The following is a 115,343-nucleotide window of genomic DNA, read 5'->3' as shown; positions in this document are numbered from 1 at the left end:
CCTACGCACGATCTGAATCCGACCTTTCGCGGCACGCAAAGTCGAGACTCCATCGGTGCAGTGCTCCTATCGTTTCGGGCAGAACAAAGGAAGGTCACCGGCACATGCTCGAACGATGGAACGCAGCACTCGACTACATCGAGAACAATCTCGGCCGCGAGATCGATCCGAGCGAGCTCGCCCGGATCACCCTCACATCGGAGTACCACTTCCGACGCGTGTTCTCGGCACTGGCTGGACTACCGCTGTCGCACTACATCCGACAACGCCGAATGACACTGGCAGCAGCCGACATTCTCGACGGACAGGGCGTACTCGACGTTGCGAGCAAATACGGGTACACCGCAGACGCATTCACCCGCGCCTTCCGAGACCTCCACGGCATCACACCATCTCGAGCACGCCGACCCGGAGCCATCCTCAGTTCCAGACAAGCAGTGACATTTCACCTGACCATAGAAGGACGAAGCACCATGCGATACCGCATCACCGACCTGCCCGCATTCCACATCGTCGGCAGAACCACCCGAATCCCACTCCGGTTTCACGGCGAGAACACCGCCATGACCGAATTCCACCGAAGCCTCGCCCCCGGAACCGGCGAAAAGTTGCGCGAACTCGCCGACCTGCCCGAACTCCCCGACATCCTCTTCGTCAGCGACGGCTTCGAGCCCGAACGCGAAGACGGCAGCCTCTTCGACTACTACTTCGCAGTTGCAAGCACTTTGGCTGGAACATCCGACTGGGACACCCTCGCCGTGGCCGCATCGACATGGGCGGTGTTCGAGACGAGCAGCGACACCGCACTCGCCCCCGCACTCCAACAACTCTGGGCCGACGCCTTCAGCGAATGGTTCCCCTCCAACCCCTACGAAGTGATCCCGGGGCCGGAAATCCTGACCGTCACCGAAGCCTCCCCCGACTGGACCTCGGGAGCGGGAGAACTCTGGATTCCAGTCCAACGAACTCGATAGCCGTCCCTCACTCCTTCCCCTCCCCGCCCCGCCTTCCATGGCCACTCAATGTGACATTCAGTGGCCTTTTTGGGGGTCAATGTCACATCGAGTGGACTGCCGGAGGGAGACCAGCGCACGGCCGATCGGTCTCGGCCGCCGTGCTCGGTAGTCTGACGGCATGTTGGCCGGTCGACGCGAGGCGCTGCGTCGGCGATATCTGTCGCTGGGGCTCGGCGAGCTTGCCGCAGCAGCTGTCTTCCTGGCGGTCGCCCTCACCATGGCGATACCGAGGCTCGACGACCAGCAGGACCGTCTCGCGTTGTGGTCCGCCCTTGTCCCATTGCTGATCGTGCTCGTACAAGCGGGTATCTACTGGCTGCTGGCGCGTTCCTGGGTAGAACACCACCCGATGCCCGTCTTCCTCCGCGGGGTGTACCGGGTATGTCGAATCGTCGACGTCGCGTTGCTGGCTGGCGGGTTGGTGGGCATCGTCGTATGGTTTCCCGCCGGGATCGGTGCGGCTCTCGCTGTCGTTGCGGTGTGGCTCCTCGGAGTCATCGAGTTCGTCAACTACTTCGTCGTCAGACTTTCTTATCCCGCACGCAGTTGGTTTTCGACTGTTCGTCAGCTGCGCACACCTCGATTGGTGCGCGACATGACCACTGTTGCCTGACTCCAACTACGGAGTCCCTCGCGGGTACTCGATGTGACATTCAGTGGACTTTTCGGCAGTCAATGTCACATCGAGTGGACTTTCGGTTGACCGAGCCGAGAGCTCAGGACGATCGGCGAGAGAGGATTTCCGTGATGTCGGTCAAAGCAGGGATTGCCGCAGAGAGTGCTCGACGGCTGTCCTCGGTCAGCTCGTCGAGTGCGTCCGATAGCACCTGCGAGCTGACTGCGTCGTATTCGTTGAGGAGACGGAGGGCCTTCGGCGACGCCGTCAGGTTGGCTCCCCGGAGGTCGTTCGACGAGATCGATCGTTCGACGAGACCCGCGTCGACCATTGCCTTGATCAGGTTACTGACGGTGGAACGGGCGAGGTTGAGATGTGCGGCGAGGACTCCGGGGCTCATCGACGGCTTATCGGCTAGGGCCCTCATCACTTCGACGTGCGAGTCCGGGAGGTCCGGCAAGTCCGCGGCCTCGCGGGTCGCACGGAGCAACGAGCGTCGCAGCGGCCCCAGTTGTCGCCCGAGTTCGATCGCGGAGGAGTGCATCGTTCGATGATCTCACATGTAGTTTTGCCGCAAACATAGTTTTGTGACAAAATGGCCTTATGAATACAGACACCTCGGTACAGAATCCGGTCCCGAATCAGGACCTCAGCGGCATCGTCGGCCACCGATTCATCTACACGTACGCGAACAAGTGGCAGTACGAGATGTACGTCAAAAACGCCACGACGATCGACTACCGCATCCACACCGGCATGGTCGGTGGCCGATGGGTCAAGGACCAGCAAGTCGATCTGGTCCAACTCGACGACGACGTCTACAAGATCTCATGGAACGAGCCCACTGGGACATCCGTCGTCGTCAACGTCATTCCCGGCAAGCGGCGCCTGCACGGCACGATCTTCTTCCCGCAGTGGATCGAACTCGACGGAACCAAAACTGTTCTCTTTCAGAACGATCACCTAGACCGAATGCGCGCCTACCGCGACGCGGGCCCGACTTACCCCATCTATGTGGTTCCAGAATTCGCCACCATCACCCTGTTCGAGTACGTCGGCGTAGACGACGAGAGCATCGTGGCCGTGGCTCCCGCGGATCTTCCCGACGGATTCGCCGACAGGACCAACTGACATGCAGCCGGACCTGACCTTCATCGCACATCTGTCCGTGACAGTAGGCGAGCCGATCGACCTGGGCCAGGTATCCGATGGGCATCGCCGTCTCGTCCCGATTCTCGGCGGGACCGTTGAGGGCCCCTTGATGAAAGGCATCATTCTCCCCGGCGGTGCCGATAACCAGATACTTCGGACCGCCACTCTTACCGAACTCGATGCCCGATACGCACTCGAGACCGATGCGGGCGAACGAATATCTGTTCACAACACCGGTATCCGAAGCGGAACCCGCGCAGACATCGACGCACTGATCCGCGGAGAAGACGTGCCCGCCGATCGCATCTACTTCCGTAGTCAACCCAGACTGTCCTCCGCCGCGAACAGACTCCGGTGGATGAGCGAGCGGATATTCATCGGGTCCGGCCAGCGATTACCGAACTCCGTGGAGCTGGACATCTATCAGGTCACGTGACCGATGCGATTCCGCGCAGTCAATGTGACGTTCAGTGGACTTTTCGGCAGTCAATGTCACATCGAGTGGACTGGCAGGGGGATCAGGCAATCGATTGGCCGTAGACGTGTGTCACCGAGATGGTCATCAGTACTCGTCGATCAGCGACCATGACTGCTCGGTATTCGTTCCAATCGGGGTGTTCACCCGCTGCGGCGCGGAAGTAGTCCACCAGAGCATCGACTTCGGGGCTGTCGGGTGACGATCCCGGGCCGGTGAGGGTGACGGTTCCTTCGGCCGTTGCCCATGCTGTGCCGTCGGCGCTGGTCACTTCGAGCGCGGCACGAGGGTCTCGGCGCAGATTCGCCGTTTTCGCTCGCCCGTCGGTGACCGAGATGGTGATGGTGCCGGCTGCCAGGTCGTAGAACGGTGTCACCGGCGAGAGCTGCGGCATTCCGCTGGCTTTGATGGTGGCGAGCACGCCGATTCGGCTCTGCTCGAGAAGCGCATGTGGATCGTAAGAGCTCGCGGTCATGGCTTCTCCTCGGTCGTCGAAACAAGCGTGCACGAACTTCTACCGAGAACGCCGTCGACGACTCGATTGTTCCGTTCCGACCTCACGGTTGTCTGTCGTTGAACAACTCCGCCGCGTAGGCCCCGATTGCTCGACGGTATCTCCCCAGCGCCGGATCTGCCGCGTGCAGTGCGTTCCGCAATGCCTGCGCACCGTCCCCCTTGTCCCACAATGCGAGTGCCACGAATGCATCTCGCGCAGACAAGTAATCGGTCGAGAACTCGAACTCCTCGAGCACTCGCAACGCGTCGTCCTGTCGGCCTACGTTGCGGAGCGAGCTCGCCAGTTGAATCCGAGCCTGGTTCTCCCTGTCGACATCGAGCCCGTGGGACAACGATGCCTCGTACAGCGGGACGGCCGCGGATTCTTCGCCCAGGAAGTCTTCCAGGGAAGCTCGCTCGAACAATCCACGGGCATCGGAACACTGTGCAGAGGAGAGCAATTGGTCGATCTGAATCCGCATACGAACGGGATCTGTATCGTCCGCGTCGCGCCAGAATTCCGCCATTCGATCATCCCAACTCTGCATGAAGTCGATCGTCCACGATGCCCCGGCCTGCCGCCACCGCTGCGTCTTTCAACACATGCATCGTCTTCGATACTTGAACCACCTGACCCGGATATTCAGAAGGTCGACTCTTGGCGCAACGATGACACTCGACAGCTATCGAGCTGCCACGAATTCGATGCGATTGCCCACTCCATCACGGGTATGGAACCGTCTGCGACCCGGGATCTCCTCGGGGTCGGCCCAGTTCACCGGGTAGCCGGCAGACGTCAACGCCACAGCGGTCGCATCGACGTCGGTGACAAAAGCCGGGTGCGCCTTCACTGCCGGACGAAAGTCGTCCTCGATGCCAATATGGACCTCACCATCGGGACCACCCAGGCCCGGCACCCGAAACCAACAGCCGCCGCGGACGGCCAACAGCGGCGGCTTCGGAATCTCCTCCCAGCCGAGAGCACCCGAGTAGAACTCCCTCTCGCGGTCTTCGCCACCCGCCGGACACGCGACCTGCACATGATGAATCATCGACCGAACGTACCGCCGACTCGATTGACACGCCGGTGAACGGTAGGCAAACGTATGGGCATGCAACTGAGATTTCTGGCCGGCATCTCGACGGCCTTCGCATTCAAGCTCCTGCTGATGCGAGCGCTGACACTCAAGCTGCAGCGAGACATCGAAGCACTGAACAACGGCAACTACCGACCGCTGCTGTCGTCCTTCCACCGAGACGCTGTGCTCAAGTTCGCCGAGGGAGACAGCCGCTGGTCGGGCACCCACCGCGGTCGCGCAGCCATCGAAAGATTCTTCCAGGACCTCGTCGCAGCCGGTATCCAAGGCCAGATCACCGAAATCTACAGCGGCGGCGCACCCTGGCGAATGACCCTGCTCGCCCGCTTCGACGACCGAGCCCACGCAGCCGACGGCACCCAGATCTACAACAATCGCACCGTGCTCCTGGTCCGCACGAGCTGGGGGAAAATCATCTCGCAGGAAGACTTCTTCGAGGACACCACTCGCATCGACGCATTCGAGAAGAAACTGCGGCAACTCTAGATCCCGCCGGCCCCGGCGTGACACTGTGCGTTCCGCCGGTACTCAATGTGACGTTCAGTGGCCTTTTCGGGGGTCAATGTCACATCGAGTGGACTCCAGGGTCGGAAGGGGTGGGGCGGCGATAGGTCACCTGTGGGTAGTTGTCGGCATTCGTCACGCTGGCGTGCACGTTGTATACCGTGCGCACCAGGTGTTCGGTGATCACTTCGTTCGGGGTTCCCGATGCCACGATGGCGCCGTTGTTCAGGACGATGATGCGGTTGCAGAACATGGCGGCGAGGTTGAGGTCGTGCAGGGCGATGTAGCTGCTCAGGGGTAGGCCTGCGACGAGGGTGAGGATGTCGAGTTGGTGTTGGATGTCGAGGTGATTGGTCGGCTCGTCGAGAAGTAGTTCGGTGGGTTGTTGGGCGAGGGCGCGGGCGATCTGGACTCGTTGGCGTTCGCCGCCGGAGAGGGTGTGCCATCGTCGGCCGGCTTTCGATGCCATGGCGGTGTCGGTGAGTGCCTGCGCTATCGCGGCGTCGTCGTCGGATGCGTCGCCGCCGAGGATGCCGTGATGGGGGATGCGGCCGAGGCGGACGACATCGCGGACGCTGATGTCGACGTCGGTGTCGGAGTGTTGGTCGACCATTGCCACGCGTCTGGCGATGCGGCGTCGACGCAATGTTCGCAGGTTGTCTCCGTCGAGCAGCACGTCGCCGCTGTCGGGGGCGACGATGCCGGCGAGAATGCGCAGTAGCGAGGATTTGCCCGAGCCGTTGGGTCCGATCAGGCCGATGGTCTCGCCGGGTTCCGGCTCGAAGCTGATGCCGTCGAGGATCGGGTGTCCACCGCGGGTCCATCGAATGTCCGTCGCGTGCAGTGTCATCGAGATCTCCGTAGCCGAAAGAGAATCAGTGCGAAGGCCGGCACACCGATCAGTGCCGTGACCACTCCGACTGGAATTTCCTGCGGTGCGAACACCGTTCGGGCGATGGTGTCGACCCAGACCATGAAGATCGCGCCCATCACCACCGTCGTCGGGAGCAGTCTTCGGTGGCGCGCTCCCACGAGGAATCGGGCGGCATGCGGAAGAACCAGGCCTACGAATCCTATGGCTCCGGCGGCACTGACGAGGGCGGCGGTGATCACTGCGGTGATGACCAGCAACAGGATTCGCACATATTTCACCGGAACGCCGAGGGATGCGGCCGCGTCGTGCCCGAAGGTGAAGGCATCGAGGGCCGAGGTGTTGAACAGGCACACCACCATTCCAAGCAGTGCCACAGCACCGCACAGTGCCACGTCTGTCCAGTCGGCGCCGCTCAAAGAGCCGAGCAGCCAGAACAGCACTCCCCGGGTTTGTTCGGCATCGGCCGAAGAGATGACGATGAACGACGTCAGAGCCGAGAACAGCTGTGTACCAGCCACTCCCGCGAGTACGACGCGGTCGTTGCCGCCGCCCGCACCTGCGGCGAGCAGCATCACCAGCACGAACGACAGCAGCGCTCCGGCGAACGCTCCGGTGGACAGCGACAGTGCGCCGCCACCGACGCCGAGCACTGCGACGACGACGGCACCGGTGGATGCGCCCGACGAGATACCCAGCACGAACGGGTCGGCCAGGGGATTGCGCAGCAGCGATTGCATGATGGCTCCGCACAGCGCGAGGCCAGCACCGCAGATGGCGGCGAGCAGCGTTCGCGGCAACCGCAACTGCCAGACGATACCGTCCTCGATGCGGCTCACTCCGGCCGTGCCGATCCCGATGTGTCCCAGTATCACTCGATACACATCGGACACCGACACGCTGGCCGGGCCGATCATCACGGCCACGCCGATCGAGAGCACCAAGACCACGAAGCCGCCGAGCAGAAGCGGGATCAGCAACCCGCGATCGGTCCGGCTCATGGGGTGGTCAGTCCCCAATTCTGCAGAGCTGCAGCAACTTTCTCGACCCCGTCGATCGTGCGGATCGACGGGTTGAGGTCGGCGCCGTTGACGACGATGTACCGCTTGTCCTCGACGGCGGTGAGGCGGCTCGTGACGGGATTCGATTCCAGGAAGCCGATCTTGCTGTCGAGCGCATCACCGGCGATGCTCCGACGGCTCAGATCGGCGAGCACGAGCGCGGTGGGATCGCGATCGAGAACACTCTCCCAATTGACCTGCGGCCATTCGTCGGTGGTGTCGGCGTAGATGTTCTCGGCACCGACCGATCCGGTGATGATGCCCGACGATCCACAGCATCCGGCCATGTACGGGGTGTCGGTGTCGGCGAACCAGTACGCCAGCGTCACACCCGAGGCGTCGACGGCTCCCGAAGCCTTCGCGAAGCGATCCTGCAGCTCGCGGACGAAGCGTTCGCCGCGATCACGCACGTCGAAGATGGCTGCGAGTTCGCGAATCTCCTGGTAGACGGTCTCGATCTCGAGCGGTGATGTGCGCGCGCCGTCGGAGTTGACGCTGTCGTCGGTCTTGCCGTTGCAGTCGGTGGGAGAGAGGTAGCTCGGCACACCGAGCTGCTCCAGCTGATCCCTGTCGGCGACGCCTCCCGGCCCGAGGGTGCCGCCGAACGACGCGGAAACGAAGTCGGGCTCGGCGTCCAACACCACTTCCAAAGAGGGCTTGTTGTCCGCCAACCTGGGGACCTTCGCGTTCTCCGATTCGAGGTTTGCGCGGACGGGATCGGTCCAGGTGGCGGTGCCGACCATGCGGTCTGCCAACCCGAGTGAGAGAAGGATTTCCGTCGAACTCTGATTCAACGAGACCGCACGTTGCGGTGGGGCGTCGACGACGACGTCGCGGCCGCAATTGTCGATGGCCAGCGGGTAGTTTCCGGTGGTCGGGGTGGCCGCGTCAGTCGTCGCCGTGGACGAACAGCCGGCAAGAACAAGGATCGAAACAGCGCCTAGTACGGCGAGGGTGGTACGCATCGTGAAGAGCTTCCTGCTGAGGGCTCGTGTCGCGGAGCCGCGGATGGAGGTGAATCACGACGTCCGAGCATTCGGACTTCGAGCTCTCGCTCGTCACCGTTGCGCGCCAGCTCCGGAATTGCACCGGATTCCCTCGTTCGTCGCGTGCTGACTCTATCGTGCGGGGTACTCGACGGTCAGTGTGCCGCTGCTGTCACCGGCTCCTGTACATGGCTACGCGGAAAGGTTCTGCGCGCCAACACGACTACGGCCAGCGCTGCGGCGACCAGGGCCGTTGCAGCAGCGGTGACGGCCACGATGCCGCTGAGGTCGATCACCACACCGCCCACCAGAGCGCCCGTCGCGATCGCCAACTGGAAGGCAACGACATAGATCGCCGACGCCTTGTCCGCATCGGCCGGGGCCGCCCTGACCACTGCCGATTGAATACATACTGGGAGGGTGGTGAATGCCAGCCCCCACAAGGCGATCGCACCGACGGCGAACACGGCCCAGCTTCCCGGCGCTCCGCTCAGGGTGCACCAGAGAACTGCCACCGCAGCGGTCACTGCGCCCAGAGCGGCGATGGTCGAGTGCCGGGGCCACCGGTCGTAGGTTCTGCCGATCAACCAGATGCCGATCACGCCGAACAGCCCGTACAACATCAACATCAGGGTCAGGGTGGTGCCCGCGGATCCGATGGCACGGTCGACGATCACCGAGAAGTAGGTGTACGCGGCGAAGTGACCGAGGACGGCCAGAAATGTCACTCCGCACAGAACGGCCAGGGAGCCGTCGAGCACCCGCGGTGTCTTTTTCGTTTCCGAAGCCGCCCGGGTGACCGGTAGTGCCGGGAGGACGAAGTACAGCGCCACCGCGATTGCTGCGGCCACGATGCCGAGAATCGTTGCTGCCGTGCGCCATCCGAACCACTGGCCCAGGGCGGCAGTGAGTGGGTTGCCGGCGACCAGTGCCAGCGAGGTACCGGCGTACACCGTGGCGATGGCCTTGCCCTGTTTACCGGGCAGCGCGAGCGACGCCGCGACGGGCGCGACGACGGCCCAGAAGACTCCATGCGTTGCCGCGCAGAGCATTCGGGAGATCACCAACATCGGATAGCCGACGGATACCGCCGAGAGGAGTTGCGAAAGTGCCAGTGCGGCAACGGTGATGACGACGACGCGCCGTCGGGGCCACTCGCGCACGAACCGGATCAACGGCATCGTCATCACGGCGACGCCGTACGCGTAGAAGGTCAGCAGGAGACCCACGGCGGACTCGCCGACACCGAGGTCCCCGGATATCTCGGGGAGCAACCCCACAGGCAGCGTTTCGGCCGTGACGTAGATGAATGCGGCTGCGGCGAGCACCAGCAGCTTCGGGAGCGGCGACGACATGCTGTGTATCGTTACACACTGTCCGTGGAGCGCGCTACAGTGGGCCGGTGAACACTCGGGTGACCATGGCTGACGTCGCAGCGTCCGCAGGCGTGTCCACCATGAGCGTCTCCTACACCTACAACCGACCGAGCCGGGTATCGGCCGCCACCCGCGATCGCGTGCACGAGGCGGCAGCCACCCTCGGATACGCCGGCCCCAACCGCACGGCGCGGTCGCTGCGCAGTGGCAGGCACGACAGCATCGGCGTCGTCCTCGGCGAGAAGCTCACCTACGCCTTCGAGGATCCGCAGGCTCGACGCTTTCTGTCCGGGATCGCCGAAGCGTGTCTCGACGCCGACACCGCGCTGGTGATGCTGCCGAACCTGCACCGCGACACCGACAACGCACGCATCCGAGACGCACAGGTCGACGGGTACGTCGTGTGGACCACCGAGATCGACGACCCCCTGCTCGACGTGCTCGTCGACACCGGCCGCCCGGCGTGCATCCAGGGTGGGCCCGACCACCCCGGCCTGAACTGGATCGCCATCGACGACAGAGCGGCAGCCGACGCGGTGGCCACCGCAGCGTTGAACAGCCGATCTCGACCTGCCGTCGTCGCTCTCAGACCCGATACCCGACGCGAATCGACGATCGTGCGTGGCGCGGACGCGTCGGACATCTCGATGCCGGTGACCCGAGCGCGACTCGAGGGCTACCGAGACGCATGCCTGCGAGTCGGGATCGACTGGTCGACTGTACCGACACTGTTCACCACCAACAACGCCCGCGCAGAGGGCGACCGAGCAGCTCGAGTGTTGTTGCAGGACAATGCCATCGACACACTGCTCGTGATGAGCGACGAACTCGCACTAGGGGTGCTCGACGCTGCGGCCGCATCCGGAATCGACGTTCCGGGGCGACTGGCCGTCACCGGGTGGGACGACTCCCCCGCCGCAGCCGAAGCCGGATTGACCACCGTTGCGCAGTCGCTGTTCGATCAGGGCCGGTCGGCGGCCCGGTGGGTGCTCGGACTGAGCGACACTGTGGACGACGCGATCTGGCGCGTCGAAGAACGAACATCGACTGGACGCACAAACGGCCCACAAACCAAGGACACCGTGATCTAATAGTCCTAAAAAAGGGGATGTTCCCTGTTTATAGCGCTGAAGCAGACTCTTCGGTTACTATCACCCTTGGCTGTCCGGCCATGAGGGGGAACAGTGAGCCGAGAGCACGACGCGCCGCCCCGTCATGTCGCCGCAGTTTCCGGAACCGCTGCCGTAAATGGAACCGCTGCCCAACGCGATGCGCTGACCGGACTTCCGAACCGCAACGAGATTCTTGCCCTCATCACCGCCGAACTCGACGCCCGCATTCCGGACCGCCAGTTCAGTGTCCTGCTGGTCGACATCGACGGATTCCGAGAATTCAACGACGCCCTCGGCCCAGCCCAGGGCGATGACCTGCTCTGCATGGTCGCCGACCGCCTCCTGGCCTCCACCCGCCCCGGCGATACCATCGGCCGCCTCACCGGCGACGAGTTCGTCGTCATCGCACGGGGCTGCCACTCCATAGCCGCACGCGCCTTGGCTGCCGGATTCGCGAGCATCTTCGAGCCCGCCTTCGAGCTCGGCGGCCGCCAACTCACCCTCACCGCCAGTGTCGGAGTCGCCTCCAGCACCGACACCGGCATCAGCGCGACCCAACTGGTCCACAACGCCACCGCAGCCATGCACGCCGCCAAGGCCGTCGGACGCAACGAACACCACGTCTTCACCGACGAGCTGCACCACACCAACCGCACCCGACTCGAACTCATCGAACGATTGCGCGGCATCGCGATGGTCGAGCGCGAACTGACCATGGCCTACCAACCCATCGTCGAACTCGCGACAGGAACGGTCGTCGGGGCCGAAGCACTCATCCGATGGAACCACCCCGAACTCGGCCTGCTGATGCCCGACACCTTCATACCCCTCGCCGAGGACGCCGACCTCATCGTCCCACTGAGCATGTGGATACTCGCCGAGGCCGCGCACACGATCGCCGACTGGCAGACCCGCAACATCCACCTGCAAGTGGGCGTCAACATCAGCCCCGCCCACTTCGCCACAGGAACCCTCGCCACCGACGTGATCGACACTGTCGACACCTACGGCATCGAACCCGGACGGCTCGCCCTCGAACTCTCCGAATCACAAACACTGCACGACCTCGACGCCGTCCACTACCAACTCCGCGACGTCCAACGCCACGGCGTCCTCATCGCCATCGACGACTTCGGCTCCGGCTTCTCCTCCCTCGAACGACTCGCCACTCTCCCCGTCGACACCCTCAAGATCGACAAATCCCTCACCCAACACCTCGACAGCGACAACCTGCACCGACGACGCGCCATGACCACACTCTGCAGCGCCCTCGTCGACGTCACCACCACCCTCGGCAAAGACACCGTCATCGAGGGAATCGAGACACCCGAACAACTCCAGATCTGCACCGACATGGGCGTAACCTTCGGCCAAGGACACCTACTCGGACGCCCCATGCCCGTTGCGGCACTCGAACAATTCATCACTCGACACAGCACCCACAGCGAATCCGCATAACCCGAGGAACCGAACGTGAAGATCGACAACGAAGTCCAACGCTTCGCCGACGCACCCCGAGCCCAACTCTCCACCATCAACCCCGACGGCACACCGCACCTGGTACCCATCGTGTTCGCCGTCGCCCCCACCGGCGACCGCATCTACACCGCCATCGACTGGAAACCCAAAACAACCCGAAAACTCCAGCGACTCGACAACATCCGCGCCGACCCCGCCGTCAGCCTCATCGTCGACCACTACACCGACGACTGGTCCCAACTCTGGTGGATCCGCGCCGACGGAAACGCCCACATCGTCGAAACCTCCAGCACCGAAGGCACATCGGCTACCGACGCCCTGGTCGCGAAATACGTTCAATACAAAAACAACAGACCCGAGGGTCCGGTGATCATCATCGACAAACTGTCCTGGCGATCCTGGTCGGCTTCCTGACCCACCCCCCGCCCCCGTTGTCCACTCAATGTGACCTTCGGTGACCTTTTGCCCGTCAATGGCACATCGAGTGGACTGCGGGCGGGTGAAAGTGCAGTGAAATTTGTTGGCACATCGAGTGCACTGTTGACACACTGCTGACCATGCTCGACGTGCCTCCCGATCGGATTGTCACCGACCGCCTTGTCATTCGTCGCGAATCGGCCGACGATGCCGTTGCCATTGCCGACGTGATCGACCGCAATCTCGTTCGCCTTGTGCCGTGGATGGGGTGGGCGACCGAAGAAGCAACACAGCCGTCGGCTCAACTCGCTCGTATTGCCGAGGCCGTCGAGCACTGGGACGCCGGGGAGATGTTCGATTACGGAATTTTCGACCTCGAAGGCGGTGCGTTTCTGGGCAAGATCGGGATGCATCGCCGAATCGGCCCGCACGGAATCGAATTGGGTTACTGGCTCGACGCCGAGGCCGAGGGACGTGGTGTGATCAGCGAGGCCGTCGCTGCCCTCATACAGGAGGCCTTGAAGCTGGACGGGATCATCCGAGTCGAAATTCATTGTGATGCAGCGAATCTCAGGAGTCAGGCCGTACCCGGGAGGCTTGGCTTCATTCTTGACAGGATCGAGCATCAACCGATTGCAGCTGCGTCCGAGACCGGCGAGCACATGGTCTGGGTATATCAGCCCGACCGGTGATAAGCCTGATCCGATCGCGGTCGGACAGTGACGTTCGGTCGCGGTCGCGCCTTGGCCTGCTCGTAACGCGCGCGAAGGTCGGACAGTACTCGTTCCGGATCGTCCCGGATATCGCTCGGCAGATGCGTCACCACGATGAGGCCGGCGTTGTGCGCTCGTTCACGACGCGCCACCGTCGCCCTGTGCGCCGCGGGCGAGAGGTGGTATTCCAGCGAATCGATCTCCCAATCCAATGCGACGTCATCAAGCCAATTGTCGGCGATCAGCAGGAACTTGCCCTGTTCGTCGTGGACGACCACGTTGTGTTGCATCGGCGGAAGTCCGCTGCGCGCGTACAGCTTCTGGGCCTGGGCCTCTGCGACGGAATGCGCGCCGGCCGCCAACTCCCGCAGCACCCGTCGCGGCATCGCCGTCCCTCGTGTACTGCCGGCGTCGAGCTCTTTCATGATCGCATCCACGGTGGCCGCGCCTCGCTGCACGACACTGGCAATCAGCGCCATGCACTGCTCGGCATTCTTCATCCGCCGAACTGCATCGCACAAGCACCGAACGATCGGGGCGACGCGAAGTCCCGACTTGATCTCCGCCGTGGGCATTCGCCACGTCCGCTCCACCACTGCGAAGCTCACGGACTTGCGATGTTGCGGCTCGGGAATCAGTGCGAACGTCTCCTCCAACGAGCCCGACGTGCCCAATCCATGCAACGCCAACCCCGCCCGACCGCTGATGAGAGCATCTTTGCCGCAGTAGATCGCCACAGCGGTGGCGCGTTCCATCGGCGTCAGCGAGCGGTTCTTCAAGAACACCAACCCAGGTAACGCCCGTGACCAGGTGCCGTCCGGCTGGGTGCGTCGAACAATTGTCTTCGACGCCACCCCGAGCTCGAGTAGATGCGCTGTCCTCATGAAGCCGCGATCCGACGCAGCCGCGATCACCTTCGCATCGACTCGTGCTCCACCCCGCTTCACACCCATGATGATGCACAGTCCGCACACCTCGAATCCTCCAGGACGACGGGAAACGAATTGCCCTGTGGATAACTAACGCCCTGTGGACAAACTTTCCCCACGAGCACCGAGGCGACGGCATACCCGCACCCAGTGCACCCGAAGATCCGCTGCCCGCACCCGACCTGAGGTCCACTCGATGTGACATTGACTGCCGAAAGGGCCACTGAACGTCACATTGAGGGGCGGGGGTGCGGGCAATGAGCAACTCACTGGGGTCGGCGGGGATACCGTCTACGTTGCAAGTGCATTCTGACTTCGGGAGTGAGATATGACGGCGACAGCAGATCCCTCGGAGCGGTCCGGGTCCATGGCTCCGCGGTCGTTCGTGCCACCCGTGCGCGGTCGGTTGAGTGAGGTGCCGCATATCGCGGGGTTGGTGCTCGGTGTGTTCGCGGTGCTGTTGTTTCTGTGGAGTCTGTCGCCGACTCTTCGTTTCCTGATTCACGTTCCTCGCGAGTACGTGGACAACTATTACTTCGATGCTCCCGACACGAGTCTGTCGTGGGCGCTGGTGGTCGGTTTGTTAGCGGCAGCGTTGGCGAGTCGCAAGCGCATTGCGTGGTGGTTACTGACGATTTATCTGGTGTTGTTGGCGATCACCAACGTGGTCGAGGGCATCACGGAGAAGAACGTCAATTCGTGGATTGCACTGGCTGTGCATGTCGTGGCGACGGGGTTGTTGATCGCTGCGCGCAAGGAGTTCTACACGCGGGTGCGTCGTGGTGCGGTGTGGAAGGCGCTCGGGGTGCTCGTGCTGGGCGCTGCCGTCGGGACGGTGATCGGGTGGGCGCTGGTTGCGTTGTTCCCCGGGTCGTTGCCGGAGAGTCAGACGTTCCTGTGGGCGTTCAATCGCGTGACGGCGTTGGCAACGGTGGACAACGAGCAGTTCGACGGCAGGCCGAACGGCATCGTGAACACGGCGTTGGGTCTGTTCGGAGCGTTGGCGTTGCTGGGGGCGGTCATCACGTTGTTTCGGTCTCAACGGTCGAGCAATGCGCTCACCGGTCGCGACGAGTCCGCGCTGCGTGGTCTGCTCGACAAATGGGGTGCCGACGATTCCCTCGGCTACTTCGCCACTCGCCGCGACAAGGGCGTCATCTTCGCCACGAGCGGCAAGGCGGCGGTGACGTATCGCGTCGAGGTCGGTGTGTGTCTGGCCAGTGGTGACCCGATCGGCAACCCCGAGGCCTGGCCGCATGCGATCTCGGAATGGTTGGACCTGGCCGAGAAGTACGGCTGGACCCCAGCTGTCATGGGAGCCAGCGAGATCGGGGCCACCGCGTACAAGCGGGCCGGGCTGAGCGTCCTCGAACTCGGCGACGAAGCAATCCTCAAAACCAAAGATTTCAACCTCAATGGACGCGAGATGCGCCCCGTGCGTCAGGCGGTCAACCGGGCTCGTAAAGCGGGTGTCGTGGTCACCGTGCGTCGTCATCGGGAGATTTCGTCGGAGGAGATGTCGGAGATCATTGCCTGCGCGGATGCGTGGCGCGATACCGAGACCGAACGCGGTTTCTCGATGGCGTTGGGCCGGTTGGGTGATCCGCTCGACGGCGATTGTCTTCTGGTACAGGCGGTTCAGGGTGAGAAGATCATCGGTGTTCTGTCCTTGGTGCCGTGGGGTCGTACCGGTGCGTCGCTGGATCTGATGCGCCGTGATCCGACGTCGCCCAACGGGGTGATCGAGCTGATGGTGACCGAACTCGCAACCGGCGCGGATCATTTCGGTGTCAGCAAGATTTCGCTGAACTTCGCGGTGTTCCGCGCGGCGTTCGAGGAGGGCAGCCGGATCGGGGCCGGACCGGTACTACGAATCTGGCGCAGCGTGCTGGTGTTCTTCTCTCGGTGGTGGCAGCTCGAGGCGCTGTATCGCTCGAACGTGAAATACCTTCCGGATTGGGAGCCGCGTTACCTGTGCTTCGCCGAGAATCGGGTGTTGCCCAAGGTCGGCGTCGCGTCGGCCATCGCCGAGGGCTTCTTGACTCTGCCGACCTTCCGGCGCGCTTCGAAGCACACCGGCTCCCATGTGGCGGTGCCCGCAGCTCTCGCCGACGCCGACGACATTCATTCCGACGGCAGCGGACCCGAGACTTCCGTGGACGAAACCGTGCCCGGCCGCAAACGTCCCGACCAGGTTCGCGTACGCATGGCCAAACTCGATCGTCTCGAAAGCGACGGGATCGAGGGCTACCCCGTCGCCTATCCACCGACGCATACCGTCGGTGAGGCGGTGGCATCGCCTCAGGGTACGACGGTCCGAATCGCCGGCCGAATTCTGCGGATTCGTGATTACGGCGGCGTGTCGTTCGCCGTCATCCGGGACTGGTCGGCCGACATTCAGGTGCTGTTCGACCGGGAACGCGTCGGCGACAGAATCGAGGAATTCGATGCCGACTTCGACCTGGGTGACCTCATCGAAGTCAGCGGCACTATCGGATACAGCAGGCGTGGTGAACTGTCGCTGTTGGCCACCGAGTGGCGAATGAACGCAAAGTGCCTGCATCCGTTGCCGGACAAGTATCGCGGCCTCACCGACCCGGAAGCTCGGGTGCGGCAACGCTATGTCGATCTGGCGATCAATCGCGACGCACGTGCCCTGATGATCGCCCGCTCGAATGTGGTGAAATCACTGCGTGATTCACTCAGCGAGCGCGGATACATGGAAGTCGAGACTCCGATTCTGCAGCAGGTGCACGGGGGTGCGAACGCCGCGCCGTTCGTCACCCACATCAATGCCTACAATCTCGATCTCTATCTGCGGATAGCTCCTGAGCTCTACCTCAAGCGCCTGTGTGTGGGCGGTATGGAGAAGGTGTTCGAGATCGGGCGTGTGTTCCGCAACGAGGGCGCGGACTTCAAGCACAATCCCGAGTTCACGATCCTCGAGGCATACGAGGCGCACAGCGACTACGAACGCGCAATGGTGTTGTGCCGCGAACTGATTCAGCGGGCCGCCGTCGCAGCTCACGGCCGGGAGATCATCCTGCGGCCGGACGGTCCGGACGGGGAGATGATCGAGATCGACATCTCCGGTGAGTGGCCCGTCAAGACGCTGCACGGTGCCGTCGCCGAAAAGTTGGGTGTTCCCGTCGAACCGTCGACGTCACTGGACCAACTGCAACGTCTGTGCGACGAGAACGACATTCCGTACGAAAAGACCTGGGATGCAGGAGCCGTCGCACAGGGAATGTACGAACACCTGGTCGAGGACTACACCGAGTTCCCCACCTTCTACAAGGACTTCCCGACGTCGATGTCGCCGTTGACGAGGCCACATCGGAGCATTCCGGGCGTCGCGGAGAAGTGGGACCTGGTCGCGTGGGGCGTGGAGCTGGGCACCGCCTACAGCGAGTTGACCGACCCCGTCGATCAGCGGCAGCGCCTGGCCGAACAGTCGCTGTTGGCGGCGGGCGGCGACGAGGAGGCAATGAGCTTGGACGAGGACTTCCTGCAGGCGCTCGAGCACGGAATGCCGCCGACCGGTGGTCTCGGCATGGGCGTCGACAGGGTCGTCATGCTCATCACCGGAGGTAGCATCCGCGAAACGTTGGCGTTCCCGCTGGCCAAACCCCGTCAATGACGTCCGCGCCTGCCTCCGTCGAGTGGACGGTCGGCCAGAAAACAGGGAAGATGACTGTAAACAGTGGCGAAAACCGGAATCACGTCACGCAGATCGCCCTGGAGAGAACATGGATCGCGCAGCAAGCACCGAGCCCACTGCGTTGTTTCCCGTGAAACATCCGCCCGGGCAGTACGTCGAAATCGATGGCCAGCGTCTGCACATTCTCGTCCGCGGATCGGGTCCCACGGTCGTCCTGTGCGGCGGACTGGGAAGCAATTGGTTCGATTGGCAGGACACTGTCGACATCCTCGCGGCCGAACACCACGTCGTGGTCATCGACCGACCCGGCTTCGGACTCAGCGATCCACTTCCGGCCGGAGCCACGCCCACCGTCCGAGGCGAAGCCGACCGCATCATCGGAGTTCTCGACGCACTCGGCGTCACCGAACCTGCCGTCGTCGCAGGTCATTCGATTGCCGGCTTTTATGCAGAGGCCGTCGCCCGCCTGTACCCGTCGCGCATCCGCGGAGTCCTGCTCCTCGATTCCAGCGCCGAATCCGATCCCCGACGTTTCATCCCGGCTGCCGTACGCGTCGAGACCGCACACCTGATCGCGGCGGTGCTCACCAAGACCGGTCTGCAACAGCTGGTCGGACCCCATGTGCGCCGTGTCCTCAACCAGGCGACACCGCCCGACGGCACACCGCAGGAGACGTTCGACTGGGTCGACGACATCTATCGCCGACCCACCTACCTCGCAGCCGCACTGGTCGAAGACGTCGTCTACCCCGATCTCACCGTCGAACTCCACCGCATCCGTAAGCAGTTCCGACTCGATGTGCCCGCCATAGTCGCCGCAGCCCACACCGGCCGACCCTCCCCGTGGGGCAAGAGATGGATCAAGACTCAACGCAAGCTCGCCGCGTATCTGCGCGCCGAGTTCACCGTCGTCATGCCCGCCCATCACCACGCCATGATCGACAAACCCGCCGAGGTCGCAGCCCTCATCGCCGAACTGGTGTGAACTCCTCGCGGCGACGCACGTAACGTGTGTCACCGAGCCCGCAGCCCAAGACCCGAGCCGAAGCTCGGCGATGGCGCGGTAGCACGAGAGGAAATTGAAGATGGGTGCGATCAGCACGACGCAGGGACGACAGTCGAAACTACTCGGACTCGGCGTTCACCGCCCCGAGAGAGTCGTGACCAACGACGAGATCTGTGAATTCATCGACTCGAGCGACGAGTGGATCCAGACCCGCTCGGGAATCAAGAACCGGCGCTTCGCCGATCCCAAGGAAAACGTCGTCGAGATGTCCATCGCGGCAGGTCGTAAGGCCCTCGAGGCCAGCGGAATCACGGCCGACCAAGTCGACACCGTCATCGTCGCCACCTCGACGCATCTCGAACTGACACCCCAAGCAGCTGCGAAAGTAGCGCACGGACTCGGCACCAAGGGGCCCGCCGCATTCGACATCTGCGCCGGCTGCGCAGGCTTCTGCTACTCCCTCGCCGTTGCATCGGACCTGGTCAAGGCCGGAACGTCCAAGTACGTCCTCGTCATCGGTGCAGAACAGCTCAGCGTCACCACTGACCCCTACGACCGCACCACACGCTTCATCTTCGCCGACGGCGCCGGTGCCGTGGTCGTCGGACAGAGCGACGAAACCGAGATCGGACCCGCCGTCTGGGGCTCCGACGGCTCGCAATCCGACGCCATCGTCCAGACAACCGACTGGTACGACTACATCACCGAAGAAGGCCTCGAGCGACCCTGGATCCGGATGAACGGAATCTCCGTCTTCCGCTGGGCCGCATTCGAAATGGGCAAAGCCGCGCAGCGAGTCCTCGACGTCGCCGGCATCAAAACCGACGAACTGCACGCCTTCATCCCCCACCAGGCCAACAGCCGCATCACCGAACTCCTGGCCAAAAGCCTGAACCTCGCCGACGGCACCCCGGTCGCCAACGACATCGCCGAAACCGGCAACACCTCGGCAGCATCGATCCCCCTGGCCATGGAAGAACTACTGCGTACCGGCAAAGCAAAAGCAGGAGACACCGCACTCCTCCTCGCCTTCGGTGCCGGACTCTCCTACGCCGGACAGGTAGTCAAACTGCCCAACCTGTAGTCGCCGATCCATACCCGGCTGCACCCGATTCCCGAGTGCACCCGAACCCCGCAGTCCACTCGATGTGACATTCAGTGACCTTTTCGGCAGTCAATGGCACATCGAGTGGACTCGGGGGACCGGTGTGGGTGACCGAGAGAGAACGGTTGCGACGGCTGTCTCGAGGTGTCACACTCCCGCCATGGGCTATCCGCAGGGTGAAGGCAGCGATTCGTTCGACGCAGCGAACAAGGATCAGCCGTACGGCGGGCAGCAGTACCCGCCCTATCAGAATCCGAACGCGCAGTACCAGAACCCCCAATACCCCAATCCCCAGTACGGGAATGCGCCCTATGTCGGCGGGTATCAGGCCCCTGCGGCGACCAACACGTTGGCGATTGTCTCGCTCGTGTTGGCCATTCTCGGTCTGACGTTCATCCCGTTGGTTGCGTCGGTCTGCGCTGTGGTGTGTGGCCACATTTCACGTGGTCAGATCAGGCGCACCGGAGAAGGCGGATCCGGGTTCGCGACGGCGGGCCTGATCGTCGGGTATGTCTCGATCGCACTGTTCGTCATCATCATCGTGGGTGCGATCGTTATTTTTGCCATCGCTGCCGCAAACACTTCAACCTATTGACACAGGCTTCGCCAATCGGCCGTTCAGGCATGCAGCCCAGATGCCTGCGATCAGTGCCAGCGCAATGACGAACAGCGCCAACGCGTTCCATCCCAGGGACTGGAACACGACTCCGCCGATCCATCCGACTATCGACGATCCGCCGTAGTAGAAGAGGTTGTACAGCGACGTTGCCTGTGCGCGGCCGTGGACTGCACGCTGTCCGGTCCATCCCGACGCGATGGCGTGGGCCGCAAAGAATCCCATGGTCAGGATCACCAAGCCGGTCAGGATGACGACGAGGTTCGACGCCGTCGTCAGGGCCACTCCAGCGATCATCGTCGCGGTGGATCCGGCGAGGACCACCGACCTGCCGTGCTTCGTCGCGAGATTGCCCGCTACCCGTGAGGACACCGTACCGCTGAGGTACGCCACGAAGATCAGGCTGATCAGAGACTGCGGGAGCCGGAAAGGCACGGCCTCCAAACGGAATCCGAGGTAGTTGTAGACCGCGACGAAGCCGCCCATCAGCAGGAAACCCTGGCCGTAGAGTGCCGCCATCCCCGGTTCACGTAGGTTCATCCAGAGTCGGCCCGGTAGGTCACGAATCTGGCTGTGCACCAGAGTTGTTCGCGGCTTCGGTGCTAGCCAGACGAACAGTGCGGCAGCCAATGCAGCGATCACCGACACGGTCAACGTGCCGATACGCCAGTTGGTGTATTCCGCAACGGGTCCCGCGACGATGCGGCCGAGCAGTCCGCCGAGCGTCGTGCCGGACACGTACGTCGCTGCAGCAAGGGCCGTGTGATTCCGATGGACTTCTTCACTGAGGTACGCGATCGCGATGGCCGGAAGACCGCCCAGCGCCGCACCTTCGAAGAATCGAACGACCAGGAGCACTTCGAGCGACGGCGCGAGCGGTACCAGCAGTCCCAATGTCGTGGCAGTGAGGATCGACGCCGTCATGGCCCGGACTCGACCGATACGGTCGGCCGCCACCGACCAGGGAATGACCGACACCGCAACGCCGACCGTAGCGAGTCCGACCGCAAGCGAGGACAGCGACGGTGTGATATCGAGGTTGGCGGCGATGAGCGGAAGGATGCCCTGCACCGAATACAGCTGAGCGAACGTCGCGATTCCGGCGAACAGCAGCGCCAACACGAGCCGGCGGTATTCGCGCGATCCCCTGGGGTGTCCCTCCCATCCGAGGACCTCGGGCCGCGTCGTAGTCATGCAGATCACGTTAGAAGCGCTCTCGGTATTCGTCCAATGCATGAAATGCACCCAACCGATACATGAGCAATATGATTCGAGATATGCGCCGGGAAGCCATCGAACTGTTGCCGCTGCTGCCGACCCTCGTCGCGGTGGCCGACACCGAACACATCACCGACGCGGCCCACGTCCTGGGCGTTCCACAGCCCACCGTCAGTCGGCAGGTCGCCCGAGCCTCAGCGATTCTGGGCGTCGACATCGTCGAACGACGCGGCCGCGGCATCGTGCTCACCAGCACCGGCCGAGTGCTGATTCCCTATCTCCAGCGGGCGTTGAGCGATATCGACGCCGGCATCGACGCCATGACCGAGCACGACGCCCGGGCCCGCGGCCGAATAGCGGTGGCGTTTCAGAACACCCTGGGCGAGGACGTCGTACCGGCGCTGATCCGGCAGTTTCGCGTCGACCACCCGGCCGTCACGTTCGATCTGGACCAGGGTGCCCGTGCACGCTGCCTCGACCGTCTCGCCGACGGTGTCTCGGACCTGGCGTTCGTCTCCCTCAGCGCAGAGCACACCGACAACAACTCGTTCCAGCTCTACGACGAGAGGCTGATGCTCGTGGTTCCGGCCGATCATCGCCTCGCCTCACGCAGATCGGTCGATCTCGCCGACACCGCCGACGAGAACTACATCGCGATGGGCCACGGTTTCGGGATGCGGTCGATCTGCGATGAGCTGTGGGCGGACGCCGGTTTCAGCCCGCGCATCGCCTTCGAGGGGCAGGACACCCACACGGTGCGCGGACTCGTCGGGGCCGGTCTCGGCATAGCCATCCTGCCTCGAATCCGTGCGCATGGCGGCGAGGGCGGAACCGTGGACATCGGACTCACCCAACCGGCCGCACGCAGGCGAATCGGCATGGTGTGGAATCCACAGGCCGATTCGCCGCGTCAGGTGGCAGCATTTCGATCGATGGTGCTGCGCAGCGGTCGCACACTCGTGATTAGGTGAGTCGATGCAACTGGTTCTGGTGCGGCATGCCCTCCCGCAACGGTCGGAGACCTCGGCCGATCCCGCTCTCGCCGAACTCGGCGTCGAACAGTCCCTACGGGTGCCCGGTGCCGTCGCCCGGTTCCCGATCTCCCGAGTCGTCTCGAGTTCGCAGCTGCGGGCCGTCCAGACTGCGCAACCCCTTGCCGATCGGCTCGGTCTGACAGTCGAACCCGACGATCGCCTGACCGAATACGATCGCGACTTCGGCGGCTACGTTCCGATCGAGTCGGCCAAGACCGAGTTCCGTGAGGCCTTCGATCGCATCAAGGCCGGTCATCTGCCCGAGCAGGTCGACGAGCAGGCGTTTCGGCAGCGAGTTCTGGCCGGTGTCGGCGATATCGTCTCGGCGAGCGCACATACCGACACCGTGGCGCTCTTCGCCCACGGCGGCGTGATCAACATCCTGCTGCAGGACATTCTGCAGACCCCGAAGGTGCTCGGCTTTCCGATCGACTACTGCTCGGTGACACGTGTGCTGTTCTCGCGCAGCGGCGCGAGGTCCGTCTCCTCGGTCAACGAGACCGAGCATGTGTGGGACCTGCTGCCCCGCAACCGGTAATCCACAGAGAGCTCTTAAACTCCCAGGTAGAGGGCATGAAACGGGGCATCGACGGTCACCGAGTGGTCGGCGAGGCCGCACCTGGCAGTTAGCCTCGAACTCATCATGGGTGAATTGCGTATCTTCCGACGTCCTGCCGTTGCTCTCACTGCGCTGGCGTTTCCTCTGGTGGCGGTAGGTGCCTTTGCACTCGGCACCGGCTACGACCTCGGCGGCGAATCCACGTCCACCACCACCGTCGTCGCCGACACGGAGCAGGCACCGGCACCGGACCAGCAGACGGCGGATCCTCTGGCCGCGGCCAGGAGCAGCCTGAACAGCGCATCTCTGCCCATCACGTTTCTCTCCAGCGGCATCGGCCAGCTGACGGACGGCGGAACGCAGCTCAACGACGGCGTCGGGCAGCTCGCCGACGGCATCACACAGGCGCACGACGGAACCATTCAGCTCGCCGACGGATTCGGGCAGTACCGCGACGGCATCGGTCAGCTCGGGGACGGCGCGTCGCAGATCAGCGGTGGCGTCGACCAGGTTGTCGACCAGCTCACCGGCTTCGGCGCTCTGCAGGCCGATTTCACCGCGAAACTCGCCGCCACCGCAGACCAGGTCGATCGCTTCCCGCACCCAGGATCCGACGCCATCTCCGGCGAGATCCGCGGGGTCATCGACACGCTGAACACGCAGGCGTTCGGGCCCGACACCCTCGCCCAGCTGCAGACCCTCAAGGGCGGTGCGCAGCAGCTGTCCTCCGAACTCAACGATCCGAACAGTCAGTTCCTCGGTGCCACGGCGCAGCTAGGCGACGCCACCGTCCAGCTGCGTGACGGACTCGGCCAGCTCGACGACGGCGGACAGCAGCTCAAAGCCGGTACCGATCAACTCGTAACGGCCGTCGGACCGGTCGAGGGAATCGTCAGCGGCATCGCCACCAACGTGCGCGACGCCTCCGCGGCACTCCCGCCGGGTGCGTCCGCGACCGACGACGCCACGACGGACCAGAATCTCGCGGCCACCACGACGTCCACCGGCACCGGTGCCACCCCGTATCTGATCGCGGCGCTGGTGGCTCTCGGAGCCCTCGGATGCGTCAGCCTCGTGCGAGTACTCGGCAAGGACAGCAGCCCACGACTGCTCTCGGTGGTTGCAGCCGTCGCCGCGGTGGGCATCAGCGCCGCCGTCGCGTTCGCCTTCGCCACCGATGCGGCCCTCGGGCCCGTGCTCGGTGCAGGTGTCTTCCTGATCGTCTCCGCCGCGGCATACCTCGCCGCAGCGGGAGCGATTCAACGGGTGCTCGGCGCCGTGGTCGGCCAGATCGTCAACGTCGTCGCCCTCGTGGTGCAGGTCGTCGTCTGCGGCTTCGCATACGCGTCGACTGCACCCATCTGGGGCGATCTGGCGGCGTTCATGCCGATGAGTTACACCGCCGCCGGTGCCCGCATCATCGCGTCGGGCGAGATGAGCGGGACCGGCTGGCTCGCGATCGGTGCAACAGCGGCTCTGCTGGCCGTCTCGGCGCTCGTGTACGTCAGCGCGCGGGGTGACTCAGCCGACGGGTCTGAGCGGATGGATGGCGGGCGGAGCCGCGAGATGGGCACCGAACTCGCTTAGCGCCTGCTGCAGATGCGGGGTCTGCATGTGACCGTCGAGGTCCTCCTGCGACTTCCACACCTCGATGGTGATGAAGGTGCCCGCCTCCACGGCAGACTCGAACAATTCGTAGGAGATGTTCCCGTCTTCCTTGCGTGATTCGGCGACGAGCGCGGCGAGGCCGTCTCGCACGGCGTCGACGGCATCCGGCTTGGCGACGATTTTCGCGACGACCTTCAGATCGTTGGTCATGAGGTGATGTTTCCTTCGTTCGGCGAGACACACATTTCTTCACCGAACGTACTCCCGACCCACCTAAGCTGAGGTGTCCATTCGGGAAGGGAAGTCACAGTGAGCCAGACGGCAACCGACCAACGCGCCACCAGGAAGGATTGGCTCGGCCTCGCAGTGCTGGTGGTGCCGATTCTCGTCGTGTCGATGGACATGTCGGTGCTGTATCTGGCCCTGCCGTTCATGACGGCCGATCTCGAACCCACCGGCAACCAGACGCTGTGGATTCTCGACATTTACGGGTTTCTGCTCGCCGGCCTCCTCATCACGATGGGCTCGCTCGGCGATCGGATCGGAAGACGCACCCTGCTCATGATCGGTGCCGTCGTCTTCGGTGCCGCGTCACTCGCCGCGACGTTCTCCACTTCCCCCGAGATGCTGCTCGTGGCGCGGGCACTACTGGGGATCGGTGGCGCCACCATCGCTCCGAGCACATTGTCCCTGATACGCAACATGTTTCACGATCCAACCCAACGCAAGGAAGCCATCGGCCTGTGGACCGCCGGTTTCGCGGGCGGTGCCGCGGTGGGGCCGGTCATCGGAGGTGTTCTGCTCGAGCACTTCTGGTGGGGTTCGGTGTTCCTGATCAACATCCCGATCATGATCGTGCTGTTCGTCGCGGCCCCACTCCTGGTCCCCGAGTTCAAGGACGCCGACCCCGGCAGATTCGATCCGATCAGCGTGGTGCTCGCGATCGCCTCGATGCTCTCGATCGTCTTCGCCATCAAACACGGCGCGCAGGAAGGAATCGACACCGCAGCAGCCGTCAGCACGCTGGCCGGGCTGGCGTTGGGCACACTGTTCGTTCTCCGGCAGCGCAAGGCGGCGAACCCGCTGATCGACGTCACGCTGTTCGCCGAACGAGCCTTCAGTGCAGCGGTCGTGGTGCAGTTCCTGGTCATCTTCGCCATGACCGGATTCAGTCTCTTCGCCTCCCAGTACCTCCAGCTCGTCGTCGGGCTGGGGCCGCTCGAAGCCGGTCTGTGGCTGCTCGTTCCCGCCGTCGCCGCCGCGGCCGGTGCCGTGCTCGCACCGACGCTGAGCAAGGTGATCCGGACAGGCACGATCATTGCGGGCGGACTGTTGGCCATCGCCATCGGTTGCACGGCAATGGCATTCGTCAGCGCCGACTCGGGACTGCCGCTACTGCTCACCGGCATGGCCGTGCTGACCTTCGGAATAGGTGCCGCCTCGACACTCAACTCCGACATCGTGCTCACCGCCGCGGCCCCCGAAAAGGCCGGTGCGGCATCGGCATTGTCCGAAACCGGAGCCGAATTGGGCGGCGCCGTCGGCATCGCCATCCTCGGCACGATCGGCAGCACCGCCTACCGCCACCGCATGGACGACGCCATCCCCGCGCAGACGCCTGCAGAGATCGCCGATCCGGCACGAGAGACCATCGGCGGTGCCGTCGCCGTCGCCGACTACCTGCCGGAGCCTTTCGCATCGCAGTTGACTGCCGTCGCGAACTCGTCTTTCATCGACGGCTTCAATCTTGCGTCGGGCGCGAGCGCAGGCCTGATGGCCGTCAGTGCAGTTGCCGTCTTCGTGCTGCTACGCCGTCAGACCGCGTCGGCGAGATAGCGCGCCAACCACCGCGTCGCGGACTGGCCGTTCCCGACGTCGTAGCTCTGGTACTCCTGGTGGATACCGGAGCGGTAGAACGCCTCGATCTCACGCTGACGCTGTGCGTTCGCCTGATCGGACAGCTGGCCCTGCAGCACCGGCAGACCACCCGCTGCTGCGAGGTCCGCAATCAGGGACTGCGCTTCCTGCGAGTACTGATCGGCGACGTTCGGCGCAGGGTTGGACGACACGGCCAGGAAGCCGGCCAGCCGCGCGACGTAGTCGTCCTTGGGCGTCGAGCAGTACAGATCGCCGACGGCACAGAACGTCCGCACCACGGGGCTGACGTAGCCGAATCCGCCGACGCGGGGTCCGCCGACACCGGTTCCGACCACGGCCGGCCCCACCAGAGCATCGGTATCGGAGCGCTTCGGGTCGGAGATCAAGCCGACCGCTACCACCTTGTCCGCAGGCACGACGCCCACTCCGGTGCCGATGGCAGCGGCGAGATCGCCCGCCGCGTCCGCTCCCTGGCTGTACCCGATGATGCCGAGTTTCGTTGCACCGCAACGATCCGCCATGGCCTTCAGCATCCCGCCCGCGTTGGCGACGGCCTCGGCACGGGACTGCCCGTACACCTCGCCTTCCCAGGGGAACGCGGTGGCGGGATACGAGACGTAGTCGGTGCGAATGTCGCTACCGAGACGATCGGTGACGTCGGTGAGCATGCCCGGCTTCGGGGCCGCGCCCGAGCTGGTCTCCCACGTGCCCGGAATGGCCACGACGTACATCGTCGGACAATCGGCTGGGTCGGCGGCGGCGGGTGATGCCGTTCCGACGACAAGTCCGGACGCAACAGCTGCAGCGACGCCGATACCGGCGCAGATCTTCTTGACACTCATGGGGAGGGGGCCTCACTGGGTGATCGAACGCTTCGTTGTTCGATCACCACAATGACAGCGGCCTGTGACCATCAGATGCCTACATGGTTAACGGACGTAACCGCGTGGGCGAGGTCATGAAACGCAGCCGAGCTCGAAGTTATGGACGGAATCGGACCGTAATCCATCCATAACTTCGAGCTCGGCAGAAAAACGCGACCTACCGCTGCGGCGCCTGGGTGGGCACGATCGGCGACGGCAGTGCGGTTGCTCCCTGCAGGAAGGTGTCGACGGCGGCCGCGCAAGAGCGGCCCTCGGCGATGGCCCACACGATGAGCGACTGGCCGCGACCCATGTCTCCGGCGACGAACACGCCGGGGACGTTGGTGACCCACTCGTTGGTGCGCTCGACGTTGCCGCGATGGTTGAAGTCGACACCCAGGTCGGTCAGCAGACCGCCCTTGTCCGGTCCGACGAATCCCATGGCGAGCAGAACCAGATCGGCTTCGAGGGTGAATTCACTGCCCTCGACCTTCTCGAACTTGCCTGCCTTGAACTCGACCTCGCAGGCTTCGAGTGCGGTGACCTTGCCGTCTTCGCCGACGAAACGCTCGGTGTTGACCGAGAAGACGCGTTCGCCACCCTCTTCGTGAGCGGAGGCCACCCGGTACATCAGCGGGTACGTCGGCCACGGGGTGGACGTCGCACGCTCTTCGGGCGGGCGGGCCATGATCTCGAACTGGTGAACGCTCTCGGCACCCTGACGGTGCGAGGTGCCGAGGCAGTCGGCACCGGTGTCGCCGCCGCCGATGATGACGACCTTCTTGCCCTCGGCGCTGACTGGCGGCGCAGCGAAGTCGCCCTGCTGGACGCGGTTGGCGTGCGGCAGGAACTCCATGGCCTGGTAGATGCCGTCGAGTTCGCGGCCCTCGATCGGCAGGTCGCGCCATGCGGTGGCACCGCCGGAGAGGACCACGGCGTCGAACTGCTCGCGCAGTTCGTCGGCCGAGATGTCCACGCCCACATCGACACCGGTGCGGAAGACGGTGCCCTCGGCCTCCATCTGCGCCAGCCGACGATCGATGTGGCGCTTCTCCATCTTGAACTCGGGGATGCCGTAACGCAGCAGTCCGCCGATGCGGTCGGCCCGCTCGAACACCGTGACGGTGTGGCCGGCGCGGGTGAGCTGCTGCGCTGCAGCGAGTCCCGCGGGTCCGGAGCCGACGACGGCGACGGTCCTACCGGTCAGGTGGGTCGGGTAAACGGGCGTGACCCAGCCCTCTTCGAAGGCCTTGTCGATGATCTCGACCTCGACCTGCTTGATGGTGACCGGATCCTGGTTGATGCCCAGGACGCACGACGCCTCGCACGGGGCGGGGCACAACCGTCCGGTGAACTCCGGGAAGTTGTTGGTGGCGTGCAACCGATCGATGCTGTCGCGCCAACGGTCCTTGAACACCAGGTCGTTCCACTCGGGAATGAGGTTCCCCAGCGGGCAACCGTTGTGGCAGAACGGAATACCGCAATCCATGCATCGACTCGCCTGGGTGCGCAGGGTGTCCTTCGAGAAGTCTTCGTAGACCTCTTTCCAGTCCATCAGGCGCAGGTCGACGGGCCGCCGCTTCGGTACTTCGCGAACCGTGTTCTTCAGAAATCCCTGTGGGTCACCCACGAGCTGCCTCCATGATCGCTTCGTCCACGTCCGCGCCGTTCTTCTCGGCTTCGGAGATGGCCAGCAGTACCTTCTTGTAGTCGCGAGGCATGACCTTCACGAAATGGTTCACCTGCTGTGACCAATCCGCGAGGATCCGCTCGGCCACCTCGGAGCCGGTCTGCTCCTGATGGCGAGTGACGATGTCGCGGAGCCAGGTGAACTCGTCACCTTCGAGCTCCTCGATGTCGACCAGCTCGGTGTTGAGATTGGCCTCGAACGTCTTGTTCGGATCGAAGACGAACGCGACGCCGCCGGACATACCGGCACCGAAGTTACGGCCCGTCGTGCCCAGAATGACGACCTTGCCGCCGGTCATGTACTCGCAGCCGTGATCGCCGACGCCTTCGACGACGGCAACGGCACCGGAGTTACGAACGGCGAAACGCTCGCCGACGACACCGCGGATGAGAGCCTCACCGCTGGTGGCACCGAACAGGAACACGTTTCCGCCGATGATGTTGTCCTCGGCCACGAATCCCTTCGGGGCATTCAACGACGGCCGCAGCACGAGATGTCCACCGGAGAGTCCCTTGCCGACGAAGTCGTTGGCGTCGCCGTTCAGTCGTAGCGTCATACCGGAGGGCACGAACGCACCGAAACTGTTGCCGGCCGAGCCGGTGAACGTGATCTCGATGGTGTCGTCCGGCAGACCGACGCCGCCGTACGCCTTGGTGACCTCGTGCCCGAGCATCGTTCCGACGGTGCGGTTGACGTTGGTGATCTTGGACTCGAACGCGACCTTCTCACCCTTGTCCAACGCATTGCGGCTGGCCGAGATGAGCTGCTGATCGAGAGCCTTGTCGAGGCCGTGATCCTGGACGCCGGTGTTGTAGAGGTTCTGGTTCATGAACGCCGACTCGACCTCTTCGAGGATGGGCGACAGATCCAGCTTCGACGCCTTCCAGTGTTCCTTGGCCGCAGTGGTGTCCAGCAGACCCACCTGCCCGACGGCTTCGTCGAGCGTGCGGAAGCCGAGCTCGGCCATGAGCTCGCGCACCTCTTCGGCGATGAACATGAAGAAGTTCTCGACGAACTCCGGCTTGCCCGCGAAACGCTTGCGCAGCAACGGATTCTGCGTCGCAACACCCACCGGGCAGGTGTCGAGGTGGCAGACGCGCATCATGATGCAGCCCGAGACGACGAGCGGAGCGGTGGCGAAACCGAACTCCTCACCGCCCAGCAGAGCGGCAACCATGACGTCGCGGCCGGTCTTGAGCTGACCGTCCACCTGGACGACGATGCGATCGCGAAGTCCGTTGAGCAGCAACGTCTGCTGGGTCTCGGCCAAGCCGAGCTCCCACGGTCCACCCGCGTGCTTGACCGACGTCAGCGGCGTCGCGCCGGTGCCGCCGTCGTGGCCCGAGATGAGCACCACGTCGGCGTGCGCCTTGGACACACCGGCGGCGACCGTTCCGACGCCGACCTCGGAGACCAGCTTCACGTGGATGCGGGCCTGCGGGTTCGCGTTCTTCAGGTCGTGGATCAGCTGCGCGAGATCCTCGATCGAGTAGATGTCGTGGTGCGGCGGCGGCGAGATCAGGCCGACGCCGGGTGTCGAATGCCGAACCTCGGCGACCCACGGGTACACCTTGTGCGCCGGAAGCTGGCCGCCCTCACCGGGCTTGGCTCCCTGCGCCATCTTGATCTGGATGTCGGTGCAGTTGGTCAGGTAGTGCGAGGTGACGCCGAAACGTCCCGACGCGACCTGCTTGATGGCACTGCGTCGCCAGTCGCCGTTCTCGTCCGGCTCGAACCGCGAGACGTCCTCGCCGCCCTCACCGGAGTTCGAGCGGCCGCCGAGACGGTTCATGGCGATGGCGAGGGTCTCGTGCGCCTCGGCCGAGATGGAGCCGTAGCTCATCGCGCCCGTGGAGAAACGCTTGACGATCTCGCTGGCCGGCTCTACCTCGTCGATCGAAATGGCTTGGCGCTCTTCGGTCTTGAAACGGAACAGACCACGCAGCGACGCGAGCCGCTCGGACTGGTCGTCGACCATCTTCGTGTATTCCTTGAAGATGTCGTACTGACCGGTGCGGGTGGAGTGCTGCAGCTTGAACACCGTGTCCGGGTTGAAGAGGTGGTACTCCCCTTCGCGACGCCACTGGTATTCGCCACCGGTCTCGAGCTCGCGGTGCGCGCGCTCCTGGCGGTTGTCGAGGTACGCCACCGCATGTCGCGCTGCGACGTCGTCGGCGACCTGATCGAGATCGATTCCGCCGAGGTGGCTGTTGAGGCCGGTGAAGTACTCGTCGACCAGTTCCTGCGCGAGGCCGATGACCTGGAACAGCTGGGCTCCGGTGTACGACGCGAGGGTGGAGATGCCCATCTTGGACATCACCTTCAGCACACCCTTGCCCGCGGCCTTGATGTAGTTGGATACTGCCTTGTCGAACTCGATGTCGGTGAGGGCACCGCGCTCGATCATGTCCTCGATCGACTCGAAGGCCATGTACGGGTTGACCGCTGCCGCACCGAAACCGATGAGCAGAGCCATGTGATGGACCTCGCGGGCGTCACCGGCCTCGATGATCAGACCCACCTTGGTGCGGGTCTTCTCGCGCACCAGGTGATGGTGCACCGCGGAGGTCAGCAGCAACGACGGGATCGGAGCGAGCTTCTCGCTGGACTCGCGGTCCGAGAGCACGATGATCCGCGCCCCGCCCGAGATGGCCGCCGAAACCTGAGCGCGGATGGCCTCCAACGACTTTCGGAGGCCCTCACCGCCCTCGGACACCGGGTAGAGACCGCGCACGACCACCGAGCGCAGCTCTTCCTGAGTGCCCTCGTCGTTGATGTGAACGAGCTTGGCGAGATCGTCGTTGTGCAGGATCGGCTGCGGCAGCACGATCTGCTTGCAGCTGTCGGCATTCGGGTTGAGCAGATCGCCCTCGGGCCCGATGGTGCCGCCGAGGCTGGTGACGATCTCCTCGCGAATGGCGTCGAGCGGTGGGTTGGTGACCTGCGCGAACAGCTGCGAGAAGTAGTCGAAGAGCATCCGCGGGCGAGCCGACAGCACGGCGATCGGGGTATCGGTACCCATGGAACCGATGGCCTCGGCACCGGCCTTCGCCATGGGCGAGACCAGCACGTTCAGTTCCTCGGTGGTGTACCCGAAGATCTGCTGACGGATGAGCACGCGGTCGTGCGGCATGTGCACGTGCGGACGCTCGGGCAGATCGTCGATCGAGGTCAGGCCCTCGTCGAGCCACTGCTGGTACGGATGCTCGGCGGCGAGCTCGTCCTTGATCTCGTCGTCGGAAACGATGCGGCCCTGCGCGGTGTCGACCAGGAACATACGGCCCGGCTGCAAGCGAACCTTGCGGACGACCTTCGACGGATCGATGTCGAGAACGCCGACCTCGGAGGCCATGACGACCAGGCCGTCGTCGGTGACCCACAGCCGGCTCGGGCGCAGGCCGTTGCGGTCCAGGACCGCGCCGATGACGGTGCCGTCGGTGAAGCACACCGACGCCGGTCCGTCCCAGGGCTCCATCAGCGAGGAGTGGTACTTGTAGAACGCCCGACGTGCGGGGTCCATGGACTCGTGCCGCTCCCACGCCTCGGGAATCATCATGAGCACAGCGTGCGGCAGACTGCGGCCACCGAGGTGCAGCAGCTCGAGCACCTCGTCGAAACGTGCTGTGTCACTTGCTCCGTGGGTAACCACGGGGAAGATCTTCTCGAGCGCATCGGAACCGCCGAACACATCCGAGGTGATGAGTGCCTCGCGGGCACGCATCCAGTTCTCGTTGCCGGTGGCGGTGTTGATCTCGCCGTTGTGGGCGACGCGTCGGAACGGATGCGCCAGCGGCCACGACGGGAACGTGTTGGTCGAGAAACGCGAATGCACCAGTCCCAGTGCACTTTCGACGCGATCGTCCTGCAGGTCGACGTAGAAACCCTTGAGCTGAGGGGTGGTCAACATGCCCTTGTAGACGAAGGTCTGCGAGGACAGAGACGGGAAGTACACGGTTTCGCGGCCGGGGCCGTCCTTGCCCGCGCCTTCTTCGCCCAGCTCGTGCTCGACCCGCTTGCGGATGACGAACGCACGACGCTCGAGTTCGAGGTCGGTGATCGACGCGCCGGGGGCAGCGAGGAACAACTGGCGGAAGGTCGGCATCGCGTCGCGCGCCAGAGCTCCGAGGGAGGAGTCGTCGGTGGGAACCTCACGCCAACCGAGAACTTCCAAGCCCTCGCTCTCGACGATGCGCTCGACGCCCTCGCAGGCGCGTGCTGCGTCGCTGCGACCCTGCGGAAGAAACGCGACACCGGTTGCGTACGCGCCGGGCGCGGGGAGCTCGAAATCTACGACGGCGCGGAAGAACGCGTCCGGAACCTGGATCAGAATGCCCGCACCGTCACCGGTGTTCGGTTCGGAGCCGGCAGCACCGCGGTGCTCGAGGTTGACCAGTGCCGTGATCGCCTTCTCGACGATGTCGCGACTGCGTCGACCGTGCATGTCCACCACGAACGCGACACCACAGGAGTCGTGTTCGTTGGCGGGGTCGTAGAGGCCTTGCGGGCCCGGAGTGTGCTTCATACCTAGCCTTCGGATAAGTCCAGCCTTGAAACTCGTCGGCGACGGTGTGGTGTAACCGGCTGCGCGAACGGCCTGCGGTGCGTCCTCGCCGTTGAAGCTGCACCTGTCGATCGTCGACGCTTTCCTCTGCACGAGCAGGTGGGCGCGTGATAGAAAAGTGAGGTCGGGGCGGATCCGGCCGTGGTGAGGCCGATCCAACTACGAACGATAAGTCAGTACCTGGGTACCCCCGCAAATAAGGTAACCCTATTACGGGCCTTCACCTGCGAATTTTCGGGTGGGAGACGTCCTCGGAACCGGGTATTCGACTCCCCCTCGGACACTTGCCGAGAATCACACGCCTGTAAGACGATTCGAGGGACGTACCCGGAAAAAACTACTGGCCGCAGCGATCGAATCAGCTGCGGCCAGTGTGGTGGGCGGAGGGGGACTTGAACCCCCACGTCCCGAAGGACACTGGCACCTGAAGCCAGCGCGTCTGCCATTCCGCCACCCGCCCGGGCAACGGCGAGAACATTAACACGCACCATGCCGCGCTCGAAAATCGCCGCGTCGAGCTGCGGGGCAACGATGCGGCGGGCAGTCCCCGTCGGCGGCACCGTATATCATGCTTGGAGCGCGACTTCGTGATGACACGCGGCCGTCGCGTCCTGCACACCAGCAGGCACCACACGGTGGAAGAACACAGTGAGAGGAGGGGTCACGATGGGCATCGTTGCGCGTTTCGAACGCAAGCTCCAAGGCGCTGTCGGCGACGTCTTCGCCCGCGTGTTCGGCGGAGGCGTCGTACCGGCGGAGGTGGAGGCAGCGCTCCAGCAGGAGGCCTCGGATCTGGTTCGGCCCCTGGACGGCGGGCACCTTCTGGCACCCAACAGCTACGTGATCACCATCAACAGCTCGGACCACGACGAACTCGCCGGTGATCGGGCACTCACGGTCAAGGCGTTCTCGCGTCACCTCGACGATTACATCCGCGATCAAGGCTGGCAGACCTACGGCGACGTGGTGGTTCGCTTCGAGCCGTCGCCCACCCTTCACACCGGGCAGTTCCGTGCCAGTGGCTCGGTCGATCCCGATGTGGGACGATCGGCGACTGCTGCACGGAACGAGTCCGCGCAGCAGGGCGCGTCGGCACCAGCAGCACCGAGTCCCGTCCCTTCAGCCACGCAGCGACCGTCTGCCCCACCGATGTCGATACCAGGAGCCGGCCACATGACGCAGAACCCAGGCTACGACCCGCAGCGCGACCCCGCGGACGGTCATCGTCCCGATCCGCGCGCGCGCAACGGTTACGCCGGTGGCCAGGATCCTCGCTACCCCGCACGTGAGCAGCCCGCACGTGAGCAGAACGGGTACGACGCCCAGGCCTACGCGCCCGCCGATCACGATCCGCGCTACGACCAGCAGCCGTACAACGGCGGCTACGACGAGCAGTCGTACCCCGAGCAGGGTCAGGCCTACAGCGCTGCCGGCCAGCAACAGGGCTACGACCCCCACGCCTACGGCGCGCCCGACGGTTCGGGGCAGGGTTACGACGCCCAGGGCTACAACGCGCAGGGGTACGACGCCCAGGGCTACAACGCGCAGGGGTACGACGCTCAGGGCTACAACGGCCAGAACTACGACTACAACGCCGCCGAGCAGGGCGCTGCATACTCCGAGGCCCCCTACCAGGAGCAGGCGTACAACGACCCGGCCGGACGGTACGCCGAGCCCCAGGCCGCCGGATATCAGCAGCCCGGCTACCAGCAGCCCGGTTACGACTACCCGCCTGCCCAGGCCGCCTACGGCCGCGGCTACCCGCAGGGTGCGGGCGATCGTGGCGACGGGTACGGCTACGACCAGCCCGCCTCGTACGCAGGTCAGAGTCAGGCGCTCGCCGCGACGCTGCAGCTCGAGGACGGCAGCGGCCGTTACTTCCAGCTCCGTGACGGCCAGAACATCATCGGCCGTGGCCAGGACGCACAGTTCCGACTCCCCGACACCGGCGTCTCGCGTCGACACATCGAGATCCGGTGGGACGGCCGCGTGGCCATGCTCTCCGATCTCGGTTCCACCAACGGCACCACCGTCAACGGCGCTCCGGTGCAGGATTGGCAATTGGCCGACGGGGACGTCATTCGGGCCGGTCACTCCGAGATTCTGGTCCGGATCGTCTGACGATCTTTCGTGGGCAGGGGTGGGGGTTCGACTCGCACTCTCGTGCACCCGTATGTCGTCCACACGAGCTGCTTCACCCTATGATGCTGCGAGGCAACCATGTTTGCCGCGCCGCGGCTTTTCGCGTGGGCGGGATGCAGGTCGATTGCGAAGAAGGAGGTGAATCGTCGTGCAGGGATTGATTCTGCAACTGACCAGGGCGGGCTTCCTGTTGTTGTTGTGGTTCTTCGTCTGGGCCGTCCTTCGCACCTTGCGCAGTGACATCTACGCGGCCGCAGGCATGCGAGTGCCTGCTCGCTACTCCGGCGGCTCGAAAGTCCTTCCGTCGTTCAACAAGCAGAAGGTGGCCAAGTACCTCGTGGTGACCCAGGGCGGTCTCGCCGGAACGCGCATTTCGCTCGGCACACAGCCCGTCCTCATCGGGCGCGCGGACGACTCCACTCTCGTTCTGACAGACGACTACTCGTCGACGCGGCATGCGCGCATCTCGCCCCGCGGCGGAGATTGGTACGTCGAAGACCTCGGTTCGACCAACGGCACCTACCTCGACCGCGCGAAGGTGACCACCGCCGTTCGCGTCCCCCTGGGAACCCCTGTCCGCGTCGGCAAAACCGTGATCGAGTTGCGCCCGTGACCCTCGTCCTTCGCTATGCCGCCCGCAGTGATCGCGGTCTGGTTCGATCCAACAACGAGGACTCCGTGTACGCCGGGGCTCGCCTACTGGCGCTGGCCGACGGCATGGGCGGTCATGCCGCCGGTGAAGTGGCCTCGCAGTTGATGATCGCCGCATTGGCTCACCTCGACGACGACGAGCCCGGTGAGGATTTGCTGGGCAAGCTCGAAGCAGCCACCCGCGAAGGCAACGCATCCATCGCAGATCAGGTCGAGGACGAACCCGAGCTCGACGGCATGGGGACCACGCTGACCGCAATCCTGTTCGCGGGCAAGCGAATCGGACTGGTACACATCGGCGACTCGCGCGCGTACATGCTGCGCGACGGCTCGCTCACCCAGATCACCCGAGACGACACCTTCGTTCAGTCTCTCGTCGACGAGGGCCGCATCACCGCCGAGCAGGCACACACCCACCCGCAACGCTCCTTGATCATGCGTGCCCTCACCGGCAACGAGATCGAGCCGACGCTCACCGTTCGGGAAGTGCGTGCAGGCGACCGATACCTGCTGTGCTCCGACGGCCTCTCGGACGTCGTCAGCGACGAAACCATCGAGAACACCCTGAACGAGGGCGAGACGGGCCCTGCGCCGACCGCCTCATCGAACTCGCGCTTCGCAGTGGCGGTCCGGACAACGTGACGGTCGTCGTCGCCGATGTCATCGACCTCGACTACGGACAGAGCCACCCCATCCTCGGCGGTGCCGCCAGCACCGAGGACGAGGAGGACGCCCCTCCGCCCAATACCGCAGCAGGGCGCGCCGCAGCGATGCGTCCGCCGCGCACGACGCCCAAGCGCGTGACCGCCCCGGTGGTGACACCCGAGAAGAAGTCGCACAAGCTGCGCTGGACACTGATCGCCCTGACCCTGGTCGTACTCGCGGGAATCGGTGTGCTCGTTGCCAATTCGATCATCAAGGGCAATTACTACGTCGGTGCCGACAACAGCAAGGTGACCGTCCTGCGCGGTCTGCCCGGTTCGGTTCTCGGGTACTCGCTGCAGAGCGTGGAACTGGTGGGTTGCCTCGACGACGACGGAGCCGTCACCTTGACCGCACCGGATGCCGCCCCGGCGGACTGCGTTCCGTTCGAGATCGACGATCTGCTGCCTGCCGCACGTGAACAGGTCACGGCCGGTTTGCCGTCGGGATCTCTCGACGATGCGCGTGGCCAGGTGGAGCGGCTGGCCTCCGGTGACCTGCTTCAGGTGTGCGAGACCGAGCCCGTCGTCACCACCACCGTGGAACCGACTCCGACTGCGATCATCCCGCCACCCGGGGTGCCGTTGCCCCCCACTGCGGAGACCCCTCCCGAGGCTGCACCGACCACCACTGCTCCACCGACAGTTCCGCAAATTCCCGGTCAGAACTGCAGGACCGGTACTCGATGAGTTCCACTGCGTCCACGGGAGGGTCCTTTCCGAGTCCGCCCGAAGGATTCGCGCCCGCACCGGTGCCATCCAACCGACGCGGCGTCGAGCTGCTGCTGCTCGGCGCAGCCGTTCTGATCACCACGATCTCCTTGATCCTGGTCGAAGCCAGCCAGGAACAGACGATCACCTGGGATCTGGCGAAGTACGCGATCGCATATCTCGCGCTGATGACGGTGGCGCACCTGGCGGTACGACGCTTCGCGCCCTACGCCGACCCGCTGTTGCTCCCGATCGTGGCGCTGCTCAACGGCCTCGGTCTGGTGCTCATCCACCGACTCGACCTGGCCGACGAACAGCAGGCGCAGTATCTCGGCAACCCCATTCCGTCGCCCGATGCCAACCAGCAGGTGCTGTGGACGACGCTGGCCATCGCCGGGTTCGTCGCGCTGCTGGTGCTGCTGCGCGATTACCGCACGCTGGCCCGCTACGGCTACACCGTCGGACTCGCCGGTCTGGTGCTGCTCGCCATTCCCGCGATGCTCCCGTCGGCGTTCTCGGAGGTCAACGGATCGAAGATCTGGATCCGACTGCCCGGCTTCAGCATTCAGCCCGGTGAGTTCGCGAAGATTCTGCTGCTCATCTTCTTCGCATCGTTGCTGGTGGCCAAGCGCGAACTGTTCACCGTCGCAGGCATGCACTTCCTCGGAATGGACTTCCCACGGGCCCGCGACCTGGGTCCGATCCTGGTCGTCTGGATCGTCTCCGTCGGCGTGCTGGTGTTCGAGAAGGACCTCGGCACCTCGCTGCTGATCTTCGGGACCGTCCTGGTGATGATCTACATCGCCACCGAACGGGTCGGTTGGTTGATCATCGGGTTCGGGCTGTTGCTCGTCGGGTTCCTGTTCGCATATCAGGTGTTCGGCCACGTCAAGATCCGCACCGACACCTGGCTGCGCCCGTTCGACGACTACAACGACACCGGCTACCAGATCGTCCAGTCGATGTTCAGCTTCGCCACGGGCGGGTTGGCGGGCACCGGGCTCGGCAGTGGTCGCCCGTCCCAGGTTCCGTTCGCCAAGACGGACTTCATCATCGCGACGGTCGGAGAAGAGCTCGGCCTCATCGGCCTGACCGCGGTCCTGATCCTGTACTTGCTGTTCATCATTCGCGGCATGCGTACCGCGCTGGCCGTGCGCGACAGCTTCGGCAAACTGCTCGCCGCGGGGTTGTCGTTCACCATTGCCATCCAGCTGTTCGTCGTCGTCGGCGGCGTCACCAAACTCATCCCACTCACCGGCCTCACCACGCCGTATCTGTCCTACGGAGGATCGTCGCTTCTCGCCAACTACCTGCTCCTCGCGCTGCTGATCAAGATCTCCGACGCGGCCCGTGAGCCGGCAAAGCCCAAGAAGAAGCCTGCCCCCGCAGCGCCCATCGCGGAGGCACCCACCGAGATGGTGAAGCGCGCATGAACACTCCCCTGCGCCGCGTGTCCATCGCCGTGATGGTCATGGTCGTGGCGTTGCTCGCCAACGCCACCTACCTCCAGGTCATCAAGGCCGACGATCTACGCACCGACCCGAGAAACTCACGAGTGCTGCTCGACGAGTACTCACGTCAGCGCGGTCAGATCTCGGCCGGTGGCCAGGTGCTCGCATCCTCGATCCCCACCGACGACCGCTACAAGTACCTGCGCACCTACCCCCAGAATTCGATCTCCCCGGCCAGCCCGCAGGCCAACGCGCCGATCACCGGCTACTACTCGATGCTGTACTCGAGCAGCGGCCTCGAACGCGCCGAGGACCCCGTACTGAACGGATCCGACGACCGGCTCTTCGGCGGACGACTGTTCGACCTCATCTCCGGTCGAGATCCCCGCGGCGGCAACGTCGTCACCACCATCGACCCCGTCGTTCAGCAGGTCGCATACGACCAGCTGACCGCCAAGGGATACACCGGCTCGGTGGTGGCCCTCGACCCCGCCACCGGCAACATTCTGGCCATGGCCAGCACCCCCAGCTACGACCCGAACCTGTTGGCCAGCCACGACGGCAGCACCACCACCGCGGCGTGGGAGAACCTGAGCAACGATCCCGAGAAGCCGATGGTCAACCGGGCGATCTCGCAGACCTACCCACCCGGATCGACGTTCAAGGTGATCACCACCGCAGCCGCACTCGAAGCGGGCGCGACACCGGACGATCAACTCACGGCCGCGTCGAACATCACGTTGCCGGGAACCTCGACGACGCTGGAGAATTACAACGGTTCGACGTGCGGCGGCGGCCAGACGGCAACGCTGCGTGAAGCTTTCGCGCGCTCGTGCAACACCGCCTTCGTCGAGCTCGGCATCGACACCGGGGTGGACAGGATGCGCGAGACCTCTGCGGCGTTCGGCATCGGTGAGGACTCGACCATTCCGCTCACCGTCGCCGACAGCACCATCGGACCCATCGACGACGACGCCGCGCTCGGCCAATCCAGCATCGGCCAGCGCGACGTGGCGCTGACCCCGTTGCAGGACGCCGTCATCGCCGCCACTGTGGCCAACGGCGGCGTGCGGATGGCCCCGAACCTGGTGCAGCAGCTGCAGTCTCCCGACCTGTCGGACCTGTCGAGCTACCAGCCCAAGGCCATGGGCGAAGCGATCAGCTCGGCCACCGCGGCGACGCTGACCGATCTGATGATCGGCTCCGAGAACAACACCAGCGGCGAGGGCAAGATCCCCGGCGTCCAGATCGCGTCGAAAACCGGTACCGCAGAACACGGTTCCGACCCACGCAACACCCCGCCGCACGCGTGGTACATCGGCTTCGCACCCGCCGACGACCCCAAGGTCGCCATCGCCGTCATCGTCGAGGACGGCGGCGACCGAGCACTCGCCGCGACGGGTGGATCCGTGGCCGCACCCATCGGGCGCGCCGTCATCGCAGCCGCATTGCAGGGGAGGTGACATAAGGTGCCATTGAGCAACGGGGCTGTCATCGCGCAGCGCTATCGACTTCTGCGCCTCATCGCCACCGGCGGCATGGGGCAGGTGTGGGAAGCAATGGACAACCGCCTCGATCGCCGTGTCGCGGTCAAGGTACTCAAGGCCGAGTTCTCCGAGGACCCGGAATTCCTGCAGCGCTTCAGGTTCGAGGCACGCACCACCGCGCAACTGAACTACCCAGGAATCGCCGGGGTCTACGACTACGGCGAGACCCGCGACGGCGCGGGCGAATCACTGGCCTACCTGGTGATGGAACTGGTCAACGGTGAACCGCTCAACGCCGTGTTGGGTCGGATGTCCCGGTTGCCGCTCGGCCACGCCCTCGACATGCTCGAGCAGACCGGCCGTTCCCTGCAGATCGCGCACACCGCAGGCGTCGTCCACCGCGACGTCAAGCCGGGCAACATCCTGATCACCCCCACCGGGCAGGTCAAGATCACCGACTTCGGCATCGCCAAAGCTGTCGACGCGTCCCCGGTGACCAAGACCGGAATGGTCATGGGCACAGCGCAGTACATCGCCCCCGAGCAGGCACTCGGCGAGGAGGCCACCTCGGCTTCCGACGTCTACTCGCTCGGAGTCGTCGGCTACGAGGTACTCGCGGGCACGCGGCCCTTCGTGGGCGACGGCGCGTTGACCGTGGCCATGAAGCACGTCCGCGAAATGCCGGCCCCCATGCCGCTCGACCTGCCCCCAGCGGTACGCGAACTCATCGAGATCACGATGGTCAAGGACCCGGCCGCGCGCTACGCCAACGGTGGCGAATTCGCCGACGCCGTCGCCGCAGTCCGTGCCGGCCGTCGCCCGCCCGCACCCGGAAACTCCCGCGGTACCGGCACCGGCAGGGTCATGATGCCGGGCGTCGTACCCAGCCCTGCGCCGTCGCCGTCGAGCACCCAGATGATGCCGACGTCGCAGCGCGAGTACCGCGGACCGGCCACCGGAACGGCTGCGGCCGCAGTGCCCGAGGCCACCGGAATGTCGTCGGCACAGAAGGCCCTCGCCTGGGGCGGTGCGGGCCTGCTGTTGTTGGCCATCCTCATCGGCGGGTACGTGCTGCTGACCGGAGGCAGGGACGACACGCCGACGCCGTTCGTGCCACCGACCACAACCACCACGCAGCCGACCACCACCACGACCACGACGACCGAACCCACGACGACCACCGAAGAAACCACCACCACCGAAGAAACCACCACGACCACGACGACCACCACGCAGGAACCGACGACCACCGAGGAAACCACGACGACCTCGGCGGAGCCCACGGAGACGACGACGAGACGGCCGCTGATCGAGATTCCATTCCAGCAAGATCCACAAGGACAACCATGACGACTCCCCGTACGCTGTCCTCTCGCTACGAGCTGGGCGAGATACTCGGTTTCGGCGGCATGTCCGAGGTTCATCTGGCACGTGACACTCGGCTGGACCGCGACGTCGCCATCAAGGTTCTGCGCGCCGATCTCGCCCGCGACCCCACGTTCTACCTGCGCTTCCGTCGTGAAGCCCAGAACGCGGCCGCACTGAACCACCCCGCCATCGTTGCCGTGTACGACACCGGTGAAGCCGAGACCGAAGCCGGTCCGCTCCCGTTCATCGTCATGGAGTACGTCGACGGCGACACCCTCCGCGACATCGTCCGCGCCGAAGGACCCATGGCGCCGCGTCGAGCCATGGAGGTCATCGCCGACGTCTGTGCTGCACTCGATTTCAGCCACCGCAACGGAATCGTGCACCGCGACGTCAAACCCGCGAACATCATGATCAACAACGCCGGCGCGGTGAAGGTGATGGACTTCGGCATCGCGCGCGCCATCGCAGATTCCTCGTCGCCGATGACCCAGACCGCGGCCGTCATCGGAACCGCTCAGTATCTTTCACCCGAACAGGCCCGCGGCGAACAGGTCGACGCTCGATCGGACGTCTACTCACTCGGCTGTGTGCTGTTCGAGATCCTCACCGGCGAGCCCCCGTTCAAGGGTGATTCACCGGTCGCCGTCGCCTACCAGCACGTGCGCGAGGATCCTCAGCTGCCGTCACTGGTCAACGACACGGTGCCGCGTGAGCTCGACTCGATCATCCTCAAGGCGATGGCCAAGAACCCCGCCAACCGCTACCAGAGCGCCGCCGAGATGCGCACCGACCTGGTCCGCGTCCTCGGAGGTCAACGACCGAGCGCCCCGATGGTCATGAACGACGAGGACCGCACCACGATCCTCGGATCGGTCGATTCCCGGCAGGCGGACTTCTCCGGCGCGGACAAACCGGCCGCAGGCGCCGCCGCCACGCCCCGTGCGTCGAGGCACGCCGAACCCGAGGACGAACCCAGGAACCGTCGAGGCCTCAAGATCGCGCTGATCTCCGCGGCGTCGATCATCGTCGTCGCGATCGTCGGAGCATTCCTGTGGTCGCTCGGTCCCGGCGCGGACCCCAAGACCGTCACTGTGCCGTCCGTCGCCGGGCTGTCCGCCGACGAGGCCCAGAGCCAGCTCGAGAACGTCGGCCTACGCGTCACCGTGCAGGAGAGGCCGGATGCGTCGGTTCCCGAGGGCTCCGCGATCGGCACCAACCCGGCCACGGGGTCGCAGACCGAATCGCCCGGAGACATTCAGCTCGACATCTCCTCGGGCCCCCAGCAGGTGCAGGTACCGCGACTGACCGGACGAACGCAACAGGAGGCGTCGGACGCCTTGAACGAGGTGGGCCTCGAACTCGATCCCACCGTCGCCCGTGCACCGTCGACGCCGGAGAACCTCGACCGGGTCGTCGAGCAGAACCCGTCCTCGGGTGTGAGCATGAACGCCGACTCGCAGGTTCGCATCACGCTCGGTTCGGGGCCGGCGCAGGTACGGATGCCCAACGTCGTCGGCCAGCTCGTCGACGTCGCGCAGCCGAACGTCGAGGGTGCCGGCCTCCGCGTTCAGATACAGAACATCGACTCCAGTCAGCCTGTGGGACAGGTCGTCTCGACGGACCCCGCCGGTGGTGCCAACGTCGCCGAGAACACCGTCGTGACGTTGCGGGTCTCGAACGGCGACAAGATCCCGATGCCGGACCTCTCCGGCCTCACCGAGACCCAGGCGTTGACGGCACTGGAATCGGCCGGCTGGACCGGAACGGTGTCGAACCTGTCGACGTCGAGCCAGTCGACACTCGACCCACTGATGGTCGGCCGAATCGTCAACCAGACTCAGCCGGCGGGCTCCGAGATCAGCAAGACCGACACCATCACCGTGAGCATCGGGGTGCTGGGTATCCCCAACGGCTAGCCACCTCGCGTCGAGCTCAGGCGAAGGCTTCGGAGACCTGAGCTTCGAGCTTGGCGACGAGGCCGGGATCGGTGGGCATCCCGCAGACGGTGAGCCAGTTCGCCAGCATGCGGTGTCCGCCCTCGGTGAGGATGGACTCCGGGTGGAACTGGACGCCGTGAATCGGTAGCTCGGTGTGCCGCATCGCCATCACCAGGCCGGATTCGGTGCGCCCGATGATTTCGAGTTCGGCCGGGATCGTGTCTTCCCGGACGGTCAGCGAGTGGTAGCGAGTGGCGGTGAACGGCTCGTTCATCCCCTCGAGAACTCCGACGCCCGAATGGTGCACCAGGCTGGTCTTGCCGTGCAGCAGTTCCGGGGCCTTCTCCACCGTGGCACCGAAGGCTGCGCCGATCGCCTGATGGCCCAGACAGACCCCGAGCAGGGGCGTCTTCGTGCGAGCGCTGGCCGAGACCAGATCCATTGTGGCACCTGCGCGCTGCGGCGTGCCCGGTCCCGGGCTGAGCAGAATGCCGTCGAACCGGTCCGCGACGGCATCGCGGTCGGCGAGGCGCTCGTCGTCGTTGCGCCAGACCTCGACATCGGCATTCAGCTGGCCCAGGTACTGGACGAGGTTGAAGACGAAGCTGTCGTAGTTGTCGACGACGAGAATACGCATGCGGACAGCGTACTCAGCGAGGCTGTGCATACCGCATGCGCACCGATTGCTCGTACGCGGGCACCGAGAGATCCTCGGACGCTGCGACGTCGTAGCGGAGGCCGTATCGCAGTGCGTACTGCTCGTACAACCGGACACCCGGCTCGTTCTTCAACGCCGCGCGCAGCCGATCCGAGTCCCCGATCGCCGTCATCACGTACGGCGGACTGTACGTCCGCCCGCCGAGAAGAAGGGTGTTCCCGATGCACCGGGGAGCCGACGAGGCCACCAGCCGTTGATCCTGCATCGCGATCGCCGACGCGCCGCCGGCCCACAACGCGTTGAGCACGCTCTGAACATCGACCTGATGAACCACCAAATCGTCGACCGATGCGTCGGACGCATACGAACCGTCCGGACCACGGGGGGCGTCGGCCATCGTGACGGTCACGCCCCCGCCGGAAGCGGGGTCACGTCCTGCCGCGTCGGCCAGGGAATCGATACGCACCAACGCGTCGGCAACCTCGGTGTCCCCTGTCGCAGTGCGTTGCTGAATGGACTCGACCTGTTTCTCGAGCGTGTCCCGGCTCCGCTGGGCATCATCACTGCTGCGTTGGGCCGCGTCGACCAGATCTGCGAGCCGGGTGGTATCCCCGCCGCGCAACTCGTTGCCGTCCGAGACATGCCTGGTGGTGCCGAGCAGCAGACCGACGACAGCGCACACCGCGACGGCGAGCACCCACCAGCGGGTGTCGGCGGGGGCAGTCGATCGTCGTGTCACGGGTGCTCACAATTTGTCCGGTGGGTCGGTGCTGGGCTCACCTGCGTTAGCGTGTACAGCAACCGGGTCGGTGACCGTCACGGTCCTCGAGGTCACAATAGCCTGGGGATAAGCGGCACCCGCCGATCCACAGGTTCCGATCGTCAGTTGTCCACAGGTACGGCCGCAGTTGCCGCGGACCGTCACGAACGCGAAGAGGAAGCAATGCCGAAGTCGAAGGTACGGAAGAAGAACGACTACACGATCAACCCGGCGAACCGTACGCCGGTCAAGGTCAACGCCGGGCCGTCACCGGTCTGGTACGTGGTGCTGATGCTGGGATTCATGGTGGTCGGGCTGCTGTGGCTGATCGTCTACTACCTCGCTTCCGAGGACATCGCCTTCATCGGAAACCTCGGTGCCTACAACTTCCTGATCGGCTTCGGGTTCATGGTCGTCGGACTCGTGATGACCATGCGGTGGCGCTGAGCGCCGACCGAGTTACATCGATGTCATTCATCCCCAATGTGGATAAACCCTGTGGATAAGTCTACGAACGATCCACAGGGTGTGTACGAACAGCACTGGGCGACGCCCCTCGTCGCCGTCGCGGCTCTGGTCGCAGGCGGAATCGCACTGGGAATCGGTGCCGCACTCTCCTCCACCGACGCGGCCGGAACCTTCCTCGTCGGGCTCGCAGCCGTCGGAATGTGGATCATCGCCGCACTCGCCGCCGTACAACGCCCCCGGCTGGCCATCACCCAGGACGGATCACTGGTGATGAAACGCCTCAGCGGCATACGCACCTACAGCCGCCGCGACATCGTCCGCGTCAAAATCGTGAAATACCCACGACTGGGACGACGAGTCCCGATGCTCGAACTCGACATCCGCCCACCCGGCGAAGACGACGACCGACTGATCATCTTCGGCAGATGGGACCTCGGAACCGACCCTCGAGACGTATACGACGCACTGGACATCCACGGTCTGGTGCCACGCAACTCCTGAGCGTCCGGCCCCCGGGGGTACTCAATGTGACCTTCGGTGGACTTTTGGGGGGTCAATGTCACATCGAGTGGACTTGCTAGAGGCCCATCTGGGCGCGCAGGTCGAGTACACGGATGGCGATGATGCCCAGCGACACCAGAGCGACGGCGATGACCGAGAGCCAGGCCATGGACACACCGGCCATGGTTCGCTGCTGTCCCGTGTCGCGGGTTCGGTGGGACAAGAACACCAGACCGGCGGTGGCGGCGGCTCCGGCGACGAGTCCGCCCATGTGTCCCCACAGCGAGATGCTGGGGATCGAGATGCTGATGAAGATGTTCACCGCGATGACGATGAGGATGGGTGCCGGGCTTCGCTTGAGCCGCAGCAGGATGACGGCCTGTGCACCGAGGAGACCGAAGACGGCACCGGACGCGCCGACGGTGAACGCCAGCGGGTTCTCCAGCAGCATCACCGACGCGCTTCCTCCGAGGAGTGAGAGGAAGTAGACGACCAGGTAGCGGGTTCGGCCGAGCACGAGTTCGACGTCGCGACCGATGATGTACAGCGCGAACATGTTCACGAGCAGGTGTATCGGCCCGTAGTGGACGAAGCCGCTGCCGATCAGCCGGAACACATCGCCGTCGGAGACGAGCAGGCTGTTGAGAGCCCAGCTGCGGGCGAGCGCGGACCCGGAGGTGTTGTTCATCGGATCGCCGGACTGCGCCACCGTGATGGCATAGACGATCACGTTGATGGCGATCAGGGCGTACGTCAGCGGGGTCTTGGCCGATCGTGCCATGGGTGCACCGGCGACGGTCTGCGCAGTGCGGACGTTCTTGTTGCCCTCGCGCACGCAATCGACGCAGTGCTGTCCGACGGCCGCGGCCTGAAGACACTGCGGGCATGCCGGCCGGCCGCAGCGCGAGCAGGCCAGGCCGGTGGGGCGATCGGGATGTCGGACGCACACCGACTGGGGTGGGTTGGGCTGGTCGCCGTACGCGCCACCCCAGCCGGGGTTCGTCATCTTGTCGAAAGTCCTTCGGTCAGATCAGGAGATGGTGACGTTGTTGATGACGACCTCGTCCACCGGGCGATCTCCGCGGCCGACCTGCGTGCTCGAGATCGCGTCGACGACCTTCTTCGACGCCTCGTCGGTGACCTCACCGAAGATCGAGTGCTTGCGGTTGAGGTGCGGGGTCTTGCCGGTGGTGATGAAGAACTGCGAGCCGTTGGTGCCGGGGCCTGCGTTCGCCATGGCCAGCAGGTACGGACGATCGAAGGAGAGCTCCGGGTGGAACTCGTCCTCGAACTTGTAGCCCGGTCCGCCTGCACCGGTGCCGGTGGGGTCGCCGCCCTGGATCATGAAGCCGTCGATGACGCGGTGGAAGACCGCGCCGTCGTAGAACGGTCCGGTCTTGGCACCCGACGCGTTCTGCGTCGTGTACTCCTTGGATCCGTCCGCGAGACCGACGAAGTTCGCGACGGTCTTGGGGGCGTGATTGCCGAACAGTTCGATGACGATATCGCCGCGGTTGGTGTGCAGCGTGGCCGTTTGGGTCTTGTTTGGTGAAGTCACGCCCTCCATCGTGCCATCTCGGGTGATCGGGCAGTTCACAACGGGCATCGAGTCGGGTGTATCGGGAGGGTTCAGCGGGGCCGTGTTGTGGAACAGTGAGGGTATGACGAGCACAACGAAGTCCGACCAGGGTCGGTCGACCACCGGTACCGCAGCGACCGCGCTGCTGGGGGCCGCATCCGCCGCAAGCAAGGGCCCGGCCGGAGTGGGCCTGCTGTTGGCCAAGAAGGGCTACGGGCTGGCCCGCAAGCAAGCTGCGGAGCGCCGGGCAGTGACCGCGGAACGTATCGCCGAAGCCAATCGCACCCGAGCGCTGGTCACGGTCGACTCGGGATCACGTCGGACCCGGCGAATTCTGGTGTTCGGTGCCGCTGCTGCCGTCGTCGGAGGTGTCGTGTTCTTCCTCGGCCGCCGTCGCAACGAGGTGCCCCCGCCCGCCGATGTTCCGCCGAGCCTGGCCGACTACGACGACACGCCGTCATAGGTACAGAACCTTCTGCAGCAGATCGAGCAGACCCGGCCTCGTTCTGATCACGACCTCCGCGCTGCGGTCGGCGACGACCAGTGCGGCGTTGTGTCCGCTGGTGGAACCCTCGGTGAGATAGTCGCTGTGCCCGATCGAGCCGCCGGCTCCGTCGGAACGCTCGGTCGAGAGCAGCGTGACTCCGTCCAGTGCGCCCGGATCGCGGCCGAACACACCCAGGTCGGCGACGATATCGCCCTCGGCCTCCGCCGCGAACACGTGTCCGACGGGAAGCCGAAGATCTGCGGCGCTGTGGGTGCCGAATCCCGGTGACCCGAGAGCCACGAACTCGTCGACCCCGGTGTCGCCTCGGAGCGCCGACGCCGCAGTGAGGGATCCGTACGAGTGAGCCAGCACCGACAGATGCGGATCGCTCGCACGCGCGGCGTCGAGGCCGTCCAGAAACGGAGCCAATCGATCCGCTCCCGCCTGCGCAGCCGCACCCGAGACCACGGTCCGATCCGGATCGAGCAAGCTCCACCCCAGCTGAGGGGCCTGGTAGTCCAGCCAGGTCACTGCAGCCGCAGACTCCGGTGGATCCTGTGAAACAAGTTGCTGCACAGCATTTTCGACGTTCTCCATATCGCCGTCGTAACGGAGAAGATGTCCGTGCACGGTCGAGCCGAGACCGGGCACGAACACGGCGACATGGGTCGCCGTGTCGACATCGCCGACCGCTATGGCCGCCATCGTCTCCTCGTACGAGGAATTGTCGAGGACCAGAAGCTGCCGAGCCCCCTGCGCCAGCGTCGCGTCGATCGCATCGAGTGATGCCAGCCGCGTGCGAGTCTGTTCGAGTCCGGCATCGGCGTCACTGAAGATCCCGCCGAACACGTTGTCGGCCAACTCTTTCTGCAGTTCGGCTTCGACGGCGCGGAGGCGGATACGCTCGGCGGCCAACACTCGACGGTTGGCGCTGTCTCGCACCCGTCCAGGCAGGCCGTCGAGATTGCCGATCAGCGCCGGCTGTTCGACGAGCAGCCTGGTGCGTGCCGCAGGAGAGAGCGCGCTCCAGAAGGCGGCATTGGCCGCCGGTGACCCGTCGCGCGGCACCGAAGCCGCAATTGCCGTCGCAACGGAGGCTGCAGAGGTTCCGCCGGCGAGGCGTCGGGCAAGGACGTCGTCGAAGTCCGTGGCCGTACGAATCAGCTGCGCGATTCGCTCGGCGAGCTCGTCGCGGAATCGCCGTCGCTCTCGCATCGTCGCCCACAGATCCACTAGCGCAACCGAATACGACGCTGCAGCGTCGTACACCGAACCGTCGGATCCGATGGAGAATCGCTCGTCGGCCGCCGTCCGCTCCACCGAGCGGAGCGCAGCGACCAGACTCTCCATGTCGATCGAGGCATCCGCGGTACATCTCGCGATCCGAAGCAACTCGGTTGCGGCATCTCCGAGATCGGACCGGATGCGTCTCAAAGTTTCCCGTGCCGCCTCGGCCGCGGGACCGTCCCACCCCTTGCCCACAACCTCGTCCGCTGCCGAATCGTGCACGGCAGCGACTTCACGCCACCGCCGCATCAGCGCTTCGGACGCGGCTGCCAGCACTCGGCTGTCCCATGACCTGAACTCGTCGAGAGTGACCATCGCATATCCCCCGCAGCATCGTCGTTGTCGACGAGTCAACGCGAGAAGTACACCGCGCCGGGAAATCTATCCCCAGCCTGTGGATGAAATCTGGGGATCAATGGTGCAGCGAGTGAGTGCTACTGCGCAATCCTGCGGATCGGGCCGCTGTAGCCGGCGTCGGGATCGGACGGCCGACTCGTCCTCGGCGGCCTGCTTCGCTTCGCCCGGTACAGATCGGCGTCGGCTGCCCGATAGATCTCACCCCAGCGGCGACCCGCGGGCATGCAGGCCAATCCGACGCTCCATTCCGCCCGATGAGCGCGGCGCAGTCGCTCGATGATCTGCAAGGCCTCCTTTTCGAGAACCCCCGGCATGAACAACACGAACTCGTCTCCGCCGAGCCGACCGAGAACGTCCCTTTTGGTCAGCTGCCCCTTCCAGGCCTTCGAGACCCGAGCGAGCAGGACGTCACCGGCAATGTGGCCGTACTCGTCGTTGATCTCCTTGAAATTGTCCAGGTCGAGCACGGCGAGGCTGACCGACAAACCGCGAGCAGCACACGCCGGCAGCATCTTCTCGATTTTGGACTCGAAACCGAATCTGTTGAGCAGACCGGTCAGCGCGTCGTGCGTCGCGGAATAACGCATTCGACGCGCGAAGACACCGAACACCTCCGTCGCACCGACGATGCCGAGCGCCACGAGGATGTAACTGATGAACGGCGTTCCGTACGGCGCGATCGCCGCTCCGATGACCGCCGAAACAGCAAGCACTGCAACCCATATGCCCGCGCTGCGTTCGGACCAGAACGCGCCGATGTGCATCCCGAGGAACATAGCCGCCTGGACGCAGATCAAGAACGCCGGCATGGTGTCGCTGCTCCCCAACGCACAGGCGAGTGCCATCACCGACAACGCGGTCGCGAATCCCACCGCCTGTTTGGGGCTCGGCACACCTGCCCTTGCCAGCACGACGATCGCCGCGGGACCCAGTAGCAGAGCCAACGCGGCCAGAACCTGCTGCGCACCGGTCAGATTCGACCACGACGCTATCGCGCTGGCAGCGTAGAGAACTGTGGTGACGGCCGCGAACACGGCGAGCATTCGGCCGGACTCGTCGAACCTCGGCCTGCTCACCAGTCGATTCCAACCGTGCAAGGCCATGATTCGGCCGAGTGGAGGCAGCATTCACCGAAAGGAACACCACCACTCACCCGATACCCCCCAGGCACCATCGGCCCTCCCCACGCACTACGGCCATCGCCTCACATGACCCAACGATGCCCGGACTCTAACACCTCCGAGACGTGATCACGACTCTGGCCAGCGAAGGCACAGCAGGTCAGGACGCCTTCTCGGCGCGCGCTGCCTCTCTGGCAAGCAGTCGATCGCGGGACTCCTCGAACTTGGTCGCCTTCTCCGCCAAGTCTTCGACGAACGCTGCCAGTCGATCGCGATCCCGCTCGCCCTCACCCGTGAAATCGTCGCGTTCGAAGATCTTCCACTTGCGCAGAACAGGCATCAACACCTCGTCCAGATGCTGCCGGAGATCGTAGATCCCGTGCTTGGCCAAGGTCATCGCGTTCTTGCGGAAATTGGGCATGTTCAGGCCCGGCATCTGGAAGTCGGTCGCGACATCGGTGATGGCCCGGACCATCTGATCGGGCACCAGATCCAGCGACGCCTCACCGAGGTTCCGATAGAAGATCATGTGCAGGTTCTCGTCCGCAGCAACACGAGCCAACATTCGATCCGCCACCGGATCTCCGCACGCCAATCCCGTGTTTCGGTGCGACACCCGCGTCGCCAACTCCTGAAACGTCACGTACGCCACCGAATGCAGAAAATTCGCACCATCCATCGGCGCATCGATACCCACCGTCATGTGATGCATTCGAGCCCGCTCCAACTCCACGGGGTCGACCGCACGGGTCACCACCAGATAATCGCGCATGACGATGCCGTGACGATTCTCTTCCGCAGTCCAGCGACCCACCCACGTGCCCCAGGCACCGTCCAACGAGAAATTGTCTGCCAACCCCCGGTGGTACGACGGCAAATTGTCCTCGGTGAGCAAATTGGTGATCATCGCCGTGCGAGCCAATTCCGACAACGACGACTGCTCGAGAGACCAGTCCTGCCCACCCATCGCCGCAAAGTTCCGACCCAGATCCCACGGAACGTAATCATGCGGATGCCATTCCTTCGCCATCGACAGATGACGATTCAAATTGGCTTCCAGCGTGCCGTCGAGTTCTGTCAACAGCTCTTCATGATCGAGAACACGCGTCATCTGCGGGGCTCCTTCGAAATTGGAGATGCCCGAATCGCCAACCGATTCGAGACAGTGGCGAACACCGCCCGCCGAGATCGAACGACGGCACACCCCCCTGCGGTGCGCCGTCGCGACCATTCACGTCGATCCGAGAACCGACGTGCCTTGCACACCGACCACGCTAAGGACCGAGCCTCCGATACAACACAGAACCGACGACTGTCTGGATATGTGGGCGCCGAAGCACAGACCGCCTTGGGTCCGATCACAACCGGTCCGTCGAATCCGCGTCGGGCCTCTCGGCACTCGAGGGCACTCAATGTCACGTCGAGTGGACTTTTGGGGGGTCAATGTCACATCGAGTGGACTTGGGGCCGGCCGGGGACACGAAAAAGGACGCCCACCGAAGTGGACGTCCTTTTTGTTGTGGAGCCTAGGAGATTCGAACTCCTGACATCTGCCTTGCAAAGGCAGCGCTCTACCAACTGAGCTAAGGCCCCGGGTGTTGCCGGTAATCGTAGACGAACCTTACACGTCCACTCCGATCGATTGTCACACGGTGGGGATGCTGTGCCAGACGCCGTCTGCGCTGCGCTGCGAGCGCACCTTCGATAGTGTCAGCACTGCGATCACCGCCGATGCGACCAGAAGAAGGATTTTCACGTCCTGCCTCTTTTCGTTCGTTCGGTGTGGGCCTAGGAGGACTTGAACCTCCGACCTCTTCCTTATCAGGGAAGCGCTCTAACCGCCTGAGCTATAGGCCCTCATCACTACTTCGGACCGAAGAAAACCTCTCCTCGAACCGAGGGATGAGATTACCGTATCGGGCCGCTGTCTTCCAAAACGGCCCGATACGGCCCTCGATGGTGCAGGTCAGTCGCGGTCTGCCAGTGTCACTTCGACGCCACCGACCAGGTCCGACGACAGGTTGTAGATGAAGGCACCAATGGTCGTCAGAGCGGTGAACAGTACGACATTGATCACACCGATCACGGCCGCGTAGCCGAATACCTGCCCGGCACTGACCAGTCCGCCGCCGCCGGATTCGTTGACGATCTCGGTGAACGCACTGTTGAGCCGTTCCCAGACGCCCATGCCGTCGAGCACGGCGTACAGCAGGCCGACCGACACCATCCACACGAAGAACAGTGACACGGCGATCACGAGGGCGATCTTGAGCGTCGACCACGGATCGATCTTGCGGATCTGGATGGTCGCCCGCAGCGGATCGCCGTCCGCACTGGGTACAGCCGTGATGGCCGCGGGGGCCGCACGCTCGGACAGGGACGGCTCCGGGTGCCTTACGGCAGACAGGTCCGGCATGTCCTTCGCCAGATCCTTGCGTTCGATGTGCCGTGTCGGTCCGTCGATGCCCGCAGCCTTGGACCTGGCGGCTTCTCGCCGTTCGGTCTTGTCCTCGGTCGATTCGCGCTGGGTCGGCTCGGCGGCCGTCCGAGCGGACCGATCGAACTCACCGTTCGGAGGCAGCGCAGCTCCGCGTCCGGACAGGTTGGTCTGCGGCTGATTCTGCGGCTGCTGCCGGTCGTCCGTTCCCTGCGGTGCGGGCCGCTGACCGGCACCACGCTGCCAAGGCGGCGTTCCTGAGCCACCTTGCGGACCGTCGTTCTGTTGGGCCGGCATCGCCTGCGTCGCTGCCGGACCGGCCTGATCCTGACCCCGTGCGGGCTCGGACGTACGAGACGCTTCACCGGCGGCCGTCGACTCGGCTGATACCTCCGGAGTGCGCACGGTCTCGTCGGGTGCTGCAGGCTGCGAGGCAGCTGGCTGCGGGGCTGCCTGCCGTGGAGGTTGACCGGCCGGTGCCTGCCGCTGCGGTGGCTGACCGTTCGGCGGCGGACCACCGCTGGGCCGGCCGGTCGCCTGCTGCCCTGGGCCGGGCTGACGGCCGGGCCCCTGGGGCGGCTGCGGCGGACCGGCGGGAGCCTGTCCCTGCCGAGGTGCAGGCGGACCCTGCTTGGGGGCCCCCGGAGGAGCCTGCGCCGGCGGTCCCTGCGGCGGCGGGCCCTGAGGTGCAGGCGGTCGCTGCGGGGGCGGGGGTCCCTGGGCGGGACGTGCCGGACCGTTCGGAGCACCCGGTGCCGGTCGCATCGGAGGCCGAGCACCGCCCTGCGGGGCCGGGCCACGGCCCGCGGCGGGCGCGGGACGAGTGGCCGGCTGCGGGCGATTGCCCGGGCGAGCTCCCTCGGGCGGCGCGGGACGCGCGGGCTGCTCCGCCCGCGCGGCGTCCCGGCTGTCCGGTCCACCGCTGGGGCCGGGCCTGCTACCAGGCCGGTTGGGAGTGCTCACTTACGACTCCTTCGCTGCATCGTCTTCGGTGCCCAGAGCATCCGGTTCGATCTCGTCGGCGTTACGCGCGATCGCGAGCAGTGTGTCGCCTTCACCGAGATTCATCAACCGCACGCCCTTGGTCTGTCGGCCGGCCTTCCGAACCTGCTTGGCAGCGGTCCGGATCACGCCACCACTGGACGTGATGGCGTACAGCTCGTCCTCGTCGTCGACGATGAGAGCTCCCACCAGCGTGCCACGCTTCGGGTCGTACTGAATCGTCAGCACTCCCTTTCCGCCGCGGCCCTGCTGTGGGTAGTCCTCCATCGCGGTGCGCTTGGAGTAGCCACCCGACGTAGCGACCAGCAAGAACTTGTTCTCGCTGACGACGTTGAGCGAGAGCAACGCGTCCTCACCGTTGAAGCGCATGCCCTGCACACCGGAGGTGGCGCGGCCCATCGGACGCAGCACCTCGTCGGTGGCCGAGAACCGGATGGACTGACCCTGCGCCGAGACCAGAAGCAGATCGTCGTCCGAGGACGCGAGAACGGCCCCGACCAACTCGTCCTCACCGCGCAGGTTGACGGCCACGATGCCACCGCTGCGGTTGGAGTCGAAGTCGGTCAGACGTGACTTCTTGACCAGACCGCCCTTGGTGGCGAGCACCAGGTACGGCGCGTCCTCGTAGGTCTTGATCTGGATGACCTGGGCGATGCGCTCGTCCGGCTGGAAGGCGAGCAGGTTCGCGACGTGCTGACCGCGGGCGGTTCGGTTCGCCTCGGGCAGCTCGTAGGCCTTGGCCCGGTAGACGCGGCCCTTGGTGGTGAAGAACAGGATCCAGTCGTGCGTCGAACAGACGAAGAACTTGCTGACGATGTCGTCCTGCTTGAGCCCCGCTCCCATCACGCCCTTGCCGCCGCGCTTCTGCGAACGGTAGAGGTCGGTTCTGGTGCGCTTGGCGTATCCGGTCTCGGTGATCGTGACGACCACGTTCTCCCGGGCGATCAGATCCTCGTCGTTGACGTCTCCGTCGGCGGCGATGATGCGCGTACGACGGTCGTCGCCGAACTTCTCGACGATCTCGGCGAGCTCGTCTCGCACGATCTGTCGCTGCCGCTCCGGCTTGGCCAGAATGTCCTGCAGGTCGGCAATGGTGCGCTCGAGTTCTGCCAACTCGTCGATGATCTTCTGACGCTCGAGGGCTGCGAGGCGTCGCAGCTGCATGTCGAGGATCGCCTGGGCCTGGATCTCGTCGATGTCGAGCAGGTCGATCAAGCCCTGCTTGGCGAGATCCACCGTCTGCGACGCACGGATGAGCGCGATGACCTCGTCCAACGCGTCGAGCGCCTTGACGAGTCCACGCAGAATGTGGGCCCGCTCCTCTGCTCTGCGCAGCCGGTACCGGGTACGTCGAACGATCACGTCGAGTTGGTGAGTGACGTAGAAGCGGATCATCTGGTCCAGGCGCAGCGTGCGCGGAACGCCGTCGACGATCGAGAGCATGTTCGCGCCGAAGCTCGTCTGCAGCTGCGAATGCTTGTAGAGGTTGTTGAGCACCACCTTCGCGACCGCGTCGCGCTTGATCGTGACGACGATGCGCATGCCGACGCGATCGGAGGACTCGTCGTCGATCTTGGAGATGCCCGAGAGCTTGCCGTCCCGAACCTGCTCGGCGATCGAGGTGATCAGGTTGTCCGGGTTGACCTGGTAGGGCAGCTCGGTGATGACGATCGTGGTGCGGCCGTTGGAATCTTCTTCGATCTCGACGACGCCGCGCATGCGGATCGAGCCGCGGCCGGTGGAGTACGCATCCTGGATGCCCTGACCACCGACGATGAGTCCGTGCGTCGGGAAGTCGGGGCCCTTGACGCGTTCCATGCAGGCCGCGAGCGTTGCTTCTTCGTCGGCCTCGAAGTTGTCGAGGGCCCAGAACACCGCGTCGCCCAGTTCACGCAGGTTGTGCGGCGGGATGTTGGTGGCCATACCGACGGCGATGCCGTTGGAGCCGTTCATCAGCAGGTTCGGCACCCGCGACGGAAGTACCGTCGGTTCTTGGGTTTTGCCGTCGTAGTTGGGGATGAAGTCGACGGTTTCCTCGTCGATGTCGCGCAACATCTCCATCGCGAGCGGGGTCAGCCGAGCCTCGGTGTAACGCATGGCTGCGGCGCCATCGTTGCCGCGGGAGCCGAAGTTGCCCTGGCCGTCCACCAATGGGTATCGCATCGACCACGGCTGGGCCAGTCGCACCAGTGCGTCGTAGATCGAGGTGTCGCCGTGGGGGTGGTAGTTACCCATCGTTTCGGCAACGGGGCGTGCGGATTTGACGTAGCTGCGGTCGGGGCGGAAGCCCGAGTCGTACATCGCGTACAGCACGCGGCGGTGCACCGGCTTGAGTCCGTCACGCACCTCGGGCAGTGCACGCCCGACGATGACGCTCATCGCGTAATCGATGTAGCTGCGCTGCATTTCCTGCTGGATGTCGACCGGATCGATCCGGTCGCCGCCCTCGGCGTTGGTGGTCGAACCCGGCGGGGGTCCTACCGGCGGTTCGGTGATGTCAGACATGCAAATCTCCTCGAGTAACGGTCACCTCCACGCACCGAGAGAACTCATCGGTGCGTGAAGGGAAGTGACTAAACGTCAAGAAAGCGAACATCTTTCGCGTTGCGGGCGATGAAGCTACGACGCGCGGAGACGTCCTCGCCCATCAGCACGCTGAACAGCTCGTCGGCGGCCGCCGCGTCGTCCAGCGTCACCAGACGCAGGACGCGGACCGACGGATCCATGGTGGTCTCCCACAGTTCCTTGGCGTTCATCTCGCCGAGGCCCTTGTAGCGCTGGACGCCGTCCTCGACGTTGATCTTGCGCTTGTTGGCGATGCCGGCCTCGAGCAGACCGTCGCGCTCGCGGTCGGAGTACGCGAAGTCCGGTTCGCCGCGGCTCCACTTCAGCTTGTACAGCGGCGGCATGGCGAGGTAGACGTGGCCGTGCTCGATCAGCGGTCGCATGAAGCGGAACAGCAGCGTCATCAGCAGGGTGGAGATGTGCTGGCCGTCGACGTCGGCGTCGGCCATCAGCACGATCTTGTGATAGCGGAGCTTGGTGATGTCGAACTCGTCGTGGATGCCGGTGCCGAAGGCGGTGATGATCGACTGGACCTCGTTGTTCTTGAGGACGCGGTCGATGCGAGCCTTCTCGACGTTGATGATCTTTCCGCGAAGCGGCAGGATCGCCTGGAACATCGAATCTCGTCCGGATTTGGCCGAGCCGCCTGCGGAGTCGCCCTCCACGATGTAGATCTCGGACTTGCTCGGATCGTTCGAGCGGCAGTCGGCGAGCTTGCCGGGAAGGCCACCGATATCGGTTGCGCTCTTGCGGCGCACCAACTCTCGCGCCTTACGTGCAGCCATTCGGGCCTGAGCGGAGGAGACCGCCTTGTTGATGATGGTCTTGGCGTCGGCCGGGTTCGATTCGAACCAGTGCGCCAGGTGCTCGTTGCATGCCTTCTGCACGAACGACCGAATCTCGGTGTTGCCGAGCTTGGTCTTGGTCTGCCCCTCGAACTGCGGCTCCCCGACCCGCACCGAGATGACTGCGGCCAAGCCCTCGCGGATGTCGTCGCCGGTGAGCTTGACGTCCTTTTCCTTGACCAACTTCTTCTCGATCGCGTACTTGTTCACCGTCGAGGTCAACGCGGTGCGGAAGCCCTCTTCGTGGGTACCGCCCTCGTGCGTGTTGATCGTGTTGGCGAAGGTGTGCACCGATTCGGAGTAACCGGCGTTCCACTGCATGGCGATCTCGACCTCGTGGCCCTCACCCTTGCCGGTGAAACCGACGACCGAATTGTGGATAGCGGTCTTGGTCCTGTTGATGTGCTTGACGAAGTCGACCAAGCCGTCGGGGTAGTGATAGGTCCGCTTGCGCACCTTGGCCGGCTTCGCGTTGGCCGCGTCGGCCTGCTCTTCCTCGGCGGTCTTGGGTGCCTCGGCGGTCTCACCGAGTTCTTCCTCGGTCGCGTCGGTGGCTGCCACTCGCTCGTCGGTGAAGTTGATGGTCAGTCCCTTGTTCAGGAACGCCATCTCCTGCAGGCGGCGGTGCACGGTCTCGAAGCTGTAGTCGAGGGTCTCGAAGATCTTGCCGTCGGCCCAGAAGCGCACGGTGGTACCGGTCTCACCGGTATCCCCGACGGTCTCGAGGGGGCTGGGCTTGGCGTAGTCGTAGGTCTGCTTGTAGCGATGACCGTCGCGCGCGATCTGCAGTTCGACCTTGGTCGAGAGCGCGTTCACCACCGAGATGCCGACGCCGTGCAGGCCACCGGACACCGCATAGGAGTCGGAGTCGAACTTGCCGCCTGCGTGCAGCTGCGTCATGACGACCTCGACGGTGGGAACACCGGAGGAGTGCATGGCGACGGGAATTCCTCGACCGTCGTCCTTGACCTCGACGCTGCCGTCCTCGTGGATGGTGACGTCGACGGTGGAGGCATAGCCGGCCATGGCCTCGTCGACGGAGTTGTCGACGACCTCCCAGATCAGGTGGTGCAGGCCTCGTTCACCGGTGGAACCGATGTACATACCGGGCCTCTTACGGACCGCTTCCAGGCCCTCGAGGACCGTGATGGAGGAAGCGCCGTAATCCTTGCTGTTCTCGTTGTTACCTGACTTCTGGGCAGCCACGGTTAGCTGGTTCTCCTTCTACGCGTCCACTACCCCGCTCACACCTGTCGCAGGTGCTACCGCAGGGCCGGCACGGTCGTTTCCGCCGTGCTCGATTCCATGCGTTTGTTCCGGGCTTGATGTCGTACCGGTCCATAGTACTGGGTGGCTGCGACAGCATGGGGACGATGACACCCCTAAAAGGCCCCTGATTGCTTCACAGGCGCATTTTTTCGATGTCGGACGACAAAGATGAAGGGTGAAACGAGCGGCTCCGCTAGAGATCGAGCACGATCCGTTCGCCCTCGGACCGCGAGACGCAGATCAACATCTCGTGTTGCTGCTCCTCGGCCGTGAGCCGATTCTCTCGATGCTGCGGTGTTCCGCTCAGCACTCGAACCCGGCACGTCCCGCAGAACCCCTGCTGGCAGGAGTACGCCACATCCGGGCGCAGACGCCGAATGGCATGCAGCGCAGTCTCGTCCGAACCCACTGCGATGACCTGACCGGAATCGACGAGCTGCACCTCGAACTCGGCGCCGTTCTTCACCGGCGGAGGCGAGAACCGCTCGAAGTGCAGATGTGTCGCGGGCAACGAGTCGAACGAGGCGCGAACCAGATCGATCATCGGCGGCGGTCCGCATACGTAGACCGAACCGCCGGGTGCCGCGGCACCGAGCAGATCCATGCTCGACGGCATGCCGTCCACATCGTCGGTGCGCACCGTCACGCGATCGGCCTCCCAGTCGGCGATCTCGTCGAGGAACGGCATCGATTCACGCGAACGTCCGCAGTAGACCAGGTGCCAGTCCATCCCCGTCTCCCGAGCCCGGCGCACCATCGAGATGATGTCGGTTATCCCGATTCCTCCGGCGACGAACACTGCATGCTCGGACCGTACGAACGGAAAACCGTTGCGCGGACCCCGAATTGCGACCTCGGTGCCGACCGGAAGATCGTGCATCTCGCGCGACCCGCCGCCGCCGTCGGGCACCAGGCGCACCGCGATGGAGTACGAGTCGGCATCCGGTCGCCCACACAACGAGTACTGCCGACGGCGTCCGGACGGGAGATAGAAGTCCAGATGCATTCCCGGTGCCCACGCAGGCAGCACCGCGCCGTCGGCGGCCGAGAACGTCAGTTGGACCACCTGCTCGTCGACGCACAGCACCTCGCGTGAGACCAAGGTCAGCAATCGGGTGCGAGCGACGGGCGGCGCCGCGAACGACGCGTCGTAGTCATCACCGTCGAGCAGAGCGAACCATTTGTCGAGCGCATCGGTCACCAGCGACACGGTCTGATCGGGCTCGTCACGGCCGTACAGATTCTTCGGAATCGTGCGTCCCATTCGAAACGAGTCGACCATCTGTGCCATTGCGCCGAGCTTGCTCCGCAACGTGCGTTTGGTCATCGATCGGCGGACCGAGCTGCCGGTGAGGTGGCCAAATACTGCACTGCCTGCGCCGTCGACCCTTCCTGGGAAGGGTGGTACGTGCTCTTGAAGTAGCGAAGAGACGCCTTCACCATCGACATCGGGGTCGGGAACAGACCGGCCTTGGCCACTCGGCGGAATTCTCGGAACGAGGGTGTGCGCTGCTTGGGTGGAAGGTGCGCCAGCGTCGGATCCTGGCTCATCAGATAACGAACACCGCGAGTCCAGAACCACACGAGGGTGGGCGCGATGACGACATACGTACGAATCCGGCGGGCCGGGCGGACGTCGAAGTATCGCATCACCTCGTAGGCCACCGATCGATGCTCGACCTCCTCGGCTCCGTGCCACCGCAGCAGATCCAGCATGATCGGATCGACGTCGGCCTCGTCCAACTCCCTGGCATTGAGAACCCAATCGCCGAGGAAGGCGGTCAAGTGCTCGGCGGCGGCGATGAGGGCGAGACGCTCGACCAGACTGTTCTGGCCGTGCCCGGACCTGTTGCCGAGGGCGCGGCCGAACAGGAACTTCATCTGATCGACGTACGGATCGACATCGATGCCGTGCGCCCGCAGCTGATCGTGGACATCGGTGTGCGCCTGCGCATGCATGGCTTCCTGGCCGATGAATCCGATCACGTCGTCGCGCAGCTGATCGTCGTGGATGAGCGGCAGCGCTTCCTTGAACGTGCGCACGAACCATTCCTCACCCTCGGGCAGGAGCAGGTGCATCACGTTGATCAGGTGAGTCGCCAATGGGTTGCCGTCCATGTAATGCAGCGGCAGAGATTCCCAGTCGAACTCGACATTTCGAGCATGCAGAATGACACGGTCTTCGGGGGTTCCGTCCACATCGACGGCCGCTGTCGATGCCTTCTTCGTTGGTGCAGACACAACTTCTCCTCGTCCGATGGCCGCGTAGAACATCTTCATCGATCCCCCGACCGCTGAGTGTCGCGAATCACGCTACGCACATCGACCATGTCACAGCAACACTGGCCCCAACATCTGTTGAGGATCACCTGGACCAGCCGGTTCGAGAAGCCATCGTTGGGACGTCTCACTATCCGTACGTGTCGCGTGGGCCCCGTCCACGCACGTGACGCTCGCCCTTTCTCCAGCTCTGCGTCGTCGGACCGGTGATGCGCAGAGAGGTCACCACGCCGTGACCGACGGCCGCTGCGATCTTGGCCAGAATCTGCGATTGCATCAGCCTCAACTGTGTCGCCCACGCCGTGGACTCGGCGGAAATACTCAACACTCCGTCCTTGAGACCGGTGGGATCCGCGTGAGCCGAGATGTCCTCACCCACCACGCTGGGCCACCGGCCCAGCACCGCACCCTCGGACACCTTGGCCGACCACCCACGCTTGGACGCGATCGAGTTCGCCAACGCCCCGAAGGCCTGCGGATCACGGTCGTCGGGCCCGGCTCCCGACCAACCGCGTCTACGACGGCCCCGCAGTGCTCGAACTCCGCCGGTGGGCGACGACCGTCCCTGCCCCACCGATTTGCCACTGGCCTTGGCTGCGGCACGGGCGTCCTCGAGTGCTCGACGCGCCAGATCGACGCCCTTCAATTCCGGTACCTCACCGTTGCCCGGGGGCGTCGCGTCGTCGTCGGTCATCGATCCTCACCTTCCGAACGTGCGATTCCGGTATCGTCCGACAACTCGGAGATGCGCGAGATACGTCCTGCTGCACCGGAATCCGAGCTCTGCGTTGCCTCGACCCCGTAGCGCCTGGCATCGAGTTCGGGAGGTACGTCCTCCGGTACCGCCGCCGTGATGAGGACCTGCTCTGCGCCGGCGGCCACCGTCGCCAACGCCGCGCGCCTCTTTCGGTCGAGCTCGGCGAACACGTCGTCGAGCATCAGGACCGGGTCCGTACCGTCCTCCCGCAACAACGCAAAGGAGCCGAGCCGCAACGACAGTGCATACGACCACGATTCACCATGGCTGGCAAAGCCTTTGGTCGGTTGATCACCGAGCATCAATTCCAGGTCGTCGCGGTGCGGTCCCACCAGGCACACCCCGCGTTCGATCTCACGCTGTCTCATCACCGAAAGTTGATGCAGGAAAGCAGCTTCCAACACCTCGATGTCATCGGGTTCGGGGGCACGATCGGCATCGGAGAATTCCGGCGGGAGCGCATCGGCCAGACTGCAGCGATAGGCGACGGCAGCCAACCGCGATTCCGGAGCGATCGAGCTGTAGGCCTGTTGCACGAAAGGCATCAGCTCGTGCACCAAAGCTATTCTGGCAGCCAGCAATCGAGCTCCGTGCGCCGCGAGATGACCGTCCCAGACGTCCAGGGTGGCAAGGGCACTCGCGCCGTCGCCCGACGACGATCCGCGGCGCAACGACCCACTCGCCGTCTTGAGCAGAGCCGACCTTTGCCGCAGAACCTTGTCGTAATCGGCACGGACAGTGGCCATTCGAGGAATACGAGTGGTGAGTAGCTCGTCGAGATAGCGTCGTCGCTCGCCGGGATCGCCGCGGACCAGCGAGAGATCCTCGGGAGCGAACAGCACACTCTGCAACACGCCCAGGATTTCGCGTGGGCGCCGCAGCGGTGACCTGTTCATCCGAGCCTTGTTGGCCCTGCCTTCGAGAAGCTCCACATCGATGATCAGTTCCCGACCGTGATTGACCACGGCGCTGCCCACGAACGCCTTGGCGGCGCCTGCCCGAATCATGGGAGCGTCCGAGGACACACGATGGGAGGACAACGTCGACAGATAATTGAGCGACTCGAGCAGATTGGTCTTGCCGTGTCCGTTGGGCCCTACGAACACGGTCGAACCCGGTCCGAGGTCGACGGTGAGGTCGTCCCAGGATCGGAAATCGTGTAGCTGCAGAGACCGGACGAACACTTACTCGGTGTTCTTCGGCGCCGGGGCGCGCAGCGTCTCGTCGGCATCGGCCTTCTTGACCGCATGCCCGCCGAACTGGTTCCGCAGTGCAGAGACAGCCTTCATTGCAGGCGAATCCTCTTGCCGCGACGCAAATCTCGCGAACAACGCCGCGGAGATCACCGGCGCGGGGACAGCGTGACGGATGGCTTCCTCGACGGTCCAGCGTCCTTCACCGGAATCCTCGGTGTACCCGGAGATCTCGCTGAACTCCGGATCCTGACCGAGCGCTTCGACCAACAGATCGAGCAGCCAGGACCGCACGACCGTGCCCTTGCTCCAGGCCCGCAGCACGCCTTGCACGTCCTGCACGAGTTCTTCGGCTTCGAGGATCTCGTAACCCTCGGCGTAGGCCTGCATCAACCCGTACTCGATGCCGTTGTGCACCATCTTCGAGTAGTGACCGGCACCGACCGGACCGGCGTGCACGAAGCCGTCCGCGCGCTCGCCCTCGGGACGCAACGCATCGAAGATCGGCATCGCACGGGCGACATGCTCGTCCTGGCCACCGACCATCAGGCCGTAACCGTTCTTCAGGCCCCAGACGCCACCGGATACTCCGGCATCGATGTAACCGATTCCCTTGGCATCCAACAGTTCTGCATTGGGCTTGTCATCGGTGAAGCGAGAGTTGCCGCCGTCGATCACCAGATCGCCCGGCTCGAGCACATCCGCCAGACCGGTGACGGTATCGCGAGTGATCTTGCCCGACGGAACCATCACCCACACCACCCGAGGCGCCGTCAACGACTGCGCAAGACCGGCCAGTGACGGAGTATCGGTCACCTCGGGTCGGGGGTCGTAGCCGATGACCTCGTGACCGTGCTCGCGCAGTCTCTCGCGCATGTTGAAGCCCATTTTTCCGAGACCGACCAAGCCCAGCTGCATGATGAGGCGTCCTTGTCTGTGTCAGGTGCGAAAGTTCCCGCTGGTTCAACAGTAACCAGACCGGATCAGCCCGGCAGCCTGACCGGCATCAGCAAGTACGTGTACTCCGACTGCGGCGCCGCGAACTTGCCTGCGTCATCGGGAACGAGTTCCTCGTCCGACGTCGGCCGCAGCACTGCGGGCCGGCTCGGCGTCGTGAATCCGAACGTGACCTTCTCGCTGTGCAGTGACGACAGGCCATCGATGAGGTAGCCGGGGTTGAAGGCGATGGTCAGGGCCTCACCCTGGAAATCGGCGGGCAGTGCCTCCTCGGCGCGGCCTGCATCGTCGCCGCCCGCGGACAGCAACACGCCCTCCGCGTTGAATTCCAGGCGAACCTGGGCTCCACGCTCGGCAACAAGAGCCACACGCTTGATGGCCTCGATCAGCGACGCGATCTCGAGGGTCGCCACCGCGGTGTGTTCGGCCGGCAGCAACTGACGGAACTTCGGGAATTCGGCGTCGAGCAGTCGTGTCGTGGTGCGGCGCCCGTCGCTGACGATGCCGAGCAGGCCGTCGCTACCGATGGACGACCCGGAACCCAGGGCGAGTTCGACGGGTGAGCCGGCGTTGCCGCCGAGCGTCTTCGCAGATTCGGAGAGGGTCTTGGCCGGGATCAGCACCGCAGTGGTCGTGTCGGCGCCGGCGGGAGTCCACTCCACCTCTCGAACCGCCAACCGGAAACGGTCGGTGGCGGCGAGAACGACATTGGTGCCGTCGATCTCTACGCGGATACCGGTGAGCATCGGAAGCGTGTCGTCCTTGCCCGCCGCGATTGCGACCTGGGCGATGGCCTCGGAGAAGACGTCACCGGCCAGCGAACCGGTGTTGGTGGGCAGCTCGGGGAGCTGCGGGTAGTCCTCCACGGGCATCGTGGGCAGCGAGAACTTGGCGCTGCCGCAGTTGACCAGAACGCGGGTTCCGTCCACCGTGACGTCGACCGGCTTGTTCGGCAACGACTTCGTGATGTCGGCAAGTAGCTTGCCCGACACCAGAACTCGGCCGGCAGTGGCAACTTCGGCCGACACCTTGACCTGAGCGGAGACCTCGTAGTCGAACCCGGAGACCGTCAGACCCTGCTCGTCGGCGGCAAGAAGAACTCCACCGAGGACGGGAACGGGCGGCCGGGACGGCAGGCTACGGGCCACCCACGCGACGGAATCGGAAAAATCTTCACGAGCAACGCGAAACTTCAAACTTCCAAGCTCCATCGCTCGGCATTTCCTCTCGTTCGGTGGCGTTCGGTGTCACGGCCGGAGCGATGCAACCACGATGGTTGCGGCTCGAACCGATGCAACGACGAGTGTGGCACATCCAGCGCAAGCACACCGTATGCCCTCCGAACCGAAGACGGAAGCGCGAGGGTCTCGCCGAACTTGGGATTCGGGTGATCTCGGAGGGCCTGTGAACGGATCGTTCCCCAACACCTGTTTTCAAAGAAGTTCTTTCAAGGAGAAAACAGAAGTATTAATAGGTCCTGTGGAATCTGTGCACGGACCATTCGATCCGCTGGTGGCCGAGCGTAGTGTCGTGGGGATGAACTCGGGACCAATTCGTGGTTGACGAACCGCTGCCTGTGGACGAATCACATCGGTGCACAGGCGCCCACACTCCATCCCCAGAACTTCGATGTTGTCCACATGGTTATCCACAGGTGTGAATCAATGGTCGACGCCTCGAAAATTCATCGGATTCGCGTCGAAAATCGGTCCGGCGAACGACGAGATACAGCGACGGCACCGAACCCGCGATGGGATTCGGTGCCGTCTTGTGCGGTCGTGCGTGCCCGGTTGGCTACCGCTTCGAGCGCTGCTTGATCCGCGCGGTCAGCTCCTGAACCTGGTCGTACACCTTGCGACGCTCGGTCATCTCCTTGCGAATCTTCTTGTCCGCGTACATCACCGTCGTGTGGTCGCGGCCGAACGTCTGGCCGATCTTGGGCAACGACAGATCGGTGAGCTCGCGGCAGAGATACATGGCGATCTGCCTGGCCATGGCCAGTGCTCTGGCCTTGCCCGGCCCGCACAGGTCCTCGATGGAGGTGTTGAAGTACTCCGCTGTCACGGCCATGATCGTGGCCGCATTGATCTCCAGACTCGACGAATCGGGGATCAGATCGCGCAGAACCACCTCGGCCAGAGTGAGGTCGAGTGCTTGTCCGTTGAGCGATGCGAAGGCCGTCACTCGAATGAGGGCGCCTTCGAGCTCACGAATGTTGCGCTCGATTCGGCTGGCGATGAGCTCGAGCACGTCGTGCGGCACATCGAGCCGGTCCATCCGAGCCTTCTTGCTCAGAATGGCGATACGCGTCTCGAGCTCGGGCGGCTGCACATCTGTGATCAGGCCCCACTCGAAGCGGGTACGAAGCCGCTCCTCGAGCGTGGCCAACTGCTTCGGTGGTCGGTCGGACGAGACGACGATCTGTTTGTTCGCGTTGTGCAAGGTGTTGAAGGTGTGGAAGAACTCCTCCTGGATGCCTTCCTTGCCCTCGATGAACTGGATGTCGTCGACGAGCAGCACGTCGGTCTCCCGGTAGCGGCGCTTGAACGCCACCTTGCGGTCGTCTCGAAGACTGTTGATGAAGTCGTTGGTGAATTCCTCGGTCGAGACGTATTTCACGCGCATGCCCGGGAACAGTCGCTGCGCGTAGTGGCCGGCCGCGTGCAAGAGGTGAGTCTTGCCCAGGCCCGACGCCCCCCACACGAACAGTGGGTTGTACGCGCGAGCAGGTGCTTCGGCGATCGCCACCGCGGCTGCGTGTGCGAACCGATTGGAGGCGCCGATGACGAACGTGTCGAAGGTGTACTTCGAGTTGAGGCTGTTGGCACCCGAGGACGGCGGCGTCGAATCGGGAGGCTTCGTGAAATACGTCGGCCACGAGTTCTGGACGCTGGCGAGAGCCTCGCGTTCGTCGTCGACCTCTTCGTAGTCTGCCGTCTCGGAGTCCGACGGCTCGTCGTCTCTGCTGGTCAGGATGCGTCGCCGGTAGGTCGGAGAGCTTGCGGCATCGGGGTACGTCGATCGCTCGGAGTCGATTTTCTCGTCTTCGGGAGCCGAGATACGCACTCCGAGTCCCTCGACACCCTGTCCCAGATGACGCCCGAGGGCGCCGAGGATCGGTTCGCGAAGATCTCGTTCGATCGCTTCCTGCGCAAAGGTCGACGGGACTGCGAGCAGCGCGAACCCCTGCGTCAAGGTCAGCGGTTTGACCAGAGCGAGCCAGGCCTTCTGGCCTTTGGTCAGCGGCGACCCACTGTGTCGGTCGGATGTGAGCTCCGCGACCACCTCGGGCCAGATGCGCGCGAGCGCATCCGGATCGTCGTTCACGTTGGGCCCTCCGTCGTCGAGCATTGGTCTCGGGCGGTGTTCGACGTGTGAATCTGCACGCCGTTTCGTACCCGCGCGGCAACGACGTCGGATAGCGTCGTCGTTCGTGCGTCGCTGCGGCCGAGACCAGGGTCCGTTGGTGGACCCCGCAAGGTACGAATATGCCACCTGAACTGTGTTTCCACACAATTATCCACAGGTGTGGATAAACGACACCGATGTGACCCCAGAACGGGTTGCGGCTCGTGCTATGACAATTACGCCAGTCTGACCTGCACCGATGTCGACTGTCTGTAGTGCGATCGGACGACTTGGGTCGTAGCGTGCGGTCGTTCGGTGGCGATTTCGGCGAACATCACACCGTCGGTGGCCGGAAACCGGCACTGCCTGTGTATGAACGGCGGCACGGACCGCTCGAGCGCGAGTTTGACCGGCGGTGACTCGATCAGTACTCTCGAACAGTCACCCAATAGCGAGGTGGCCGATGCTTGCTGGCTGCTTACAGTCTGTCTTCACTCGGATTTCTCGCTCGGGAGGCAAGCAAGTCCATCCGGACTCGCTAGGAACCTTTCCAGCAGTCGCCGACAGATCGGCGTCTTTTCAATCTCGAGGAGTGTTGACCGTGGCCAAGGGCAAGCGGACGTTCCAGCCGAACAATCGCCGCCGCGCGCGCGTTCATGGCTTCCGTCTTCGTATGCGTACCCGTGCGGGTCGTGCAATCGTTTCCGCACGTCGCGGCAAGGGCCGTAAAGAACTCACAGCCTGATATCTGTTCGTCCGAAGCTTGGAGCTCGGGATGCTTCCTGAGCCGAATCGACTACACCGAGCACGTGATTTCTCCGTAGCGGTGCGTCGAGGACGCCGAATGGGTAGATCGGATCTTGTGGTTCACGCCGTCGTGCGTGACGAACAGGACATCGCATCGACCGTTCGCGGGCCACGTTTCGGATTGATCGTCAGCAAGGCAGTCGGGCCGGCCGTAACTCGTCATCGAGTTGCGCGCCGGCTTCGGCATATCTGTACCGACGTCATCGGTGAGCTCCCCGAGACCACCGACGTGGTGATCCGCGCACTGCCCGGAGCCGCGCGCGCGTCCTCGGCAGATCTACTGATTCAACTGCGTTCAGGATTGAAGAAGCTCGGTCTTCTCGAAGCTCCGAAGGGTCCGCCGTCATGACATTCATGGGCAACCTTCGTTCCATTCCTGCTCGAACACTCGTCTACATCATCGGGTTGTACCGGACCTACGTGTCCCCGATGAGACCTCCCACCTGTCGCTTCTCCCCCACCTGCAGTGAATACGCCATCGAGGCGCTCCAGGTCCACGGGATGACGAAGGGCTCTTTGCTGGCAGTCGTCCGCCTCCTCAAATGTGCTCCCTGGCACTCTGGAGGCTGGGACCCGGTACCCGAACCCGGTAGGTGGCGCGCGATCGTCACCGAACCGACCGAAACCGAAGAACACCACGATCTCGCGCGAGTGGAAGAACAGAGGAGTACATAGAGCCGTGCTCGACTTCATTTACTACCCGGTTGCCTGGATTCTCTGGGTGTGGCACAAGGTCTTCGGCTTTGTGTTCCAGGATCCCAGCAATGGGTTCGCCTGGGCACTGTCCGTCGTCTTCCTGGTCTTCACCCTCCGCCTGATTCTGTACAAGCCCTTCGTCAAGCAGGTCCGCACCACGCGGCAGATGCAGGAGCTACAGCCGCAGATCAAGGCTCTGCAGAAGAAGTACGGCAAAGACAAGCAGAAGATGGCCGTCGAGATGCAGAAGCTCCAGAAGGAGCACGGCTTCAATCCGCTGATGGGCTGCCTTCCGGTGCTTGCCCAGGCACCGGTGTTCATCGGCCTGTTCCACGTGCTGCGCTCGTTCAACCGCACCGGTACCGGCTTCGGTCAGCTCGGGTTGACTCCCGAGGAGAACCGCGAACTGTCGAACTACGCGTTCAACGTGGCCGATGTGCAGTCCTTCCTGGACGCTCGACTGTTCGGTGCCCCGATCTCGGCGTGGATCACGATGCCGCAGGATCAGCTCAACGCATTCGCAGTGGGCCCCGACGCGACCATCCCGTCGACGTGGGTCATCGTGGCCGTCTCGGTCCCGTTGATGATCATCGCGGCGATCATGACGCACATGAACTCGCGTGCATCGGTTGCACGTCAGAGTGAGGCGGCAGCGGCGAACCCGCAGTCCGCGATCATGAACAAGCTCGCCCTCTATGTCTTCCCGCTCGGCGTTCTGGTGTTCGGTGCCCTGCTGCCCGTCGCGATCCTGCTGTACTGGGTCAGCAACAACACCTGGACCTACGCGCAGCAGCACCTCGTGTTCGGAAAGATCGACAAGGAAGAAGCCGCGAAGGCCGCAGCCGCGGTAGAGAAGCGTTCCGAGAATGCGCCGAAGCCCGGTGTGAAGCCCGTGTCGACCACCAAGCCCAAGCCCGGTGCACGCCCCAAGCTCTCGAAGATGACGCCGACGAGCGATACGTCCACGGCGGGGACCGGCGAGGGCATTTCCGGCTCGACGACCGGTGCCGCGACGCCGGCCAAGCCGAGACCGCAGGCGAACCGGAACAAGTCGACCAAGCGCAAGCGGCGCTGACCGACACGTCGAGAGAAGGACGAACATGGCAGCGGACGTAGAAGAAGCTCAGAACGACGAAGTACAGACAGCCGGTGCGGTATCCGGAGATGGAGCAAGTGACGTGGTGGTGGAGGCCGATCAGGTGAGTGCAGTCGACGTGGAGGCAGACGAGACTCCCGTGGTCGAGGGATCCGAGGACTCGGGCGTCGTGGAGGACAAGACCGACGACGTGTCCGACGATGAGGACGAGGACGACGAGGATTATCTGGTCGAGGAAGGCGAGATCGCCGGCGACTACCTCGAACAACTGCTCGACGTCCTGGACTTCGACGGGGACATCGATCTCGACGTGGAGGGTGACCGAGCCATCGTCAGCATCGACGGTGGCGACGATCTCGCCAAGCTCGTGGGCCGCAAGGGTGAAGTTCTCGACGCGCTGCAGGAGCTGACTCGGCTGGCCGTTCAGCAGTCGACGGGTGAGCGCAGCAAGCTGATGCTCGATGTCGCCGGCTGGCGTGCGAATCGGCGTACCGAACTCGGCAACCTCGGTACCGAAGCAGCGCGCCGGGTACTCGAATCCGGTGAGCGCGAAGAGCTGACCCCGATGACTCCGTTCGAGCGAAAGATCGTGCACGACGCGGTCGCCAAGATCGACGGCGTCGCGAGCGAAAGCACCGGCGTCGAGCCGGCTCGGCGAGTAGTCGTCGTCAAGGCGTAAACAGAGCTTCGCAGTCGATGGCCCCCACTTCGGTGGGGGCCATCGTTGTATCCGGATGTAATGGAACTCTGCCGTGAATGTCATCGATGTAATTTGCAGGCCGGGTAGACGACGATGTTGCCGGTTCGATCGATTTTCCCGCCGGATTCTCGAGATCCAGCCATCCACTGCGCTTTCGTCACTGTGACGGCAAAGATTGCGGTGACGCGGCGACGTAAGGCACGTGATACTCGACTTTGTTTCACGTGAAACGAGCGTGTTCGTTCCACCCTTGGGGGACGTTCGATTGATGCGAGGTTCGGTGCCCCGGGTGGAGGAACCGAGTTTTGGTAGCCGTTCGAGACGGCCGCAGTACCACCGGTTTCACGTGAAACATTGCGATGCTGATTGGCTGCGGATCGCATTGGGCCCATCACGTGAAAACGAATCGAAATGATCCTGCGAAAGATCGGTGAACGCAGCGATCGCGAAGACGGTCCCGTCGACTCGAGGGGGCAACGCGAGTCGGACCCTCTCCGGGGTTCACTGCCGAGTCGGATACTGGTCCAGATCAGCTTTATCGGATCCCGCGATCAGCACGACAAGCGGTCCACGACGCCAGGCTCGATCGCTGACGACGCCAGGCTCGATCACTGACACCGTCACCGTCGACAGGTCTCGACGGTTGCGAAGGTCGGGCCTGCCGGTCGAAGAGACCTAGTCGGCGACTTGAGACACAGGAAAGATCCCGAATGCGGGGATGACGCGACTCGCCAATCTCTCGAGAGGTGTACCTGTCGGCGAGGCAACCACGTGTGTGTAGCGAATTGATCGCTCTGCCTACCGGTCGGAATTTCGGCTGTCTCTGTGCAGGGAGACGAGTCGGCCTGATGTTGGATGGCCGGGACAGTTGCACTCGTGCGATCGCTTGTCGGTCGACTGTGCAAGACCGTCGAGCCAGTGGGCCGAACCAGACGAGATGCAGATACGTATGGAGTTCGGATCCACCGTCTGAGTACTCGAGTCGATCATGATGCGATCGAGAACGGACTTGTATTGGTCCTCTCCCCCGACCGTGTTCGCGGTCGAGCATGACCGACCGTTCGTCGAGTCGACTGTGTCTCCAACCGTGAGCCCGGATCTGTCATGGAGGCCGAGAGCAATTTCTTCGGGTGTCCATCGGCTGCCCGCTGGCGATCGACGGCGCGCCCGGACAACACTGGGGACTGAGTCGACGGTGATTGAGTTTCACGTGAAACATTGTCATCGATGGCCAGTCGTATCGAGGTAGTCAGCCATAGACATGGATGCGTTCGGCGGCGGGGTGAATCTCCACGAGGGATCGGGACCGAGGTGATGGTGAAGAAAGCGTCGATAGCTACCCGTCGACTTCCGTCGTCTGCCGACGAGGGCGGTTCAAACCGATCGACTACGTCTGCTCATCTCCTATCGATTTGTCGGGCAGTCGGGTAGCGCGTCACCCATCGAGTCGTTGCGCGATAGCCGGACGGCTGCGAGCCGTCGGACGAGAAGTTTCACGTGAAACATGACGTGGGGTCGGGAGATCTCGAGTCGCCGACGGGACCGGCAGTTCGATCCGCTTGGACCGATTCGGCCGAACCTCGGAATGGCTCCCCATTCGTGCATCGTCACGCCTCCGTCCGAAAGTCGCTCGCATGGTGCCCCTCCCTGTCGCTGATCGAGGTGTGAATGTCGCGATCCGTCGAGTTACAGCGATGTCGTTTGGCGTTCCGCGCCCGGGCACGGGAAGATGTTTCACGTGGAACAAGAAGGCTCGGATAGCAATCAGTTGATGGCCGTGGCAGAGCAGATCTTCGGTGATCGGCTGGAGTTGGCGCGGAGGTATCACGACTCGTTGGCAACGGCGGGAGTCGAGCGAGGCCTCATCGGACCGCGTGAAGTTCCACGGCTCTGGGAGCGACACATCCTCAACTGTGCGGCGATCGGTGAGCTCATCGATGAGGGCGAGACCGTCGTGGATATCGGTAGTGGCGCGGGCTTGCCCGGGATCCCGCTGGCAATCGCGCGACCAGATCTGCGTGTGACTCTCGTCGAGCCCCTCCTGCGCAGAACCGTCTATCTCGCCGAGTTCATCGAGGAACACGATCTGAACATCTTGGTCGTGCGTGGCCGCGCGGAGCAGCCCGGCGTCAAGAAGGAAGCTGGCGGTGCCGACGTGGTCACGTCGAGGGCAGTGGCGCCATTGGAGAAGCTCGCCAAGTGGTCGCTTCCTCTGGTCCACGAGCACGGTCGGATGTTGGCTCTGAAGGGTTCGAGCGCCGGAGAAGAGATCGAACGAGACCGGACTTCCCTCACTCGGATGGGTGCTGGCAAGCTGGAGGTAGTGGAGTGTGGAGTGGGACTGTTGCCCACTCCCACCATCGTCGTCAGAGCGGTGCGTGAGCCGCGGAGACTGAGTCGTCACTGATTTCGATCGTGGGCTCATACGTCCCGCGCTCGATCCGATCGATCGTATTGAACACAGTCAGTTCCGCACTAAGGAGCACATATGTCGGGTGGGTCCGATCCCGCTGTTTCACGTGAAACAGCGTCCAAGAAGAACTCGTCGAACAACTCGGAGGACAAGTCGGGGGTGACGGCCAACTCCGGGTTCGAGTACACCAATGCGATCTCACCGAACGACACCCCCATCGGCGCTGCGGCACATCGAGCCAGCCAGGTTCTGCATCCCGGATCCGTATCGCTGCCGAAGCCGGCGAAGCGACGCATGCTGACGATCGCCAATCAGAAGGGTGGCGTCGGGAAGACGACGACCGCCGTGAACCTGGCTGCCGCTCTTGCGCTCCAAGGCCTGACGGTTCTGGTGGTCGATCTCGACCCCCAGGGCAACGCCAGCACCGCATTGGGCGTCGAGCATCACTCGGGTGTGCCGTCGAGCTACGAGGTCCTCATCGGCGAGGTGAGCGCCAAGGACGCCGTGCAGAAGAGCCCGCACAGCGACAGGTTGTTCTGCATCCCGGCAACCATCGACCTCGCCGGAGCCGAGATCGAGTTGGTGTCGATGGTCGCCCGCGAAGGGCGCCTCAAGACGGCGCTGTCCGTGGAGGAGCTCGCCGGCATCGATGCGGACTTCATCCTGATCGACTGCCCGCCATCGCTCGGTCTGCTGACGGTCAACGCGCTCGTCGCTGCGACCGAGGTACTGATCCCCATTCAGTGCGAGTACTACGCGCTCGAAGGTGTGGGTCAGCTGCTCCGCAATATCGAGCTGGTGCAGTCGCATCTGAATCCTGAACTCCACGTCTCCACCGTGATCCTGACGATGTACGACGGGCGAACCAAGTTGGCAGACCAGGTCGCGGAAGAGGTACGCAAGCACTTCGGGGACGCCGTCTTGCGCGCCGTCATTCCTCGCAGTGTGAAGGTATCCGAGGCTCCCGGGTACGGCATGACGGTGCTGGACTACGACCCCGGTTCACGTGGTGCGATGAGTTACCTGGACGCCGGACGAGAGCTCGCTGCCCGATCGGCCGGCATCGACGAAGCACGGAAGAAGTGAGCAGATGAGTTCGACACGTAAGGGTGGTCTGGGTCGCGGCCTGGCCTCACTCATCCCCACCGGACCTGATGCCGGACCACGCCTGGGCAATGCCGCGGCAGACGTGATCATCGGCGCGGATCGCAACGCCAAGGACCGTCCGGACACGTCCACCAAGCCGAAACGAACCGCACCGGCAGACGATCTCACCGAGACTGCAACGGCACCCACTCCGACACCTCCGGTACTGAGTGGAGACGACCTCTCCCCCGTCGGTGCCGTCTATCGCGAGATCGCACCGGATCGAATCGAAGCCAATCCGAAGCAGCCGAGACACGTCTTCGACGACGAGTCGTTGGCCGAACTGGTTCACTCGATTCGTGAATTCGGGCTCATGCAGCCCATCGTGGTTCGTCTCGTATCGGGTTCTGCTGCCGCCGGTGACGCAAAATATCAGCTCGTCATGGGCGAGCGTCGGTGGCGTGCAAGCCAGGAAGCCGGCCTCGAGTCGATCCCTGCGATCGTTCGGGAGACCGCGGACGACGCGATGTTGCGCGATGCCTTGCTCGAGAACATCCATCGGGTGCAGCTCAATCCGCTCGAAGAAGCGGCCGCGTACCAACAACTGCTCGAGGAATTCGACGTCACGCACGAGGAGTTGGCCGCGAAAATCGGTCGATCACGTCCGGTCGTCACCAACATGATTCGTCTGTTGAAGCTGCCGATTCCCGTGCAGCGACGAGTGGCGGCCGGAGTTCTGTCGGCCGGCCATGCCCGCGCGTTGCTGTCGTTGGACGCTGGGTCGGATGCGCAGGAGTCGTTGGCGGCGCGAATCGTCGCCGAAGGTCTCTCCGTTCGCGCCACCGAAGAGGCCGTCACCCTCGCCAATCGGGAGGACGGAAAGAGCCCGGAACCGGCGCCCCGGCGCAAGCCGATTCAGATGCCGGGCCTCCAGGACGTCGCCGATCGCCTCTCGGATTCGTTCGATACGCGGGTGACGGTCAGTCTCGGCAAGCGAAAAGGCAAGATCGTGGTCGAATTCGGTTCGGTCGACGACCTCCAGAGGATCGTCGAGATGATGGAAGCACAGAAGAAAAAGTAGCGGTGAATTTTCAGGACCAGTCTACGCGGTAGAAACGTCACTGTGACGTAGCTCGGTCGAAGACGGTCTCGAAAGTTCGTAATTTGCTCGAAAAGTATTGTGATATAACACATTTGAAAGATTCGGTCGGCTCGACAGGTCAGGTTATCGGATCGCAGGAGTGGAGCCTGCGGAACGACCCGTGTGACATCCTTGTCGAGGAGCGAATCGGGAATTCTCGCGTAAGACGAGTGCACGAAGGCTGAGGTAAGTGGTGTCGGCGATGGTGACCGGAGTGACGCTCGGTTCGTTCGAGCATTTGCCGACGCATTCGCGGCGGTGCAGCTTCTGGGTACTCGATCCCGCGTCGGAGAGTTCGTCGGTCGATCTCGAGTTCGAGAACGAAGTATGGCTGTCGACGATCATGCTCGAGTGGGGATCGTGTGGGCAGTTGCTGTCCGTGGACGGTAGGACGATCGGCTGCGCGCTCTACTGCCCACCCCGAGCAGTTCCCCGCGCGGGTACGTTCCCGACTTCGCCCGTCAGCCACGATGCAGTTCTACTGACCCAACTCCGGATCGACTCCCCGGACGACGCCGACATGCATTCGGCCACGTTGATCCAGGCGGTCGTGGGCGATCTCGTCAATCGTGGAGTTCGCGCTCTGGAGGCGTTCGGTATTCGGCGCAACGCCGACGATGCTGCGGCGGTTCCCAACGCCACCGCCCAACTGACATGTTCGGCGTCGACGTGCATGATCGAAGCGGATTTTCTCGAGAAGGTGGGGTTCGAGGTGATTGCTCCCCACCACAGATTCCCGAGACTCCGGCTCGAGCTCGATCGCGATCACGGGTGGAAGCAGGACGTCGAATCTGCACTCGAGCAGTTGCTGATCGCGGCCAGCATCTCCGTTGTCGACATCGAGCAGAAGTCGACGGTCGGGGCGCGCTGACCACTCACCGCGACGCGTTCGTGCGCGGTAGCTCAGGGACGATCGGAGGCAGCGAGTTCTTCGGCGAGCAACTCGGCGAAGGTGAACGTTCCGGTCGGCTGATCGTCCTGACCGAGTAGGTACAGACGCTTGACGGCGATCAGAATCGCTTCGGCGATGATGTCGCGGAACCGCGGGTCGCTGAGCACCTCGACGTCGGATTCGTTGGTGAGGTAGCCGAGGTCGATCTGAATGGTCGGCATGTTGGTCAGGCGCAACAGATCCCACGTGCGGCCATGGCTGCGGCAGTCCAGAAGCGGTGTGCGGGCGACGATTTCACGTTGCACGTAGCTGGTCAGTACCTGACCGATCATCGAGGTGGATCCGTGCGAGTTACCGAAGTGGAAACTTGCTACGCCGTTGGCCACGGGGCTGGTGCTCGATGCGCAGCGCAACGAGATCATCAGATCGGCGCCCCAGGCATTGGCGGTCTCGGCGCGGTCGGCGACCGAGGGATTGGTTCCGCGCGCACGGGAAAGGAAGGTCTCCATTCCGGTCGCGGCCATGCGGCCCTCGAGTCGACTGGCCAGATCCCACAGAATCTCGGATTCGGAGACGCGGCCGAAAGCTCCGTCGACGATGCGTCCGGTGTCTGCTCCGCCGAGATCGGGGTCGATGACGATGCGCTTGCCGGTCAACTGTGGTCCGGACTTACGAACGAGTTCTTCCTCGCTCATGGCGTGCGGCGATCCACCGGTGACGCGTGTTCCGAGAAGATCGAGAGAACGCAGAGTCGCCGGCCCACAGATGCCGTCCGGGGAGAGTCCGATCTCGCGCTGGAACGAGGACAGACCCTCGTGTGTGCGGGGACCGAAGAAGCCGTCGACGCGTTCGCTGTAGAAGCCGAGATCCTGGAGTCTCGTTTGCAACGAGGCGACGTCGTCGCCGTACAGCGGAGCGGACAGCTGGTAGATGAGGGTTCGAGCGCCGAGGCGGTACGAGGCTTCTTTCAACGCGCGATACGTGGCCGGGCCGACCACACCGTCGACCAACAGGCCGCGGTGTTGCTGAAAGGCGCGCACGGCACCTCCGAGGGCACCGTCGAACACCGAACCGGGAGCCGTCCAGTGGCCGTCGGCCATCGGACCTGGGGGAACTACCGCCTCATGAAGAAAGCCGAGTGCCGACAGAGTGCCGCGGACCTCGGCGACGGCGGGTCCGGAATCGCCGTGACTGAGTTCCTGCATCCTCGACAAAGCCTCTCGATCGTTCCGACGGCACTCACACCTTGCGGCTGATGTGCCGATGCCGAAGCATCGGCACATCAGATGATTGTCGCAGAAAGACTGGCTTCCGCTGCAATCCACACTGTGTGCAGGTGAGTCAGATAACGCCTTCGAGGTCCTTGAGCAGCGCTGCCTTGCCCTTTGCGCCGACAATTTGTTTGACCGGCTTGCCGCCCTGGAAGAGGATCATCGTCGGAATCGACATGACCTTGAAGTCGCGAGCGGCCTGCGGGTTGGCGTCGATGTCGAGCTTGGCGATGGTGAGCTTGTCCTTGTGCTCGGCCGCGATCTCCTCGAGAACCGGGGCGACCATCTTGCACGGGCCGCACCAGGTGGCCCAGAAGTCGACCAGGACGGGCTTCTCACTGGTCAGAACATCGTCGACGAACGACGCGTCGGTGATGGTGACAGTGCTCTTGTCGTCGGACATTTTCTATCTCCTCGATGTTGGTGGCTCGGTGCCTGTCAGGCGTTGACGGCGTCGACCGGTTGGTCGGCGTGTTCGAGCGTGTTGGTGGTGATATCGCCCTGCTCGGCCAACCAACGCTCGGCGTCGATCGACGCGGTGCAGCCCGTACCCGCAGCGGTGATGGCCTGCTGGTACACGTGGTCGACGAGATCTCCGGCAGCGAACACGCCCTCGACGGAGGTGGCCGAAGAGGGCGACGCGACCTTGACGTAGCCGGCGTCGTCGAGCTCGACCTGACCCTTGACCAGCTCGTTGCGGGGATCGTGGCCGATCGCGACGAACATTCCGGTCACGTCCAGGGTGGTCTTCTCGCCGGTTTCGGCGTGCTCGAGCGATAGTCCGGTGACGCTGGTGTCGCCGAGGACCTCGAGCACCTTGGTATCGGTGAGGAAGCGGATCTTGTCGTTGTTCTTGGCGCGCTCGAGCATGATGCGCGACGCACGGAACTCGCTGCGGCGGTGCACGATCGTGACACTGCGGGCGAATCGAGTGAGGAACGTCGCTTCCTCCATGGCCGAGTCGCCACCACCGATGACGGCGATGTCCTGATCGCGGAAGAAGAAGCCGTCACAGGTGGCACACGCGCTGACGCCGCGTCCGAGCAACTTCTCCTCACCCGGGATGGACAGGTAGCGAGCTGCTGCGCCCATGGCGAGGATGATCGCACGAGCCCGGTAGGTCTCGCCGCCGGCAGAGACAGTCTTGATCGGGCCCGTCAGGTCGAGCTCCTCGACGTCCTCGGTCCGGATGTCGGCACCGAATCGCTGCGCTTGCTCGCGCATCTGTTCCATCAGATCGGGGCCCATGATGCCCTCGCGGAACCCGGGGAAATTCTCGACCTCGGTTGTGGTCATCAGCGCACCGCCGAACTGCGTTCCCTCGAACAGGATCGGTTCCAGTTCCGCCCGTGCGGCATAGACGCCGGCGGTATAACCGGCCGGTCCCGAGCCGACGATGATGAGATCGTGAACCTTGGGGGTACTCAATGCAGACCTTCCGATCTTGTGCGGCGTGAACTTACCGTCGAAAGCCAGGTGCGCACAGCACACGCCGGTCGACGTACATCTGGTCAACACCACCCTAGAGGGAGTTGTTCCCCGGTGAGAGATCTGTCAGCCGATATCACGACGCGTCAGCACGTCCGGGTTGGCGGTGCCGCAGTCGTTGCCCACAGCGAGGGCGATGAACTGTGCGGGCTGTGCTCCGGCGAGGACGAGCAGGGTTCCGTCTCGGCCGTCGACGCGCACTCGGCTGGATCCGAGAACGGTGGTGGCCGGATCCACATCGTTGGACTGCAGACAGGCAGCGAGGTCGGCCGGATCGGCCAACGCTCCGGGATCGCGCTTGCCGATGATGCTGAACGCAAAACCGGAATCGAGGTCGGCGGAATCGAGCACCAGAGACGTATCCGGAAGCTGGGACGGGTCGGCAGCGATCGATTCCGGTTCGCTCGGGGTGTACAGGACTGCCACGACGGAAGCCGAGCCGGCCGCCAGAAGTGCTGCGGCAGCTGCGGTTCCGAGAACGATACGGCGTCTTCGCGGACGGAGCGGAACGACGACGCCTGCCGCGGGGGCCGATTGCTCGACCGTGTGGAGCGTGCGATCGATCTGCTGGGCGACGTCGGGCGGAATCGGCAACGTCCCGGTGGGGTCCTCGCCCACCTCGTGCAGTCGAGCCGAGACGGCGTCGAGACCGGCGAGGATCCGCATCGAATCCTCGTCGAGACGAACCAGTGGCCACAGTCGTCTGCTGACGTCCTCGGGAAGTGCATCCGCATGCAGATCGGCGAGCAGTTCCGGCGAGAACGGGGCTTGTAGAGCGTCGGTGCTCGACGGCACGTTCCTGCCTCCCTTCGCCGAATCTGCTTTCTCTCTCACACGGTATAGACGCGAGAGGGTCAGATTCGGTTCCCTGCATCTTTCAGGTACGCGAGCTGCGTCGAGAGCTTGAGCCGGCCGCGGGCGCATCGACTCTTGACGGTACCGGTGGGAACGCCGAGCAATGCGGCAGCGTCGGCCACCGAGAAACCCTCCATGTCCACGATGACCACGGCTGCGCGTTGATCGGGTGGCAACGTCATCAGAGCCTGCCGAACGAGAATGCTCGTCTCCGTCTCGGAGATCCGGTCCCTCGGTGAAACCGGCTCGTGACTTTCGTTCTCGCTCAACGGAACCGACGGCCGTGCCTTGTTTCTGCGGATGCGGTCGAGGCAAGCATTGACGACGATCTTGTGCAACCAGCTTCGGACTGCAGCGTCGGCGCGGAACGACCCGGCCGTGCGATGGGCGGAGAGCAGGGCCTCCTGTAGAGCATCGGAGGCGTCCTCGGGCGTGTAGCTGGTGCGCCGAGCCGTCAGCCACAGATGTTCGTGATGTCGGTAGATCAGCGTGGCGAAGGCGTTCGGCTCCCCGGCCGCATGGGCAGCCAGAAGCTCCGCATCCGTGCGCTCCCCTGGCGCCGAATCGAAACGTTCGGTCATACGAAAACGGCTCCCCCCGTGTTAACGCATTGGGGGGAGCCTAGGCCATCGAGACCGCGAAGTACGAAACGAGCCCGAATCGGTTACCGAATGCCCGATCTAGGAGTCGAAACCGATCCCGGAGATCGAGGTGGCGATGCGGCCACCCTGCTCACCGAGCGTGGTGATCCAGACGAGCACGTTCCCGGTTGGTTCCGCGTCGGTGAGGGCGATATCGGTTCGGCCGTTCTGCAGCGTGGCTTCACCGAGCAGCGTGGTGTCGCTCAGGCTGGGTGAGTCGTTCGGGGCCGACCGGATCTCGACGACGGTTCCCGGAGACGTCGATTCGATCCACGCGTTCTGCAGCGTCGAGGACGGAATGGACACGAGCAGCCCGACGCCGTTCTTGAGGGCCGGGAACTGCTGGAAGTACGAGTCGGTCGTCCACGCTGTGCTGGGGTCGTTGTCGATCACGTTGGAGGCGGTACTCGGGTTGTCGGCGGAACCCTGGGGTGAGAACACGCTGACGTCGCCGAGCGCTACCGGTCCACCGGTCGGAGCCGGGGGTGCCGCGGGATCGGCTGCGGGCGGTGCCTCGGCCGGAGTGGTGAGACCGAAATCCTGGGTGTCGAGCGGAGTGTCGGTGTCGTTGCCTGCAATCGAAGTGAACAGCCAGAAGCCGGCGAACGCGAGAACCACCACCGTCAGGGCACCGAGTACCGCGATGGCGATGTTGGTGCGCATCGACTTGGCCTTCTCCGCGGCGATCTCCTCGGGATCGGCGAGCGAGTGCCCACTGGCACCGGGCGCTCGCTGTCCCAGTCGCAGCGCCGGCATCAGATCCGTCTTGTCGTTGACCACTGCTGCTTGATCGAGGACGTGCTGCACGGTGGCAGCGGTGCGGATTCCGCTGTTCTGTTCCAATGCCCGTACCGCGACGGCGGAGATCTCGAACGGAACGTCCGGACGGACCTGCCTCGGCTCGAGCGGGGCACCCTTGTCGTCGCGGTCGGCCGGACGCATGCCACCGACGCTGCGTGCCGGAGCTGCATCGCCGGATACGACGGCACTGCCGGTGGTGTCGGACAGTGGCCATTTGGCGGTGATCAGGGCGTAGAGCATGGCACCGAGACCGCGAACGTCCGAGCTGGGGTCTGCGTCGGCCAGTGTCGCCGGGAAGGCGAGGACGGCATTGCCGCTGGAGCTGATGCGCACGCGATCGGGGTGATCGATCGACAGTGCACCTCCGCTGCGGTGCGCTGCCTCGGCCGCTGCGGCCAGGACCTTGATCGCGCGCGCAGCGCCGGTGGGTGCGGGCACGGTGTCGGCCATTTCGCGCAGTGAGCGACCGGGAGTCCACTCTGCGACGACGATGCCGCCGGAGCTGCCACGCACCACGTCGAGCACGCGGGCGAGGCCGGGCGAATTGATCCGACCCAGACGCAGCGTGCGCGAGAGAATCGCCTGCGGTCCCTGTGTGCGGTCGTCGGTCGAGGCGGTCGACTGCTGATCGGCGTCGACGAACGTCAAGGCGACCTCGCGATCGAGCTTGACGTCGTGGGCCTGCCAGAACTTGAGTCCACGCGCGCCGCCGTGCGGTGCCAGCAGTCGGTATCGCCCACCGGCAACGGAGGCACCGGGAATGAGTGTCGGGCCGCGGAGCGTGCGCTCGGGAGCGCTTGCCGGGGCGGTTGCAGTGGCGACCTCGTCCGTGGTGGTCGACTCGGAAGTATCGGTTGTGGCCGGTGCCGCTGCGGTCTTCTCGGAATCCGCGTCGGCGGCAGCCTTCGAATCCTGCGTGGACTTCTTCTCGCTGGGAGTCTCGACCGGCAGATCGGCCTTCGAGATGGAGATGGTCTTGTCGGTCGGACGCGCCGCGAGAGCGGCCTTGGAGATGGAGACGGTCTTGTCGACCGGCTTCGGAGCAGGCTTGTCGGCGGCAGGCTTGTCGACGGATGCCTCGTCGGCTGGCTTCTCGACGTCCTGCTCGGGAGCCGCGGCGGGTGTCTTCGACTCGGCTGCAGTCTTCGCCGGTGTCTCGGCGGACTTCGGCGTCTTGGAGGACGAGGCAGCCTCGGCCTTCACGGGCTCGGTGCGGTCCTGGGTGTCGACCTCGACGCCGCCGCTCGTTCGGTCGGCTTCGCTTGCTGGAGATTGTGCCGGCCCCCCAGCAACTTCGTCGTCGGTCACTGTCACTCCTTCAGGCGAGTACGCCCCGTGTCGTTCTGCAAAAGGTCGACCTGCGTTGGCTTCTGCCCCCGGGTGCCGATGACCAGGGTACGGGAGCCGATCCCGCGCAGTGTCCCATGTGGGCTCGGTTCGAATAACCGGAATTACGCCGGTTTCTGCGGCGGCCGAATCGGCGTCCGTCCGATCGGCTGTTCCGCGGAATTTCCGAACGACCCGGCTCAGGGCAACGGTGACCGCCAGGACTTCGGGAATCTTGCCGAACCAGAGTATCGAGAACGTGATGCCGAGCATGATGACGGCGTCGATCGCGACGCGGGCGAAGTTGCCGACCCAGCCGTTCATCATGGCGTCGAGACCCAGGATCCGGTCGATCGCGAGCATTGCCGCACCGCCGGCCAGCGAGGCGATGAGGACCAGCCAGACCGTCTTGCCGACGTTGGCCATCCGTAGGCTGCCCAGGCTCTTGTGCAGCAGGTATCCGCCGATGATCGCGCCGACGGTGTAGCCCAGGCCGGTCGCGGCGCCGAGGAGCAGCACCACCTGATCCGGTTCGGACGCGACGATCGGGGCGAGCAGAGACAGCCCGATCTTGACGGCGGTGATGCCGAGGATGATCCACGTCGGCGTCCAGGCCTTCTCGCGGGCGTAGAAGACCCGCAGGTGGATCAGAACGAGGGCATAGGGGATGAGGGAGAAGGCCGACCAGCTGACGGCCTCGCCGAGTCGGGGTGCGACATCGGCGAACCGGCCGAAGCCGTACAGCGCCTCGCCCACCCACGGCCCCGCGAACGTCAGGAACACGACGATCGGCACCAGCGCGACCATCGTCAGTCGGGTGGCGACCGAGAGATCGTCGACGACGGACGGGGTGTCACCGTTGGCGGCGTTGCGGCTGAGTCTGGGCATGATGGCCGTCAGCACCGTCACGCCGAGGATGCCGTAGGGCAGCTGCAGCACGATCCAGGCCTGCGAGTAGATCACGTTGCTCGCGATGTCGGTGCCCGACGCGATCCTGGTGGCCACGATTAGCCCGATCTGGCTGATGACGACGTAGAGCACGATCGCGGCCGCCATCGCACCGAACTTCTTCAGGCGCTCGTCGAACCCCCAGAGCGGACGCAGATCGATGCGTTCGCGGCGCAGCGCGGGGATCAGCGCAACGACCTGGGTGATGACACCGACGGTCACACCGAGGCCGAGAACGAGGATCTTGGGGTTGCTCATCTCGATCGTGTTCAGGGTGAGCTCGCCCGGGACGAAGGGGTACAGGGCGAAGACGCCGAGCACGATCAGATTGTTGTACACCGGTGCCCAGGCCCCGGGCTTGAAGTTCTGCCGGGTGTTGAGCACGGCCGTCAGCAGGCCGGAGAGCCCGTAGAACATCAGCGCGGGCAGCACCAGATAGGTGAACGCGATGGTCAGGTTCTCGTTGACCTTCGGATCGTTGTCGAGCAGCATCCTCGCCAGCAGCGGGGCTGCGATGGTTGCGGCGAGCGCAACGGTTCCGAGCAGCGCCACGGCGATGGTGAAGAGGCGTCGAACGAACGCCCGTCCGCCGTCGGCGTCCTCCTGCTCGGCCCGGACCAACACCGGAACGACGATGGCCCCGAGTACCGCGCCGAGCACCAGCTCGGAGATCATGTTCGGCAGGATCGTCGAGACGGTGAACGCACTGGCGATCGCCGGTCCGAGGGTGGCCGTCATGGCGACCTGTTTGGCGAATCCGGTGATGCGGCTGACCAGGGTCGCCACCGCGATCGAACCCGACGCGGCCATCAGTGACTTCTGCGGCCTCGGTTCGGGCTGCGGTGCCGGGTCGGACCCGCCCGGCGGAATCTTCGTCGGCGGAACCGTTCCGGACGGTGCTGTGCTCGACGAAGGATAGGGGTAGTCCTCCTCGCGGAACCGCGGGATGAGTTGGGTGACGGCGTCGTCGGCGGCGGGCTGACCGTCCAGCGGCGGCGGTGCAGGGTACGAGCGCAGCTCCGGCCGCGACTGCCGTTCCCAGGGTGCCGGCCGCGGTGGCGTCGTACGTCGGAACACCTGCGATGCGGGCAGGCGTGACCGCGGCAGGTCGCCGTCGTACGGGACGTTCCCTGTCATGGTCTCTCGTACCCTTCGTCGGCCGGGTCGGGTTGACCTCTGAATCGGTGCCAGAGGCGTCGACCTGCAAGTAACAGTAGGAGAGCACCGGCGCAGGCGGTAATTATCGCCAGTGCCTGGCCGTATGCGTTCGATCGAACGGACACCGTCGACACTTCACCGAGCCGGGAGCCGTCGAGCGTCGTGACGGAGAAGTCGACGGACAGATTGCGCGTGTCGTCCACCTCGGCCGGGACGGTGATGGTCCGTGATCCGCGGGCCGGAAGTTGGGTGACGCCCACGTCGCTGATCGTCATCTCCGGCGGCGCATCGACCCGGAGCAGCACGTTCACCGGGACGGGAAGGTCGTTGCGGGCGACGAGCAGCAGCGGGCTCTGTTCCGAGGCGAGGGTGTAGACGCCGCCCGGGGCCAGCACGGTCACCGATCCGTAGATGGTGTCGAGTCCGATGCGGATGGCATCGAGTCGGTTGCGCGCCATGGTGCCGGTCTCTTCACTGGCGGCGCTCGCGCGACCCGCAGTCGACAGCGCCCGGAGCATGTCCTCACGCAGCGGGGCGGTGTACAGGCGCGGGGTCAGCTCGGACTGCGGATCCTCGACGAGCGATTGCATCAGGGTGTCGACCCGGGCGCTCTGCGATCGCACCAGGTCGATGGTGCCGCTATCGAGTTCGGTGGCTGCGTCGACGCTGGTCACCGGGGTGCCCGAGGTGGGCTCGGCGAGCAGCTCGGACAGTGGCCGCGGCGTCGCCAGCCCGGAACGCAGCAGCGAGGACACCGTCGACAGAATCGCCGACGGTTCGTCTCCGCCCGCGGTCCAGTACTGCGGGGGCGCGACGGTGACGGTGCGCCCGGGCCGATCGGTGCCGACGAGCGCATGGAAGTTGATGGCTCCGAGGGCGTCCTGCAGACGTGCGGTGCGTGAGTCGGTGGCGAGGTCGAAGCGCTGATCAGCGGGGGTGAGGGCGGGCGTGGACGGGGTCGCACCGACGCCGGCCAGTGCGGCTGCGGTGGCGGTGTCGTAGTGGGTGGCAGCCAGCGGTTGGGTCTGCTCGGTTTCGATCGGTGCACTGTCGGTCGAGACCAGCAACGAGGTCGGGGCCTCGGTAGGCGGGCTGATGCTGTTGTCGGCGACCAGCACGGTGCCGGTGCCCGCCGATCGCAGGGCGTCGGCGGTGTCCGCGTCCACCCCACCGGTGGTGCTCCAGGTCAAGCCACGCGTCGAGGTGATGCCGAGGATGCCGTCGACGATGTCTGCCGGGGCGCTGACGGCACTACTGAGCAACGTGGGATTGCCGATGTCGGCCACTGCCCCCAGATCGGTCTGGGCGAACGGCATCGCTGTCACGCAGGTGCTCGACGCGATCGTTTCGAGTCGGGACAGCCACTGGGCTGCGGCTTCGCTTCCGGTGCCCTCGCGGGTGGCGCCCGCGGGATCGGCCGGGTTGTCGACGACGAGGTAGCCGCGGGTCATGTTCGAGACGGTGACGAGCAGGTCGGGGTCAAGGCCGATACACAGGCTCGACGCGAGTCTGCCGTCAGGGTCCAGGCCGGGTTGCGTCGCGAATTCGACGGCCTTGAGGAGGTTGTCGAGTCGCCCACCGGTTGCGAGTTCGCCGGCGAGTTCGTCGTCGATCAGCCGAACGCGCTCGTCGACGGAACCGGGGATTCCGGCAGCGAGGCGAGGAATGTCGGCCAGCGGCCACAGGACCGTCATCGCGACGGGGTTGCGGGTGTTGGGGGGCAGCGGCATCGCGCCCGGAGCGGTGGGGTCCATCTCACCGGGGTTGCGGGGTAATCCGACGACGGGGAGCAGGAAACGGGCGTCGTCGAGTCGTGCGGTTCCGCCGTATTCGGGGGTGCCGTTGACGTTGAGCAGCAGCGGGTAGACGCCCGGGGCCTCGATTCCCAGCGAGGGCTCAGTTGTGCTGCGCAGCTGCATCGACATGTCGAACTGGCGGCTCTCGTCCTCCTCCAATGAGTCGGCGACAGTGACGAACTCACCGAATCGGTCGAATCGGTCCTGTTCGAGAGTCAGCGAGGTCCGCAGTCCGGCCGTGGTGTCCACGGCGGCAGCGGCCTGCATCCGGACACTGACGTCGTCGACGCGGCGGTCCCCGGTATTGGTCACCGTGGCGCGCACCGTCACGAACGGGTCGCTGCTGGTGGTGACGGTGGAGGGGGCGACGGTCTCGATGCTCAGCGTCAGGAAGGGGTTGCCGTCCTGTGTCATCGGAGTGTCCGGAACGGCGCTGGTGGTGCCGCTCGCGTCGCCGACGGAGGAGTCGGGCTGGGCGGCGGCGCCGGGAAGCTGCGTGGGGACCAGTGCTGCGGTGCCGACCGACGGTGCCACCGCAAGAACGAACGTGGTCAATGCGGCGGCAGCGACCTTCCGGGCCCGCACGATCACTTCCCGCCGGGGATGGGTGCGCCCGAGTTGCCGCTGCTCATGTCGTCGATCAGGCGGGTGGCGATGGCGGCGAGTTTGCGTTCGTCGGCGTAGGCGAGCCGAGACGGTAGTTCGGTCAGCGGAACCCACGCGACCTCGGTGACTTCGAGGTCCTCGTCCGAGAGTTCGCCGCCCAGGAATCGGAGCAGATAGTGGTGGACGGTCTTGTGGACGCGTCGTCCTTCGGTGACGAACCAGTAGTCGATGCTGCCCAGCGAGGCCAGGACGGTACCGCGGATGCCGGTTTCCTCGGCGACCTCGCGCATGGCCGTCTGCTCGGCCGTTTCGCCTTGCTCGATGTGGCCCTTGGGCAGGGACCAAAGGAGGCGTCCGCGGCGGTCGGTGCGGCCGATCAGGGCGGCGCAGCGCTTGGCGGGCGGCCCGTCGAGGCCGTCGACCACCAGGCCTCCTGCCGAGGTTTCGCGGACGGTCCGCAGCTTGGGTGCTTCGGTGTCGGCGCGTGCCTGACGCCGCCGCGGGTTGCGGCGGCTCCTGTTCGCACGTTCGGCAGCAGACACCCGATCCATACTAGTTGCCTGTGCGCACTCTTTTACCGTGCCGCACCGCGGGGTGAAGGCCGGGACAATCGATCGGCTCGGCGCAAGTAGGCTCTTCCACCGTGGCCGATCAGTCCCTGTCCTCCGTTTCCGCCGAGCAGACCGATGCCCGCCGGGAGAGGCTGCTGGCGGGAGCTGCAGTGACGCTGCGCGAACTCGCTCCGGTGTTGACTCCGCTCGGTGCCCTGTTCGCTGCGGCGGGGCACGAGCTCTTTCTCGTCGGCGGCACGGTGCGCGACGCAGTTCTCGGCCGACTCGGAACCGATCTGGATTTCACCACCGACGCCAGGCCCGAGGAGGTTCAGGCGTTGCTGACGGGCTGGGCGGACCATCAGTGGGACACCGGCATCGCGTTCGGCACCATCAGTGCGGCCAAGGACGGCCAGACGATCGAGATCACCACTTATCGCACCGATTCCTACGATCAGGTCTCCCGCAATCCCGAGGTGCAGTACGGCAACAGCCTCGAAGAAGATCTCGTTCGACGCGATTTCACCGTCAACGCCATGGCGGTACGTCTCGGAGCCGACGGCGGGCAGGAGTTCGTCGATCCGCTCGGCGGCATGGACGCGCTGCTCGAGGGCGTTCTCGACACCCCGTCGGCACCGGAGGTCTCGTTCGGAGACGATCCTCTGCGCATGCTGCGGGCCGCGCGGTTCGTCTCCCAGTTGGGCTTCACGCTGATGCCTCGGGTGCACCGCGCCATCGAGGACATGGCCGATCAGATCGACCGCATCACCGCCGAGCGAATCCAGGTGGAGCTGGACAAGTTGATCCTCGGCGCGCACCCGATCGACGGCATCGACGTGATGTGCGAGACGGGTCTGGCGCAGCGGATCATTCCCGAGGTGCCCAACATGAAGCTCGAGATCGACGAGCATCACCAGCACAAGGATGTGTACACGCACTCGCTGACGGTGCTCAAGCAGGCGATCGATCTCGAGGACGGCGATCCCGATCTCGTATTGCGTTGGGCCGCACTGCTGCACGACATCGGCAAGCCCGATACCAAACGAAACGAGCCGGGCGGCGGAGTCAGCTTCCATCACCACGAGGTCGTCGGTGCCAAGCTGGTGCGAAAGCGTATGCGCGCCTTGAAGTATTCGAAGAAGATGATCGAGGACGTCTCGCATCTGGTGTTTCTGCATCTGCGTTTCCACGGCTACGGTAAGGGCCAGTGGACCGACTCTGCCGTCCGCCGTTACGCAACCGATGCCGGCGAGCTACTCCCCAAGCTGCACAAGCTGGTTCGCGCCGACTCGACCACGAGGAACAAGCGTCGCGCCGCCGCGCTGCAGGCCACCTACGACGACCTGGAAGAACGCATCGCCCGCATCGCCGAGCAGGAGGACCTGGCGCGGGTGCGGCCCGATCTCGACGGCAACGCGATCATGGAGTTGCTGAACATCCCGGCCGGACCCGACGTGGGCAAGGCATGGAAGTTCCTGAAAGAACTGCGCCTCGATCGGGGACCGCTGTCCCGAGAGGAAGCCGAGGCCGCACTGCTCGAGTGGTGGCCCACGCACTAGGCGCGTCCCGCGCACGTGCGCGGAAGTTCGTGACCCACTACGAGTTTCCGCTCACGACGAGCGAAGCTCGGCCTTGACCAGATACACGTTGTAGCTGTCCCACTCCGAGACGGTGAAGTACAGCTCGTTCGCCGTCGACCACGGGTGAATGAAGCCGCCATAGGTCTTCGGGTACTCGGCGGTGTCGATCAGAGTGGTCGGCGCGGTCCACTGCCCCTGCGGCGAAGTAGACTCGCGCAGAACGATTTCGCCACGCAGCGGATCGAGATACGTCATCCGCCAGAGGCCACGGGCCTCGTCGTGATGGACCGACAGTTCCCCGGCCATACCGTCGGCGATGGGGGTGGCCTCGTTCGATCCGACGGGAGCCCAGGTGCCGTTCACCCAGTACTGGTAAGCAGTCTTGTTCAGCACGTCCGCTTTCGGGACGCGCGCGAGCCCCACCTGTCCGGCGCGACCGTTGACGGTGCCGAACATGTAGACGTACTCCCCCGCCGGCACCATCGTCGAGACCTGGAACTTGGAGAAGCCGAAGACGTTGTCCCACTTGGCATGCTCGTCCTTGACCCAGGTGGAACCGTTGTCGTCCGAGTAGGCTATGCCGCCGTAGTTGGTCCACCACATGCCGGGGATCGTGCTCCAGCGCCGAATGGACATGTACGACATGTACTGCCGGTCGTCGATGGCGAAACCGGACGTGGGGATGACCGTGGTCTCCCAGTTCTTGATCTTGCGCGAGGGCAGCAATTCGGCTGCGTGACAACGCGAATCCTGCACCATCGAGTCCAGGGTCATGCCGTCGGACAGGTCGGTGTCGGTGCTGTGTCCCAGTGCGTTCGAACGCCAGTCGTCGCCGCCGACGACGCCGAATTCCCAACCCTTGCCGAACGAATCGCCGAACGCCACCGCAACCTCGCCGGGCTTGCTCTCCCACATGATGCCGAGGTCGGTGCCGTCGACCTGCCAGCGCTTGTCGGTGCGGTTCTCCGATCCCGGTCCGGTCATCTGCGAGACGACCTCGACGTTTCCGACGGCCGGTGCCCCGGGCGGCATCGTCGTAGGCCCGGGCTCTGCTGCGGTGACGGCGGGAGCGGGCGGCGGGGTTCCCGGTGTACCGCCGGGGCCGGGGATCGGGATGGGGATGGTCTCGGGCTGCGGGTCGATCTCGATGCGAGGGAACGGCAGATGGTCTGCTGAGCCTGTTGCCGGTGTCGGTGAATCGGTGTCGTCGGTGAGATCGGGGCACGGGTCCGCACACGGGTCGGTGAGCGGTTCGGCCTGCACGCGGGTGTTGTTCGGGGCGGGATCGGGCACCGGCACGAGTTCGATCGCCGGATACGGCACGGGGATCACCACACGATCCGGCAACGGTGGCAGCTGCGGCGGATTGCCCGGCCCGATGGGCTCGGGTGGGTAGTCCTTGGGGTCGAATCCTGTTTCGCCGCAGGAGTTCACCGGCGGCGGCGGCGCTGCGAATGCCGGGGGCGCAGCGAGGACGGCCGTACCTGCGGCAACCGCGAGTATGCAGCCGAGCGACGTCGTGCGGCCGTGCATGCGGTGCCCCCGTGTTCTCCGACGAAACCCATCGGTCCGATACGGAAAGATACACCACGTCAGCGGCGTGTGCGCCTGGTGTTCACCACCGCTGCGGCCAAGCCGAGGGCGTAGATACCTGCCCCGACGAAGACCAGGATGTGCGCGGTGGGGTCCTGGCTCAGATCGGTCTTGTCCGGGCCGACAGCGAAGGCAGCAGCGGCGAGGGCGGCGACGAATGCGACGTTGAACACGGTGTCCTGCAATGCGAAGACGCGTCCACGATGGGCGTCGTCGATCTCGATCTGCATGGCAGCGTCACCACTGAGTTTGACGGTCTGCCCGGCGACGCCCAGAAGGAAGGCTCCGATCAGCAAGCTGTTCTGCGTCAGGCCCGAGACGGCACCGAGCTGCGCCACGATGGCGAGCACGAGAGCGGCGGCGATCGTGCGGGTGCGACCGAACCTGGGAACGGCGAAGGGCGTGATCAGAGCGGCGAGGAACATGCCGACCGCTGTGGCACCGACAGCGATACCGAAGCCGGCGAGGCCGCCCGGCAGGGTGCTGTCGGCTCCGCTCCCGCGAAGAATCAACACCATGATCAGGGTGTTGATGCCGAACACGATGCGGTGTGCACCGATGCCGAGCATCGCGGTCGTGACACCGGCGGAGCGCCAGACGGCCTGGGCACCCGATTTCAGGCCTGCAGCAACGTCTTTCAGTGGACTGTCGGTGCGGCTCGAGGTGCCCGGTCCGAGAGATCGCGGGCGGAACCGCGCCGCAGCGAGCGCCCCGACGACCGATCCGGTGGCCGCGAGACCCACGGCGATACCCGAGCCGAGATCGCCTGCGCCGACGACGCCGATCACCGCGACGGCGAGGCCAGCACCTGCCGCCGCGAAACCGGATCCGACGGTGGCCAGCACCGAGTTCATCGGCACCAGCCACGATTGACGAACCACGTGGGGCAGCGACGCGGACGCCCCCGCGAGCACGAAACGACTGAGCCCCACGGTGGCCAAGGCCAACAGCAACAACGGTGTGGCGTCCACCCCGGCGCACAGCAGCAACGCAGTGGTGACGATCAGCACGATGCGAACGATGTTGGCCCACAGCAGGACCGAGCGGCGATCCCAGCGGTCGAGTAGGGCTCCGGCGAACGGACCCACCAGCGAGTACGGGACGAGCAGCACCGCGAATCCGGCTGCGATCTCGGCCGGATTCGTCGCGCGCTCCGGGTTGAACAGGATGGCACCGCTGAGCGCGGCCTGGAACAACCCATCGCCGAACTGACCGGCGAACCGAATGGTCGTCAGCTTGCCGACCCCCGGGGATTCGCGCAGTCGGGTACGGAAGGAAGCGTCGCTCACCGACGGGACTTTAGCCCCCGCCCGTCACACCGGGACGGCGGGAGTCGCGGCCCACCACGCCATCGTGGCGGCCGTGCCGTCGACGAGTGAGGTGGGCTGCTGCCCGAGGATCGCCTCGCTGCGGCTCGAGTCGAGGACGTAGGGGTAGCGGAACTGGTACAGCGTGTCGCCGAGTTCCTTCATCGGACCGGGCACCGTACTCAGCACTCGCATTGCCCAGGTCGGAATGACGCCGACCTTCGGTGTGGTGACTCCAGCTGCAGCCGAGAACATCTCGATCATCGCCCGCTGCGAGACGGCAGGAGCGGTGGGTGCATGCAGGACGGTGTTCCACAGCGACGGTGACGCCGCTGCCGTGATCATCGCGGCTGCCAGATCCGGGACGTAGGTGAACGAGTGGGGTAGATCGGCGGAGGCGATGACGCGGATCGGCTTGCCGGCAAGGATGGGCGCAATCACCCGCTCACCCATGTGGGAGGTCAGCACGCGCGATCCGTAGAAATCCGAGGCAGCGACGCTGACGGTGGGTGTCGCGTGCGCATCACGCGCAGCGAGGAGTTCGGTGCGTACCCCCAATTTCCGGAACGTCGCGTCTCGGGGTGAGTCCTCGCGGATCGGACCGTCGACCCGCCCGTAGGCGTACAGACTTTCTGGGAACGCGACAACGGTGCCCGCGGCCGCGTCGAGCACGCGGTTCTCCATGGCGACGAGCTTGCTCCGCCACACCGAGTTCTCGTAGGCGACGTGGGTGCAGTGGTAGACGGCGGTGGCACCGTCGAGGTGGGGTCGAAGATCGTCGGATTCGATGTCGACGGCGCGGCGTTCGATCATCGGGTGCTCGGGCCCGCTGCCGGAGCGCGTGAGGACGCGCACCGAACGACCCTGCGCAGCAAGCTGTTCGGCAACCGTCCAGCCGACGGGTCCGGCCCCGGTGACGACGTGAAGTTCGGTCATGGTGGCTCCATTCGAGGAAAGGGAGAGCAGTGCTCTCTGTTGTATCGAGTATGCACCCGTGGTGGCGATAAAGCAAGAGCAATGCTCTCTCGAAAGAGCGGCAGTTACTGTGAGGGCCATGGCGAGCACTCCCCGCACTCGAGCCCGCGCGCAGACCCTGGCCGACATCACGCGCATCGGACGCGAACACCTGGCCGCCGAAGGCGCGGCCGCCCTGTCGTTGCGCGCTGTCGCGCGAGACCTCGGGGTCGTGTCCTCTGCCGTGTACCGCTACGTCGCCAGCCGCGACGAACTGCTGACACTGCTGGTCGTCGACGGATACACCGAGCTGGGGGATGCCGTCGACGCAGCGGTGGACGCGGCCGACGGACCCAGGGAGAAGTTCCTGGCGCTCGGCCGGTCGGTGCGGCAGTGGGGATTGCGGGAGCCGGCGCGCTACGCGTTGCTGTTCGGTAGTCCGGTGCCCGGTTATCACGCCCCCGCGGAGCAGACCACCGGTCCGGGCACCCGGGTGACCACCACGTTGGTGGCCGTCCTCCACTCGGGGTGGCAGACACGTCGACCGGACGTCGAGGCCGACCCGCCCGAGTTGGCGTCACTGCACGGAAGCTTCGAGGACATCCGCGCGGAGATGGGGATGGACCTGCCCGACGGGCTGATCGCACTGGGAGTGATGGTGTGGGCGTCACTGTTCGGGGCCATCAGCTTCGATGTGTTCGATCAGTACGGGGCTACGACGTTCGCCAGCAGGGACGACTTGTTCGAGTACCAGTTGGGATTGTTGACGAAGATCGCGGGGCTCGAATAGGAGGAGGGACTGGCCGCATCGCTTGCGCCACATCCGCGGGTGCGCGGTGCCACAATGACTAGCGTGGCAGCGCATGCGGAGGAACCCGAGGACCAGACGGCATCGGCCTTGCGCGATGTTCGTCCCGGCAGTCTGTTGGTGTCGTCCATCGAACTCGTGGAGCCCACGTTTCGGCGCACCGTCATCTACATCATCGAACACAACGACGCGGGCAGTCTCGGTGTCGTGATCAACCGTCCCAGCGAGACCGCGGTGCAGAACGTGCTGCCCAACTGGTCCGAGCTGGCAGCCAAGCCGCAGGCGCTGTACGTCGGTGGCCCGGTCAAACGCGATTCGGCCCTGTGCCTGGCGACGCTGCGGACCGGCGTGTCGATCGACGGAGTTCCCGGTCTGCGACGCGTCGACGGCCGAGTGGTGATGGTCGATCTCGATTCCGATCCTGCCGATATCACCCCACTCGTCGAGGGTGTGCGCATCTTCGCCGGATATTCGGGCTGGACATTCGGCCAGCTGGAAGGCGAACTCGACCGGGACGACTGGATGGTGATGTCTGCCTTGCCATCCGACGTGATCGGTCCACCGCGGATAGACCTGTGGGCCCATGTGTTGCGTCGTCAGCCGATGCCGTTGGCGTTGCTCGCATCCCACCCGATCGACGTCGAGCGGAACTGAGTGCTTCGCAGTGGCGTGGTTAAGTGCCACCCAGGGCACTCAACCGCACCACTGCCGCAGGCACTAGTGAGCGAAAGCCTGTGCGGTCGAGTGTCCGCCTGATTTCAGTCCGTCGATCACCTCGTCGATGGCGATGCACAGCATGCGACCAAGATCCGCGCTGAAGCCCTCTCGGACGACGATTCTGAGTACGGCGACGTCGGTTGCGTTGTCGGGCATCGTGTATGCCGGTACCTGCCATCCGCGGGCACGTAGTTCGTGGGAAACGTCGAACACCGTGAATCCGCAGTCCCCTTTCAGCATGAACGACAGCACCGGGATGGCCGCTCCGTCGGTGATCACCTCGATGTCGGGATGTTTGTCGAGGTGCCGACTGACGCGAACGGCGGTGTCGCGCAGTGCTTTCATGATCTCGGTGTAGCCGGATCTGCCGAGGCGCAGGAAGTTGTAGTACTGCCCGATCACCTGATTACCCGGCCTGGAGAAGTTCAACGTGAAGGTGGGCATGTCTCCACCGAGGTAGTTGACGCGGAACACGAGGTCCTCGGGCAGGTCTTCCTTGGTTCGCCAGACGGCGAATCCTATTCCCGGATAGGTCAATCCGTACTTGTGGCCGCTGGCGTTGATGGACTTGACGCGAGGCAGCCGGAAGTCCCATTCGAGTTCCGGGTACAGGAACGGTACGACGAATCCGCCACTGGCCGCGTCGACATGTACCGGTACGTCGGGCCCGCCACCACCGGCGATCTCGTCCAGCACGGCGCAGATCTCCTGCACCGGTTCGAGTTCTCCGGTGAACGTGGTGCCGAGGATCGCTACGACGCCGATGGTGTTCTCGTCCACTGCATCCCGAACCTGTTCCGGGGTGATGACGTAGCGGCCGCGTTCGACGGGCAGGTACTTGGGCTCCACGTCGAAGTAGCGGCAGAACTTCTCCCACACCACCTGAACGTTGCTGCCCAGCACCAGGTTCGGAGTGCCGGTACCCGTTCCCCTGGCCCGCCAGCGCCATTTGAGTGCCAATCCGGCCAGCATGACGGCTTCACTGGATCCTATGGTCGACACGCCCGTGGCCGACGACGGGTCCTCCCGGTCGAGTCCGGGCGCGTGGAACAGATCGGCGACGATGTTGACGCAGCGTTCCTCGATGGCGGCGGTGGACGGATACTCGTCCTTGTCGATCATGTTCTTGTCGAACGTCTCCGCCATGAGCTTCTCGGCCTGTGGATCCATCCACGTGGTGACGAACGTCGCCAGATTCAGGCGCGAGCTGCCGTCGAGCATCAGTTCGTCGTGGATGTAGCGGTAGGCGGCGTCGGGATCGAGCTGCTCCTCGGGAAGTCTCAGTGCGGGTACGGGATTGGTGGCGAACCGGCCGGTGTAGGCCGCAGAGACGATACCGTCGGCGTGGATTTTCCTGGTCATCGTCTTCTCCCGTGATCGGCTCGAGTGACACCCAATCTAGTCCGCGACGCTGCCCACCGGGCTCTGTTCCGATTCCGGTCGTCGCGCGAAATGCTGAGCGATCACGGTGCACACCATCAGCTGAATCTGGTGGAAGATCAACAGCGGCAGCACGATCAGTCCGACGGGTTGGCCGACGAACAGCACCGCTGCCATCGGCAGCCCGCTGGCCAGGCTCTTCTTGGAGCCGCAGAACAGCAGCACCACCCGATCCTCGAAGGCGAAGCCCAGCCATTTGCCTCCGTACCAGGTGATCGTCAGCACCAGGGCGAGCAGCGCAGCGCTCACTGCGACGACGACGCCGATGCGCCACACCGCCACCGACGACCACACGTTCTGGTTCATCGATTCGCTGAAGGCGGCGAAGACGACCAGCAGGATCGAACCCCGGTCGACGAGCTTCGTCGGCGCGCTGTGTCGGGTGAGCCAGCCTGTCACCCAGGGCCGGATCAGCTGACCGACGGCGAACGGGAGCAACAGTTGGACCACGATGTCGAGGATCGAGCTGGGGTCGATGGTCACCGAACCGGTGGTGGTCATCAGGGCGATCACGAGCAGTGGGGTGACGAACACGCCGATGATATTGGAGAACGAGGCACTCACCACGGCACCGGCGACGTTGCCGCGGGCGATGGAGGTGAAGGCGATCGAGGACTGCACGGTCGAGGGGACCAGGCAGAGGAACAGTATTCCGGTGTAGAGGTCGTCACTGATCACCCCGGGGACGAGGATCCGCAGGGCAAGCCCGAGCGCCGGGAACAGCAGATATGTGCACGCCAGAATCACCGAGTGCAGCCGCCAGTGCTTGATGCCGTTCCAGGCGTCGCGCGGCGAGAGGCGCGCGCCGTAGATGAGGAACAGCAGTGCGATGGCGATGCGCGTGAGCCAGCCCAGTACGTCCTCCGCTGTACCGGTGGCCGGGAAGAGGCTCGCCAGCGCGGCGACCGCGAAGATGCCCAGCAGGAAGGGATCCAGCACGGTATCCCGGAACAACTTCACTCGGCCAACTCAATCCACCGTGGCGCTGCGAGTGCGGGCGGTCAAGGTGTTCAGGGTGCCAGCAATTGTGTCGGCCTTGGCGGAACCGATGGTGAGCCTGTCCCCGTTGGCGAACGTGACGAAGGCCGCGGGACCGGCGTCGGTGGCGACGGCGTAATTGCCGCGTCCCTTGGCCCGCAGGCCCCAACCGCCGAACTCCTTCGAGGGGTCGACCGCTCTGACCGATGCGCCGGTGATCTCGTCGATGTCGTAGTCGAAGGCCGCCATGCCGAGGCTCGAGACGAACAGACCGTCGCTGTCGATGTGCACGGTGAAGCGCAGCAGCGACAGAATCAGAATCGTCAGGGGGGCGAACAGGAAGATCGGCCACAGTGAGCTGGACAGGTAGCACGTCAGAGCGGCCCCGGCCAGGGACACTGCCACGACGGTGATGCCGGCGATGCGACTGGCACCGACGTGGACCACCAGGGGCAATTCGGGACTGCACCGTGGCAGATCGGAGTGCGGCGGCGACGTGGCGAGAACGCGTTCGCGGTGATCGCGCAGCCTCGATGCGCCGAACAACCCGGCCGCGAAGCCGACGACGGTCCCCACCGCCATGGCCCAACCAGGGACGGTGACGCTTTGCTCGGTCGCCATGTCCAGTTCGCGAACCAGGGTGGCGATCTGCAGAACACCGATCGTCCCGACGACGGTCAGCCCGATGATCAACATCGTGCGACGCATGATCAGCAGCACCCGGGCCAATGATGCGACGGCGCTGCACCCGCCGCCCACCAGCACGATCACGATCGCGAGGGTCCAGGCGTTGGAGAGCGGGTTGGAGAAGTCGTCCGGTTCGGTGCCGCTGAAGTGCGTGGCGACCTGCTCCGGCAGACGGCCTTGCCACAGGTACGCCAGGACGAGTCCGAGTGCGGCTACGACAAGGGGGACGACGACGCCGAAGACGACCCCGGCCGGGTCGAACGTGCGTAGTGCCTTCGCCTTCATCTGCTCAGCTCGGCTGGCAGGCGTCCTTGAGGCTGCACGAGATGCAGGAGCTTCCGCATCCGTCCGCCTCGGCGGGTGGCGGGACGGCCGCTGCTGCGCGTGCCCCGATGGATCCGCCGGCTGCGGCGATGAACAGGGCGGCCACGAGGGCTACGACGACGCCGACGACGGCGGCGATGCCGCTCAATGCGAGTGCGGCCACTGCGCCGATGGCCAACACCAGGGCCGATGCGGCGGTGGTGGGACCGGCAACGCGGTTGGCGAGGATGAACGTTTCGTCGTCACGCATGGCCTCGGCGGTGCGGACACCGGCGAAACGGTTACGTGGGAGCCGGCCCAGCAGCGACGCGACAGCGACAGCGCCGACGACGAGGGCGAGCACGAACAACACAACCGAGACGATGACCACCTGGCCAGGATACGGCGCAGCGAGGTCCTGGTACCAGGCGGGCCGCGTCACACTTTAGGCTGGTAGGTGTGACCGATTCCGTTGAAGCATCCACCGAGTCCGCCCCCGAGTACCGCTACACAGCCGAACTCGCCGGGCACATCGAGGAGCAGTGGCAGGACCTGTGGGAGACGCAGGGCACTTTCGACGCTCCCAACCCGGTCGGAACCCTCGCCGGAGACGTCCCGAAGGACAAGCTGTTCGTCCAGGACATGTTCCCGTATCCGTCGGGCAGTGGGCTGCATGTCGGTCATCCCCTCGGCTACATCGCCACCGACGTCTTCGCGCGGTATCACCGCATGCAGGGTCGTAACGTGCTGCATGCGCTGGGCTACGACGCGTTCGGTCTGCCGGCCGAGCAGTACGCCGTGCAGACGGGCACGCACCCGCGCAGCACCACCGAGGACAACATCACCAACATGCGACGCCAACTGCGTCGGCTGGGTCTGGGGCACGATCGCCGACGGTCCCTGGCGACGACGGACGTCGACTTCTATCACTGGACGCAGTGGATCTTCCTGCAGATCTTCAACTCGTGGTTCGACGCGGACCTCGGCAAAGCGCGGCCCATCGCGGAACTGGAGGCGGCATTTGCTTCCGGTGCGCGTCAGTTGGACGACGGTCGCTCCTGGGAGACGCTGACCGTCGGTGAACGCCGCGAGGTGATCGACGGCTTCCGTCTGGTGTACGAGTCCAACTCGATGGTCAACTGGTGCCCCGGCCTGGGCACGGTGTTGGCCAACGAGGAGGTCACCGCCGACGGACGCAGCGATCGCGGCAACTTCCCGGTGTTCCGAAAGAACCTGCGGCAGTGGATGATGCGCATCACCGCGTACTCCGACCGCCTGGTCGACGACCTCGAGTACCTGGATTGGCCCGAGAAGGTCAAGACCATGCAGCGCAACTGGATCGGGCGCTCGCGCGGTGCGCAGGTCTCGTTCTCGAACATCGAGGTGTTCACCACCCGCCCGGACACGCTGTTCGGTGCCACCTACGTGGTGCTCGCCCCGGAGCACCAACTGGTCGACGGGTTGGTTGCTCCCGAGTGGCCTTCGGACGTTTCCGACAAGTGGACCGGCGGGGCCGCCACCCCCGCGAAAGCCGTTGCTGCATATCGCGCTTCGATCGCCGCCAAGTCCGATCTCGAGCGGCAGGAGAACAAGGAGAAGACCGGCGTCTTCATCGGTGCCTACGTGAAGAACCCGGTCAACGGTGAGCAGGTGCCGGTGTTCATCGCCGACTACGTGCTGACCGGCTACGGCACCGGCGCGATCATGGCCGTACCAGGACACGACGCGCGCGACTGGGAGTTCGCCACCGCGTTCGGTCTGCCTGTGCGCGAGGTCATCTCGGGCGGAGACGTCACCGAGGCGGCATACGTCGGCGACGGTGAGCTGGTGAACTCCGACTTCCTGGACGGTCTGCCGGTGGACGAGGCCAAGGCCGCCGTCATCGCGCGACTGGAAGCCGACGGCACCGGCCGCGGCACCATTCAGTACAAGCTGCGCGACTGGCTGTTCGCTCGCCAGCGCTACTGGGGCGAGCCGTTCCCGATCGTCTGGGACTCCGAGGGCAACCCGCACGGCCTGCCGGATTCTGCTCTGCCGGTGGAACTTCCGGAGGTCGAGAACTACGCACCGGTCTCGTTCGACCCGGACGACGCGGGCTCCGAGCCGTCCCCGCCACTGGCGAAGGCCGCCGAATGGGTGAACGTGGAGCTCGATCTGGGCGACGGGTTGCAGACCTACACCCGCGACACCAACGTCATGCCGCAGTGGGCCGGTAGTTCCTGGTACCAGCTGCGCTACATCGACCCCACCAACTCCGAGGCCTTTGCGGACCCGGAGAACGAGAAGTACTGGGTCGGGCCGCGTCCGGAGATCCACGGGCCCCACGATCCAGGCGGTGTCGATCTCTACGTGGGTGGCGTCGAGCATGCGGTGTTGCACCTGCTGTACTCGCGCTTCTGGCACAAGGTGCTCTTCGATCTGGGTCATGTCAGTTCGAGCGAGCCGTACCGTCGGCTGTACAACCAGGGCTACATCCAGGCGTATGCGTACACCGACGCGCGCGGGGTCTATGTACCCGCGGCCGAGGTCGTCGAGCGCGACGGCGGCTACTTCTATCAGGATCAGCCCGTCAACCGTGAGTACGGGAAAATGGGTAAGTCCCTGAAGAACTCGGTCTCCCCCGACGAGATCTTCGCCGAATACGGTGCCGACACCCTGCGCGTTTACGAAATGTCGATGGGCCCGCTGGACACCTCGCGGCCGTGGGCGACGAAGGACGTCGTCGGCGCGCAGCGGTTCCTGCAGCGTGTGTGGCGACTGGCGCTCGACGAGGTGACCGGCGAGGTTCGCGTCACCGACGACAAGCCGACCGAGGACACGCTGCGGGTGCTCAACCGCGTGATCGACGGCGTGCACGCGGATTACGCTGCGCTGCGCGACAATACGGCCGGTGCCAAGCTGATCGAGCTGACCAATCACATCACCAAGGCGTACCCGGACGGTGCGCCGCGTGGGGTGGTCGAGCCGCTGATCCTGATGCTCGCTCCGCTGGCGCCGCACCTGTCCGAGGAACTGTGGAGCAAGCTGGGTCACGAGAAGTCGTTGGCGCACGGGCCTTTCCCGCGCGTGGAGAAGAAGTGGCTCGTCGCCGATACCGTCGACTACCCCATCCAGGTCAACGGCAAGGTCCGCAGCCGCATCACCGTGCCTGCCGACGCGACGAAGGACGACGTCGAGAAAACTGCATTGGCCGAGGAGAAAATCGTGGCCCTGCTCGACGGCAAGGCCCCGACCAAGATCATCGTGATCCCGGGTCGAATGGTGAACATCGTTCTGAAGTAGCTCTCGCCTCCGCCGAACTCGAAGTTATGGATGAAAATCCGGCGATTTCCGTCCACAACTTCGAGTTCGCGGGGGTTTAATTGTTCCATGTCACAGGCTGGTAGAGGGTTTGCGGTGAGGCTGGTGGCCTCCGTCGTTCTACTTCTCGGGTCCGCGATTTTCGTGAGTGTGCCTGTTGCACAGGCGGATCCGGGACCCGGCTCACCGATACCTGCCGACGATCCGTTCTACGATTGGGACGGCGGCCTGGACGTCTCCCCAGGGACGGTGCTGCGGTCGAGGCCCATGACGTTCCGAACGCCGGCCCAGCCGACGCCGATCACGGGTAGCCAGGTGCTGTACAGCACTACCGACCAGCAGGGCGACGGCGTCGTCACGGTCGCCACCGTGCTGCGGCCCTTGGTCCCCGGGCCGACGCGGATCGTCTCGTACCACATGGCCTACGACGCCCTCGGCTCTCAGTGCAATCCCTCGTACACCCTCAGCGGCGGGTCCACGAGTCCCATTGCCGGTGCGGAACAGGCGGTCATCGCCGGCTACCTCGCAGCCGGCTACACCGTCGTCGTGCCGGATTACGAGGGTGAGGAGCTCGAGTGGACGATCGGGCGGCAGTCGGGCTACGCAGCGCTGGACGGCATTCGTGCGGCTCAGTCCTTCCTGCAGCTTCCGTCGAGCACGCCCGTCGGCATGGTCGGGTACTCCGGCGGATCCGTGCCGACGCAGTGGGGTGCCGAAATTGCCCCCGAGTACGCACCCGAGCTGAATCTCGTGGGTGTGGCGGCCGGCGGGCTACCGGTCGACCTGGCTCACAACCTGCCGTACGTCAGCGGCAACAAGCAGTGGGCGGGTGTCATCCCGGCACTGATCGTCGCCTACGAACGTGCATACGGCCTCGACCTGAACAGTTTCATCTCCGACTACGGCCTCGAGGTGATCGATCAGGTCGATCAGGAGTGCATCGCTCAGTTCGCCGACGACTACCCGACACTCACCGACGCCTCGATGGTCAGGGCCCCGTACAACTCGCTGCTGGACGTACCCGAGGTGGTGGCGGCGATCGACGACAACATCATGGGTAGCCAGGGCACGCCGCGGACGCCGATGTTCCTGGCTGTCGGGCACGCCGATCCGATCGGCGACACCGTCATGATCACCGGCGACGTGCAGGGGCTGGCGTACGCATACTGCGGCCGGGGCGTCGATGTGCAGTACGCACAGTACGACGGCTTGACGCACAGCGAAGCATTTCCGGTGTTCGAGGCGCAGAGTCTGCAGTTTCTGACAGAGCGATTTGCCGGTGGGCCGACGCGCAGCAACTGCGGAACCATCCCACCCGGAAACAGCCTGGCACCGACTCCGTAGTACGAACCCGCGTGGTCTTTCAGATCGCGCCCAGATCGGCCGACAGCCAATGCTCCGGCTGCAGGTAGAACACCACGCTTTCCTCGTGCTCGCTCTCGGCCATCTCGAGATAGCCGTCGACCTTCTCCGGTGGCAGATAGCGGGCAGCCATGACGCGCAGAAGGTCTGGGGTGCACGGTTCCTCGCGAGTGACCGGACCCTCGACGGATACGTATCTGATGGTCGGATTCGACTGTTCGATCATGAGCGTGAAACGCTGTGCAGCCCTGATGAGTTCGGCCTTCTTGGACGTCTCGCCGGTGAGGACCCACGCCTGGGAGCCGGGGGTGTAGTCGTACCAGATGGGGACGGTCAACGGACCACGATCAGGACCCGCGGAGACGGACAGCGCGGCGACGTGAGACTCGGCCAGAAATTCTTCGCGTTCTGCCTTCGACAGTGCCATGAAACAACCGTAGGGCTTCCGCTGTCGAAGTTCCAGACCTGCGACGCACGACGGCGCGGAAGCGCTTACTCGACCGACTTCTGCTTTCCGCCGGTGACGAAACCGTCCGATCGGAACGGCCTCAGGTGTACTACGGGTTCTGCCTCTCGGCCTTTCTGATCGTGAACGATGCGGTACTCGGCGCTCAATTGTCGGAGGCTGGCGATGGAAAGCTGTCGAACCTGTTCGACTGTCTCCGGGTCGGGCTGTTGTTGGGGGCGAAGCTCGACGTCGAGGGTCAGTGTTTGACGCTGTTCGCTGTCTGTCTCGCAGCGGGCGATGAACCGTCCGGTCAACCGCGTCGCCAGGGAGATGTGTTCGACTGCCGGTCGCAAGTAGTCGGGGTAGATGTTGACGGCACTGTAGATCGCAGCGACGTCCGTACGTCCGAAAACCAAGAGGTAGTGGGCATTCGGGTCGATACCTTCCGCCAGAGCGGGATGGCCGGCGTCGGCCAGTCGCTCGCGGACGGCGCTGCCGACGAGGGTTTCACCCCTGTCGTTCACCCGGTAGCGCACGAGCGGTAGTACGCCGCCGACGGTGAAGAGCAGGTAGCCCTCGGAGTCGACTTCGATGTAGGTGAATTCGGGCTGGTATTGCACGAAGGCGGGTTGCTGCACGACATCTCCTTCGGCGTACTCGGTGCCGAATATCGCGCGATTCATGGCCGAGTCATGTGCTGCCGCCGCCCGTATGGCGATCGTGGCGGCCGTTTCGTATCCGACGAATCCGACGTCGGTTGCCCCGTACACCACTCGTACACGGTCTCCGTCTTTGTCGCCCAGCATGTCGTGGACGAGGGAGCGCCACGCTTCACTGACGGGTTCGCCGCCGACGATTATGACGACGTCGTGTCGACGAAGCAGGTCGCCGTGGGTGTCGAGGAGATCCCGCGCGATCGGCGGGTACGCGAAGATCACTATCTGCTGGTACCCGTCTGCGGCCTCGGACACCACGTTCGCGATGACGTCAGGGTCCATGCCCGGAGTCGCTATCGACAGTCGGTGGCCACGTTTGCGGAGCTCGAGCAGCATTGCGTACATGAATGCACCCCCGATGTACGGTCCGAGGGGAAACGTCACGAGTGCCAGGGTCGCTCGGTGTTCCGTGTCGGCACATTCCCTCAGCACGTCTCCGAACATGGCTGCTCCGTGTTCGGTGCTGCGTTGCCCGCGTGACCAAAAGGTCGGGGTGCCCGACGATCCGGCACTACTGGCGATGGTTTCGACATCTTCGGGCTGCCCGGATTGCAGATCGACGAGGGTGTTCGGTCGGCGGTAGTTGTCCTTCGATGTGGTCGGTAGCTGCGTCAGGTCGGTCATCGTTGCGATCGAGTCGACCTCGATCCCGTTCTCGTGGAGCAGACGGCGATACGCAGGTACCGAGAGAGCGATGGATTGGACAAGTCGGAGCGCGGCATGTGCGGGCTCGTGCAGATCTGCTGAGTTCAAGGCGTGACCTTTCGATCAAGTCCACCGCCGGCCGGGCGGTGAACGGGAATCACGTGGGGACTGTGTGATCCGATCGCGCGGCGTGCTTGTTCGACTTCTCGAGAAACTCGGAACTGGCGACGAACATCATTGACCTGCGGATCCGCCGCGCCCATCCCTGGCATGGCGGGCATCGTCCGCCTCCTGAGCCGCGGCCACATAGGAGTCGTGCAACCGTGAAAGGTCGAAGCGCTCGCCGATGGTGTCTCCGTGCGCATCGATGTCGGCGCAGAGCTTCTTTCCAGGTGCGCTCCAACTGGAACCGGCTTTCAGCCGATAGAACGCAGATCGGGAAATGCTGAACAAGGTGCGGCCGAGCTGATCGTCGTCTTTGCTACCGGCGGCGCGTCGAATCGAACGGTAGGCCTCATCTGTGGCGCGTTCGAGATCACCCCGCCGTGCCTCCAGGCGTTGCAGAGCGCGAACGAGGCGCTCTTGGTACGCGGTGAGTTCTTCGGGCACCCGCGAATCCGGCGGATGAACCGAGCCGTCGTGAGGCGACAGAATTTCGTGAAATGTTCCCGTTCCTGTTCCCCTGGGAATGATGTCGAGACGGTTGCCGAAATCTCGTGCACGCTCGGCGAATTGACGTGAGTCCAGCAAGGGCAGCGTCGTCAGGTATCGACGCAGCTGGTCATCGGCGACCGCAGCGAACATGTCAGGGGTGAGCTCGAGTAGTGCCGGGTGATGCGCCCACACGGTCATGGCAATCGAGATGGGATACGGAAGCCCGGTGCGGATGAGGGTCTGACAGCTTGCGCGGACGGCGGGTCTGGCCAGCAGATCTGATCCCAGGATGATCAAGGTTTGTTCGACCACGGCACCGACGAACAGATCGTCGGGCGTCTGTGCGACACGAGCTGTCAATCTCGGGAGTTCGTCTTCGGCCCCCCTGTTGGCGAGCCCCTTGGCGGCGGCGAACTCGAAGAACGTCTGATGGAGAAATCGGGCACGATTGTCGGTTGTGACCAGTACGCCGCGCCGGGTCAGTGCCCGTACATGTCTGCGCAGGACCACGTCGTCGTACGCATGGTCCACCGATGCGGCGACCTGCGCCGCGCGACGAACGACGACGTCGACGGGCGGTTCGGGTGTTCCCAACGCCAGCATGGCGATCGCAAGAAATCCGGCACTGGCAGAGAGGTCATCGGAGTCCTCGGCCGGTACCTCGGGTCCGGAGCGGTGATCGCTGACGATACGGCGAGACCAGAACAGGTTGTAGAGGCCGGTGACGTCGAGTTCCAGTTGAGGGAAATGTGGTGCCGACAACGAGAAGAGCAGCCTGAGCAGCAAGGGGCTGGTGCACACGTCGTCTACGAGTGCGCCCCGGGCCAGGGCTGATTGGATCGCCGACACCGGATTCGTAGGCATCACCGAGTCGTCGGCGATGAATTCGACGGTCAAGGCCTCGATTGCGGTCGGCAGTTCGGAGTTCGAGGAGAACGGCCCGAGGGTGATTTTGTGCCCCAGGTTCGCGGGAAGGCTTTGCCCTTCGAGCGGCCTGGTCGTCAGAACTACGGGGACTGCCGTCCGAGCGAGCACTGTGACCAGGTCGATGATGTCGTGGCGGGCAGAGCGGCTGTGCAGCATCAGGTCCGCGGTGTCGAGCAACAGTATCGCGCCCGGTCGACCGGTGATGGCGGCGACGATCTCGGCGGTCGAGGCTGTACGAATGCCGTCGTCGCCAGGATGGAGCCAGGTGGCAGAGACCAGCAGCGGATGGAGCCCCTGCTTCTGCAACGCTCGGTGCAGCGACCACAGCAGTGTCGATTTTCCGTGCCCGGCTTCACCGACAACAATCTGTGGTTCGGATCCCAGGACTGTGCGTCGAAGCAACGCGGCCTCGATATCGCGACTGACATACCAGGTGCCGTGGTCTCCGGATCCGACTTCGATGTCGTCGAGCAGGTGCTGCGACAGTCGTGCCAGTCGATCCCAGTGCATGGGATCGATTTCGGTCACACTCACCTCGCCACGCCGCAGGCATGGGCGCGGTGGTGCGGCACCCTTATGGGGTCCTTGTTGCGATGCCGGGCATGAGCAGTCGGAGAACGCCGTCGGCAACGTCGATTGCCGTTTCGGTCGGCCGCGTCAAGCATCGAAACAGGACGTTGTTGGTCAGCATGATCGCCGCCTCGATCGTCGGTGCTTCATCGCTGAACACGCCCGCTTCGCGCCCCCGTTCGAGGATCGGAATAACCGCAGATGGGAGGTAGAGGTTTTCCAGAACTGTGGTGACGGTGTTGGGTTGCTGAAACTGCTCGAAGCTCAAGGCGAGCAGCATCCCGGAACTCATGGCTCGGTTGTCGATCACGAATTCGCCCACCTCGATCAGTGTGCGGCGCAATGCAATAGCGGGTTCGATGCCGAGACGCTCATCGGCTCGACGCAATCGCAGGACTCGATCGAACTTCGGTTTCAGCGCGGCGACGATGATGTCGACTTTGCTGGGGAACAGCCGTCGAAGGTCGTCGGCTCGCAGACGTGCGGCCGCCGCGATATCGGCGAGTGTGACGAGAAAGTAGCCGTTGTCGACGAACAGAGCTTCGGTTGCGGTGATCACGTCGGCCTCGAGGTCCGGCCGTAGCGCGTCGGCGTCGTCGGGAGGATATGCCGGTTCAGGGTCGGGCACCTGTCGATCGGAATGCAGTGGATCGATCGCCCACCGCAGGATCGAGGTGGTCGTTGCGGCGATGTCGTCCCCGGAGAAGGAACCGGGAGTCAGCATCTCTCGTAGTGCGAGTCCGTCCAGCAGAGCTCCGAGAACAGTGGAGAGGGAGGTCAGTGACATAGGTTGGCGGACGGACCCGCCCTGAGCTTGGATTGCCTGGCCCACCTTGGTGCGCAGGTCGGCATCCAGTCGTTCGAATTCGGGGGTGACGGCTTTGCGGGCCCCGTCGTGGTCGGTAGCGAGCAAGGTGGCGATCAGGCGTCGCCGCATCAGGCCGGAAGTCAGGTCGTCGAACAGGGCGGACACCGGTGCGGCCGCATCGAGCAGCCCGGCAGGCGGGTCGGTGGGTGCAGTGCCGCCGTAATTCACGGTGAGGTTGTCGAGCAGATCCGCGACAAACGCCTCTTTGCCGCCGGAACCTCCGCTGCGGGAGTTGCCAGGGTAGGTGTTGTGGAACGTCTGATGCGACAGCCCAGCACCGTCGACGACCGCCGAGATGGATAGCGACCGTGCGAGATCGGTCATGTCCAATTCGTTGAGGAGCCGGTATCCGGCATGGAGAAATTGTTCGCGCGGGACAGGCCTAGGGTTCAACGTCAACCGCCTTCACTGGACTGCACAGCACCTGAATGGATCAGGAACTATAGCAATTCGGTGATCGAGCCCGCACATTGTAGTCGAAACTAAATGTGGGTGTAGATAGAGCACTGAAATAGACGGTCTTCTCGAACTAGATTGTGTTGCAAGGGATTCAAGAGTCGTGGTCAGATTCTGTCGGCCCCAAGGCCGGTATCTCTAGGAGGCCTAGATGGTGTCGATCGATCATCGAACCCGAGTCCAGACGCGCGCCGCAATGCCCAGGACTGTGCGTAACCCCCTCGGCCCGAGGCCGCCCGTCGCCCGCTCCACTCTCGCGACGGTGCAGGTTCAGAGCCCACGACCAGCGCCGACGTACTCGTCACCTGGACTGACCGAGCGTGAAGTTGTAGTCCTGAAGGTCTGGTTGAACTGCGACTCCAAAGTCGAAGTCGGTGCTCGCCTCCACATTGCGCTGGGTACCGTCAATACCCACCTGACTCGAATTCGAGACAAGTACTCCCGAGTCGGTCGGGCTGCGCCGACCAAGGCGGCACTCGTCGCCAGGGCTCTGCAAGACGGGATAGTGAAACTCGACGACCTCTGAGCGACGAGTTCAGCGGGGTGGTTGCACGCAACTTCGAGGCCGATTCAGAGGCAGACGATGCGCTTACGCTAATTTAGGTCGGACGAGAGGGCGGAATGTGGCGACTGGTCCAGCACTGTTCATTGGAATCGGAACGGACCGCTACGACGACCATGAGCTCGCGGATCTAACGCGATCAGTTGCGGAGGTAACCAGGGTCGCCGATCTCGTGGGCGACCACTTCGAAACACAAGTCCTTGCCGACGCACGAGAAGTCGATGTTCGCAGCGCGCTAGCAGCCTCCAAGGGAAAGTACTCCGCCGACGGCGGCACCGTCTTTGTGATGTGGTCCGGGCATGGCATCCCAGACGGCTCACGCGTGCGACTACTGGTCGGTGACAGCAGCAACGACATCGCTTCCGGCTTTGACCCCGTGTCAGTAGCGTCGCATTGCGTACTGACAGGCGCACATCAAATCCTTTGCGTCCTCGATACGTGCCACTCGGGCTCTGCTCTGGGCATCTCTATCAAGGTCGATGACCTGTTCACCAGCCACGGAACGGCAAGCGAATCGAATTGGGTAGGGGTTCTGACCTCGTGTGCAGCGAATGAAACCGCCCGCGAACAGACCCTTGGGCCTGCGCTAGCCGATCTGTTGACAAGCGGGCCAGACCCAGTAGGAAAGCACGCAGACATCCTTCGACGTCGCTGGAACGTACACAGTGAATTCATCCGTGGCGACGATCTCTGCGACGCGCTGATCAAACAATGGGACGACTCGTCCCACGGGCCTATCCCCCACTTCGCCACGGCGGGTAGTGCGCTGCCAACGTTCAAGAACCCACTATGGTCACCTGCGGCGTCCGCGATGATCATGCAGGAGATCATCGACGGCGCTGCGGTGCGGCATTTCACAGGCAGGACAGCCGAAGTGGGCATTGTCCAATCCTGGGTCAACCAACGCGAAACAGGGATCTTCGTGATCACTGGAAGTCCGGGCTGTGGCAAATCAGCTCTTCTTGCCTACTCCTTGGTCCAGCACGGTCAACCGGATGATGCAGAAGATGGATCTTTGCAAATCGCTCAGACTCCCTATGCCTATGTGAGTGCGATCGGATTGAATCACAACGCAATTGCTGAACGGATCGACGAACAACTCATAGCGTCAGGTGTACTGGAGCCTCTGAGCAATCCGCGGAACGCCTTCGAGTTGATCGGCGCATTGGAACGAATGGCCCTGTCGGCACCACCGTTGAACGGACCTCACATCCCAATCATCGGCGTGGAAGGCTTGGATGAGACACCCTCCCAGCTCACTGGCGTAATCGATCGACTCCTATCCCCACTGAGCGACTTTGCGACGATCCTGGTGACCGCGCGCCGATCGACAGTCTCGACGAAGGCGGGCCAACTGACTGGCGATCGCGGGGGGATCTCTGATCCCGATGCCACGCCGACATCAGTTCCGCTGGACATCACGGACGTTCTCACGTCCCAGGACAGGGTCCTCGACCTCGACGAAACACACCATCGAGCGTCGGGTTGGGCTTCTCTGACTCAGTCCGTGGTCGACCGATTGTCCGATGTGGCCGAAACTATGAATGCCTCGGATGTGGCCGACGAGCTTCGAAGGATCGGCGGCGAACAGAATCCGCCGCCCTACCTACTAGCTGAACTCGTCTGTGACCACTTAGCGGAGGCCCCGATCGACACCTCTCAGCGTGGCTGGGAGGTGCTACTGGCGACATCTGTCGACGACAGCCTTGACAGCATCGTCGTCGAGCAATCGGTCTCGGATCCGCATCAGCTTTCAGAGCGTCCGGTCGAGGATGCAAACCATCTGTTCGCAGCGCTGCAGTGGGGGTTGGGGGCAGGATTCCCCGAAACAGAGTGGATCGCTGTTGCCAACGGCACAAGCCAGACTCGCAAGTTCGTTCGCGACGATATTGACTGGCTTCTCTCTGCATTTGGCAAGTACGTCGTTGAAGACTCAGAACACGGAACCGCCGTCTATCGCTGTGCGCACCCCTTCATCGCCGACCATTTCCGGTTCAAGGCACTCATCGATCACGAACCCGGGGAAGTTGAACTCCAGGTTGCACGCGTCTTGATCGGCGAAGCCTCTACATCCGAAGCGTTGCGGGGCGCAAATAACCCGACACATCTAGCTCGGTATCTCGGGCAGTACATCATGCGTGCTGGTGGGCCGGGTCTGGATATGGTGCGCGACTATCCGCGAGTGATCCGAGAACAAGATGGGCTCCTCGAGTATCTCACGCTGGGTTCGTCGATCAACGCTCGAGATTCAGGAGACGTGAAACGAGCGACCGAGCTTGCGCAGCAAACAGTCTCAATGCTGCGCGACAAAAGAGACAACGAGGTTCCTCGCCCACTGTTCGGGCAGGCTCACGCACACTTAGCGCTGTGTCTACAAGCAGATGGACAGATCGATCGTGCGCTGGAGGCATCTGGCATCGCAGTCAGGACCTACGAGAACCTCATTCTTGAAAACCGCGAGCTCCTCCCCGACTACGCAGCCGTTGTCCACAACTACGCGACGACCTTGATGGACGCGGGCCAGTCCACGGCCGCGGTGAGGGTGGCGGAGCGTGTTGTCGACTTGGAGAGAGAGTTCGTCGATCGCGGCGGCAACGAAAGCCATTTCAGGTTGGGCATCACACTGAATGTCTTAGCACTTGCATACAGCGCTGCTGGCCGTGACTCGAACGCCGTAGGCGCTAGCCAGCAATCCGTCGACAGCTTGAGGCGAGTATTCGAACTGCGGAACAGAGTCCGGGACCGTCTCGCGCTCGCAGAGTCGCTCAGCAATCTTGGCAGTCACTTAGCCGCGACAGGTGATCTCAGAATAGGACTCTCGGTAACTGAGGAGGCATTCCAACTTGTCGATCAAGCAACGCAGGAGTCTGTACCGGCAGCGAAGCTAGCTGGGTTGAAGAACGACTTTGCGAACCGGTTGTACGAGCTCGGTGATGGTGAGCGCGCGCTTCAGTTGATGTCGGAGGCTATTTCCACCCTCCGAGCAACCGAACGTCCCGCCTTGTCAGAACGCTCCCAGCTCCTAGGTGCGCTCAACAACTATTGCGCAATCCTTCTAAATCTTGGGGCGGTCAGTGCAGCTGCCGACCGCGGTGCCGAGGCTATCCAGTTGGCCCGGAGAATTACCGGGTTGAATCCAATGCTTGTCGGGAGTCTCGCGATGATTCTCGACAATCATGCCAACTGTTTGAGCCGACTGAGTCAGCATCGCTCAGCTATCGAACACACAGAGGAAGCCCTGGCGATCTATCGTGCGATGGCCGACCATGGCAGCGGCCACCTCGGCGATCTGGCTCGTGTGCTGGTCAATTACGCTGACCGGCTGGCACATGTCAACAGAGCAGACGAGGCCGTAGCGAGTGCTGAGGAAGCCCGTGATCTGTACGTCACACTGGCGAGCGCCAACTCCCGGTATGAGATAGACGTTGTGCGAACCATGGCTCAGTTGTCGATACTGCAGCTCGCAGCACACAATCGGGAGGACGCATCGACAACTTCCACAGTGGCTGTCCAGCTTTGCGACGAGCTTGCACAAAGTAGACGAGTTGACGCGGTCCTGATCGCCAATGCGCTCATATACGCACTCGTGCAGGCCACCGTTTGCGTCAGCGATGTAGACCTAAAGCTGGAGTTCTCAGAACGCGTGGTGTCCGCTCTTGAATCAAGCGGACGCGTCACCGAATCCGACTACGCCACCGCCCTACGCAATCTTGCGGCCGTACACGGGACGAGACAAGAGTTCGAGGCAGGCGTCGACATCAGCCGCCGCGCTGTAGAACTATTCACCCAGCTCGCTGGCACAGACCGTGCGTTCGAGATAGAACTAGCCTCCGCTCTTGGAACGCATGCTCGCCTGAGTTTCGCTGTCCCACAACACCGAGCTGGTGCTATCGCGTCAGCGTTGAAGGCTTTGGACTGTTACGGACGTATCCCCGAGCTGACTCCCGCCAACATCGACACATGCGGCGAGGTGCTCGCGTTTCTCGCGACCGATGCGATCGAGGATGATCCGCAGCTGCCCATACCTGCGTACGTCGATCGAATGATGGAGCCACTCGACGGCGTCCAGCGCGCACTATTGATGGGTGCAGTGGTTAATCGACTGCCCGACCTTCATCGATTCGTTCCGACGTGGATCAACAGAGGGCTCGATGCTCTGGGAGAGCTGGACCCCCAACTGAAATTCGGTTTGAGGGCGCTCGCGCGCCGCAAACGAAGCTCGGCATCGATCTTTTTCGACGCCGTCTGGACACAGGACACAGATGCTACACCGCCTTTCTGGTTGACCGTCAACCGAGACCTGTTGAGGTCAGCGATGCAGTGGGGATCGTCGGACACCCACAGCGAAGGTCGCGAGTATCTGCTCCGCCATCCGTACCTTCTGGAACCCACCTTCGAGGCAATCGTCGAGGAGGCCTACCTGGGAATCCGTCCTGAGCGAGTGGTGGAGCTTAGAGTGATTCGAACTGCAGCTGCCGAGCACGGAATCACCGCTGCCTACCAGAATCCGATAGCCTCCGACATCGCCGAGAGTTTTGTCGCTTCAGATCTAGACATGCAGCTCGAACTGCTAGGAACCGACGGCGAACAACTACGCTCGCCCAACGTGTTACAGCAGCTTCGTGTCCGCGCAGAGGCCAACGACAAGTCTGCGCAAACCGCGTCCTTCCTGGTCCGGTTGTCGGAGCACGATCTGCATACTGCCGTTGTCGAAGTCACACACGATCCAGACGGCGCGCAGTCCGTTCTCGAGCGGATCGTCTCCGGGTATGACGAGCCAACTTTGGCACGGGCGACACAACTGCTACTCAACCTCCAGTCCGAGGAGGCGATCAATGCTGAGGTTGCCGCGGTCGCGTCGTTTTTCTTCAGTGCATTTCTCGTCGGCAAGGGCCACCTACAACAAGCCAGGGAACTTACCCAGCTCGTCAGCGACCTTGCGCCCAGCCGTATCGACCCGCTGATCGCCGCAGCGGTTCGCCTAGGTTCCTCACACCCGGAGTTCGCGCAGCTAGTTCGACTCTTCCGTGAGAGTGAGGAATGACAATCAAGGACCTAGTCGTAGTCATCCCGGGCATCATGGGGAGCACGCTGGCAAAGGATGGAAAGCCATTCTGGTCCAACAAAATTGGTCCCATGACAAGCTCGATTGTCCATCTCAGCCGCAATATCGACTACCTTCGTGTGCCGGCGGGCCTTAAGGACGACCATCCTGAAGATGGCGTGGACGCGATAGAACTTATGGGCAACATACATCTTGTGCCTGGTCTGTGGTCCCCAGTCCAGGGTTACGGAGCCCTCGTCACCAGACTGGAGCGCGTCGGCTTTCGCAGAGCCGCCGGTGCCGAAAGTCCGGCTTGCAACTTAGTGCTCTTCCCGTACGACTGGCGGTTGTCGAACCGCTACAACGCCCGCCGCTTGAAGGCAGCCGTGGAGACATCGCTGGGTCGGTGGCGTGAGGCATCACCCGACAATCGAGATGCCCAAGTCATCTTCATCTGCCATTCAATGGGGGGACTGGTGGCCCGGTGGTACATCGCAGTCGAGGGAGGGGCGGAGGTTACTCGTAAGCTAATAACTCTCGGAACCCCGTTTCGCGGATCACTGAAAGCTGTTGCAACTCTTGCGAATGGCCCCCTTCCAGCTCTGGGAAGGGTTGGTGTAGACCTGCACTCAGCGGTGGCTGATCTACCGTCCGCCCACCAGCTGCTGCCGTCCTATGCATGTTTGGACCGCGGAGGGGTTCTGGAGACCATCGAAGGGCACGACCTACCTG

At 64.2% G+C, this 115,343-nt stretch carries 94 protein-coding genes, 3 tRNA genes, 1 pseudogene and 1 riboswitch (2 of these 99 cut by a window edge); of the genes and pseudogenes, 45 read left to right on the top strand and 53 right to left on the bottom strand.

Annotation, left to right across the window (positions count from 1 at the left end; genetic code table 11):
- The 3 genes from AYK61_RS17090 to AYK61_RS17080 form a co-directional block, all read left to right on the top strand.
- Positions 1 to 16: the final stretch of a helix-turn-helix transcriptional regulator gene (locus AYK61_RS17090; protein WP_121871678.1), read on the top strand. The gene continues 854 nt to the left of window position 1, outside the view; 16 of the gene's 870 nt are visible here — the last part of the coding sequence; its start codon lies beyond the left edge, outside the window; it ends in the stop codon at positions 14 to 16.
- Positions 17 to 104: 88 nt separating this feature from the next.
- Positions 105 to 974, top strand: coding sequence for a helix-turn-helix domain-containing protein (locus tag AYK61_RS17085; RefSeq protein ID WP_121871677.1), 870 nt, complete (start codon positions 105 to 107; stop codon positions 972 to 974).
- 160 nt (positions 975 to 1,134) lie between these two features.
- Complete coding sequence (locus AYK61_RS17080; protein ID WP_121871676.1) at positions 1,135 to 1,629, top strand: hypothetical protein; 495 nt, start codon at positions 1,135 to 1,137, stop codon at positions 1,627 to 1,629.
- 103 nt (positions 1,630 to 1,732) lie between these two features.
- Here AYK61_RS17080 and AYK61_RS17075 read toward each other — a convergent pair whose 3' ends face one another.
- Positions 1,733 to 2,176, bottom strand: a complete 444-nt coding sequence (locus AYK61_RS17075) for a MarR family winged helix-turn-helix transcriptional regulator (RefSeq protein WP_121871675.1) — start codon at positions 2,174 to 2,176, stop codon at positions 1,733 to 1,735.
- A 59-nt stretch (positions 2,177 to 2,235) separates the two neighbouring features.
- Between AYK61_RS17075 and AYK61_RS17070 the strand changes: the two genes are divergently transcribed.
- Both AYK61_RS17070 and AYK61_RS17065 read left to right on the top strand, forming a co-directional pair.
- On the top strand, positions 2,236 to 2,763 hold the full coding sequence (locus AYK61_RS17070) for a phenolic acid decarboxylase (protein ID WP_121871674.1): 528 nt from the start codon (positions 2,236 to 2,238) through the stop codon (positions 2,761 to 2,763).
- A gap of 1 nt (position 2,764) precedes the next feature.
- Complete coding sequence (locus AYK61_RS17065) at positions 2,765 to 3,220, top strand: DUF3237 domain-containing protein (RefSeq protein WP_121871673.1); 456 nt, start codon at positions 2,765 to 2,767, stop codon at positions 3,218 to 3,220.
- An 82-nt stretch (positions 3,221 to 3,302) separates the two neighbouring features.
- Here AYK61_RS17065 and AYK61_RS17060 read toward each other — a convergent pair whose 3' ends face one another.
- The 3 genes from AYK61_RS17060 to AYK61_RS17050 form a co-directional block, all read right to left on the bottom strand.
- The gene (locus AYK61_RS17060; RefSeq protein ID WP_121871672.1) at positions 3,303 to 3,734 is read right to left on the bottom strand and encodes a PPOX class F420-dependent oxidoreductase; all 432 of its coding nucleotides are present in this window, start codon (positions 3,732 to 3,734) and stop codon (positions 3,303 to 3,305) included.
- Positions 3,735 to 3,816: 82 nt separating this feature from the next.
- Positions 3,817 to 4,302 carry a tetratricopeptide repeat protein gene (locus AYK61_RS17055; RefSeq protein WP_121871671.1) on the bottom strand — a complete coding sequence of 162 codons (486 nt, stop codon included), beginning with the start codon at positions 4,300 to 4,302 and terminating at the stop codon, positions 3,817 to 3,819.
- A gap of 135 nt (positions 4,303 to 4,437) precedes the next feature.
- Positions 4,438 to 4,806: a glyoxalase gene (locus AYK61_RS17050; protein WP_121871670.1), complete on the bottom strand. Its 369-nt coding sequence runs from the start codon at positions 4,804 to 4,806 to the stop codon at positions 4,438 to 4,440.
- Between the two features lie 60 nt (positions 4,807 to 4,866).
- Between AYK61_RS17050 and AYK61_RS17045 the strand changes: the two genes are divergently transcribed.
- On the top strand, positions 4,867 to 5,337 hold the full coding sequence (locus AYK61_RS17045) for a nuclear transport factor 2 family protein (RefSeq protein ID WP_183130323.1): 471 nt from the start codon (positions 4,867 to 4,869) through the stop codon (positions 5,335 to 5,337).
- Positions 5,338 to 5,416: 79 nt separating this feature from the next.
- Here AYK61_RS17045 and AYK61_RS17040 read toward each other — a convergent pair whose 3' ends face one another.
- From AYK61_RS17040 to AYK61_RS17025, 4 genes are all read right to left on the bottom strand, one after another.
- Positions 5,417 to 6,205, bottom strand: coding sequence for an ABC transporter ATP-binding protein (locus AYK61_RS17040; protein WP_121871669.1), 789 nt, complete (start codon positions 6,203 to 6,205; stop codon positions 5,417 to 5,419).
- Positions 6,202 to 7,227, bottom strand: a complete 1,026-nt coding sequence (locus AYK61_RS17035) for an iron ABC transporter permease (RefSeq protein WP_121871668.1) — start codon at positions 7,225 to 7,227, stop codon at positions 6,202 to 6,204. The genes AYK61_RS17040 and AYK61_RS17035 overlap by 4 nt, the downstream gene beginning before the upstream one ends.
- On the bottom strand, positions 7,224 to 8,252 hold the full coding sequence (locus AYK61_RS17030) for an ABC transporter substrate-binding protein (protein WP_121871667.1): 1,029 nt from the start codon (positions 8,250 to 8,252) through the stop codon (positions 7,224 to 7,226). Before AYK61_RS17030 ends, AYK61_RS17035 begins: the two co-directional genes overlap by 4 nt.
- A 67-nt stretch (positions 8,253 to 8,319) precedes the next feature.
- Positions 8,320 to 8,384, bottom strand: a riboswitch (cobalamin riboswitch).
- A 44-nt stretch (positions 8,385 to 8,428) separates the two neighbouring features.
- On the bottom strand, positions 8,429 to 9,628 hold the full coding sequence (locus AYK61_RS17025; RefSeq protein ID WP_121871666.1) for an MFS transporter: 1,200 nt from the start codon (positions 9,626 to 9,628) through the stop codon (positions 8,429 to 8,431).
- A 47-nt stretch (positions 9,629 to 9,675) separates the two neighbouring features.
- Here AYK61_RS17025 and AYK61_RS17020 point away from each other — a divergent pair, with 47 nt between their 5' ends.
- The 4 genes from AYK61_RS17020 to AYK61_RS17005 all read left to right on the top strand — a co-directional run bounded on the left by AYK61_RS17020 (position 9,676) and on the right by AYK61_RS17005 (position 13,349).
- Positions 9,676 to 10,740, top strand: a complete 1,065-nt coding sequence (locus AYK61_RS17020) for a substrate-binding domain-containing protein (RefSeq protein WP_259468101.1) — start codon at positions 9,676 to 9,678, stop codon at positions 10,738 to 10,740.
- Positions 10,741 to 10,833: 93 nt separating this feature from the next.
- Positions 10,834 to 12,219, top strand: coding sequence for a bifunctional diguanylate cyclase/phosphodiesterase (locus AYK61_RS17015; RefSeq protein WP_121871665.1), 1,386 nt, complete (start codon positions 10,834 to 10,836; stop codon positions 12,217 to 12,219).
- Positions 12,220 to 12,234: 15 nt separating this feature from the next.
- Positions 12,235 to 12,654 carry a TIGR03668 family PPOX class F420-dependent oxidoreductase gene (locus AYK61_RS17010; protein WP_121871664.1) on the top strand — a complete coding sequence of 140 codons (420 nt, stop codon included), beginning with the start codon at positions 12,235 to 12,237 and terminating at the stop codon, positions 12,652 to 12,654.
- 143 nt (positions 12,655 to 12,797) lie between these two features.
- Entirely contained in the window at positions 12,798 to 13,349 is a 552-nt protein-coding gene (locus AYK61_RS17005; RefSeq protein WP_183130321.1) for a GNAT family N-acetyltransferase, read from the top strand.
- Here the strand turns inward: AYK61_RS17005 and AYK61_RS17000 are convergent.
- A complete protein-coding gene (locus AYK61_RS17000) occupies positions 13,334 to 14,323 on the bottom strand; it encodes a hypothetical protein (protein ID WP_183130320.1) in 990 nt (329 codons plus the stop codon). The genes AYK61_RS17005 and AYK61_RS17000 overlap by 16 nt on opposite strands.
- 304 nt (positions 14,324 to 14,627) lie before the next feature.
- On the opposite strand from AYK61_RS17000, the gene lysX reads away from it, so the two are divergent.
- From lysX to AYK61_RS16980, 4 genes are all read left to right on the top strand, one after another.
- Entirely contained in the window at positions 14,628 to 17,939 is a 3,312-nt protein-coding gene (lysX, locus tag AYK61_RS16995) for a bifunctional lysylphosphatidylglycerol synthetase/lysine--tRNA ligase LysX (RefSeq protein ID WP_121871663.1), read from the top strand.
- 109 nt (positions 17,940 to 18,048) lie between these two features.
- Positions 18,049 to 18,945, top strand: coding sequence for an alpha/beta fold hydrolase (locus AYK61_RS16990; RefSeq protein WP_183130319.1), 897 nt, complete (start codon positions 18,049 to 18,051; stop codon positions 18,943 to 18,945).
- Between the two features lie 100 nt (positions 18,946 to 19,045).
- Positions 19,046 to 20,050, top strand: a complete 1,005-nt coding sequence (locus tag AYK61_RS16985; protein WP_032378786.1) for a beta-ketoacyl-ACP synthase III — start codon at positions 19,046 to 19,048, stop codon at positions 20,048 to 20,050.
- Between the two features lie 181 nt (positions 20,051 to 20,231).
- Complete coding sequence (locus AYK61_RS16980; protein WP_121871662.1) at positions 20,232 to 20,666, top strand: DUF4190 domain-containing protein; 435 nt, start codon at positions 20,232 to 20,234, stop codon at positions 20,664 to 20,666.
- Here AYK61_RS16980 and AYK61_RS16975 read toward each other — a convergent pair.
- On the bottom strand, positions 20,655 to 21,881 hold the full coding sequence (locus AYK61_RS16975) for an MFS transporter (protein WP_121871661.1): 1,227 nt from the start codon (positions 21,879 to 21,881) through the stop codon (positions 20,655 to 20,657). The genes AYK61_RS16980 and AYK61_RS16975 overlap by 12 nt on opposite strands.
- A gap of 62 nt (positions 21,882 to 21,943) precedes the next feature.
- Here AYK61_RS16975 and AYK61_RS16970 point away from each other — a divergent pair, with 62 nt between their 5' ends.
- From AYK61_RS16970 to AYK61_RS16960, 3 genes are all read left to right on the top strand, one after another.
- Positions 21,944 to 22,876: a LysR family transcriptional regulator gene (locus AYK61_RS16970; RefSeq protein ID WP_259468100.1), complete on the top strand. Its 933-nt coding sequence runs from the start codon at positions 21,944 to 21,946 to the stop codon at positions 22,874 to 22,876.
- Between the two features lie 4 nt (positions 22,877 to 22,880).
- On the top strand, positions 22,881 to 23,477 hold the full coding sequence (locus AYK61_RS16965; protein ID WP_121871659.1) for a histidine phosphatase family protein: 597 nt from the start codon (positions 22,881 to 22,883) through the stop codon (positions 23,475 to 23,477).
- 105 nt (positions 23,478 to 23,582) lie between these two features.
- Positions 23,583 to 25,085 carry a phage infection protein gene (locus tag AYK61_RS16960; protein ID WP_121871658.1) on the top strand — a complete coding sequence of 501 codons (1,503 nt, stop codon included), beginning with the start codon at positions 23,583 to 23,585 and terminating at the stop codon, positions 25,083 to 25,085.
- On the opposite strand, the gene AYK61_RS16955 is transcribed toward AYK61_RS16960, so the two are convergent.
- Positions 25,020 to 25,316, bottom strand: a complete 297-nt coding sequence (locus AYK61_RS16955) for a putative quinol monooxygenase (RefSeq protein ID WP_121871657.1) — start codon at positions 25,314 to 25,316, stop codon at positions 25,020 to 25,022. The genes AYK61_RS16960 and AYK61_RS16955 overlap by 66 nt on opposite strands.
- 99 nt (positions 25,317 to 25,415) lie before the next feature.
- On the opposite strand from AYK61_RS16955, the gene AYK61_RS16950 reads away from it, so the two are divergent.
- Positions 25,416 to 26,942 carry an MFS transporter gene (locus AYK61_RS16950; RefSeq protein ID WP_121871656.1) on the top strand — a complete coding sequence of 509 codons (1,527 nt, stop codon included), beginning with the start codon at positions 25,416 to 25,418 and terminating at the stop codon, positions 26,940 to 26,942.
- Here the strand turns inward: AYK61_RS16950 and AYK61_RS16945 are convergent.
- The 4 genes from AYK61_RS16945 to AYK61_RS16930 all read right to left on the bottom strand — a co-directional run bounded on the left by AYK61_RS16945 (position 26,921) and on the right by AYK61_RS16930 (position 34,558).
- Positions 26,921 to 27,826, bottom strand: coding sequence for a cutinase family protein (locus tag AYK61_RS16945; RefSeq protein ID WP_121871655.1), 906 nt, complete (start codon positions 27,824 to 27,826; stop codon positions 26,921 to 26,923). The genes AYK61_RS16950 and AYK61_RS16945 overlap by 22 nt on opposite strands.
- Before the next feature lie 199 nt (positions 27,827 to 28,025).
- Entirely contained in the window at positions 28,026 to 29,477 is a 1,452-nt protein-coding gene (locus AYK61_RS16940; RefSeq protein WP_121871654.1) for a glutamate synthase subunit beta, read from the bottom strand.
- Positions 29,470 to 34,059: a glutamate synthase large subunit gene (gene gltB / locus AYK61_RS16935; protein WP_121871653.1), complete on the bottom strand. Its 4,590-nt coding sequence runs from the start codon at positions 34,057 to 34,059 to the stop codon at positions 29,470 to 29,472. The genes AYK61_RS16940 and gltB overlap by 8 nt, the downstream gene beginning before the upstream one ends.
- 413 nt (positions 34,060 to 34,472) lie before the next feature.
- Positions 34,473 to 34,558, bottom strand: a tRNA-Leu gene (locus AYK61_RS16930).
- A gap of 206 nt (positions 34,559 to 34,764) precedes the next feature.
- Here AYK61_RS16930 and AYK61_RS16925 point away from each other — a divergent pair.
- The 7 genes and pseudogenes from AYK61_RS16925 to pknB all read left to right on the top strand — a co-directional run bounded on the left by AYK61_RS16925 (position 34,765) and on the right by pknB (position 44,528).
- Positions 34,765 to 36,219 carry a DUF3662 and FHA domain-containing protein gene (locus AYK61_RS16925; protein WP_121871652.1) on the top strand — a complete coding sequence of 485 codons (1,455 nt, stop codon included), beginning with the start codon at positions 34,765 to 34,767 and terminating at the stop codon, positions 36,217 to 36,219.
- A 169-nt stretch (positions 36,220 to 36,388) separates the two neighbouring features.
- Entirely contained in the window at positions 36,389 to 36,853 is a 465-nt protein-coding gene (locus AYK61_RS16920) for an FHA domain-containing protein (RefSeq protein WP_037195344.1), read from the top strand.
- Positions 36,850 to 38,282: pseudogene (locus AYK61_RS16915) on the top strand (PP2C family protein-serine/threonine phosphatase). The gene AYK61_RS16920 and the pseudogene AYK61_RS16915 overlap by 4 nt, the downstream one beginning before the upstream one ends.
- Positions 38,279 to 39,736: an FtsW/RodA/SpoVE family cell cycle protein gene (locus AYK61_RS16910; RefSeq protein WP_121871651.1), complete on the top strand. Its 1,458-nt coding sequence runs from the start codon at positions 38,279 to 38,281 to the stop codon at positions 39,734 to 39,736. Before AYK61_RS16915 ends, AYK61_RS16910 begins: the two are co-directional and overlap by 4 nt.
- A complete protein-coding gene (locus AYK61_RS16905; protein WP_121871650.1) occupies positions 39,733 to 41,217 on the top strand; it encodes a penicillin-binding protein 2 in 1,485 nt (494 codons plus the stop codon). Before AYK61_RS16910 ends, AYK61_RS16905 begins: the two co-directional genes overlap by 4 nt.
- Positions 41,218 to 41,223: 6 nt before the next feature.
- Positions 41,224 to 42,591, top strand: coding sequence for a serine/threonine-protein kinase (locus tag AYK61_RS16900; protein ID WP_121871649.1), 1,368 nt, complete (start codon positions 41,224 to 41,226; stop codon positions 42,589 to 42,591).
- Positions 42,588 to 44,528 carry a Stk1 family PASTA domain-containing Ser/Thr kinase gene (gene pknB, locus AYK61_RS16895; protein ID WP_121871648.1) on the top strand — a complete coding sequence of 647 codons (1,941 nt, stop codon included), beginning with the start codon at positions 42,588 to 42,590 and terminating at the stop codon, positions 44,526 to 44,528. Before AYK61_RS16900 ends, pknB begins: the two co-directional genes overlap by 4 nt.
- Positions 44,529 to 44,544: 16 nt before the next feature.
- On the opposite strand, the gene AYK61_RS16890 is transcribed toward pknB, so the two are convergent.
- Together AYK61_RS16890 and AYK61_RS16885 are read right to left on the bottom strand one after the other, a co-directional pair.
- Positions 44,545 to 45,186 (bottom strand): aminodeoxychorismate/anthranilate synthase component II, encoded by a 642-nt coding sequence (locus tag AYK61_RS16890; protein ID WP_121872828.1) that lies wholly within the window; start codon positions 45,184 to 45,186, stop codon positions 44,545 to 44,547.
- A 13-nt stretch (positions 45,187 to 45,199) separates the two neighbouring features.
- Positions 45,200 to 45,946 carry a DUF881 domain-containing protein gene (locus AYK61_RS16885; protein WP_121871647.1) on the bottom strand — a complete coding sequence of 249 codons (747 nt, stop codon included), beginning with the start codon at positions 45,944 to 45,946 and terminating at the stop codon, positions 45,200 to 45,202.
- A 204-nt stretch (positions 45,947 to 46,150) separates the two neighbouring features.
- Between AYK61_RS16885 and crgA the strand changes: the two genes are divergently transcribed.
- Both crgA and AYK61_RS16875 read left to right on the top strand, forming a co-directional pair.
- Complete coding sequence (gene crgA / locus AYK61_RS16880; RefSeq protein WP_121871646.1) at positions 46,151 to 46,414, top strand: cell division protein CrgA; 264 nt, start codon at positions 46,151 to 46,153, stop codon at positions 46,412 to 46,414.
- 36 nt (positions 46,415 to 46,450) lie between these two features.
- Positions 46,451 to 46,936 carry a PH domain-containing protein gene (locus AYK61_RS16875; protein WP_121871645.1) on the top strand — a complete coding sequence of 162 codons (486 nt, stop codon included), beginning with the start codon at positions 46,451 to 46,453 and terminating at the stop codon, positions 46,934 to 46,936.
- A gap of 76 nt (positions 46,937 to 47,012) precedes the next feature.
- Here the strand turns inward: AYK61_RS16875 and AYK61_RS16870 are convergent, their stop codons facing one another.
- A complete protein-coding gene (locus AYK61_RS16870) occupies positions 47,013 to 47,942 on the bottom strand; it encodes a rhomboid family intramembrane serine protease (RefSeq protein WP_121871644.1) in 930 nt (309 codons plus the stop codon).
- Positions 47,943 to 47,966: 24 nt separating this feature from the next.
- Complete coding sequence (locus AYK61_RS16865; protein WP_121871643.1) at positions 47,967 to 48,503, bottom strand: peptidylprolyl isomerase; 537 nt, start codon at positions 48,501 to 48,503, stop codon at positions 47,967 to 47,969.
- Between the two features lie 94 nt (positions 48,504 to 48,597).
- On the opposite strand from AYK61_RS16865, the gene AYK61_RS16860 reads away from it, so the two are divergent.
- Positions 48,598 to 48,978, top strand: a complete 381-nt coding sequence (locus tag AYK61_RS16860) for a hypothetical protein (protein WP_128646577.1) — start codon at positions 48,598 to 48,600, stop codon at positions 48,976 to 48,978.
- Here AYK61_RS16860 and AYK61_RS16855 read toward each other — a convergent pair.
- The 15 genes from AYK61_RS16855 to dnaA all read right to left on the bottom strand — a co-directional run bounded on the left by AYK61_RS16855 (position 48,973) and on the right by dnaA (position 68,399).
- Entirely contained in the window at positions 48,973 to 50,604 is a 1,632-nt protein-coding gene (locus AYK61_RS16855) for an alpha/beta hydrolase (protein ID WP_121871641.1), read from the bottom strand. The two genes, AYK61_RS16860 and AYK61_RS16855, sit on opposite strands and share 6 nt — an antisense overlap.
- 119 nt (positions 50,605 to 50,723) lie before the next feature.
- Positions 50,724 to 51,722: a diguanylate cyclase gene (locus AYK61_RS16850; protein WP_237669618.1), complete on the bottom strand. Its 999-nt coding sequence runs from the start codon at positions 51,720 to 51,722 to the stop codon at positions 50,724 to 50,726.
- A 205-nt stretch (positions 51,723 to 51,927) separates the two neighbouring features.
- The gene (locus AYK61_RS16845) at positions 51,928 to 52,878 is read right to left on the bottom strand and encodes an acyl-ACP desaturase (RefSeq protein WP_121872826.1); all 951 of its coding nucleotides are present in this window, start codon (positions 52,876 to 52,878) and stop codon (positions 51,928 to 51,930) included.
- A 409-nt stretch (positions 52,879 to 53,287) separates the two neighbouring features.
- Positions 53,288 to 53,360, bottom strand: a tRNA-Ala gene (locus tag AYK61_RS16840).
- 190 nt (positions 53,361 to 53,550) lie between these two features.
- Positions 53,551 to 53,624: transfer RNA gene (locus tag AYK61_RS16835), tRNA-Ile, on the bottom strand.
- A 109-nt stretch (positions 53,625 to 53,733) separates the two neighbouring features.
- The gene (locus tag AYK61_RS27370; protein WP_259468099.1) at positions 53,734 to 55,167 is read right to left on the bottom strand and encodes a DUF3566 domain-containing protein; all 1,434 of its coding nucleotides are present in this window, start codon (positions 55,165 to 55,167) and stop codon (positions 53,734 to 53,736) included.
- Positions 55,168 to 57,711, bottom strand: coding sequence for a DNA gyrase subunit A (gene gyrA, locus AYK61_RS16825; RefSeq protein WP_121871640.1), 2,544 nt, complete (start codon positions 57,709 to 57,711; stop codon positions 55,168 to 55,170). It lies immediately after the preceding gene.
- 68 nt (positions 57,712 to 57,779) lie between these two features.
- Positions 57,780 to 59,822, bottom strand: coding sequence for a DNA topoisomerase (ATP-hydrolyzing) subunit B (gene gyrB / locus AYK61_RS16820; RefSeq protein ID WP_121871639.1), 2,043 nt, complete (start codon positions 59,820 to 59,822; stop codon positions 57,780 to 57,782).
- Between the two features lie 256 nt (positions 59,823 to 60,078).
- Positions 60,079 to 61,212, bottom strand: a complete 1,134-nt coding sequence (locus tag AYK61_RS16815) for a PDR/VanB family oxidoreductase (RefSeq protein WP_397485110.1) — start codon at positions 61,210 to 61,212, stop codon at positions 60,079 to 60,081.
- The gene (locus AYK61_RS16810; protein WP_121872824.1) at positions 61,209 to 62,126 is read right to left on the bottom strand and encodes a metal-dependent hydrolase; all 918 of its coding nucleotides are present in this window, start codon (positions 62,124 to 62,126) and stop codon (positions 61,209 to 61,211) included. Before AYK61_RS16810 ends, AYK61_RS16815 begins: the two co-directional genes overlap by 4 nt.
- Positions 62,127 to 62,295: 169 nt before the next feature.
- Positions 62,296 to 62,859 carry a DUF721 family protein gene (locus AYK61_RS16805; RefSeq protein ID WP_121871637.1) on the bottom strand — a complete coding sequence of 188 codons (564 nt, stop codon included), beginning with the start codon at positions 62,857 to 62,859 and terminating at the stop codon, positions 62,296 to 62,298.
- Complete coding sequence (gene recF / locus AYK61_RS16800) at positions 62,856 to 64,106, bottom strand: DNA replication/repair protein RecF (RefSeq protein ID WP_121871636.1); 1,251 nt, start codon at positions 64,104 to 64,106, stop codon at positions 62,856 to 62,858. Before recF ends, AYK61_RS16805 begins: the two co-directional genes overlap by 4 nt.
- Positions 64,107 to 65,033, bottom strand: a complete 927-nt coding sequence (gene gnd / locus AYK61_RS16795; protein WP_121871635.1) for a phosphogluconate dehydrogenase (NAD(+)-dependent, decarboxylating) — start codon at positions 65,031 to 65,033, stop codon at positions 64,107 to 64,109.
- Between the two features lie 65 nt (positions 65,034 to 65,098).
- Positions 65,099 to 66,283 (bottom strand): DNA polymerase III subunit beta, encoded by a 1,185-nt coding sequence (dnaN, locus tag AYK61_RS16790; RefSeq protein WP_121871634.1) that lies wholly within the window; start codon positions 66,281 to 66,283, stop codon positions 65,099 to 65,101.
- A 583-nt stretch (positions 66,284 to 66,866) separates the two neighbouring features.
- The gene (gene dnaA, locus AYK61_RS16785) at positions 66,867 to 68,399 is read right to left on the bottom strand and encodes a chromosomal replication initiator protein DnaA (RefSeq protein WP_121872823.1); all 1,533 of its coding nucleotides are present in this window, start codon (positions 68,397 to 68,399) and stop codon (positions 66,867 to 66,869) included.
- A 622-nt stretch (positions 68,400 to 69,021) separates the two neighbouring features.
- Here dnaA and rpmH point away from each other — a divergent pair.
- The 9 genes from rpmH (at position 69,022) to AYK61_RS16730 (ending at position 77,230) form a co-directional block, all read left to right on the top strand.
- Positions 69,022 to 69,165, top strand: coding sequence for a 50S ribosomal protein L34 (gene rpmH / locus AYK61_RS16775; RefSeq protein WP_026347786.1), 144 nt, complete (start codon positions 69,022 to 69,024; stop codon positions 69,163 to 69,165).
- A gap of 30 nt (positions 69,166 to 69,195) precedes the next feature.
- Positions 69,196 to 69,576 (top strand): ribonuclease P protein component, encoded by a 381-nt coding sequence (gene rnpA / locus AYK61_RS16770; RefSeq protein WP_121871632.1) that lies wholly within the window; start codon positions 69,196 to 69,198, stop codon positions 69,574 to 69,576.
- The gene (gene yidD / locus AYK61_RS16765; protein WP_121871631.1) at positions 69,573 to 69,902 is read left to right on the top strand and encodes a membrane protein insertion efficiency factor YidD; all 330 of its coding nucleotides are present in this window, start codon (positions 69,573 to 69,575) and stop codon (positions 69,900 to 69,902) included. Before rnpA ends, yidD begins: the two co-directional genes overlap by 4 nt.
- Positions 69,903 to 69,906: 4 nt before the next feature.
- On the top strand, positions 69,907 to 70,998 hold the full coding sequence (gene yidC / locus AYK61_RS16760; RefSeq protein ID WP_121871630.1) for a membrane protein insertase YidC: 1,092 nt from the start codon (positions 69,907 to 69,909) through the stop codon (positions 70,996 to 70,998).
- A 25-nt stretch (positions 70,999 to 71,023) separates the two neighbouring features.
- Entirely contained in the window at positions 71,024 to 71,698 is a 675-nt protein-coding gene (locus AYK61_RS16755; RefSeq protein ID WP_121871629.1) for a R3H domain-containing nucleic acid-binding protein, read from the top strand.
- A 1,750-nt stretch (positions 71,699 to 73,448) separates the two neighbouring features.
- Entirely contained in the window at positions 73,449 to 74,126 is a 678-nt protein-coding gene (gene rsmG, locus AYK61_RS16745; RefSeq protein WP_121871627.1) for a 16S rRNA (guanine(527)-N(7))-methyltransferase RsmG, read from the top strand.
- Between the two features lie 81 nt (positions 74,127 to 74,207).
- Positions 74,208 to 75,218, top strand: coding sequence for a ParA family protein (locus tag AYK61_RS16740; protein ID WP_121871626.1), 1,011 nt, complete (start codon positions 74,208 to 74,210; stop codon positions 75,216 to 75,218).
- Positions 75,219 to 75,222: 4 nt separating this feature from the next.
- On the top strand, positions 75,223 to 76,299 hold the full coding sequence (locus AYK61_RS16735; protein WP_094611397.1) for a ParB/RepB/Spo0J family partition protein: 1,077 nt from the start codon (positions 75,223 to 75,225) through the stop codon (positions 76,297 to 76,299).
- Between the two features lie 253 nt (positions 76,300 to 76,552).
- Positions 76,553 to 77,230: a GNAT family N-acetyltransferase gene (locus AYK61_RS16730; RefSeq protein WP_121872822.1), complete on the top strand. Its 678-nt coding sequence runs from the start codon at positions 76,553 to 76,555 to the stop codon at positions 77,228 to 77,230.
- 32 nt (positions 77,231 to 77,262) lie between these two features.
- Here the strand turns inward: AYK61_RS16730 and AYK61_RS16725 are convergent, their stop codons facing one another.
- The 8 genes from AYK61_RS16725 to AYK61_RS16690 form a co-directional block, all read right to left on the bottom strand.
- Positions 77,263 to 78,456 (bottom strand): N-acetylmuramoyl-L-alanine amidase, encoded by a 1,194-nt coding sequence (locus AYK61_RS16725; protein ID WP_121871625.1) that lies wholly within the window; start codon positions 78,454 to 78,456, stop codon positions 77,263 to 77,265.
- Between the two features lie 136 nt (positions 78,457 to 78,592).
- Positions 78,593 to 78,925 (bottom strand): thioredoxin, encoded by a 333-nt coding sequence (trxA, locus tag AYK61_RS16720; RefSeq protein ID WP_121871624.1) that lies wholly within the window; start codon positions 78,923 to 78,925, stop codon positions 78,593 to 78,595.
- Between the two features lie 35 nt (positions 78,926 to 78,960).
- Positions 78,961 to 79,950: a thioredoxin-disulfide reductase gene (gene trxB, locus AYK61_RS16715; RefSeq protein WP_121872821.1), complete on the bottom strand. Its 990-nt coding sequence runs from the start codon at positions 79,948 to 79,950 to the stop codon at positions 78,961 to 78,963.
- A 126-nt stretch (positions 79,951 to 80,076) separates the two neighbouring features.
- The gene (locus AYK61_RS16710) at positions 80,077 to 80,805 is read right to left on the bottom strand and encodes a hypothetical protein (protein WP_147458343.1); all 729 of its coding nucleotides are present in this window, start codon (positions 80,803 to 80,805) and stop codon (positions 80,077 to 80,079) included.
- 59 nt (positions 80,806 to 80,864) lie between these two features.
- Positions 80,865 to 81,446 carry an RNA polymerase sigma factor SigM gene (gene sigM / locus AYK61_RS16705; protein WP_121871622.1) on the bottom strand — a complete coding sequence of 194 codons (582 nt, stop codon included), beginning with the start codon at positions 81,444 to 81,446 and terminating at the stop codon, positions 80,865 to 80,867.
- A 99-nt stretch (positions 81,447 to 81,545) separates the two neighbouring features.
- A complete protein-coding gene (locus tag AYK61_RS16700) occupies positions 81,546 to 85,718 on the bottom strand; it encodes a lipid II flippase MurJ (RefSeq protein ID WP_121871621.1) in 4,173 nt (1,390 codons plus the stop codon).
- Entirely contained in the window at positions 85,715 to 88,120 is a 2,406-nt protein-coding gene (locus tag AYK61_RS16695; RefSeq protein WP_121872820.1) for a glycoprotein, read from the bottom strand. Before AYK61_RS16695 ends, AYK61_RS16700 begins: the two co-directional genes overlap by 4 nt.
- A 2-nt stretch (positions 88,121 to 88,122) precedes the next feature.
- On the bottom strand, positions 88,123 to 88,683 hold the full coding sequence (locus tag AYK61_RS16690) for an NUDIX hydrolase (protein WP_032396972.1): 561 nt from the start codon (positions 88,681 to 88,683) through the stop codon (positions 88,123 to 88,125).
- Positions 88,684 to 88,784: 101 nt separating this feature from the next.
- On the opposite strand from AYK61_RS16690, the gene AYK61_RS16685 reads away from it, so the two are divergent.
- Positions 88,785 to 90,251, top strand: a complete 1,467-nt coding sequence (locus AYK61_RS16685) for a CCA tRNA nucleotidyltransferase (protein WP_121871620.1) — start codon at positions 88,785 to 88,787, stop codon at positions 90,249 to 90,251.
- A 51-nt stretch (positions 90,252 to 90,302) separates the two neighbouring features.
- Here AYK61_RS16685 and AYK61_RS16680 read toward each other — a convergent pair whose 3' ends face one another.
- Genes AYK61_RS16680 through AYK61_RS16670 form a run of 3 tightly spaced genes read right to left on the bottom strand, consistent with a single transcriptional unit; the run spans position 90,303 to position 94,108 of the window.
- Entirely contained in the window at positions 90,303 to 91,805 is a 1,503-nt protein-coding gene (locus tag AYK61_RS16680) for a DUF4185 domain-containing protein (RefSeq protein ID WP_121871619.1), read from the bottom strand.
- 59 nt (positions 91,806 to 91,864) lie between these two features.
- Positions 91,865 to 93,154: an MFS transporter gene (locus AYK61_RS16675; protein ID WP_121871618.1), complete on the bottom strand. Its 1,290-nt coding sequence runs from the start codon at positions 93,152 to 93,154 to the stop codon at positions 91,865 to 91,867.
- 24 nt (positions 93,155 to 93,178) lie between these two features.
- Positions 93,179 to 94,108, bottom strand: coding sequence for an NAD-dependent epimerase/dehydratase family protein (locus AYK61_RS16670; RefSeq protein ID WP_121871617.1), 930 nt, complete (start codon positions 94,106 to 94,108; stop codon positions 93,179 to 93,181).
- 118 nt (positions 94,109 to 94,226) lie between these two features.
- Between AYK61_RS16670 and AYK61_RS16665 the strand changes: the two genes are divergently transcribed.
- Together AYK61_RS16665 and AYK61_RS16660 are read left to right on the top strand one after the other, a co-directional pair.
- The gene (locus AYK61_RS16665) at positions 94,227 to 94,916 is read left to right on the top strand and encodes a TetR/AcrR family transcriptional regulator (RefSeq protein WP_121871616.1); all 690 of its coding nucleotides are present in this window, start codon (positions 94,227 to 94,229) and stop codon (positions 94,914 to 94,916) included.
- A gap of 54 nt (positions 94,917 to 94,970) precedes the next feature.
- Positions 94,971 to 95,588, top strand: a complete 618-nt coding sequence (locus AYK61_RS16660) for a YqgE/AlgH family protein (protein ID WP_183130317.1) — start codon at positions 94,971 to 94,973, stop codon at positions 95,586 to 95,588.
- A gap of 63 nt (positions 95,589 to 95,651) precedes the next feature.
- On the opposite strand, the gene AYK61_RS16655 is transcribed toward AYK61_RS16660, so the two are convergent.
- From AYK61_RS16655 to AYK61_RS16640, 4 genes are read right to left on the bottom strand one after another with little or no spacing between them, the layout of a single operon-like run.
- Positions 95,652 to 97,013 (bottom strand): glutamate decarboxylase, encoded by a 1,362-nt coding sequence (locus AYK61_RS16655; RefSeq protein WP_121871615.1) that lies wholly within the window; start codon positions 97,011 to 97,013, stop codon positions 95,652 to 95,654.
- Between the two features lie 36 nt (positions 97,014 to 97,049).
- A complete protein-coding gene (locus AYK61_RS16650) occupies positions 97,050 to 98,051 on the bottom strand; it encodes a bile acid:sodium symporter family protein (protein ID WP_121871614.1) in 1,002 nt (333 codons plus the stop codon).
- 9 nt (positions 98,052 to 98,060) lie between these two features.
- Entirely contained in the window at positions 98,061 to 99,041 is a 981-nt protein-coding gene (locus AYK61_RS16645) for a DUF1648 domain-containing protein (protein ID WP_121871613.1), read from the bottom strand.
- Positions 99,042 to 99,045: 4 nt separating this feature from the next.
- Complete coding sequence (locus tag AYK61_RS16640; RefSeq protein WP_121872818.1) at positions 99,046 to 99,450, bottom strand: SdpI family protein; 405 nt, start codon at positions 99,448 to 99,450, stop codon at positions 99,046 to 99,048.
- A 68-nt stretch (positions 99,451 to 99,518) separates the two neighbouring features.
- Here AYK61_RS16640 and leuS point away from each other — a divergent pair, with 68 nt between their 5' ends.
- The gene (leuS, locus tag AYK61_RS16635) at positions 99,519 to 102,341 is read left to right on the top strand and encodes a leucine--tRNA ligase (protein ID WP_121871612.1); all 2,823 of its coding nucleotides are present in this window, start codon (positions 99,519 to 99,521) and stop codon (positions 102,339 to 102,341) included.
- An 87-nt stretch (positions 102,342 to 102,428) separates the two neighbouring features.
- Positions 102,429 to 103,703, top strand: a complete 1,275-nt coding sequence (locus tag AYK61_RS16630) for a lipase family protein (protein WP_121871611.1) — start codon at positions 102,429 to 102,431, stop codon at positions 103,701 to 103,703.
- A 19-nt stretch (positions 103,704 to 103,722) separates the two neighbouring features.
- On the opposite strand, the gene AYK61_RS16625 is transcribed toward AYK61_RS16630, so the two are convergent.
- From AYK61_RS16625 to AYK61_RS16610, 4 genes are all read right to left on the bottom strand, one after another.
- Positions 103,723 to 104,148 carry a pyridoxamine 5'-phosphate oxidase family protein gene (locus tag AYK61_RS16625; protein WP_121871610.1) on the bottom strand — a complete coding sequence of 142 codons (426 nt, stop codon included), beginning with the start codon at positions 104,146 to 104,148 and terminating at the stop codon, positions 103,723 to 103,725.
- Between the two features lie 65 nt (positions 104,149 to 104,213).
- Positions 104,214 to 105,638 carry a phenylacetate--CoA ligase family protein gene (locus AYK61_RS16620; protein WP_121871609.1) on the bottom strand — a complete coding sequence of 475 codons (1,425 nt, stop codon included), beginning with the start codon at positions 105,636 to 105,638 and terminating at the stop codon, positions 104,214 to 104,216.
- A gap of 126 nt (positions 105,639 to 105,764) precedes the next feature.
- Positions 105,765 to 107,639: an ATP-binding protein gene (locus AYK61_RS16615; protein WP_147458342.1), complete on the bottom strand. Its 1,875-nt coding sequence runs from the start codon at positions 107,637 to 107,639 to the stop codon at positions 105,765 to 105,767.
- Between the two features lie 46 nt (positions 107,640 to 107,685).
- Complete coding sequence (locus AYK61_RS16610; protein WP_121871607.1) at positions 107,686 to 108,873, bottom strand: TetR family transcriptional regulator; 1,188 nt, start codon at positions 108,871 to 108,873, stop codon at positions 107,686 to 107,688.
- A 283-nt stretch (positions 108,874 to 109,156) separates the two neighbouring features.
- Here AYK61_RS16610 and AYK61_RS16605 point away from each other — a divergent pair, with 283 nt between their 5' ends.
- The 3 genes from AYK61_RS16605 to AYK61_RS16595 all read left to right on the top strand — a co-directional run.
- Positions 109,157 to 109,531: a LuxR C-terminal-related transcriptional regulator gene (locus tag AYK61_RS16605; protein ID WP_121871606.1), complete on the top strand. Its 375-nt coding sequence runs from the start codon at positions 109,157 to 109,159 to the stop codon at positions 109,529 to 109,531.
- A 208-nt stretch (positions 109,532 to 109,739) separates the two neighbouring features.
- On the top strand, positions 109,740 to 114,611 hold the full coding sequence (locus tag AYK61_RS16600; protein ID WP_147458341.1) for a tetratricopeptide repeat protein: 4,872 nt from the start codon (positions 109,740 to 109,742) through the stop codon (positions 114,609 to 114,611).
- Positions 114,608 to 115,343: the 5' portion of a triacylglycerol lipase gene (locus AYK61_RS16595; RefSeq protein ID WP_121871604.1), read on the top strand. It continues 635 nt past the right edge of the window; only the first 736 of its 1,371 coding nucleotides appear in the window; its start codon is at positions 114,608 to 114,610; the stop codon falls past the right edge of the window. Before AYK61_RS16600 ends, AYK61_RS16595 begins: the two co-directional genes overlap by 4 nt.

This window comes from Rhodococcus sp. SBT000017, assembly GCF_003688915.1.
Lineage (GTDB): Bacteria > Actinomycetota > Actinomycetes > Mycobacteriales > Mycobacteriaceae > Rhodococcoides.
Note: the sequence above shows the minus strand (reverse complement) of the source record. Positions and strands in the feature narration are given on the sequence as shown.

Bases quoted from the DNA above. Each gene is read 5' to 3' on its own strand.
- trxA (WP_121871624.1), bottom strand. From the start codon at position 78,925: ATGTCCGACGACAAGAGCACTGTCACCATCACCGACGCGTCGTTCGTC.
- AYK61_RS17050 (WP_121871670.1), bottom strand. From the start codon at position 4,806: ATGATTCATCATGTGCAGGTCGCGTGTCCGGCGGGTGGCGAAGACCGC.
- AYK61_RS16855 (WP_121871641.1), bottom strand. From the start codon at position 50,604: ATGGTCACTCTCGACGAGTTCAGGTCATGGGACAGCCGAGTGCTGGCA.
- gnd (WP_121871635.1), bottom strand. From the start codon at position 65,033: ATGCAGCTGGGCTTGGTCGGTCTCGGAAAAATGGGCTTCAACATGCGC.
- AYK61_RS16625 (WP_121871610.1), bottom strand. From the start codon at position 104,148: ATGGCACTGTCGAAGGCAGAACGCGAAGAATTTCTGGCCGAGTCTCAC.
- AYK61_RS16975 (WP_121871661.1), bottom strand. From the start codon at position 21,881: ATGACTACGACGCGGCCCGAGGTCCTCGGATGGGAGGGACACCCCAGG.
- AYK61_RS16845 (WP_121872826.1), bottom strand. From the start codon at position 52,878: ATGACGCGTGTTCTCGATCATGAAGAGCTGTTGACAGAACTCGACGGC.
- rnpA (WP_121871632.1), top strand. From the start codon at position 69,196: ATGCTTCCTGAGCCGAATCGACTACACCGAGCACGTGATTTCTCCGTA.
- AYK61_RS16680 (WP_121871619.1), bottom strand. From the start codon at position 91,805: ATGCACGGCCGCACGACGTCGCTCGGCTGCATACTCGCGGTTGCCGCA.
- crgA (WP_121871646.1), top strand. From the start codon at position 46,151: ATGCCGAAGTCGAAGGTACGGAAGAAGAACGACTACACGATCAACCCG.
- AYK61_RS17005 (WP_183130321.1), top strand. From the start codon at position 12,798: ATGCTCGACGTGCCTCCCGATCGGATTGTCACCGACCGCCTTGTCATT.
- AYK61_RS17060 (WP_121871672.1), bottom strand. From the start codon at position 3,734: ATGACCGCGAGCTCTTACGATCCACATGCGCTTCTCGAGCAGAGCCGA.
- dnaN (WP_121871634.1), bottom strand. From the start codon at position 66,283: ATGGAGCTTGGAAGTTTGAAGTTTCGCGTTGCTCGTGAAGATTTTTCC.
- AYK61_RS16700 (WP_121871621.1), bottom strand. From the start codon at position 85,718: ATGACAGGGAACGTCCCGTACGACGGCGACCTGCCGCGGTCACGCCTG.
- AYK61_RS17045 (WP_183130323.1), top strand. From the start codon at position 4,867: ATGCAACTGAGATTTCTGGCCGGCATCTCGACGGCCTTCGCATTCAAG.
- rsmG (WP_121871627.1), top strand. From the start codon at position 73,449: ATGTTTCACGTGGAACAAGAAGGCTCGGATAGCAATCAGTTGATGGCC.
- AYK61_RS16755 (WP_121871629.1), top strand. From the start codon at position 71,024: ATGGCAGCGGACGTAGAAGAAGCTCAGAACGACGAAGTACAGACAGCC.
- AYK61_RS16735 (WP_094611397.1), top strand. From the start codon at position 75,223: ATGAGTTCGACACGTAAGGGTGGTCTGGGTCGCGGCCTGGCCTCACTC.
- AYK61_RS16910 (WP_121871651.1), top strand. From the start codon at position 38,279: ATGAGTTCCACTGCGTCCACGGGAGGGTCCTTTCCGAGTCCGCCCGAA.
- AYK61_RS17065 (WP_121871673.1), top strand. From the start codon at position 2,765: ATGCAGCCGGACCTGACCTTCATCGCACATCTGTCCGTGACAGTAGGC.
- AYK61_RS16870 (WP_121871644.1), bottom strand. From the start codon at position 47,942: ATGACGAACCCCGGCTGGGGTGGCGCGTACGGCGACCAGCCCAACCCA.
- AYK61_RS16905 (WP_121871650.1), top strand. From the start codon at position 39,733: ATGAACACTCCCCTGCGCCGCGTGTCCATCGCCGTGATGGTCATGGTC.
- AYK61_RS16645 (WP_121871613.1), bottom strand. From the start codon at position 99,041: ATGAAGGCGAAGGCACTACGCACGTTCGACCCGGCCGGGGTCGTCTTC.
- AYK61_RS16670 (WP_121871617.1), bottom strand. From the start codon at position 94,108: ATGACCGAACTTCACGTCGTCACCGGGGCCGGACCCGTCGGCTGGACG.
- AYK61_RS16805 (WP_121871637.1), bottom strand. From the start codon at position 62,859: ATGACCGACGACGACGCGACGCCCCCGGGCAACGGTGAGGTACCGGAA.
- AYK61_RS16740 (WP_121871626.1), top strand. From the start codon at position 74,208: ATGTCGGGTGGGTCCGATCCCGCTGTTTCACGTGAAACAGCGTCCAAG.
- AYK61_RS16630 (WP_121871611.1), top strand. From the start codon at position 102,429: ATGTCACAGGCTGGTAGAGGGTTTGCGGTGAGGCTGGTGGCCTCCGTC.
- AYK61_RS17075 (WP_121871675.1), bottom strand. From the start codon at position 2,176: ATGCACTCCTCCGCGATCGAACTCGGGCGACAACTGGGGCCGCTGCGA.
- gyrA (WP_121871640.1), bottom strand. From the start codon at position 57,711: ATGTCTGACATCACCGAACCGCCGGTAGGACCCCCGCCGGGTTCGACC.
- AYK61_RS17080 (WP_121871676.1), top strand. From the start codon at position 1,135: ATGTTGGCCGGTCGACGCGAGGCGCTGCGTCGGCGATATCTGTCGCTG.
- AYK61_RS16875 (WP_121871645.1), top strand. From the start codon at position 46,451: ATGTGGATAAACCCTGTGGATAAGTCTACGAACGATCCACAGGGTGTG.
- AYK61_RS16985 (WP_032378786.1), top strand. From the start codon at position 19,046: ATGGGTGCGATCAGCACGACGCAGGGACGACAGTCGAAACTACTCGGA.
- AYK61_RS16890 (WP_121872828.1), bottom strand. From the start codon at position 45,186: ATGCGTATTCTCGTCGTCGACAACTACGACAGCTTCGTCTTCAACCTC.
- sigM (WP_121871622.1), bottom strand. From the start codon at position 81,446: ATGACCGAACGTTTCGATTCGGCGCCAGGGGAGCGCACGGATGCGGAG.
- AYK61_RS16610 (WP_121871607.1), bottom strand. From the start codon at position 108,873: ATGACCGATCTCGCACGGTCGCTATCCATCTCGGCGGTCGTCGACGGT.
- lysX (WP_121871663.1), top strand. From the start codon at position 14,628: ATGACGGCGACAGCAGATCCCTCGGAGCGGTCCGGGTCCATGGCTCCG.
- AYK61_RS16605 (WP_121871606.1), top strand. From the start codon at position 109,157: ATGGTGTCGATCGATCATCGAACCCGAGTCCAGACGCGCGCCGCAATG.
- AYK61_RS16660 (WP_183130317.1), top strand. From the start codon at position 94,971: ATGACTAGCGTGGCAGCGCATGCGGAGGAACCCGAGGACCAGACGGCA.
- AYK61_RS16860 (WP_128646577.1), top strand. From the start codon at position 48,598: ATGACGAGCACAACGAAGTCCGACCAGGGTCGGTCGACCACCGGTACC.
- AYK61_RS16965 (WP_121871659.1), top strand. From the start codon at position 22,881: ATGCAACTGGTTCTGGTGCGGCATGCCCTCCCGCAACGGTCGGAGACC.
- AYK61_RS16655 (WP_121871615.1), bottom strand. From the start codon at position 97,013: ATGACCAGGAAAATCCACGCCGACGGTATCGTCTCTGCGGCCTACACC.
- AYK61_RS17030 (WP_121871667.1), bottom strand. From the start codon at position 8,252: ATGCGTACCACCCTCGCCGTACTAGGCGCTGTTTCGATCCTTGTTCTT.
- AYK61_RS17025 (WP_121871666.1), bottom strand. From the start codon at position 9,628: ATGTCGTCGCCGCTCCCGAAGCTGCTGGTGCTCGCCGCAGCCGCATTC.
- AYK61_RS16945 (WP_121871655.1), bottom strand. From the start codon at position 27,826: ATGAGTGTCAAGAAGATCTGCGCCGGTATCGGCGTCGCTGCAGCTGTT.
- AYK61_RS17085 (WP_121871677.1), top strand. From the start codon at position 105: ATGCTCGAACGATGGAACGCAGCACTCGACTACATCGAGAACAATCTC.
- AYK61_RS16815 (WP_397485110.1), bottom strand. From the start codon at position 61,212: ATGACCAAACGCACGTTGCGGAGCAAGCTCGGCGCAATGGCACAGATG.
- AYK61_RS16990 (WP_183130319.1), top strand. From the start codon at position 18,049: ATGGATCGCGCAGCAAGCACCGAGCCCACTGCGTTGTTTCCCGTGAAA.
- gltB (WP_121871653.1), bottom strand. From the start codon at position 34,059: ATGAAGCACACTCCGGGCCCGCAAGGCCTCTACGACCCCGCCAACGAA.
- AYK61_RS17035 (WP_121871668.1), bottom strand. From the start codon at position 7,227: ATGAGCCGGACCGATCGCGGGTTGCTGATCCCGCTTCTGCTCGGCGGC.
- AYK61_RS16865 (WP_121871643.1), bottom strand. From the start codon at position 48,503: ATGGAGGGCGTGACTTCACCAAACAAGACCCAAACGGCCACGCTGCAC.
- AYK61_RS17000 (WP_183130320.1), bottom strand. From the start codon at position 14,323: ATGGGTGTGAAGCGGGGTGGAGCACGAGTCGATGCGAAGGTGATCGCG.
- AYK61_RS16960 (WP_121871658.1), top strand. From the start codon at position 23,583: ATGGGTGAATTGCGTATCTTCCGACGTCCTGCCGTTGCTCTCACTGCG.
- yidD (WP_121871631.1), top strand. From the start codon at position 69,573: ATGACATTCATGGGCAACCTTCGTTCCATTCCTGCTCGAACACTCGTC.
- AYK61_RS16955 (WP_121871657.1), bottom strand. From the start codon at position 25,316: ATGACCAACGATCTGAAGGTCGTCGCGAAAATCGTCGCCAAGCCGGAT.
- AYK61_RS17055 (WP_121871671.1), bottom strand. From the start codon at position 4,302: ATGCAGAGTTGGGATGATCGAATGGCGGAATTCTGGCGCGACGCGGAC.
- pknB (WP_121871648.1), top strand. From the start codon at position 42,588: ATGACGACTCCCCGTACGCTGTCCTCTCGCTACGAGCTGGGCGAGATA.
- AYK61_RS16925 (WP_121871652.1), top strand. From the start codon at position 34,765: ATGGGCATCGTTGCGCGTTTCGAACGCAAGCTCCAAGGCGCTGTCGGC.
- AYK61_RS16980 (WP_121871662.1), top strand. From the start codon at position 20,232: ATGGGCTATCCGCAGGGTGAAGGCAGCGATTCGTTCGACGCAGCGAAC.
- AYK61_RS16970 (WP_259468100.1), top strand. From the start codon at position 21,944: ATGAGCAATATGATTCGAGATATGCGCCGGGAAGCCATCGAACTGTTG.
- AYK61_RS17070 (WP_121871674.1), top strand. From the start codon at position 2,236: ATGAATACAGACACCTCGGTACAGAATCCGGTCCCGAATCAGGACCTC.
- AYK61_RS17040 (WP_121871669.1), bottom strand. From the start codon at position 6,205: ATGACACTGCACGCGACGGACATTCGATGGACCCGCGGTGGACACCCG.
- AYK61_RS16665 (WP_121871616.1), top strand. From the start codon at position 94,227: ATGGCGAGCACTCCCCGCACTCGAGCCCGCGCGCAGACCCTGGCCGAC.
- AYK61_RS16725 (WP_121871625.1), bottom strand. From the start codon at position 78,456: ATGCAGGAACTCAGTCACGGCGATTCCGGACCCGCCGTCGCCGAGGTC.